Origin of the sequence: Brevibacterium sp. NPDC049920 (genome assembly GCF_040656435.1) — a bacterium.
In the GTDB taxonomy this organism is placed as follows: domain Bacteria; phylum Actinomycetota; class Actinomycetes; order Actinomycetales; family Brevibacteriaceae; genus Brevibacterium; species Brevibacterium pityocampae.
The window spans coordinates 1-115,343 of sequence record NZ_JBFAMF010000008.1 but is presented as its reverse complement, the minus strand read 5'-3'; the positions used below and the strand labels follow the sequence as shown (position 1 = coordinate 115,343).

The 115,343-nt window shown below is 71.2% G+C and carries 93 protein-coding genes and 1 riboswitch; of the genes, 48 read left to right on the top strand and 45 right to left on the bottom strand.

Annotated features, from left to right (window positions below; all coding sequences use genetic code 11):
- Window positions 1–306: 306 nt before the first annotated feature.
- From AB0I45_RS10000 to AB0I45_RS09970, 7 genes are all read left to right on the top strand, one after another.
- On the top strand, window positions 307–1,440 hold the full coding sequence (locus AB0I45_RS10000; protein WP_295690032.1) for a TAXI family TRAP transporter solute-binding subunit: 1,134 nt from the start codon (window positions 307–309) through the stop codon (window positions 1,438–1,440).
- 69 nt (window positions 1,441–1,509) lie between these two features.
- A complete protein-coding gene (locus tag AB0I45_RS09995; protein WP_295690030.1) occupies window positions 1,510–3,747 on the top strand; it encodes a TRAP transporter permease in 2,238 nt (745 codons plus the stop codon).
- Between the two features lie 263 nt (window positions 3,748–4,010).
- Window positions 4,011–4,664 (top strand): TetR/AcrR family transcriptional regulator, encoded by a 654-nt coding sequence (locus AB0I45_RS09990; RefSeq protein WP_295690028.1) that lies wholly within the window; start codon window positions 4,011–4,013, stop codon window positions 4,662–4,664.
- A gap of 184 nt (window positions 4,665–4,848) precedes the next feature.
- Window positions 4,849–6,018 carry an acyl-CoA dehydrogenase family protein gene (locus AB0I45_RS09985; RefSeq protein WP_137318310.1) on the top strand — a complete coding sequence of 390 codons (1,170 nt, stop codon included), beginning with the start codon at window positions 4,849–4,851 and terminating at the stop codon, window positions 6,016–6,018.
- A 112-nt stretch (window positions 6,019–6,130) separates the two neighbouring features.
- Window positions 6,131–6,892 carry an SDR family NAD(P)-dependent oxidoreductase gene (locus AB0I45_RS09980; protein WP_137318311.1) on the top strand — a complete coding sequence of 254 codons (762 nt, stop codon included), beginning with the start codon at window positions 6,131–6,133 and terminating at the stop codon, window positions 6,890–6,892.
- A 136-nt stretch (window positions 6,893–7,028) separates the two neighbouring features.
- On the top strand, window positions 7,029–7,817 hold the full coding sequence (locus tag AB0I45_RS09975) for a crotonase/enoyl-CoA hydratase family protein (RefSeq protein ID WP_247618434.1): 789 nt from the start codon (window positions 7,029–7,031) through the stop codon (window positions 7,815–7,817).
- Window positions 7,818–7,975: 158 nt separating this feature from the next.
- On the top strand, window positions 7,976–9,481 hold the full coding sequence (locus AB0I45_RS09970) for an acetyl-CoA hydrolase/transferase family protein (protein ID WP_247618433.1): 1,506 nt from the start codon (window positions 7,976–7,978) through the stop codon (window positions 9,479–9,481).
- A 141-nt stretch (window positions 9,482–9,622) separates the two neighbouring features.
- On the opposite strand, the gene dctP is transcribed toward AB0I45_RS09970, so the two are convergent.
- Window positions 9,623–10,912: a TRAP transporter substrate-binding protein DctP gene (gene dctP / locus AB0I45_RS09965; RefSeq protein WP_295689852.1), complete on the bottom strand. Its 1,290-nt coding sequence runs from the start codon at window positions 10,910–10,912 to the stop codon at window positions 9,623–9,625.
- A gap of 296 nt (window positions 10,913–11,208) precedes the next feature.
- Between dctP and AB0I45_RS09960 the strand changes: the two genes are divergently transcribed.
- From AB0I45_RS09960 to AB0I45_RS09940, 5 genes are all read left to right on the top strand, one after another.
- Entirely contained in the window at window positions 11,209–12,903 is a 1,695-nt protein-coding gene (locus AB0I45_RS09960; RefSeq protein WP_295689850.1) for an AMP-binding protein, read from the top strand.
- 78 nt (window positions 12,904–12,981) lie between these two features.
- Window positions 12,982–13,308 (top strand): rhodanese-like domain-containing protein, encoded by a 327-nt coding sequence (locus tag AB0I45_RS09955; RefSeq protein WP_247618430.1) that lies wholly within the window; start codon window positions 12,982–12,984, stop codon window positions 13,306–13,308.
- 120 nt (window positions 13,309–13,428) lie between these two features.
- Window positions 13,429–15,072: a phosphoglucomutase (alpha-D-glucose-1,6-bisphosphate-dependent) gene (gene pgm / locus AB0I45_RS09950; RefSeq protein ID WP_295689846.1), complete on the top strand. Its 1,644-nt coding sequence runs from the start codon at window positions 13,429–13,431 to the stop codon at window positions 15,070–15,072.
- A 65-nt stretch (window positions 15,073–15,137) separates the two neighbouring features.
- Window positions 15,138–16,370: an MFS transporter gene (locus AB0I45_RS09945; RefSeq protein WP_265808978.1), complete on the top strand. Its 1,233-nt coding sequence runs from the start codon at window positions 15,138–15,140 to the stop codon at window positions 16,368–16,370.
- Between the two features lie 278 nt (window positions 16,371–16,648).
- Complete coding sequence (locus AB0I45_RS09940) at window positions 16,649–17,788, top strand: glycerate kinase (RefSeq protein ID WP_295689844.1); 1,140 nt, start codon at window positions 16,649–16,651, stop codon at window positions 17,786–17,788.
- Window positions 17,789–18,015: 227 nt separating this feature from the next.
- Here AB0I45_RS09940 and AB0I45_RS09935 read toward each other — a convergent pair whose 3' ends face one another.
- Together AB0I45_RS09935 and AB0I45_RS09930 are read right to left on the bottom strand one after the other, a co-directional pair.
- Window positions 18,016–18,675 carry a copper resistance CopC family protein gene (locus AB0I45_RS09935; protein WP_247618427.1) on the bottom strand — a complete coding sequence of 220 codons (660 nt, stop codon included), beginning with the start codon at window positions 18,673–18,675 and terminating at the stop codon, window positions 18,016–18,018.
- Window positions 18,676–18,761: 86 nt separating this feature from the next.
- Window positions 18,762–19,352: a low molecular weight protein-tyrosine-phosphatase gene (locus tag AB0I45_RS09930; RefSeq protein ID WP_345030573.1), complete on the bottom strand. Its 591-nt coding sequence runs from the start codon at window positions 19,350–19,352 to the stop codon at window positions 18,762–18,764.
- 107 nt (window positions 19,353–19,459) lie between these two features.
- On the opposite strand from AB0I45_RS09930, the gene AB0I45_RS09925 reads away from it, so the two are divergent.
- Window positions 19,460–21,415 (top strand): M13-type metalloendopeptidase, encoded by a 1,956-nt coding sequence (locus AB0I45_RS09925; protein WP_295689841.1) that lies wholly within the window; start codon window positions 19,460–19,462, stop codon window positions 21,413–21,415.
- 193 nt (window positions 21,416–21,608) lie between these two features.
- Here AB0I45_RS09925 and AB0I45_RS09920 read toward each other — a convergent pair whose 3' ends face one another.
- Both AB0I45_RS09920 and AB0I45_RS09915 read right to left on the bottom strand, forming a co-directional pair.
- Window positions 21,609–23,048: a DUF1684 domain-containing protein gene (locus AB0I45_RS09920; RefSeq protein ID WP_345030576.1), complete on the bottom strand. Its 1,440-nt coding sequence runs from the start codon at window positions 23,046–23,048 to the stop codon at window positions 21,609–21,611.
- A gap of 32 nt (window positions 23,049–23,080) precedes the next feature.
- Window positions 23,081–24,382: an MFS transporter gene (locus AB0I45_RS09915; RefSeq protein ID WP_295691082.1), complete on the bottom strand. Its 1,302-nt coding sequence runs from the start codon at window positions 24,380–24,382 to the stop codon at window positions 23,081–23,083.
- Window positions 24,383–24,402: 20 nt separating this feature from the next.
- Here AB0I45_RS09915 and AB0I45_RS09910 point away from each other — a divergent pair, with 20 nt between their 5' ends.
- Window positions 24,403–25,884: a M18 family aminopeptidase gene (locus tag AB0I45_RS09910; protein ID WP_295691079.1), complete on the top strand. Its 1,482-nt coding sequence runs from the start codon at window positions 24,403–24,405 to the stop codon at window positions 25,882–25,884.
- Between the two features lie 120 nt (window positions 25,885–26,004).
- Here the strand turns inward: AB0I45_RS09910 and AB0I45_RS09905 are convergent, their stop codons facing one another.
- The 4 genes from AB0I45_RS09905 to AB0I45_RS09890 form a co-directional block, all read right to left on the bottom strand.
- Window positions 26,005–26,391 carry a hypothetical protein gene (locus tag AB0I45_RS09905; RefSeq protein ID WP_295691076.1) on the bottom strand — a complete coding sequence of 129 codons (387 nt, stop codon included), beginning with the start codon at window positions 26,389–26,391 and terminating at the stop codon, window positions 26,005–26,007.
- Window positions 26,388–26,819 (bottom strand): hypothetical protein, encoded by a 432-nt coding sequence (locus AB0I45_RS09900; protein ID WP_295691073.1) that lies wholly within the window; start codon window positions 26,817–26,819, stop codon window positions 26,388–26,390. Before AB0I45_RS09900 ends, AB0I45_RS09905 begins: the two co-directional genes overlap by 4 nt.
- A gap of 167 nt (window positions 26,820–26,986) precedes the next feature.
- Entirely contained in the window at window positions 26,987–27,418 is a 432-nt protein-coding gene (locus AB0I45_RS09895) for a hypothetical protein (RefSeq protein WP_345030578.1), read from the bottom strand.
- A gap of 29 nt (window positions 27,419–27,447) precedes the next feature.
- Entirely contained in the window at window positions 27,448–27,987 is a 540-nt protein-coding gene (locus AB0I45_RS09890; protein ID WP_360318042.1) for a general stress protein, read from the bottom strand.
- Window positions 27,988–28,131: 144 nt separating this feature from the next.
- On the opposite strand from AB0I45_RS09890, the gene AB0I45_RS09885 reads away from it, so the two are divergent.
- The 3 genes from AB0I45_RS09885 (at window position 28,132) to AB0I45_RS09875 (ending at window position 30,634) form a co-directional block, all read left to right on the top strand.
- The gene (locus AB0I45_RS09885; protein WP_295689871.1) at window positions 28,132–28,605 is read left to right on the top strand and encodes a MarR family transcriptional regulator; all 474 of its coding nucleotides are present in this window, start codon (window positions 28,132–28,134) and stop codon (window positions 28,603–28,605) included.
- A 177-nt stretch (window positions 28,606–28,782) separates the two neighbouring features.
- Window positions 28,783–29,970, top strand: coding sequence for a PLP-dependent aminotransferase family protein (locus tag AB0I45_RS09880; RefSeq protein WP_295689869.1), 1,188 nt, complete (start codon window positions 28,783–28,785; stop codon window positions 29,968–29,970).
- Window positions 29,963–30,634 carry a CDP-alcohol phosphatidyltransferase family protein gene (locus AB0I45_RS09875; protein ID WP_175406821.1) on the top strand — a complete coding sequence of 224 codons (672 nt, stop codon included), beginning with the start codon at window positions 29,963–29,965 and terminating at the stop codon, window positions 30,632–30,634. Before AB0I45_RS09880 ends, AB0I45_RS09875 begins: the two co-directional genes overlap by 8 nt.
- A gap of 197 nt (window positions 30,635–30,831) precedes the next feature.
- Here the strand turns inward: AB0I45_RS09875 and AB0I45_RS09870 are convergent, their stop codons facing one another.
- The gene (locus tag AB0I45_RS09870) at window positions 30,832–32,643 is read right to left on the bottom strand and encodes a serine hydrolase domain-containing protein (protein ID WP_295689867.1); all 1,812 of its coding nucleotides are present in this window, start codon (window positions 32,641–32,643) and stop codon (window positions 30,832–30,834) included.
- Window positions 32,640–34,079, bottom strand: a complete 1,440-nt coding sequence (locus AB0I45_RS09865; RefSeq protein WP_137318331.1) for an APC family permease — start codon at window positions 34,077–34,079, stop codon at window positions 32,640–32,642. The genes AB0I45_RS09870 and AB0I45_RS09865 overlap by 4 nt, the downstream gene beginning before the upstream one ends.
- 192 nt (window positions 34,080–34,271) lie before the next feature.
- Between AB0I45_RS09865 and AB0I45_RS09860 the strand changes: the two genes are divergently transcribed.
- On the top strand, window positions 34,272–35,315 hold the full coding sequence (locus AB0I45_RS09860) for an NAD(P)-dependent alcohol dehydrogenase (RefSeq protein WP_295689863.1): 1,044 nt from the start codon (window positions 34,272–34,274) through the stop codon (window positions 35,313–35,315).
- A gap of 66 nt (window positions 35,316–35,381) precedes the next feature.
- Here the strand turns inward: AB0I45_RS09860 and AB0I45_RS09855 are convergent, their stop codons facing one another.
- On the bottom strand, window positions 35,382–37,583 hold the full coding sequence (locus tag AB0I45_RS09855; protein WP_295689861.1) for a heavy metal translocating P-type ATPase: 2,202 nt from the start codon (window positions 37,581–37,583) through the stop codon (window positions 35,382–35,384).
- Between the two features lie 180 nt (window positions 37,584–37,763).
- Between AB0I45_RS09855 and AB0I45_RS09850 the strand changes: the two genes are divergently transcribed.
- Complete coding sequence (locus AB0I45_RS09850) at window positions 37,764–38,795, top strand: proline racemase family protein (protein WP_295689860.1); 1,032 nt, start codon at window positions 37,764–37,766, stop codon at window positions 38,793–38,795.
- 192 nt (window positions 38,796–38,987) lie between these two features.
- Here AB0I45_RS09850 and AB0I45_RS09845 read toward each other — a convergent pair whose 3' ends face one another.
- On the bottom strand, window positions 38,988–40,340 hold the full coding sequence (locus AB0I45_RS09845) for an MFS transporter (RefSeq protein WP_247618415.1): 1,353 nt from the start codon (window positions 40,338–40,340) through the stop codon (window positions 38,988–38,990).
- Window positions 40,341–40,433: 93 nt separating this feature from the next.
- Here AB0I45_RS09845 and AB0I45_RS09840 point away from each other — a divergent pair, with 93 nt between their 5' ends.
- The gene (locus AB0I45_RS09840; protein WP_247618414.1) at window positions 40,434–41,351 is read left to right on the top strand and encodes a siderophore-interacting protein; all 918 of its coding nucleotides are present in this window, start codon (window positions 40,434–40,436) and stop codon (window positions 41,349–41,351) included.
- 142 nt (window positions 41,352–41,493) lie between these two features.
- Here AB0I45_RS09840 and AB0I45_RS09835 read toward each other — a convergent pair whose 3' ends face one another.
- From AB0I45_RS09835 to AB0I45_RS09815, 5 genes are all read right to left on the bottom strand, one after another.
- On the bottom strand, window positions 41,494–43,023 hold the full coding sequence (locus AB0I45_RS09835; protein WP_265808995.1) for an L-serine ammonia-lyase: 1,530 nt from the start codon (window positions 43,021–43,023) through the stop codon (window positions 41,494–41,496).
- Window positions 43,024–43,037: 14 nt separating this feature from the next.
- Window positions 43,038–43,433: a glycine cleavage system protein GcvH gene (gcvH, locus tag AB0I45_RS09830; RefSeq protein ID WP_247618412.1), complete on the bottom strand. Its 396-nt coding sequence runs from the start codon at window positions 43,431–43,433 to the stop codon at window positions 43,038–43,040.
- A gap of 136 nt (window positions 43,434–43,569) precedes the next feature.
- On the bottom strand, window positions 43,570–44,760 hold the full coding sequence (gene gcvT, locus AB0I45_RS09825) for a glycine cleavage system aminomethyltransferase GcvT (RefSeq protein ID WP_265808996.1): 1,191 nt from the start codon (window positions 44,758–44,760) through the stop codon (window positions 43,570–43,572).
- The gene (gene gcvP / locus AB0I45_RS09820) at window positions 44,757–47,888 is read right to left on the bottom strand and encodes an aminomethyl-transferring glycine dehydrogenase (RefSeq protein ID WP_295690795.1); all 3,132 of its coding nucleotides are present in this window, start codon (window positions 47,886–47,888) and stop codon (window positions 44,757–44,759) included. The genes gcvT and gcvP overlap by 4 nt, the downstream gene beginning before the upstream one ends.
- Before the next feature lie 128 nt (window positions 47,889–48,016).
- A riboswitch (glycine riboswitch) is annotated at window positions 48,017–48,164 on the bottom strand.
- Between the two features lie 230 nt (window positions 48,165–48,394).
- Entirely contained in the window at window positions 48,395–50,059 is a 1,665-nt protein-coding gene (locus AB0I45_RS09815) for an amidohydrolase (protein ID WP_295690793.1), read from the bottom strand.
- Between the two features lie 123 nt (window positions 50,060–50,182).
- Here AB0I45_RS09815 and AB0I45_RS09810 point away from each other — a divergent pair, with 123 nt between their 5' ends.
- Window positions 50,183–50,728 carry a hypothetical protein gene (locus tag AB0I45_RS09810; protein WP_295689197.1) on the top strand — a complete coding sequence of 182 codons (546 nt, stop codon included), beginning with the start codon at window positions 50,183–50,185 and terminating at the stop codon, window positions 50,726–50,728.
- Between the two features lie 36 nt (window positions 50,729–50,764).
- Here the strand turns inward: AB0I45_RS09810 and AB0I45_RS09805 are convergent, their stop codons facing one another.
- Window positions 50,765–53,209 carry an ATP-dependent DNA ligase gene (locus AB0I45_RS09805; RefSeq protein WP_295689199.1) on the bottom strand — a complete coding sequence of 815 codons (2,445 nt, stop codon included), beginning with the start codon at window positions 53,207–53,209 and terminating at the stop codon, window positions 50,765–50,767.
- A 135-nt stretch (window positions 53,210–53,344) separates the two neighbouring features.
- Between AB0I45_RS09805 and AB0I45_RS09800 the strand changes: the two genes are divergently transcribed.
- Window positions 53,345–54,514, top strand: coding sequence for a Ku protein (locus tag AB0I45_RS09800; RefSeq protein WP_295689201.1), 1,170 nt, complete (start codon window positions 53,345–53,347; stop codon window positions 54,512–54,514).
- A gap of 220 nt (window positions 54,515–54,734) precedes the next feature.
- Here AB0I45_RS09800 and AB0I45_RS09795 read toward each other — a convergent pair whose 3' ends face one another.
- The 6 genes from AB0I45_RS09795 to AB0I45_RS09770 all read right to left on the bottom strand — a co-directional run bounded on the left by AB0I45_RS09795 (window position 54,735) and on the right by AB0I45_RS09770 (window position 60,137).
- Window positions 54,735–55,490: an ATP-binding cassette domain-containing protein gene (locus AB0I45_RS09795; protein WP_295689203.1), complete on the bottom strand. Its 756-nt coding sequence runs from the start codon at window positions 55,488–55,490 to the stop codon at window positions 54,735–54,737.
- Window positions 55,487–56,506, bottom strand: a complete 1,020-nt coding sequence (locus tag AB0I45_RS09790) for an iron chelate uptake ABC transporter family permease subunit (RefSeq protein ID WP_247618404.1) — start codon at window positions 56,504–56,506, stop codon at window positions 55,487–55,489. Before AB0I45_RS09790 ends, AB0I45_RS09795 begins: the two co-directional genes overlap by 4 nt.
- Complete coding sequence (locus tag AB0I45_RS09785; RefSeq protein WP_247618403.1) at window positions 56,496–57,422, bottom strand: iron chelate uptake ABC transporter family permease subunit; 927 nt, start codon at window positions 57,420–57,422, stop codon at window positions 56,496–56,498. The genes AB0I45_RS09790 and AB0I45_RS09785 overlap by 11 nt, the downstream gene beginning before the upstream one ends.
- 90 nt (window positions 57,423–57,512) lie before the next feature.
- Window positions 57,513–58,475, bottom strand: coding sequence for an ABC transporter substrate-binding protein (locus AB0I45_RS09780; RefSeq protein WP_247618402.1), 963 nt, complete (start codon window positions 58,473–58,475; stop codon window positions 57,513–57,515).
- A 278-nt stretch (window positions 58,476–58,753) separates the two neighbouring features.
- A complete protein-coding gene (locus AB0I45_RS09775) occupies window positions 58,754–59,788 on the bottom strand; it encodes an inositol monophosphatase family protein (protein WP_247618401.1) in 1,035 nt (344 codons plus the stop codon).
- Between the two features lie 22 nt (window positions 59,789–59,810).
- Complete coding sequence (locus AB0I45_RS09770) at window positions 59,811–60,137, bottom strand: hypothetical protein (RefSeq protein ID WP_137318344.1); 327 nt, start codon at window positions 60,135–60,137, stop codon at window positions 59,811–59,813.
- Between the two features lie 480 nt (window positions 60,138–60,617).
- Here AB0I45_RS09770 and AB0I45_RS09765 point away from each other — a divergent pair, with 480 nt between their 5' ends.
- Both AB0I45_RS09765 and AB0I45_RS09760 read left to right on the top strand, forming a co-directional pair.
- Entirely contained in the window at window positions 60,618–63,638 is a 3,021-nt protein-coding gene (locus AB0I45_RS09765; RefSeq protein WP_247618400.1) for an FAD-binding and (Fe-S)-binding domain-containing protein, read from the top strand.
- Window positions 63,639–63,760: 122 nt separating this feature from the next.
- Entirely contained in the window at window positions 63,761–64,612 is an 852-nt protein-coding gene (locus tag AB0I45_RS09760) for a potassium channel family protein (RefSeq protein ID WP_247618399.1), read from the top strand.
- Window positions 64,613–64,800: 188 nt separating this feature from the next.
- Here the strand turns inward: AB0I45_RS09760 and AB0I45_RS09755 are convergent, their stop codons facing one another.
- From AB0I45_RS09755 to aceA, 3 genes are all read right to left on the bottom strand, one after another.
- Window positions 64,801–65,190: a universal stress protein gene (locus tag AB0I45_RS09755; protein WP_137318347.1), complete on the bottom strand. Its 390-nt coding sequence runs from the start codon at window positions 65,188–65,190 to the stop codon at window positions 64,801–64,803.
- Window positions 65,191–65,476: 286 nt separating this feature from the next.
- On the bottom strand, window positions 65,477–67,111 hold the full coding sequence (aceB, locus tag AB0I45_RS09750; RefSeq protein ID WP_265809004.1) for a malate synthase A: 1,635 nt from the start codon (window positions 67,109–67,111) through the stop codon (window positions 65,477–65,479).
- Window positions 67,112–67,260: 149 nt separating this feature from the next.
- Window positions 67,261–68,541, bottom strand: a complete 1,281-nt coding sequence (gene aceA / locus AB0I45_RS09745; RefSeq protein ID WP_265809005.1) for an isocitrate lyase — start codon at window positions 68,539–68,541, stop codon at window positions 67,261–67,263.
- Window positions 68,542–68,807: 266 nt separating this feature from the next.
- Here aceA and AB0I45_RS09740 point away from each other — a divergent pair, with 266 nt between their 5' ends.
- The 5 genes from AB0I45_RS09740 (at window position 68,808) to AB0I45_RS09720 (ending at window position 72,565) form a co-directional block, all read left to right on the top strand.
- The gene (locus AB0I45_RS09740) at window positions 68,808–70,337 is read left to right on the top strand and encodes a helix-turn-helix domain-containing protein (protein ID WP_360318019.1); all 1,530 of its coding nucleotides are present in this window, start codon (window positions 68,808–68,810) and stop codon (window positions 70,335–70,337) included.
- Between the two features lie 76 nt (window positions 70,338–70,413).
- Window positions 70,414–71,043 (top strand): SDR family NAD(P)-dependent oxidoreductase, encoded by a 630-nt coding sequence (locus AB0I45_RS09735; protein ID WP_360318016.1) that lies wholly within the window; start codon window positions 70,414–70,416, stop codon window positions 71,041–71,043.
- Entirely contained in the window at window positions 70,970–71,512 is a 543-nt protein-coding gene (locus AB0I45_RS09730) for a hypothetical protein (RefSeq protein WP_265809008.1), read from the top strand. Before AB0I45_RS09735 ends, AB0I45_RS09730 begins: the two co-directional genes overlap by 74 nt.
- On the top strand, window positions 71,512–71,808 hold the full coding sequence (locus AB0I45_RS09725) for a hypothetical protein (RefSeq protein WP_247618395.1): 297 nt from the start codon (window positions 71,512–71,514) through the stop codon (window positions 71,806–71,808). The genes AB0I45_RS09730 and AB0I45_RS09725 overlap by 1 nt, the downstream gene beginning before the upstream one ends.
- A 187-nt stretch (window positions 71,809–71,995) precedes the next feature.
- Window positions 71,996–72,565: a hypothetical protein gene (locus tag AB0I45_RS09720; protein WP_265809009.1), complete on the top strand. Its 570-nt coding sequence runs from the start codon at window positions 71,996–71,998 to the stop codon at window positions 72,563–72,565.
- Between the two features lie 222 nt (window positions 72,566–72,787).
- Here AB0I45_RS09720 and AB0I45_RS09715 read toward each other — a convergent pair whose 3' ends face one another.
- The 3 genes from AB0I45_RS09715 to lhgO form a co-directional block, all read right to left on the bottom strand.
- Window positions 72,788–73,468: an isochorismatase family protein gene (locus AB0I45_RS09715; protein WP_265809010.1), complete on the bottom strand. Its 681-nt coding sequence runs from the start codon at window positions 73,466–73,468 to the stop codon at window positions 72,788–72,790.
- The gene (locus AB0I45_RS09710; protein WP_360318104.1) at window positions 73,465–74,937 is read right to left on the bottom strand and encodes a cytosine permease; all 1,473 of its coding nucleotides are present in this window, start codon (window positions 74,935–74,937) and stop codon (window positions 73,465–73,467) included. The genes AB0I45_RS09715 and AB0I45_RS09710 overlap by 4 nt, the downstream gene beginning before the upstream one ends.
- Before the next feature lie 110 nt (window positions 74,938–75,047).
- A complete protein-coding gene (gene lhgO / locus AB0I45_RS09705) occupies window positions 75,048–76,289 on the bottom strand; it encodes an L-2-hydroxyglutarate oxidase (RefSeq protein ID WP_247618394.1) in 1,242 nt (413 codons plus the stop codon).
- Between the two features lie 119 nt (window positions 76,290–76,408).
- On the opposite strand from lhgO, the gene AB0I45_RS09700 reads away from it, so the two are divergent.
- Complete coding sequence (locus tag AB0I45_RS09700) at window positions 76,409–77,758, top strand: site-specific DNA-methyltransferase (protein ID WP_360318010.1); 1,350 nt, start codon at window positions 76,409–76,411, stop codon at window positions 77,756–77,758.
- A 132-nt stretch (window positions 77,759–77,890) separates the two neighbouring features.
- Here the strand turns inward: AB0I45_RS09700 and AB0I45_RS09695 are convergent, their stop codons facing one another.
- From AB0I45_RS09695 to AB0I45_RS09680, 4 genes are all read right to left on the bottom strand, one after another.
- Window positions 77,891–79,192: a DUF2079 domain-containing protein gene (locus tag AB0I45_RS09695; RefSeq protein WP_345030638.1), complete on the bottom strand. Its 1,302-nt coding sequence runs from the start codon at window positions 79,190–79,192 to the stop codon at window positions 77,891–77,893.
- 8 nt (window positions 79,193–79,200) lie between these two features.
- Window positions 79,201–79,521, bottom strand: coding sequence for a hypothetical protein (locus AB0I45_RS09690; RefSeq protein WP_345030641.1), 321 nt, complete (start codon window positions 79,519–79,521; stop codon window positions 79,201–79,203).
- Between the two features lie 114 nt (window positions 79,522–79,635).
- Window positions 79,636–80,355 (bottom strand): TrkA family potassium uptake protein, encoded by a 720-nt coding sequence (locus AB0I45_RS09685; RefSeq protein WP_137318358.1) that lies wholly within the window; start codon window positions 80,353–80,355, stop codon window positions 79,636–79,638.
- A gap of 96 nt (window positions 80,356–80,451) precedes the next feature.
- Window positions 80,452–81,789, bottom strand: a complete 1,338-nt coding sequence (locus tag AB0I45_RS09680) for a potassium transporter TrkG (protein WP_345030644.1) — start codon at window positions 81,787–81,789, stop codon at window positions 80,452–80,454.
- 139 nt (window positions 81,790–81,928) lie between these two features.
- Here AB0I45_RS09680 and AB0I45_RS09675 point away from each other — a divergent pair, with 139 nt between their 5' ends.
- Together AB0I45_RS09675 and AB0I45_RS09670 are read left to right on the top strand one after the other, a co-directional pair.
- On the top strand, window positions 81,929–83,443 hold the full coding sequence (locus tag AB0I45_RS09675; RefSeq protein ID WP_360318005.1) for an APC family permease: 1,515 nt from the start codon (window positions 81,929–81,931) through the stop codon (window positions 83,441–83,443).
- The gene (locus AB0I45_RS09670) at window positions 83,440–84,234 is read left to right on the top strand and encodes a nitroreductase (RefSeq protein WP_295688995.1); all 795 of its coding nucleotides are present in this window, start codon (window positions 83,440–83,442) and stop codon (window positions 84,232–84,234) included. Before AB0I45_RS09675 ends, AB0I45_RS09670 begins: the two co-directional genes overlap by 4 nt.
- A 152-nt stretch (window positions 84,235–84,386) precedes the next feature.
- On the opposite strand, the gene AB0I45_RS09665 is transcribed toward AB0I45_RS09670, so the two are convergent.
- Entirely contained in the window at window positions 84,387–85,760 is a 1,374-nt protein-coding gene (locus tag AB0I45_RS09665) for an MFS transporter (protein WP_360318001.1), read from the bottom strand.
- A gap of 113 nt (window positions 85,761–85,873) precedes the next feature.
- Window positions 85,874–87,154 (bottom strand): CaiB/BaiF CoA-transferase family protein, encoded by a 1,281-nt coding sequence (locus AB0I45_RS09660; RefSeq protein WP_360317998.1) that lies wholly within the window; start codon window positions 87,152–87,154, stop codon window positions 85,874–85,876.
- A 237-nt stretch (window positions 87,155–87,391) separates the two neighbouring features.
- On the opposite strand from AB0I45_RS09660, the gene AB0I45_RS09655 reads away from it, so the two are divergent.
- Both AB0I45_RS09655 and AB0I45_RS09650 read left to right on the top strand, forming a co-directional pair.
- Window positions 87,392–87,796 carry a thioesterase family protein gene (locus AB0I45_RS09655; RefSeq protein WP_360317995.1) on the top strand — a complete coding sequence of 135 codons (405 nt, stop codon included), beginning with the start codon at window positions 87,392–87,394 and terminating at the stop codon, window positions 87,794–87,796.
- Between the two features lie 201 nt (window positions 87,797–87,997).
- Complete coding sequence (locus AB0I45_RS09650; protein ID WP_137318364.1) at window positions 87,998–88,630, top strand: class I SAM-dependent methyltransferase; 633 nt, start codon at window positions 87,998–88,000, stop codon at window positions 88,628–88,630.
- A 50-nt stretch (window positions 88,631–88,680) separates the two neighbouring features.
- Here AB0I45_RS09650 and AB0I45_RS09645 read toward each other — a convergent pair whose 3' ends face one another.
- Window positions 88,681–90,108 carry an amidase gene (locus AB0I45_RS09645; RefSeq protein WP_360317992.1) on the bottom strand — a complete coding sequence of 476 codons (1,428 nt, stop codon included), beginning with the start codon at window positions 90,106–90,108 and terminating at the stop codon, window positions 88,681–88,683.
- A gap of 226 nt (window positions 90,109–90,334) precedes the next feature.
- Here AB0I45_RS09645 and AB0I45_RS09640 point away from each other — a divergent pair, with 226 nt between their 5' ends.
- The 7 genes from AB0I45_RS09640 to AB0I45_RS09610 all read left to right on the top strand — a co-directional run bounded on the left by AB0I45_RS09640 (window position 90,335) and on the right by AB0I45_RS09610 (window position 97,456).
- The gene (locus AB0I45_RS09640) at window positions 90,335–91,036 is read left to right on the top strand and encodes an HAD domain-containing protein (protein ID WP_360317989.1); all 702 of its coding nucleotides are present in this window, start codon (window positions 90,335–90,337) and stop codon (window positions 91,034–91,036) included.
- Window positions 91,037–91,039: 3 nt separating this feature from the next.
- Window positions 91,040–91,855, top strand: a complete 816-nt coding sequence (locus AB0I45_RS09635) for an aspartate/glutamate racemase family protein (RefSeq protein ID WP_137318366.1) — start codon at window positions 91,040–91,042, stop codon at window positions 91,853–91,855.
- A complete protein-coding gene (locus AB0I45_RS09630; protein WP_360317985.1) occupies window positions 91,852–92,760 on the top strand; it encodes a DUF308 domain-containing protein in 909 nt (302 codons plus the stop codon). The genes AB0I45_RS09635 and AB0I45_RS09630 overlap by 4 nt, the downstream gene beginning before the upstream one ends.
- Window positions 92,761–93,173: 413 nt before the next feature.
- Window positions 93,174–94,211, top strand: a complete 1,038-nt coding sequence (locus AB0I45_RS09625; RefSeq protein ID WP_360317982.1) for a MetQ/NlpA family ABC transporter substrate-binding protein — start codon at window positions 93,174–93,176, stop codon at window positions 94,209–94,211.
- A complete protein-coding gene (locus AB0I45_RS09620; protein WP_345030665.1) occupies window positions 94,208–95,338 on the top strand; it encodes a methionine ABC transporter ATP-binding protein in 1,131 nt (376 codons plus the stop codon). The genes AB0I45_RS09625 and AB0I45_RS09620 overlap by 4 nt, the downstream gene beginning before the upstream one ends.
- A complete protein-coding gene (locus AB0I45_RS09615) occupies window positions 95,335–95,991 on the top strand; it encodes a methionine ABC transporter permease (RefSeq protein WP_247618380.1) in 657 nt (218 codons plus the stop codon). Before AB0I45_RS09620 ends, AB0I45_RS09615 begins: the two co-directional genes overlap by 4 nt.
- A gap of 7 nt (window positions 95,992–95,998) precedes the next feature.
- A complete protein-coding gene (locus tag AB0I45_RS09610; RefSeq protein WP_360317977.1) occupies window positions 95,999–97,456 on the top strand; it encodes a PLP-dependent aminotransferase family protein in 1,458 nt (485 codons plus the stop codon).
- Between the two features lie 288 nt (window positions 97,457–97,744).
- On the opposite strand, the gene poxB is transcribed toward AB0I45_RS09610, so the two are convergent.
- The 5 genes from poxB to glp form a co-directional block, all read right to left on the bottom strand.
- Window positions 97,745–99,460: a ubiquinone-dependent pyruvate dehydrogenase gene (poxB, locus tag AB0I45_RS09605; RefSeq protein ID WP_360317974.1), complete on the bottom strand. Its 1,716-nt coding sequence runs from the start codon at window positions 99,458–99,460 to the stop codon at window positions 97,745–97,747.
- 291 nt (window positions 99,461–99,751) lie between these two features.
- Window positions 99,752–100,897 (bottom strand): ThiF family adenylyltransferase, encoded by a 1,146-nt coding sequence (locus AB0I45_RS09600; protein WP_360317971.1) that lies wholly within the window; start codon window positions 100,895–100,897, stop codon window positions 99,752–99,754.
- Complete coding sequence (locus AB0I45_RS09595) at window positions 100,894–101,394, bottom strand: molybdenum cofactor biosynthesis protein MoaE (protein ID WP_360317968.1); 501 nt, start codon at window positions 101,392–101,394, stop codon at window positions 100,894–100,896. Before AB0I45_RS09595 ends, AB0I45_RS09600 begins: the two co-directional genes overlap by 4 nt.
- Window positions 101,391–101,924: a MogA/MoaB family molybdenum cofactor biosynthesis protein gene (locus AB0I45_RS09590; RefSeq protein WP_360317965.1), complete on the bottom strand. Its 534-nt coding sequence runs from the start codon at window positions 101,922–101,924 to the stop codon at window positions 101,391–101,393. Before AB0I45_RS09590 ends, AB0I45_RS09595 begins: the two co-directional genes overlap by 4 nt.
- 45 nt (window positions 101,925–101,969) lie before the next feature.
- Window positions 101,970–103,298 carry a gephyrin-like molybdotransferase Glp gene (glp, locus tag AB0I45_RS09585; protein WP_360317962.1) on the bottom strand — a complete coding sequence of 443 codons (1,329 nt, stop codon included), beginning with the start codon at window positions 103,296–103,298 and terminating at the stop codon, window positions 101,970–101,972.
- A 102-nt stretch (window positions 103,299–103,400) separates the two neighbouring features.
- Between glp and moaA the strand changes: the two genes are divergently transcribed.
- From moaA to AB0I45_RS09565, 4 genes are read left to right on the top strand one after another with little or no spacing between them, the layout of a single operon-like run.
- On the top strand, window positions 103,401–104,531 hold the full coding sequence (gene moaA, locus AB0I45_RS09580) for a GTP 3',8-cyclase MoaA (protein ID WP_360317959.1): 1,131 nt from the start codon (window positions 103,401–103,403) through the stop codon (window positions 104,529–104,531).
- A gap of 1 nt (window position 104,532) precedes the next feature.
- Window positions 104,533–104,823 carry a MoaD/ThiS family protein gene (locus tag AB0I45_RS09575; RefSeq protein WP_360317956.1) on the top strand — a complete coding sequence of 97 codons (291 nt, stop codon included), beginning with the start codon at window positions 104,533–104,535 and terminating at the stop codon, window positions 104,821–104,823.
- A 22-nt stretch (window positions 104,824–104,845) separates the two neighbouring features.
- Entirely contained in the window at window positions 104,846–105,787 is a 942-nt protein-coding gene (locus AB0I45_RS09570; protein WP_360317953.1) for an NTP transferase domain-containing protein, read from the top strand.
- Window positions 105,784–107,103 carry a molybdopterin molybdotransferase MoeA gene (locus AB0I45_RS09565; protein ID WP_360317950.1) on the top strand — a complete coding sequence of 440 codons (1,320 nt, stop codon included), beginning with the start codon at window positions 105,784–105,786 and terminating at the stop codon, window positions 107,101–107,103. Before AB0I45_RS09570 ends, AB0I45_RS09565 begins: the two co-directional genes overlap by 4 nt.
- Before the next feature lie 63 nt (window positions 107,104–107,166).
- Here the strand turns inward: AB0I45_RS09565 and AB0I45_RS09560 are convergent, their stop codons facing one another.
- The gene (locus AB0I45_RS09560) at window positions 107,167–108,717 is read right to left on the bottom strand and encodes an acetolactate synthase large subunit (RefSeq protein ID WP_360317947.1); all 1,551 of its coding nucleotides are present in this window, start codon (window positions 108,715–108,717) and stop codon (window positions 107,167–107,169) included.
- Between the two features lie 271 nt (window positions 108,718–108,988).
- Here AB0I45_RS09560 and AB0I45_RS09555 point away from each other — a divergent pair, with 271 nt between their 5' ends.
- From AB0I45_RS09555 to AB0I45_RS09545, 3 genes are all read left to right on the top strand, one after another.
- Window positions 108,989–110,314: a TIGR00366 family protein gene (locus tag AB0I45_RS09555; protein ID WP_360318100.1), complete on the top strand. Its 1,326-nt coding sequence runs from the start codon at window positions 108,989–108,991 to the stop codon at window positions 110,312–110,314.
- An 81-nt stretch (window positions 110,315–110,395) separates the two neighbouring features.
- A complete protein-coding gene (locus AB0I45_RS09550; RefSeq protein ID WP_360317944.1) occupies window positions 110,396–111,097 on the top strand; it encodes a type II toxin-antitoxin system antitoxin SocA domain-containing protein in 702 nt (233 codons plus the stop codon).
- A 45-nt stretch (window positions 111,098–111,142) separates the two neighbouring features.
- Complete coding sequence (locus tag AB0I45_RS09545) at window positions 111,143–114,703, top strand: DEAD/DEAH box helicase (protein WP_360317941.1); 3,561 nt, start codon at window positions 111,143–111,145, stop codon at window positions 114,701–114,703.
- A 26-nt stretch (window positions 114,704–114,729) separates the two neighbouring features.
- Here AB0I45_RS09545 and AB0I45_RS09540 read toward each other — a convergent pair whose 3' ends face one another.
- On the bottom strand, window positions 114,730–115,320 hold the full coding sequence (locus tag AB0I45_RS09540) for a PucR family transcriptional regulator (RefSeq protein ID WP_137318384.1): 591 nt from the start codon (window positions 115,318–115,320) through the stop codon (window positions 114,730–114,732).
- Window positions 115,321–115,343 lie beyond the last annotated feature (23 nt).

Here is a 115,343-nt window from a genome sequence, read left to right as displayed (position 1 = left end):
CGATGGGCTGCGGTGGCGCTGCGGTCGATGGTCGGGGTGCGGCCCACGCCAGTGGCCCGCATCACCATTTATACACCTGTGGCAATGAATTTTGGGAATCTTATGTGTTCCGTGTAACAATTTCGCAGGGCCGCAGGCCGTCCTGCACGCCCTGCCATCGCGCTCTTCCGAGTCCTCAGTCATTCAACGGCGAATCCCCCGCGGATCCGCCCGACCCTGCTGAATCGCCCGGCGGCGCACCACCGATTCGGCGCCTCGGCCGCTCCCGGCCGATCGCCGTTCGATCCCGAACAGGAAAGACCGACGATGACACGATTTACGCGGGCACTCGCCTCCATCACCACCAGCGTCATGCTGCTGTCGGGCTGCGCGCAGCTCGAGCTCAATCAGGAAGTCGACGACTTCCCCGCATTCAATGCATGGAGCACCTACGGAACCGCCACGTCGACCTATGCGGATGTGGCAGCGGTGGCGAACACGATCTCCAACGAGGAGGATTCGCAGATCCGCATCCTCACCTCCGACACCGGTGTCGGGCGGCTCAGCCCGCTGCGGAACAAGCAGGCGACGATGGCACGCACCGGTGACGAATACATCTTCGCCTTCCACGGCGAAGAGGACTTCACCACTGCGGATTGGGGCCCGCAGGACGTCCGCATGGTATGGACCCCGACCGCACCCCACGGCATGATGAGCCGGGTCGGCTCCGGCATCGATTCTCCCGCCGACCTCAAGGGCAAGAAGGTCCCGTGGGCCACGGCGAACCCTTCCGTCCAGAACAAGGTCGAGGCTTACCTCGCTTACGGGGGACTCACCTGGGACGACGTCGAGCGTGTCGATATCTCGTACAGCGAGCAGCCGGCTGCTCTCCAGGCAGGTCAGATCGACGCTCTGTTCCTCCAGGTCTACGGATCGTCGCTCTACGAGCTGGAGGCCGCGATCGACACGCAGTGGCTCGAGCTCGACCCGGAGGACACGGAGGCCGTGGAAGCCGTCGCGGAGGTCGCACCATCAGTGGAGATCGGTCCGTTCGAGAACGCTGCGGGCCAGGAGGAGGGCCAGTCGGACAACGGGTTCATCTACGCCGTCCCCTTCGTGTCCTACAACGAGCTCTCCGACACCCAGGCCTATCAGACCGCCAAGGCCTTCCAGGAGCACTACCCGAAGTACAAGGACGCCACCGCGACGACCTTGAACTGGGATCTCGAGCACGTCTTCACGACTCCGGTCCAGGTCCCGTTCCACGACGGCACGGTCGAGTTCCTCGAGGAGCACGGCGCCTGGACCGAGGAGGCCGAGCAGCGCAACCAGGAGCTCATCGCCTACGGCCAGGAGATGCGGGCCACCTGGCCGGACTTCCTCGCGCAGGCCGACACCTCGGGTGATCTCAAGCAGCAGTGGATGGACTGGAAGGACGAGCACCTCGAACCCATCGACTGACCCCGCCTCCACTCCTCACACTCTCTCCGGGGCCGGCCGCGTCGGCCCGATCGCAGAACAGGAACTCCCATGAATCAGAGAATCACCCCGATGTGGAAGGGTGTCATCGTCGTGCTCACCGTTCTCGGTGTGCTGCTGGCGATGAGCCAGGCCTTCTTCTGGAGCCCCTTCGGGCTCACCTTCCTCACGAACTCCTACCTCTACTACACCCTCGCGTTCTTCCTGCCGATCGTGTTCCTCATCTTCCCCATCGCGAAGTCCCAGAAGGACCGGACGATGCCGTTCTACGACGTCGTGCTCGCAGCACTCACCTTCGTCGTGGCCTTCTACTTCGGTCTCAACGGCGAGAACATCGTCAACTTCGGCTGGGACAAGTCGCTGACGTATCCGACGATCACCATCGTCTTCTCGTTCATCTTCTGGCTCCTCGTCCTCGAGGCGCTGCGCCGCGCGGCGGGACTCGTCGTCACGCTCATCGCGCTCGTGTTCTCGATCTACCCGATGTTCGCCCTCGCCGTGCCGGTGCCCTTCCTCCAGGGCATCCCCTACCAGCTCGACGACGCCGCCCGCATCCACGTCATGGGCGTCGACTCGATCCTCGGCCTGCCGCTGCAGACCGCGGCCTCGATCCTCATCGGCTTCCTCCTGTTCGGCGTCGCCCTCCAGCACACCGGCGGAGCGACCTTCTTCTACGATCTCGCGCAGTCGGTGTTCGGCCGCTATCGCGGCGGCTCGGCGAAGGTGTCGTCGATCTCCTCGGCATTCATGGGCATGATGAGCGGCTCGGCCGTGTCGAACGTGCTCACCACCGGCCCGATGACCATCCCCGCGATGAAGAAGTCCGGCTTCCCCGGGCGCTACGCGGCCGGCGTCGAGGCGACCGCCTCGACCGGCGGCACGATCACCCCGCCGATCATGGGCACCGCGGCCTTCCTCATGGTGTCCTTCGTCGGCGTGCCCTACGGCGAGATCGCCCTCGCAGCGGCCATCCCGGCCGTCCTGTACTATTTCGGCATCTACATCCAGGTCGACGCCTACTCCGCGAAGACCGGCCTCAAGGGAGTGCCCAAGCACCTCCTGCCCCGGGCCGGGCGCACCGCCCTGCTCGGCTGGCCCTACATCGTGGCGCTCATCGGCCTCATCCTCCTGCTCACCGTGCAGAAGAACGAGTCGCAGGCCCCGTACTGGGTGGTCGGCTTCCTCCTCGTCGTGGCGATCTTCATGAAGGACCACCGCCTCACCCCGAAGTCGTTCGTCGACTTCCTCTTCGCCGGCGGCAAGACCATCGCGGAGATCATCGGCATCATCGCCGGCGTCGGACTCATCGTCGGCGGCCTGTCGATGACCGGCGTGTCCCTGTCCCTGGCCCGCGAGCTCATCACGCTCGTCGGCGACAACCTGTTCCTCATCCTCATCGCCGGCGCGGTCACCTCGTTCGTGCTCGGTATGGGCATGACGGTGTCCGCGGTGTACGTGTTCCTCGCGATCGTCATGGCCCCGGCGCTGACCGGCATGGGGATCAACCCGATCGCCGCGCACCTGTTCGTGATCTACTGGGCGACCGTCTCCTACATCACCCCGCCGGTGGCGCTCGCCTCCTTCGCGGCGGCGAACATCGCCGGCACCCCGCCGATGTCGACCTCGCTCACGGCGATGCGCCTGGGCTCGGTGAAGTACATCATCCCGTTCGCCTTCGTCCTCAACCCGGCGCTCGTCGCGCAGGATTCGACGGTGTTCCAGATCATCTACACCTTCGTCTTCGCGCTCATCGGGGTGTTCTTCCTCGGCTGTGCGTTCGAGGGCTGGATGATCGGCGTCGCCCGTCGCCCCACCGTCGTCATGCGCGTGGTGCTGTTCGCCGCCGGCCTGGCGACCCTGGCACCGGAGCTCACCTCGAGCCTCATCGGCCTGGCCGTCGGTGTGGTCGCCATGGTCGTCACCCGGTTCTGGAACGCCGGCGGCCCGGAGGAGTCCGCCGCGATCGAACGCGAGAAGGCACGCCGGCTGGAGGCGAAGGACGCCGCCGCCTCCAAGGAGTACGCGGCCGCGCACACCGGCGGCGAGGCCACCGACGGGGTCATGGGACCGACCGCCACCCGCGGCCTGGCCACCGACCTCGACTCCGGGGGAGCCACCGTGCTCGCCGATGACGACCGCGCGGACATCCACGCCGGCGCCTCGGACCGCCAGGGCCACGTCCACGGCGGCGATGCGCCCGACGCCCCGGGCCGCCGCCCGGGTGCCGCCGGGGCCGAGGCGCGCCGCGACCCCGAGGACCCGGCAGGTCCCGGCAGCACCGCCCGCTGACCGCAGGGCCGCCGGCCACGGACCACGGCCGAGAAGCCGCCACCGATGGTCGACCGCGGCACCGTCTGAACCGAGGGGCGGGTCCCGTCCGGATCCTCACGGATCCGCGCACGGGGCCCGCCCCTCGGCGATGACCCGCCGGAATCGGACCCGGTGGGGTAGGGTGCGTGGGAACGACTTATTGATTGTTCGTTAGGGAACCTCCGAGCGGCGGACGACGGCGTCCGCGGCTCCCCGCTCCCCGACCGACCCCTGGAGAGACCATGCGCTCGACGAACGGCAGAGCAGAGATCCTGCGCGCCGCCCGGAACACCTTCGCCGCCAAGGGCTACGACGGAGCCTCGATCCGCGACATCGCGCAGGAGGCCGGCCTCAGCCTGTCGGCCCTCTACTACTACTTCCCCTCGAAGCAGGACGCGCTGTTCGAGCTCATCCGCTTCGCCTTCGACTGGTACATCCAGGAGGCCTCCGAGCTCGTGGAGACCGCCGGGGCGAAGAGCTCGGACAAGGTCGCGGTACTCGTCCGCTTCATCGTGCGCTACCGGTGCCGGAACACGCTGCTCGGCCGCGTCACCCTGCGCGACACCGAGCGCCTCGACCCGGAGAAGTTCGCACAGATCCGCACCCTGCAGCGGGAGTCGCGGGAGATCCTCGTCCGGGTGCTGCGCGCCGGGATGGAGTCCGGGGAGTTCCGGATCGAGAACCCCGAGCTCGCCGGCCGCGCGATCCTCTCGATCTGCAACAGCATCCCGCTCTGGTACAAGGACGACGGGCCGCTCGACTCGGTCCAGCTCGAGCGCTCCTACACCGCCTACTGCCTGCGGCTGCTCGGCTACCGCGAGCTCAGCGACGAGCTCACCCGGCTGCTCGACCTGCCGCTGGAGAAGTCCGGATACTCCGGCTTCCTCGACGACTGACGGGCCCTTCCGGAGCCGGTGCCATTCCCGCACGCGCAGCGGCCAACGTGCAGGACCAGCCCCGTCGTTCCGGCACAGGGTCTTGCCGCTGCGTCCCGGGAGGGATACGCTGACTGCAACTTATCGAGTGTTCGATCGTAGGTGATCGTGCTCGTCGCCCCACCCCTTCGACGAACGAGGAACCATGCGCAGGACCATCTTCACCGAGGAGCACGACGCCTTCCGCTCGATGTGCCGCGACTTCGTGGCCAAGGAACTCGTCCCCGCCTACGAGCAGTTCGAGCAGGACGGGAAGGTGGCCAAGGAGTTCTTCGCGAAGATGGGCGAGCTCGGCCTCACCGGCCTGCAGGTCCCGGAGGAGTACGGCGGCGGCGGCCAGGGCCACACCTTCAAGTTCAACACCATCCTCAACGAGGAGACCGCCTACGCCGCGACCACGCTCGGCACGCTGCGGGTGCACCAGGACCTCGTCATCCCCTACATCCTCGAGTACGCGAACGAGGAGCAGAAGCAGCGCTGGCTGCCCGGCATGGCCGCCGGCACCATCATGACCGCGATCGCGATGACCGAGCCCGGCACCGGCTCCGACCTCACCGGCATCCGCACCAAGGCGGAGAAGAAGGGCGACCACTACGTCCTCAACGGCGCCAAGACGTTCATCTCCGGCGGTATCAACGCCGACCGGGTGCTCGTCGTCGCCCGCACCTCGCCCTATGACGAGGCCGATCGACGCGGGGGCCTGTCGATCCTCGTCGTCGACGCGGAGAGCGCGGGCTTCGAGAAGGGCCGCAATCTCGACAAGATCGGCCTCAAGACGCAGGACACCGCGGAGCTGTCCTTCACCAACGTCGAGGTGCCGGCGACGGATCTGCTCGGCGAGGAGGGCAAGGCGTTCGAGTACCTCTCCCACAACCTCGCGCAGGAGCGGATGACGATCTCCGTCAACGCGGTGGCGAGCGCGCAGGCCGCGATCCGGTTCGCCTCCGAGTACGCGCACGAGCGCAAAGTGTTCGGCACCCCGCTCAAGAGCTTCCAGAACACCAAGTTCGTGCTCGCCGAGTGCTCCACCGAGGTCGAGGCCGCACAGATCATGCTCGACCACGCGATCGAGGCGCTCGACGCCAACGAGCTCAGCCCCGCCGACGCCGCCCGCGTCAAGCTCTTCACCACCGAGGTGCAGGCCCGCGTCGTCGACAAGTGCCTCCAGGTGCACGGCGGCTACGGCTACATCCTCGAGTACCCGATCGCCCGCCTCTACGCCGACGCCCGCGTCACCCGGATCTACGGCGGCACCTCGGAGGTCATGAAGACGATCATCGCCAAGGACATGGGCCTGTCCGAGAAGCGGGCCTGACCCGGGCCTGACCCGGGCGGGGCGCGGGCCGGCCCCGCGATCGCCCCGCCCCTCCCCCACCGTTCGCGCAGGACCACGGCGGTCCGGCCGCACCCATCAGAAGGAGTACCCCATGAACATCTCAGGACACGCAGCGCTCGTCACCGGCGGCTCCTCGGGCCTCGGGCTGGCCACCGTGCAGCGGCTCGTCGCCGAGGGCGCACAGGTCGTCATCGCCGACCTCAACCCGCCGGCCGAGGACGTCGCGGCCGAGCTCGGCGACGCGGTGCGCTTCGTCGCCACCAACGTCTCCGACGAGGCCCAGGTGTCCGCGGCGATGGACGCCGCGACCGAGCTCGGCGACCTGCGCGCGGTCGTGCACTGCGCCGGGATCGGCGGGCCGATGCGCCTCGTCCAGAAGGACGGGTCCGCCGGGAACCTCGACCACTTCCGCAAGGTCATCGACGTCAACCTCATCGGCACGATGATCGTCGCCAGCCAGGCCGGCGTGCGGATGGCGAAGAACGAGGAGATCGACGGCGAGCGCGGCGTCATCATCTTCACCGCCTCGGTCGCGGCCTGGGAGGGCCAGATCGGCCAGGCCGCCTACGCCGCCTCGAAGGGCGGGGTCGTGGGCCTCACCCTGTGCGCCGCGCGCGACTACGCCTCGAAGAAGATCCGCGTGGTGACGATCGCGCCGGGCACCGTCGACACCCCGCTGCTCGCCAAGGCCTCCCAGGAGGTGCGCGACTCGCTCGCCGCAATGGTGCCGCACCCGTCCCGCCTGGCGCGCCCGGACGAGTACGCCCACCTCGCGCTGTCGATCATCGAGAACGCGATGCTCAACGGCGAGACCATCCGCATGGACGGCGCGATCCGCATGGCCCCGCGCTGAGCGAGCCCTCACCGTTCGGGGGCGGCTCGCGCTGAGCCGTCCCCGGACACCCCGGCCTGCGGCACAGCTGCACCGGGCCCCGCACCGCACACCCAGCAGTCGAGACACAGCAGTCGAGCATCGAAGGAGATCCGACATGACCGAGACCACCGACACCCCCACCGAAGCCGAGGTCCTCACCGAGGTCCGCGGGCAGGTGCTCGTCATCACCCTCAACCGCCCCAAGGCCAAGAACGCCGCGACCGCCGCGATGGCGGCACAGATGGCGCAGATCCTCGACGACTTCGACAGCAACGACGAGCTGTTCGTCGCCGTCATCACCGGCGCCGGCAAGACCTTCTGCTCCGGGATGGACCTCAAGGGGTTCGTGCGCGGTGAGCGCCCCTCCGTCGAGGGCCGCGGATTCCTCGCGCTCACCGAGGCGCCCCCGCAGAAGCCGCTCATCGCCGCGGTCGAAGGCTACGCGCTCGCCGGCGGCTTCGAGACCATGCTCGCCTGCGATCTCGTCGTCGCGGCCGACACCGCGAAGTTCGGGATCCCCGAGGTCAAGCGCGGCCTGGCCGCCGCGGCCGGCGGTCTCGTCACCCTCCCGCAGCGCACCCACCGCGCGGTGGCGATGGAGATGGCACTCACCGGCGACATCTACTCCGCGGAGTTCGGCAGGACCAACGGCTTCGTCAACCGGATCGTCGGCGACGGCGAGGCGCTCGACGGAGCGCTCGAGCTCGCGCAGACGATCGCGGCGAACGGCCCGCTCGCCGTCAAGGCCTCGAAGCAGGTCATCGTCGAATCCGCCGACTGGTCGACCGATGAGAAGTTCGCCAAGCAGTCCGAGATCGTCGACCCGGTCTTCACCTCCGCCGACGCCAAGGAGGGTGCGACCGCCTTCGCGGAGAAGCGCGCTCCCCGGTGGACCGGCCGCTGACCCACCCTGAAACAGCAATATCCTGCGGTTCCTGAGAAGGATTCCGCAGGATATTGCTGTTTCGGGGGCGCGACCCCGGCTGTGGTGTTCGCCACGAACGCACCGGTAGGACTCCTCCGCCGTTTGGCCGATGCACCCCCGCTTGAGAACATTGGTCCATGACGCGTATCTCGTGCCCCGTGCTGTCGAAGAAGATCACCACTGCCGCGCAGGCCGCGGAACACATCTCCCCCGGTGACAACGTGGGCATGAGCGGGTTCACCGGCTGCGGCTACCCCAAGGAGGTGCCGGGTGCGCTCGCCGAGCGGATGAAATCGGCCCACTCCGCCGGCGAGGAGTTCACCATCGGACTGCTCACCGGCGCGTCGACGGCTCAGGAGCTCGACGGCGTGCTCGCCGAGGCCGAGGGCGTGCACCTCCGCGCTCCGTTCAACACCGACCCGAGCATGCGCAGGGCGATCAACTCCGGAGACGTCGAGTACATCGACACGCACCTGAGCCACCTCGCCCAGCAGGTGTGGTTCGGCTACTTCGGCAAGCTCGACGGCGCCGTGGTCGAGGTCGCCGCAGTGCTCCCCAACGGGCTGCTGGTCCCGGGATCATCGGTGGGCAACAACAAGACCTGGCTCGACCAGGCCGACAAGGTCATCCTCGAGGTCAACGAGTGGCACCCGCGCGAGTACGAGGGCTTCCATGACGTCTACTACGGCACCAAGCTGCCGCCGCACCGCAACCCGATCCAGATCCTCGAGCCGACCCAGCGGATCGGCGACCCCTACCTGCGGGTCGACCCCGACAAGGTCGTCGCTGTGGTGCGGACGAACGCCCCGGACCGCGACAACTCCTTCTCCCCCGTCGACGACAAGTCCCATGCGATGGCCGAATACCTCATCGATTTCCTCCGCCACGAGGTGAGCGCCGGCCGGATGCCGAAGAACCTGCTGCCGATCCAGTCAGGAATCGGCAACGTCGCGAACGCGGTGCTCGAAGGGCTCAAGGAGTCCGAGTTCGAGCACCTCCATTCCTACACCGAGGTGATCCAGGACAACCTGCTCGGCCTCCTCGACTCCGGCAAGCTCGACTCGATCTCCGCAACGGCGTTCAGCCTGTCCCGACCTGTCGCCGAGCACTTCAACGCCAACGCCGAGTCGTACAAGGGGCGCATCCTGCTCCGCACCCAGGAGATGTCGAACCACCCCGAGATCGTCCGCCGCCTGGGCATCATCGCGATCAACGGCATGGTCGAGGCCGACATCTACGGACACGTCAACTCCACCCACATCACCGGCTCGAAGATGATGAACGGGATCGGCGGCTCCGGGGACTTCGCCCGCAACGCGTTCCTCAACTTCTTCGTGTCCCCCTCGACGGCGAAGGACGGGTCGATCTCCTCGATCGTACCGATGGCCTCGCACGTCGACCACACCGAGCACGATGTCCACGTGCTCGTCACCGAGCAGGGCATCGCCGACCTCCGAGGCACCTCACCGGTCACGCGCGCCAAGCGGATCATCGACAACTGCGCGCACCCCGACTACCGCGAGAGGCTGCACGACTACCTCGACCGGGCGATCGCCGAATCCCCGAACGCCGCGCACACCCCGCACATCCTGTCCGAGGCGCTGAGCTGGCACACGCGGTTCCTCGAGGACGGCCACATGTGAGCTCCGGCCACCCCACGGTGAGACAGCAGAATCCCGCGGTTCCTGAGAACAGGAACCGCGGGATTCTGCCATGTCCGGCCGGCGCCCAGGCCCGATCACTTCGGGCGGCCCAATCGCCTCGGACCGGGCGGAGCCTGCGGATCAGCTCGGGCGGTGCGGGAGCATGATCTCCTCGAAGTACTTCTCACCGAAGGGCTGGAGGAACTCCTTGTCGCCCATCGGGTACCACTCGTCGTAGTCGGCGAAGGTGCCCTCGTCCTCGTAGCCGAGCTCCTCGGCGACCCCGCGCCAGCGCGCGACGGCCTCCGGGATGGCCTCGGTCGACCCCTCGGGCAGGGTGCCCGCTACGATGGCCTCGTCGACGAGTCCCTGCGAGGAGTTCTTCAGCTCGTCCTGCAGACCGGACTCCATCTCCTCGAAGGTGCCGCCCGCCTCGCGCACGGTCTTCGCGCCGACGGCGTTCGCCTCGAGGTCGCCGCGACGGGACTCGTTGAACTCGTCCTCCATCGAGTCGAACACGAGCTGCTGGACGGCCAGCGGCCACTCCTGCCAGGCGCTGCCGGCGTAGACGCCGCCCGGCCCGCGGGCGAAGGTGACGTCCGTGGTGTAGGTCATGTTCGGCGCGACATCCATGAAGCCGGCGGCGTCCGCGGCGAGGGTCGTCGACAGGGTGCAGTCGACGGTGCCGCGCTGCAGGGCCTCGTAGGTCTCGGTGTACTGGAGCGAGACCGGCGAGGCGTCGAGCGCCTCGAGCTGGCTCGTCTGCGCGACCGAGGACGCGCGCACCTGGTTGCCCTGCCAGTCCTCGGCGGTGGTGTGCGGCTCGGCGCACATCGTCACGACCGCGCCGGCGGCGTTGAAGATGTTGAGCGGTTCGAGCCCCTGATCGCGGAACTCGCTGATGAGGTTCTCGTCCTGCCAGGTGAGCTCGCCGATCGCGGCGTTCGCGGCGATCTCGTCGACGAGCGGCGAGGTGCCGGTGAGAGTGGTGCCGGTGACCCACGACTGGAAGACGGGGAACCTGTCCGGCTGGTAGATCGGGAGCATGTAGGCGACATCCACGCGGCCGTCGACGAGCGCATCGGCGAGCTCGGTGTACCCGGCGATGCCCTGACCGTAGGTGGTCTCCACGGTGATCTTGCCGTCGGACAGCGTCTCGAGGTTCTCGATGAAGGCGTGGGCGCGGTGTGCGTCGAGGCCCTCGCCGGACTGCGCGGACGGCTGGTAGTTGATGGTGAGGGGCTCGACGTCCGCGAACGCGGCCTTGATCTCCTCGTCCGAGGCGCCGTACTCGTAGCCTTCGCCGCTGCCGCCCTCCGCCGCACCGCCACCGCCCCCAGCCGAACCGGCGCAGCCGCTGAGGGCGATCCCGAGCGCCGAGGCGCCTGCGATGAGACCGAGCATGCGCGAACGCTGCAGACGAACAGTCATGTGAACTCCTGGGTTCCGAGGCCCGCACGTCCGTGTGCGGCACCGCTGGGCTCGGGGGTTCTCGCCGTCTCCCCATCGAAACCGGCACCGGCGCGGATCGATCCGCGACCCCGAGCAGTCTCACTAGTCTGAACGTTCGATAAGTCATCCGTCAAGGGTGTCTCACGAACGGGGCGGACCACCCCGGCCCGTGGCACTGATCAATTGTTCAGTTACTATCGGTGCAGACCTCCGGTCTCCGCGCTCGCCGCAGGCCGTCGATGCGGACGCCGCCCCCGTGCCAGGAAGGGCCCACCATGTCGCACTATTTCCCGCCGGGCATGCCCCGCCACCTCAGCTACCCCGATGCCGCCGTGCCCGAGGTGCTCCTCGCCTCCGCCCGCACCTACGGCGAGCGGGCCGCGGTGGTCGACGGAGAGGAGACCCTGAGCTACGCCGAGCTGCTCACCGGCGCCCGCGCAGTGGCTGCCGACCTCGCCGCAGCCGGGATCGCCTCGGGAAGCGTCGTCGGCATCCATCTGCCGAACATCCTCCACTACTTCACCGCCTACTACGGCGCGCTCCTCACCGGCGCCGCCGTCACCCTCGTCAACCCGCTGCAGCCGGCTCCGGCGCTGGCCAAGCAGCTCGCCGACGCCGGGGCGACCGCCCTCATCACCCACCCCGCGCACCTCCGCCCGGTGACCGAGGTCGCCGAGGAGCTCGGCCTCGCGCGCGTGCTCGTCACCGGACCGTCGTGGTCGGCCGGGGTGGACGAGGAGCAGCAGGCACTCGCCGATTCCGTGTTGGACACCGGCCCGTACCGGTCCTTCTCCGAGGTGCTCGCCGCCGGCGGAGAGGATTTCGAACCCGTCCTCGTCGGCATGGACGAGGTCGCCCACTACGCCTACACCGGCGGCACCACCGGGAAGTCGAAGGGCGTGCGCGTCCTCCACCGCAACGTCATCGCCAACATCACGCAGATGGCCGCCTGGCGCCTCCACTCGACGATCGACCGCGATGAGACCGGGCACCTGCGGCTCACGCACATCACCGAGCTCGACGTCCCGTACGTCGAGCCGGGTGCGGCCGCGACCATCCAGGTGCCGCCGCTGTTCCACGCCCAGGGCCTGACGAGCGGCGGGATGTTCATGCTCGGCGGCGTGACGATCGTGCTGTCCGGCCGGTTCAAGCCGCAGACCTTCGTCGAGCTCACCAACCGCTGGGAGGCTGCCTACGCCTCGGGCAATCCGCCGATGTACCTCGCGCTCGCCGCGCACTGCCGGGCCACCGGGGAGTCGATGCCGAGCATGAAGCTCGCGATCTCCGGCGCCGCTCCGCTCGATTCGACGGCCGTGGCGCGGATCGGCGAGGCGATGCCGAACGCCGTGATCGGCGAGGGCTACGGACTCACCGAGGGCACGTGCATGGTGACCTCGACCCCGGTGCAGCCGGGCACCACCCAGAAGATCGGCTCCGTGGGCATCCCGGTGTCCGACACGGAGATCGAGATCCGCAGCACGACCGGCACCGGGGTGCTCCCCGACGGCCAGGAGGGCGAGCTGTGGGTGCGCGGCCCGCAGGTCACCGACGGCTACAGCAACGCCCCGGAGCAGACCGCCGCGCAGTTCGTCGACGGCTGGCTGCGCACCGGCGACATCGCCTCCCGCGACACCGAGGGGTTCATCCGGATCCACGACCGGGCCAAGGACATGCTCATCTACAAGGGCTACAACGTCTATCCGCGCGAGCTCGAGGACATCGCCGCGGCACACCCGGGCGTGGCGCGGATCGCCGTCGTCGGACGGCCCGCGGACGAGGCCGGGGAGATCCCCGTGGCCTTCGTCGAGGCGGCACCCGGCGTCGCGCTGTCCGGCGAGGAGCTCATGGGCTGGGTCGCCGAGCGGGTGCTGCCCTATCAGAAGATCCGCGAGGTCCACCTCGTCGAGGCTCTGCCGACCTCTGCCGCCGGCAAGATCCTCAAGACCGAGCTGCGCGACCAGCTCGGCTGAGACCGTCCCGGCGCCGCGGCCGCTCCGACCGCACCGGCACCCCTGCCCCGTGTCCGTCCTGCTGTCTACACTGGACCCATGAGCGAACCGACAGTCTCCGTGACCGAGATCCCCGAGGGCGCGAACATCCTCGACGTCCGCGAGGACGACGAATGGAACGCCGGGCACATCGACGGCGCCCAGCACATCCCGCTCGGCGACCTCCCCGTGCGCTACGGCGAGGTGCCCCTCGACGAGGACGTCTACGTCATCTGCCGCTCCGGCGGCCGGTCGATCCGCGCCACCTCCTGGCTCAACCAGAACGGCTTCGACGCGATCAACGTGCGCGGCGGGATGGGGGCATGGAACCTCGACAACGGCCTGCCGATCGTCTCGGACGCCGGCGAGGAGCCCTGGGTCAAGTAGACCCGGCACCGCCCGAGGACGCCGCCCGGTTCCGCCCCATCATCTCGACAGCCGACCGCATGGCGAGATTTTTCCGGTCCCGGCTACTCCCCACGGCCCGCACTTGGGCATAGTGGGACCATGAGTTCACGCGCCGGCCTCCCCGCCGAAGAATCCGACCTCGTCAACCTTCCCGAGCTGCTCGACGCCTACCACGACGTCGAACCGGATCCTGCGAACCCGGACCAGCGCGTGGCCTTCGGCACCTCCGGCCACCGCGGCTCGAGCCTCAAGGGCTCCTTCAACGAAGCCCACATCGCCGCGATCACCGCCGCGATCATCGAGTACCGCCGACAGCAGGGGTACACCGGCCCGCTCTACCTGGCCCGCGACACCCACGCGCTCAGCGAGCCCGCCTTCCTCACCGCCCTCGAGGTGCTCGCCGCCGCCGAGGTGCCCACGATGATCGACGACCGCGACGGCTACACCCCCACCCCGGTGCTGTCCCGTGCGATCATCAAGCACAACGCGAACCGCGGCAGCGCCCAGGGCCTGGCCGACGGCATCGTCATCACCCCCAGCCACAACCCGCCGGCCGACGGCGGCTTCAAGTACAACCCGCCGCACGGCGGTCCGGCCGACTCCGACGCCACCGGATGGATCGAGGACCGGGCCAACGCCCTCCTCGAGAGCGGCTGGCAGTCGATCTCCCGCCGCCCGTTCCAGCGCGCATTCCACCTCGAGAACACGACGAACTTCGACTACACCGCGAGCTACATCGAGGACCTCGGACTCGTCATCGACATCCCGGCGATCCGCGACTCCGGACTCCACATCGGGGCGGACCCGCTGGGCGGGGCGAGCGTCGACTACTGGGCGGCGATCGCCGAGCAGCTCGACCTCAACATCGAGGTCGTCAACCCCGACGTCGACCCCACCTGGGCGTTCATGACGCTCGACTGGGACGAGAAGATCCGGATGGACTGCTCCTCGCCGTCCGCGATGGCCTCGCTCATCGCCAACCGCGACAAGTACGACCTCGCCACCGGCAATGACGCCGATGCCGACCGCCACGGCATCGTCACCCCCGATGCCGGCCTGATGAATCCCAACCACTACCTCGCCGTCGCGATCGACTACCTGTTCTCCCACCGCGAGCAGTGGTCGCCGGACACCGCGATCGGCAAGACGCTCGTGTCGTCGTCCCTCATCGACAAGGTCGCCGCCGCTCGCGGTCGCCGCCTGCTCGAGGTGCCGGTGGGCTTCAAGTGGTTCGTCCCCGGCCTCATGGACGGCACCGTCGGCTTCGGCGGCGAGGAGTCCGCCGGCGCCTCGTTCCTCACCCGCGACGGCTCCACCTGGACGACGGACAAGGACGGGATCCTCCTGTGCCTGCTCGCCGCGGAGATCACCGCGGTCACCGGACGCACCCCCTCGCAGCGGTTCGACGAGCTCACCGCAGAGTTCGGCAGCAGCGCCTACGCGCGCATCGACGCCCCGGCCACCCGCGAGCAGAAGGCCGCGCTCAAGCAGCTGAGCCCCGCCCAGGTCACCGCCGACACCCTCGCCGGCGAGGCGATCACCGCCAAGCTCACCGAGGCGCCGGGCAACGGTGCGGCGATCGGCGGTCTCAAGGTCACCACCGACAGCGCGTGGTTCGCCGCCCGCCCGTCGGGCACCGAGGACGTCTACAAGATCTACGCGGAGTCATTCAAGGGCGCCGACCACCTGGCGCAGGTCCAGCAGGAGGCCAAGTCCGTCGTCGATGCGGTGATCGGCGGCTGAGGCCGGACCCGGGAGGGTGACGGACGTCATCACCCTCCCCCGCGCGCACTGGCTAGAATCGACTGGTGCTGCGCAACTACCTCGAGATCTTCGCCCTGCCCGGGGCGTTGAAGTTCTCGCTCGCCGGGCTGCTCGCCAGGCTGCCCATCGCAGTGCTCGGCCTCGGCATCCTGCTCTTCATCCAGGGCACCACCGGCTCCTACGCGATCGCCGGGGTCGTCACCGCCACCTTCATGGTGGTGCAGGCGATCACCAATCCGCTCATCGCCCGGCTCGTCGACAACTTCGGCCAGGCCAGGGTGATGGCGCCGGTCGTCGTCGTCCACATCCTCTCCCTCACCAGCCTGCTCGTCACCGTGTACGCCGACTGGTGGACCGCCCTCGTCTTCGTCTTCGCGGGTCTCTCCGGCGGAACCGTCGGCTCGCTCGGCTCGCTCGTGCGCGCGCGCTGGAACGCCGCAGTGCGCACGCCCCGCCAGCTCGACACCGCGTTCAGCTGGGAGGCCGTCGCCGACGAGATCCTCTTCGTCTCCGGCCCCGTCCTCGTCACCACGCTGGCCACCGCGGTCCTCCCGCCGGCCGGGATCCTCGCCTCGATGACGGCGACGATCATCGGCTCCCTCCTCTTCTACACCCAGAAGGCCACCGAGCCGCCGATCATGCGGGCCGTCGAGGGCGACAAGGGGAAGGTCCTCACCAACCTCGGCATCTTCGTCGTCGTGGTCGCCCAGGTGCTGCTCGGCATCAACTTCGGCGCGATCGACGTCATCGCCGTCGCCTTCGCCGAGGAGCAGGGCCACAAGGCCCTCGCCGGCGTCCTGCTCAGCACCTTCGCCGCCGGGTCGCTGGCGGCCGGAGTGGTCTACGGCGGGGTGACCTGGAAGTCGCAGGCGCACCACCGCTTCGCCGTGATGATGGGCGGGCTCGCCGCCGCCACCTGGCTGCTGCTGCTCGCCACCGACATGATCCGGTTCGGCGTCATCATGTTCTTCATCGGCCTGACGATCGCCCCGAGCCTCATCAGCGCATCCTCGGTGGTGAAGAACCTGGCCCCGCCGCGTCGGCTCACCGAGGCGCTCGCCTGGATCAGCACCTCGCTGGGCTTCGGCGTGGCGATCGGTTCCGCGCTCGCCGGCATCATCATCGAAGCCGCCGGCGCCCGCACCGCGGTCCTCGTCCCGAGCGTGAGCTCGACGCTCGCCGCGCTCGTCGTCGCCCTGTTCATCCGCTCGATGGACCCGAGCCGACGCAGCCATGACGCCCGCGCCAACCGCACGGTCGTCGACACCGAGGGCTGAACCCGGGATCCGCGGAGCCTGCCCTCGGCACCGACCTCGACCCCTCCGCCCAGCGCCCCGGAACCGGCCCTCGTCGGCCGACCGGGGAGGGTGCCCCGGATCATGATGACGACGCATTACCCATCGGTTATGCTGTTCTCACCGTGGCGGTCAGGCTGAGAAAGTGTCGGGCTGTCACGGCTCTGTCTTTCCAGGTCAGCGCCCTGTTTCGACTGCTCCGGCGCGCTCGCTGCGACGGTCCGCAGCCTCGCTCCGGCCCACCGCACTACGGTGGGGGTATGCGCATCCTCCTCGCCTGCGACAAGTTCAAGGGCACTCTCACCGCACCCGAGGTGCACGCCCGCCTGGCACCGGCCCTCACCGCCGCCGGCCATACCGTCGAGTCCGTCCCCATCGCCGACGGCGGCGACGGCACCGTCGAGGCCGCGGTGTCCGCCGGCTTCACCCGGCACACCGCCGAGGTGACCGGTCCCCTGAGCACACCCGTCACCGCCGTCTGGGCGGAGTCGGCGGGCACCGCCGTCATCGAGATGGCCCAGGCGAGCGGCCTCGCGCTCGTGACCTCCGCTTCGGGCTCCGCGCCGGATGCGCACACCGCGCTCACCGCCACCTCGGCCGGGACCGGGGAGCTCATCGCCGCGGCCCTCGACGCCGGGTGCACGGAGATCGTGCTCGGCGTCGGCGGCTCGGCGACCACGGACGGCGGCGCCGGCATGCTCACGGCCCTCGGCGTCCGCCTGCTCGACGAGTCGGGCCACCCGGTCCCGGCCGGTGGAGTCGGCCTCGAGCACCTCGCACGGGTCGACACCGCGGACCTCCATCCCCGCCTGCGCGAGGGCAGCGCCCACGTCATCCTCGCCTCGGACGTGGAGAACCCGCTCACCGGGCACCAGGGCGCGGCGGCGGTCTACGGTCCGCAGAAGGGCGCCGGCCCCACCGAGGTCGAACGGCTCGACCGCGCACTCGAGCGCTTCGCCGCACGGGTCCCCGACGGTGCGCATCACGCCGCCCGGACGGGAGCCGGGGCGGCGGGAGGCATGGGCTTCGGAGCCTTCGCGGTGCTCGGCGCGGCCTCCGTGCCCGGTGCCGACTACGTCCTCGACCTCGTCGGATTCGGCCGCGCTCTCGGGACCGCGGAGGCCGTCGTCACCGGGGAGGGGCGCTTCGACGAGCAGACGCTGTCCGGGAAGGGCCCCGGCGCGGTCATCGCAGCGGCCCGGGACGCCGGCCTGCGGGTCCATGTGGTGTGCGGATCGAGCGAGATCCCGGCCGATCAGGCGAGTGGGCTCGGACTCGCCGGGATCCACACCCTCACCGACCTCGCTGCGCTCGCCGACTGCCTGGCCGACCCTGCGCCCGTCCTCGAGCGCCTCGCCGCGGAGCTCCTCGCCCCCGCTCTCGAGGCGCCCGCCGACTGACCCGCGCCGCCCGGCTCGGACATCCCGGACCCGCCTCGGCGCGGTTCGCCCCGGCCCGGCCTCGGCTCCGGTCGGAAACGACGAGTGGTCACAGATCCATGGAATCCCGTAGGGGAATCGTGGATCTGTGACCACTCGCTGGTGCGGGCGGAGCGCGCCTGCACCAGCGGTGCGGGGTCTCCGCCTCAGGGACGGCGGGGCGTGTCCCCCGGGCAGGGGCCTCCGCCTCAGGGCTTGCGGTCGGTGTCGCCCTCGGTGCCGGGGAGGCCCTTGTTCTTGCGCATGAGCAGGAGGACGACCATGACGACGACAGCGAGCGCGCCGACGCCGAGCAGCACGATCATCGGGGTCGACATGCCGCTCGAGGCGTTCTCCGCCTCGCCCTCCTCGAGCGAACCGCGCTGCTCACCGCCGAGCTGCGGCTCCTCGTCGACGGCTCCGGCGCCGAGGCCCGGGCCCTCGCCCTCCTCGGTGCCCGCGGGCGCGGATTCGCCGCCGGCACCGCCGGCGTCCTGGATGGTGAAGGGGATCTCACCGCTGATCGGGTGGCCGTCGGAGGACACGACGCGCCACACGATGGTGTACTCGCCGGCGCCGAGGTCGGCGGGCAGGGCCGAGGAGACCTTCGTGCCGTCGACGGTGAGCTCACCGGCGGAGACGTTCTCACCGTTGTGCATGACCTGCACCTCGGAGCCCATCTCCTGGACCTCACCGCTGAACTCGAGCTCGATCCATTCCGGCTGGCTGTCGAGCTCCGCTCCCTCCTCCGGGTTCGAGGACACGAGCTGGTCGTGGGCGGCTGCGGCGGGCGCGAGCAGCAGGCCGAGGCCCACGAACAGCGCCGCCACCAGTGCGAACAGGGACGTACGAGTGCTGCGGACGGTCACGGAGGCTCCAATCGATTGGCTGCTGGCCCCATTATCCCGCAGACTCCCTGGGAGTTCACCCATCCGGCGCGCCGAGTCGATCTCCGTCACGCGCTCCGGCGGGCGCGGATCTCCTCGACGATGGCGGGCACTGCGGCCTCGACCTGCTCGAGCGTGGTGGTGAACCCGGCCTGGTCGCCGTACCAGGGGTCGGCGACGTCGAGCTCGGTGCCGGTGAGCCCGGCCGCGGCCGGGTCGAAGCTGCGGAACATCCGGATCTCCGGGCGCCGTTCCACCGGCAGGTCCGCGACCAGGCGCTCGAGCGCGGCCCGATGCCGCTGCGTCATCGCGAGCGCGAGGTCACGCTCGCCCAGCCACTCCGCGGTGATCTGGCGGGCGGCGTGGTCGGCGGTGTCGTAGCCGGCCTCGGTGAGCACACGGACCGCGCGCGGATCGATCGGGTTCCCGGACTCCTCGTCGCTGATCCCGGCCGAATCGACGATCGCCTCGATCCCCTCGGCGGCCAGCCGGCTGCGGAGCACGCGCTCGGCCATGACCGAGCGGCAGATGTTCCCCGTGCAGACCAGCACCACCGAGGCGCCCGCCGTCCCGCCGACGCCCCTGTCAGCCCCGCCGTCACCCCTGTCCGCGGTGCTCGTCCCCTCCGCCGTCTCCTCTGCACCTCGCGCTTCCGCCACTGCTGCCCTCCATCGTCATCCGTTGTCCGCGGCCGGGCTCCGCGCCCGACCACCGCAACCATGGTCGCAGATGCGCCCGGTGGGCCGGGACCGGATACCGTTGGACCATGACCGAAACTCGACTGCCCCACGGCGACCCCGCGATCAGCGCCCGCGAGGACCTCTTCCGCCACGTCAACGGCGCGTGGCTCGACACCTTCGAGATCCCGGAGGACCGGGCCGGCGACGGCGCCATGCGCGCCCTCTACGATGCCGCCGAGGTCAAGGTCCGCGACCTCATCACCGGACTCGGCGAGCAGGACTCCGAACCCGGCTCCGAGGCGCATAAGATCGGCGCCCTCTACGCCTCCTTCATGGACACCGACACGATCGAGGCGACCGGGATCGAGCCGGTCGTGCACGACCTCGAGCTCGTCGCCGCCGCGTCCGACCATGCGGAGCTCGCGCGCGTGCTCGGCGCGCTCGACGCCTCCGGGGTGCCCACCGTGGTGGGCGGTTTCGTCTCCGCGGATGCGAAGAACTCCGCGGAGTACATCCTCTATGCGATGCAGGCCGGGCTCCACCTGCCGGACGAGGACTACTACTCGTCGGACGACTACACAGAGATCCGGGAGGCCTATGTTGCCCACGTCGCCCGCGTCTCCGAGATCGCCGATCTCCCCCGCTTCACCGGCCGGCCGCACAACGAGCTCGCCGCGCTCGTCCTCGACCTCGAGACGCGCCTCGCCGAGCACCACTGGGACCGGGTGTCGTGCCGCGACGCAGAGAAGACGTACAACAAGTTCGCCGCCGTCGAGCTCGACGAGCTCGCCGCCGGCTTCGACTTCGCCGCCTGGTGCGAGGGCGCCGGGATCACCGGCCTCGAGTACCTCGTCGTGTCGCAGCCGTCGTTCTTCGTCGGGATGGCGCAGGAGTGGGCGCGCACATCACTCGACGACCTCAAGGCGTGGATGCAGTTCAGCATCGTCGAGGCCTATGCGGGCCTGCTCACCGAGGCCCTGTCGGAGGAGAACTTCGACTTCTACGGCCGCACCCTGTCCGGCACGCCCACCCAGCGGGAGCGCTGGAAGCGCGGCGTCGCCCTCGTCGAGAGCCTGCTCGGCGAGGCTGTCGGCAAGCTCTACGTGGCCAGGGAGTTCCCGCCGGAGTCCAAGCAGGCGATCACCGAGCTCGTCGACCGGCTCATCCGCGCCTACGAGTCCTCGATCTCCGAGCTCGACTGGATGGGCGAGGACACCCGTGAGCGCGCCCTGAAGAAGCTCGCCCGGTTCTCCCCGAAGGTCGGCTACCCGGACGTGTGGCGGGAGTACCCGGCGGAGATGGTCGCCGACGACCTCGTCGGCAACGTCCGGCGCGCCGCGCACGCCGAGCACGTGCGCCAGATCGGGCGGATCGGGCAGCCGATCGACCGCACCGAATGGCTCATGACGCCGCAGACGGTCAACGCCTACTACCACCCGGTGATGAACGAGATCGTGTTCCCCGCCGCCATCCTGCAGCCGCCCTTCTTCGATGCGCGCGGCTCCGATGCCGCGAACTACGGGGCGATCGGCGCGGTGATCGGCCACGAGATCGGACACGGGTTCGACGACCAGGGCTCGCGCTACGACGGCGACGGCAACCTCGTCGACTGGTGGACCGAGGACGATCGCGCCCGCTTCGAGGAGCGCACGGCGAGCCTCATCGACCAGTTCGACGTGCTCGTCCCCGAGGGCCTCGACGCCAAGCACCACGTCAACGGCGCGCTCACGGTCGGGGAGAACATCGGCGACCTCGGCGGCATGTCGATCGCGTGGAAGGCCCTGCAGCTGCTCGCCCGCGACGAGAACCGGGAGCTCACCGAGGAGGAGGGCCGCGAGTTCTTCTACGCCTGGGCCACCGCCTGGCGCTCGAAGTTCCGCAAGGAGGAGCGGATCCGCCGGATCGCGGTCGACCCGCACTCCCCGGAGGAGTTCCGGTGCAATCAGATCGTCAAGAACCTCGACGCCTTCGCCGAGGTGTTCGGCGTGCGCGAGGGCGACGGGATGCACCTCGCACCCGCGGACCGCGTGTCGATCTGGTGACCTGACCCGGCTGGCAGCTCGGAAGCGGCGGGACTGTGGTGGTTCCGGCGGAGTGTGGTGGCGTCGACGCTCATACTCTTCGTCGGAACCACCATTCTCCGCGCCCGGCCCGCGCGCCGCGGTGGCCTGCGCGCTTTGGCAACCCGACACCTCGGTGGATCCAGCACCTCAGCCCCGGGCCGGGCCGCGGGCCTCAGAAGTTCGTGTGGACGAGCCGGGCGAAGCGCTCGACGAGATCGCGCCAGGTGATGGTCAACGACTCGTTGCGGGTCGCGGCGGGCGCCTCGTCGGCGAGCTTGTCGATCTCGATGTAGCCGATCCCGTCGGACCCCAGGGTGGAGATGTTCGCGCGGAACAGCCCGTCGTCGGCGATGTCCGCGCTCACCGCGAGCGGCAGCCGCCCGAGGTCCGCCGGCGTCCCCTCGAAGGTCAGGCGCCCGGCGGTGAGCGTGTCGTGGGCCGCGGCGTGCGTGAGGTACTGGGCGGCCGAACCGCCGCCCACCACCGGCAGGCGGGTCGCCATGACGTCGGTGAGGAGCTCGGTGATCTCCGCCCGCCGCTCGGCGCTGAGGTCATCGCCCTCGAACCCGCCGAACAGCACGACGGCGGCGAACCCGGCCAGCGGCGGCAGCGCCTCGCCCTCGGCCACCTGCACGTGGGTGACCTCGAGGCCGTTCTCGTCGAAGCGGGCGAGGATCGACTCCACGCCGGGGGTCGGGCTCGTCTCGATGACGAGGACGGGCGTGTTGATGCCGGCCTCGCTCAGGGTCTGCGTGGGCCTGCGCTCCCCGGCCTCGACCGCGAGCGGGAGGATGTTCTCCGGCACCGGCGCCGGGCAGGTGGCGTACGGGGTGAAGGCGAAGGGGTCGTTGTACACCCGGTTGAAGTCGAGGATCACGGAGTTCCCGGCGTCGGGCAGCCCGATGTTGAGCGTCCGCCAGGTCGCCGTGGTCACGCCGTTGGTGTAGTCGTGGAACCGCACGGTGAGGCCCGACCCGGGGCAGCCGGTGGTCCGGAGCCGGTGGGTGTGCCCGGCGAGCTCGAACTCGACCTCGCCGGAGAGCTGCTCGTCGAGCTCGATCCCCGGCATCGCCGAGGCGATCCGGCGCGGCTCCGGCTGCGGGTACGGAGTGAACGCCGCGCGCACCACCCAGTCCTGGCTGACCGGGAAGGTCGGCACGTCGATGAAGCGCGAGAGCAGCGGCGCCTTGGAGTCGTGGCGGCGCAGGCCGATCGAGCCGTCGCGGTTGAGGAGCTCGTAGAGCACGTGGCCGACGAGGATCCAGTTGAGCGATTCCCCGGGGGCCACCCGGGCGGACATCCGGTCATCGGAGTCGACGCGCACCTCGGCCGCCGGGCCGGGCCGGCCCATGATCTCCAGGGCGTCCTTGCCGGGGCCCGCGCTGGTGCCCGGGGCGAGGGTGAAGTGCACCCATTCGCCGTCGCGCACGAAGGTGCCCGGTCCGCCCTCCCAGGCCGTCGTCTCGCCCTCGTCGAGCCAGGTCAGGCCCGTGAGGCTGAGCCAGCCGAACGGAGTGGCGAGAGCGGACAGGCGCGCATCATGCCATTCGTGCCATTCTGCGGTGTACTGGTCCACGCTCGTCCTCGTCTCGATGATCGCCTTGCTGTTCATAGTAGGGGATCGGCCGCGGGGGCGGGCAGGTCCTACGGCGCCCCGCCCGGTGGGGCGGGTGCGGGGGCCGCGGCAGGTGCGGCGGAGACGCGCGCGGCGCGCCGGCGGGTGAGGAGGACCTGGATTGCGCCGAGCACGAGGAGCAGGGTGAGGGAGGCGAACGACAGCCAGAACCCCTCGCGGTATCCAGCGGCGTCGACGACGGCGCCGGTGAGCGCCGACGCCGCGGACTGGCCCACGACGACGCCGGTGGACATCATCGCCATGACGGTGGTCGTGCGCCCGAACGGGGCGACCTCCGAGGCGATCGAGTAGAGCGTGACGAGGCTCGGCCCGATCCCCGCGCCCATGACGAGGAGGGCGGGGACGAGCAGGCCGATGTCGCGGGTGAGCACGAACAGCACCGCGCCGGTGAGCGCGACGCCGGCGAACACGAGCCAGCGGGCGGTGAGGGTGAACCGTTCGGGCAGGAGCACGACGCCGAGCGCGCACACCGCCGAGCCGATGCCCATGATCCCGTAGAAGATGCCGGTCGCGTCGGCCTGCCCGAACTCCTGCATGAAGCGGGTGAGCGAGGTGAGCGAGGACCCGAAGAACAGCCCGATCGCCGTCATCCCGGTCACCGGCAGGAGCACGACCGGCCGCCGCACCCACGCGATGGGGTCCGGGGGCCGCACGGTCTCCCCCGCCGAGGCGACCGCCCGGTGGTCGCGGGCGTCGCGCAGGTGCCCCCGGGCGTAGCGCACGGAGGGGTGCACGGCGAAGGCGATGACGCCGAGCAGGGTGAGCGCGGCGGCGAACTCGAGCGGGACGACGACACCGAGCAGCACCGCGACGAACCCGGTGACGACGGGGCCGAAGACGAACACGAGCTCATCGGTCATCGACTCGTAGGACAGCACCGTCGAGGTCGCCTTGCGGGCCCGGTGCCCGGTGAACTCGGCGCGGATCGCGTGGAGCCAGCGGGTGCGGACCATCGAGGAGGCCTGCGGGGCGGTGAGCCCGATGAGGAGGCCGGCGCCGAGCACGAGGGCGGTGGGCGCCTCGGCGCGCAGTGCGGCGGCGAGGCCGAACAGGGCGAGCGTGTTCGCGACCGCGGCGATGAGGAGGACGATGCGCTGGCCCCAGCGGTCGGCCGAGGCGCCGAGGACGGGCCCGGAGATCGCGGTGCCCACGCCGACGAGGGCGGCCGTGACCCCGGCGAGGGTGAAGGACTCCCGGGTCGAGGAGACAGCCGTCATGACGGCGACGACCGACATCGCGAAGGGCAGCTTGGCGATGAGCGCCAGGGGCAGGAAGCCCCAGCCGAACATGCGTCCGAGGGAGGTGAACACGATTGACTAGGCTACCGGCTATGAGGCTTACGACAGAATCAGCTCCCACCGCCGTCGCCGCCGACCTCGCGGAGTTCGTCACCGAGTCCCCCTCGTCCTTCCACGCCGCCGACGCCGCCCGCCGGCGGCTGACCGCGGCGGGCTTCACCGAGCTCGACGAGCGCGCGGAGTGGGATCTGCGTCCCGGCGGCAGGCACCTGGTGGTCCGCGACGGCGCGATCATCGCCTGGGTGATGCCCGGCGGGGCCGGGGGTGCCGGGGGTTCTGGCGTCGGGGGTGCCGGAGACGCCGCGGGCGCCGGCTCGGCCGAGGTGCCCGGGTTCGCCGTGCTCGGCGCGCACACCGATTCCCCGGCATTCAAGCTCAAGCCCCACACGGACTTCACCGTCGAGGGGAACCTCCAGGTCGGGGTGGAGATCTACGGCGGCCCGCTGCTGAACTCGTGGCTCGACCGCGAGCTGTGCTTCGCCGGCCGGCTCGTCACCGTCGACGGGGCCGAGGTGCTCGCCCGGACCGGGCCGATCGGCCGCATCCCGCAGCTCGCCATCCACCTCGACCGGCAGGTCAACGACAAGCTCGCGCTCGACCGGCAGCGCCACGTCCAGCCGGTCATCGGCCTCGAGGCGCTCACCGGCGGCGCCGGCGAGGGGACAGGCGTGCTCGGCGCGCTCGCCGCCTCGGCCGGGGTCGAGGCCGCCGATGTCGTGGCCTTCGACGTCGTGACGATCCCGGCCCAGGAGCCGGCACGGTTCGGTCTGCACGAGGAGTTCCTCGCCTCCCCGCGCCTCGACAACCTGTCCTCCGTGCACGCCGGGATCAGCGCGCTCGCGCTCGTCGAGCCGGCCGGGCTCGACTCGATCCCGCTCGTCGCGGCCTTCGACCACGAGGAGGTCGGCTCGGAGACCCGCTCGGGGGCGAGCGGACCGTTCCTCGCCGATGTCACCGAGCGGATCATCGCCGGCATCGTCGCCGGGGCTCCGGCCGGCGCCGGGCCGGGTGCCGGGGAGTCCGGTCCGGTGGGCGCCTCGGGTGCGGATGCCGCGGGCGGCAGTGGCATCCGGGAGGCGAGCGCCCCGGGTGCGGGGCGCGTGCGCGAGGCGTACCTGCGCGCGCTCGCCCGCTCGGTGTGCGTGTCGTCCGACGCCGGGCACGCGGTCCATCCGAACTACCCCGAGCGCCACGACCCGGTGAACCGGCCGCGGCTGGGCGGCGGGCCGCTGCTCAAGATCAACGCCCAGCAGCGCTACGCCACGGATGCCGTGGGCACCGCGCGGTGGGCGCGGGCGTGCGCGGCGGCGGGGGTGCACTACCAGGAGTTCGTGTCGAACAACGCGATGCCGTGCGGGTCGACGATCGGTCCGCTCACCGCGACGCGTCTGGGCATGACGACCGTCGACGCCGGGATCGCGCTGTGGAGCATGCACTCCGCGCGCGAGATGTGCGCGGTGTCCGACGTCCACGACCTGTTCCGCGTCGCGCACGCCTTCCTCAGCGGCCGCTGAAAGCCCGCGCGGGGCGGCTCTGCGGTGGGAGCAACGCTGCGCAGGGAGCGGTGCCGCGTGCCCGCCGGGAATGATCCCGGCTGGGACCGGGGCGGCGGAGGGCTGGGAACAGCGACGGGTTCAGCGACGTGACTCCCGCTCCGCCTCCTCCTCGAGTCGGAGCCACTCCGGCTTCCACGCGCGGGGGATCCTGTAACTGAAGCTCCACCCGACGTTCAGCAGGACGACGACGGTGCCGAGGAACACCCAGTGCCAGAGCGGTTCCATGGGAGGCTGCACGGAGGTGAGAACGATTCCGTAGAGCGCGAGGACGGCGATCGCCGCCGCCTGCGGCACGATGGCGGCAGGAAGCCCCCAATAGGGACCCTGGAAATTTCTCCGCCTGGGCCTCACCCGCCGCCACCCCTCATAGAACCCGGAGTACGCGACCCAGGTGAGAATGATCATCGCGGTCGGCAGCCCGAATCCGATGAGGACGAGCAGCCCGATGAAGGCCGAATCGCTCACCGGGAGTCCTTGAGGGCGCACATGACGTCGTTCGCGGTGGGGTTGGCCAGCTGCGCATTGCGGGTGAGGACCACGGGGGTGGCGAGCGCGCCGTCCATGAGCGCGCGGACCTTCGCCGCGGCGGTCTCATCGCGGTCGACGTCGATGAACGCGAACCGCCCGTCGGTGTTGAAACGGCGCATGAGGGCGCGGCTGCGCGGGCAGTCGTCCTGCCACAGGACCACCGCGCGGCCCGGCGCCAGCAGGTCGTCCGACCAGGGCGTGTGCGGCTTCCGGTTGAGGACGAAGAATGCCAGCACGAAGGAGAGGATGCCGAGGACCACGAAGAGCCAGCCCAGGACGCTGCCCGGGTCCGTGGCGAGCCGGATCACACCGGATGCGGTGAAGAGCAGGGCGGCCGCGAGCTGCAGCAGGTTCGTCATGCGCATGGGGACAAGCCTACGGTCACGGCGGTTCGCGGCCGCCTGGGGGTGGCGCGCTCACGCAGATGCGACTGTTCTTTCTGTCGACAAGCGAATTCCCCTGCACACGACCGTCGATGCAGCTGATTCAGACGCCGTGGGGAGAAAGAGCTGCATCGAGCGGCGGGGCGGTCTCAGGGGGCGGGGTCGCCGAGCAGCTCGCGGAGGTCCTCGGGGGCGGAGTCGGGGAGGACCCGGCGGCCGACGACCGCAGTGGGCGTGAACCGGTTCCCGCGGTTGAGCTCGCGGACCCGGGTATCGGCGTCCTCATCAAGATGGATGTTGACCCAGGTGATCCGCTCGTCACCGGCGAGGGCGCGGAGCAGGGTGTGGCAGTGGGGGCAGCCGTCCTTCCAGTAGACGACCGCCGCCGAGGTGTCCTCGAGTTCGGGGGACCACGCCGTGTGCGGCCGAGGGCCGCTCATCCGGATCGCGAAGATCGCCAGTCCGGCCGCACCGGCGAGCAGACCGGCACCGGCGGCCGGCCGGTCGACGAGGAACGCCGCCGTCCCGGCGAGGGCCAGAACGGCGGCGAGGGTCCAGAGGAGCCGACGAGGGATGCGCACGGCACCAGGCTAGCCGGACCCGGCCCGGATCAGCGTCCGGCGGCGAGGATCCCGATGGCCTCGGCGGCGCGCGGCGCCTCGACCTCGACGGTGTACTCGGAGGCCTTGAGCGACTGGACCGAGCGGAAGCTGCGGGCCTTGCCGTTGATCGCGAAGGCGATGAGGCCGAAGATCAGACCCCAGACCGCGCCGAGCGCGATCGTGGAGAGGAGGACGGAGAAGAAGCCGATCCCGGCGACGAAGAGGGCGAAGACGAGCCCGAGCAGCAGTCCGATCCAGGCACCGGAGAGCGCACCGAACCCGGCGGCCTTGCCCCAGGTCATGTTCCCGGTGACGTGCTCGACGGTGGTGAGGTCGTGCCCGACGATCCGCACCGTGCTCACCTCGAAGTCGGAATCCGCGAGGAGATCGACGGCGTTCTGGGCCGGCAGGTAGTCGTGGAAGCGGGCGACGATCTCGCGGGGGACGGGCTGCACGGTCTGCCCGGTCGCAGGCGACTGCGCGAGGTGCGGGGCGGGGTCCTGTCCGGCAGCGGGGTGTCCTGCGGGAGTCCCGGTGTTCTCGGTCATGCTGTCCTTTCGGTCGAGGGCGCGGGCGCGGATGGTCGTCCGATCCGGCTGGGCGAGGCGAGCACCTCGGGGATTCCGATCGCGCACCGTCCGCGCTAGAATGATTTGATCATACCAACCAAATCTCCGGGAAAGCTGAGCACGATGCCCGAGTCCCCCCGCACCGCCGAGGTCCTCGCCTCGCTGCGTCATGCGCTGACCTCGATCGAGCGCTGGGGCAGCCGGCGCGCCACCTGGGAGCGCCTGAGCGGCGGTGCGGCCTCGCTCACCCGCACCGATGTGTGGCTGCTCGAACGCATCGCCGACTGCGGACCGGCCCGGATGTCCGCGCTCGCCCGCTGGCAGTCGGTGGATCGCTCGACGATCACCGCCCAGGTCAACCGCCTCGAGAGCAACGGACTCATCACCCGCGGCCCCGACCCCGCAGACCGGCGCGCCGTCCAGGTGGACCTCACCGCGGACGGGCACGCGGTGATGCGCGAGCACCGGTCGCGCCTCGCAACGACGATGGAGGACCTCACCGCCGCGTGGCCGGCGGCCGATGTCACCGAGTTCGGTCGACTCCTCTCCCGGTTCGCCCGCGCCCTCGACGACGATCTCGCCGACCGGGCCGACTGACACCGGACCCGACCCAGCCCGACGCACCGGTCCCACCCACGCGCACCCGATCCATCAGGTCGCCCTGCCGCCGGACGCACCACCCGCGTCATGACCCGACGTCATTCGATCCCGACCCCCGGAAACCGCTCTTCCCACACCCCTTGGAACCGGCCCGATCCCCGCTAGCATGAGGGCATGGAATCGGTTCGCTCACACCTCAACGAATACGTGACGACGGTGGGGAAGTCGCCGATCAGAGCCCTGTTCGAGCTCTCGTTCGACCCCACCCTCATCAGCTTCGCCGGCGGCAACCCCGCCTCCGAGCTGTTCGACGTCGAAGGACTGACGAAGTCCTTCACCCACATCATGGAGACCGCCGGTCAGCGGGCCCTCCAGTACGCCTCCACCGACGGGGAGCCCGAGATGCGTCAGGCCGCAGCGCTGCGGACCACGCAGATGGGAGTGCCGACGACGGCCGCCCAGGTGCTCATCACCTCGGGCTCGCAGCAGGGGCTCGGCCTGCTGAGCCAGACGCTCGTGAATCCCGGCGACGTCGTGCTCGTCGAGAACCCGTCCTACGTGTCCGCGCTCCAGGCGTTCGGGCTCCAGGGGGCGGAGTTCAAGCCGATCGACACCGACGAGGGCGGGGTCGTGCCCGAGGCGCTCGACGCGGCGATCCGGCAGTGGAAGCCCAAGGCCGTCTACATGATCCCGACGTTCCAGAACCCGACGGGCGTGACGATGCCGGAGTCCCGCCGCCGCGCGATCGCGGACATCATCGCCGCCCAGGACACCTGGCTCATCGAGGACGATCCGTACTCCGAGCTCCGCTACACCGACGAGCAGCAGATCCCGATCAGCGCGGACCCGCGGCTCGACGACCGCGCATTCCTCCTCAACACGCTGTCGAAGGTGCTGTCACCCGGGTTGCGGGTGGGCTGGATCCGGGGGCCGGAGGAGATCCTCGAGCGGATCAGCGTCGCCAAGCAGGCCAATGCCCTGCAGACCTCGACGGTGGACCAGCTCGTCGCCGCACACTACCTCGAGAGCAACGACCTCCAGGCGAAGCTCGACCCGGTGAGGGCGGAGTACGCCCGCCGGCGCGATGCGATGCTCACCGGGCTCCGCGAGGTCCTGCCCCCGGGCTCCGCGCTGACCGAACCGGAGGGCGGCATGTTCGTCTGGGCGCGTCTGCCGGAGGGCTTCGACGCCTCCGCGCTCGTGTACGACGCGATCAAGGCCGGCACGATGTTCGTCCCGGGCGCCCCGTTCTATGTCGCCGACCCGGACCCGCGCACCCTCCGGTTCTCCTTCGTGTCGAACACCCCCGAGGTCACCCATGAGGGGCTCGCCCGCCTGGCGCCGGTGTTCGCCGGTGCCTGAACGGCCCGATCCCGAGCCCGAGGTGCGGGCCGGGTCCCCGGGTCCGAGCGCCGAGGTGCCCGCCGGGGACCCCGACCCGCGCGCGACCTCGGCCGCCGGCGACTGGCTCAACGTGCCGAACGCGATCAGCGTGGTGCGCCTCGTCGTCCTCGTGCCGGTGGTGATCTGGCTCATGAGCATGCCGGAGCACCGGATCGCGGCGACGATCGCGCTCGCGGTGTTCGGTGCCACCGACTGGATCGACGGCTTCTGGGCGCGACGCTTCGGGCAGGTCACGCGGGTCGGTGAGATCCTCGACCCCGTCGCCGACCGGCTGGGCATCACCCTCATCTGTGTGGCGATGACGTGGTTCGGCATCCTGCCGCTGTGGATGCTCGCCGTCATCGTGCTCACCGACGTGTTCCTCGGGATCGTCGGCACCGTCCGCCTCGATGCGACCGCGACCTCGCACGTGAGCTGGCTGGGGAAGGGGCGGACCGCGCTCATCATGACCGGGCTGCCGGTCCTCCTCCTGTCGACCGCGAGCCAGCTGCCGGACACACCGCTCCACCAGGTCGGCACGTTCCTGCTGTCGGCGGGTGTGGTGCTCCACCTCGCGGCCGGCGTCGACTACGCCATCCGCCTCATCCGCACCCCCCGGAGCCGCACAGCTTCCCGAAGCTGACTCACTCCCCGGGGCCGCACACCCGCCCCACATGCGCGGTCTGCCCATCGACCTGCCACATGTGCTCGATCAGCACGTCGACCTGTCACGTGCGCTCGAGAATCCCCGCTGAGATCGAGCCGGAGTGACAGGTCGACGGAAGGGCGCGAGCACACCTGACGGCTCGATGGCTCAGCGCAGCCGCCGCTGACCGTCTCTCACCGGTGCAGTGCCGGCTGCGCGGCCCCGCCCTGCGCCTCGACCGTGAGCTTCTGCACCTGCCCGAAGGGGTTGAGCTCGAGAGCGACCGTGCGGGTTGCATCTGGTCCATGCACCGTCCAGCGCGCCCGGGTGGGGCTCCGCCACACCACATCCGGCACCCCCGCCGAGGCGCCCTCTCCGGCACCGTGCCTGTGCTGGGTCGCCGTGTCCGGCACGGCCGGGGGATCCCCCGCTGCATCGGCGGTGCCTGAGCCGGATCCGGCTGAGTCGGAACCACCCGCCTCCGGACCGCCCACCTCGGCGCCGGCCTCGCCCGTGGCGGCGAGCACGGCGTCGAGGACCGCGCGGCGCTCCGCCCGCGGCACGTCCAGGTCCATGTTCGGGCTGAACAGCGCATCCGCCTCGGCGTCGTCCCAGGCCCGGAGGAGCCGCTCGACCCGCTCCGCGACTCGGCGGGACTCCGCGGCGACCGGCAGCTCGACGCCGAGACGATCGACGAGCGGCTCGCTCGATGGCGCCGGCCGCTCGCCCGTGGGTGCCGCTGCCCGCTGCTCCTCGGCCTCGGCGGTCACCGCCGGCTCGGTGCTCTCCCCCGTCTCGGCACCGGCCTCCGTTGCGGCGGACACTGCTGCTCCCGGCTGCCCGGCAGGGTCGCGGTCGCAGCCGAGTGCGGTGACGCACGCCTCGGCGGCGCCGGTGGCGATCGTGCGGGCCGGGAAGTACGTGATATCGCCGAACACGATGACGGCGGAGCGCGTGGCCGGGTGCCAGCGCATGTGCGAGCCGAAGCCGGGGTACCCGCCGGAGTGGTGGACGAACTCGCCGAACACCGGGTCGGTCGAGGAGTGGAGGCCGCAGCCGTAGGAGTTCGCCGACGGCCCCCCGGCGGACGCATCGATCCCGATGAAGCGCTGCGGCTGCTGGATGTCGCGCAGGGGGCGCGCCCACGGGTCGGCTCCCGCGCCATCGCCCGACTCCTTCGCAGGACCTGCGGCGGTCACGGGCGCGCTCGCATCGAGCAGCCTGCCGATCCAGGCCGCGATGTCCGGCACCGTCGACCACAGTCCGCCGATCGCGGAGAAGGCGCCGGGCCGCGTCGGGACGAGATCCTCGAGGCCGCCGTCCGCAGTCCGTCGGAATCCGGGCACGACCGCCGCCGGAGGGAGCGCGGCGACGTCGAACCCAGACGATTCCAGGCCCAGCGGCCTGAGGATCTCCTCGGCGACGACCTCGGTGTAGGGCCGGCCCGTCACCTCCTCGATGACCCGCCCGAGCAGCGCGTACCCGAGGTTCGAGTACTCGTACCCGGTACCGGCGGCGAACCGCCGCAGCGGCGACCGGGTGACGAGCTCGCTGAATTCTGCTGCGGTCATCGCCTCGAGCCGGTCCGCCCAGGGGTCGTCGGTGGGCAGGCCGCCGGCCATGGTCAGCGCGTCGCGGACGGTGATCGCCCGGATCGGGGCACTCGCCTCCGGCACGAACTCGGCAATCGGATCGTCGAGGTCGAGGCGCCGGTGGGCGGGGATCGCCCCGTACCGGATCCCCAGCACCGCGGCCGCGGTGAAGGACTTCGTCATCGAGGCGATGCGGAACGCCCGGTCGAGGTTCTCCCCGTCGACCAGCCGGCCGTCGAGCACGAGCCCCCAGGCAACCTCGGGCGCCGGATGCGCGGCGAACGCCTCGGCGAGGTGGGCGCGCACGGCGGCCCGCGCCCGCGCCTCGGCACCTGCTCCCGCGCCGGCCAGCGGACCGTCACCGGGCACGGCGCCGGCCGCCTCGGCTGCGGTCAGGCCCTCCCCCGCGTTCACTCCGACTCCCGTCGCTGCGCCTCGACCTCGTGGCGGTGGAGGTGCTCGTAGGAGTCGCCGAGCAGCGCGCGGAGCGCCTCGGTGCGCGGCTTGGCGCGGGACACGGCGTAGAGGACGATGCCGAGCACCATCCACACGCCGAGGATGATGTACTCCGCCGGCCACACGAGCGAGGCGCCGGTACCGGGCACGATCGCCCAGACGATGACGAGCAGCGCGCCGATCGCGCCGACCGCGGGCAGGAACCACAGGCGCGACACGTAGGGGCGCTCGAGCTCGGGATAGCGGCGCGGCAGGAGGTACTTCGCGATCACGACCATGCACCACACGATGCCGAGGTACACGCCGCCGGTGTCGAGGAACCACACGACCGCGCCCGGGCCCAGCCAGCCGAGGCCCAGGGTGACGGCGGCGGTGAAGATCAGGCTGATGTGCGGGATGCGGCGCTTCGGGTGGATCGCGGCGAGCTGCGCGGGCAGGAGGTTCGCCCGGCCCATCGCGACGAGGATCCGCGAGCTCGCGACGAACAGGCCGAGGAAGCTCGTGAGCAGGCCGAGGAAGGCGATGAGGTACGCGCCGATCCCGAGCAGCGGGAAGCCGGCGGCGTCGAAGGCGGAGACCGTGCCGAGGTCCATAGCGGCGATCTCCTCCCATGGGTGCACCCAGGCGGTGGCGGCGAGCACGAGGCAGTAGAAGCCGCCGGCGCCGAGCACGGTGATGACGACCGTGCGGCCGATCTTTCGGGCGGAGATCCGGGCGTCCTCGGCGAGCACCGCGACGAGGCCGAAGCCGGCGAGGAAGGTCATGCTCGGGACCACGAAGCGCAGCGTGTCGGCGATCGCCGAGTTCTCCGGGTGGTAGGCGGGGAAGAAGTTGTCCGGCGAGCCGGTGGTGAAGCCGACGACGACGAGCGCGGCGCCGATGACGATGATCGCGACGAACAGCGCGAGCTGCACCTGCGCCCCGACCTCGATGCCGAACCAGTTGAGCGCGAAGAACAGCACGGTGAGCACGACGCCGACGAGGAGGACGGGGAGGTACACCGTCTCCCCGTTGATCGTGTAGAGCGGGATCGTGTTGAACACGGGGAAGAAGTTGCCGAGCAGGTACCCGAACGCGGTGACGTAGAACGCGAGCGAGGACACGTAGGCGCCGAGCAGCATCCAGCCGGTGAAGAACGCCGGCCCGCGGCCCATCGAGGTGTAGGAGTAGACGACCTCGCCGCCGGCGCGCGGGAACGCGGTCGTGAGCTCCGAGTAGGCGAGCGCCACGCAGGTCGCGAGCAGGACGCCGATCGCCAGGCCGAACACCACGCCGCCGGAGCCGTAGGAGTCGAACAGCGTCGAGTTCGTGTAGATCCAGCTCGACCCCACCACTCCGGCGACCCCGAAGGCGAGGAGCTGGAACACTCCCAGGGACTTCTTCAACTCGGCCACGTGCGTTCTCCTCGCTCTGCGGTCGGCCCGCGCACCGCACCCGAGGCGCCCCGCGGCGCCGGTGCCCGCGCCGGCTCGACCTGTCTCACCAGGACGATCGTCCTGCTCAGGTCTCGATCTTCAAAGGCTTGCCCAACATACCTTTGAGTGACCCGGAGCACAAGCCCCGGGGTGAAGCATAGACTTCTGCGCATGACTGCTGTTGCGTGCTACCAGGCCACCGCCCCCGACCAGCCCCTGACCAAGGGCACCCTCGACCGGCGCGAGCTGCGGGCCGACGACGTGATGATCGAGATCGAGTTCGCCGGAATCTGCCACTCCGACATCCACACGGTGCGGGACGAGTGGGGCGGGTGCCGCTACCCGATGACGCCCGGCCACGAGATCGTCGGCCGGATCTCCGAGCTCGGCTCCGCGGTCACCGACTTCGCGCTCGGCGACCGGGTGGGTGTGGGCTGCCTCGTCGACTCCTGCGGCGAGTGCGCGCAGTGCGCGGCGGGCAACGAGCACTACTGCGAGACCGGCTCCGTGGGCACGTACAACAGCACCGACCGGGTCGACGGCTCGGTGACGCAGGGCGGCTATGCCACCCACATCCCCGTCAGTCGCCGCTTCCTCATCCGCATCCCCGAGTCCCTCGACCCGGCCGCGGCGACCCCGCTGCTGTGCGCCGGCATCACCACCTACTCGCCGCTGCGCAAGTGGCAGGCCGGGCCCGGCTCGCACGTCGCCGTCGTCGGCCTCGGCGGGCTCGGGCACGTCGCGGTCAAGCTCGCCGCGGCGATGGGCGCCCGGGTGACGGTGTTCTCGCACTCACTGGCGAAGGAGGACGACGGCCGCCGGTTCGGTGCAGCGGACTACGTCTCCACCGCCGAGGACGGCTTCCACCGCGCCCACCGGGGCGAGTTCGACCTCATCCTCAACACCGTCTCCGTCCCGCTCGACACCGACACCTACCTCAAGATGCTCCGCCCCGAGGGCGCCTTCGTCCTCCTCGGCCTGCCGCCGGCGCCCCTGTCGGTGCAGCCGGGACTGCTCATCGGCGGTCGGCACACGGTCGCCGGCTCGAACATCGGCGGCATCCGCGAGACGCAGGAGATGATCGACTTCTGCGCCGAGCACGGGATCACCGCGGAGATCGAGCTCATCGACGCGGACGCCATCAACGACGCCTACGACCGGGTGGTCGATTCCGCCGTGCGCTACCGGTTCGTCATCGACGCCAAGACCTTCTGAGCCGCTGACGAGGAGAGCGACGGAGCGCGACCGCGCACGCCGAGGCGCCGGAGCACGCTCGGCTGCTCATCCGCGCTCCGCAGCCCCCGCGGTCTCCCGGCGTGAGGCATCGTCCTGCTCGGCGGTCGGCGCGAGGTTCTGCGGATCGAGCTCGGTCCGGCGCAGCAGCTGCGCGTTGAGGGCGACGATGATCGTCGAGAGCGACATGAGGATCGCACCGACGGCCGGGGAGAGCACGAAGCCGAGGGGCGCGAGGACACCGGCGGCGAGCGGGACGGCGAGCACGTTGTAGCCGGCGGCCCACACGAGGTTCTGCATCATCTTCCGGTAGCTCGCGCGGGACAGATCGATCATCGAGAGCACGGCCCGCGGGTCGTTGCCCGCGAGCACCACGCCCGCGGACTCCATCGCGACGTCGGTTCCGGCACCGATCGCGATCCCGACGTCGGCGCGGGCGAGCGCCGGCGCATCATTGACCCCGTCGCCGACCATGGCGACGGACCGCCCCCGGCCCTGGAGATCCGCCACTGCGGAATCCTTGTCGTGCGGGAGGACGTCGGCGAACACCTCGTCGATGCCGAGTTCCCGGCCGACGGCCTCGGCGACCTGTCGGGCGTCGCCGGTGATGAGCGCGACCTGGACCCCACGGTCCCGGAGCGCCTTCACCGCGGCCTGCGATTCGGGCCGGACGGCGTCCTCGAGGGCGACGGCGCCGATGACGCGGTCGTCGGCGATGACGTGGACGATGCTCGCTCCGCGCCCGGTCCACTCCTCGATCCGGTCGGCGAGCTCCGACGGCGACTCGAGTGACATCTCCTCGAGCAGGTTCGGTCCCCCGACCGCGACCTCGGTCCCGTCGACCTGGGCACGGACCCCGCGCCCTGCAGCCGACGAGAAGTCGCTCCCGGTCAGCGGGAGCCCGGCGGCATCGTCGTATTCGGCGGCCGCGGCGGTGATGGCGCGGGCGACCGGGTGCTCGCTGCGCGCCTCGGCCGCGGCGGCCAGGGCGAGGACCCGCCCGTCGTCGAGGCCGTCGACGGAGGCGACCGCCGCCACGGTGTGCGCACCCCGGGTCAGGGTGCCGGTCTTGTCGAACAGCACGGTGTCGATCGACCGCATCCGCTCGAGGGCGATCCGGTCCTTGATGAGCACCCCGGCGCTCGCGGCGCGCTCGGTCGAGATCGCGATGACGAGCGGGATGGCGAGGCCGAGGGCGTGCGGGCAGGCGATGACGAGCACGGTGACCGTGCGGACGACCGCCTCGTCCGGGAAGCCGATGAGCAGCCAGACGAGGAAGGTGATGATCCCGGCGCCGAGCGCGAACCAGAACAGCAGCGCGGCCGCCCGGTCGGCGAGCGCCTGGGCGCGGGAGGAGGAGTCCTGCGCCTCGGAGACGAGCCGCTGGATCCCGGCGAGCGCGGTGTCGTCCCCGGTCGCCTCGACTTCGATGCGCACGGAGTCGTCGACCGCGACGGTGCCGGCGACGACGGTGTCCCCCGCGGCGCGCGGCACGGTCCTGGATTCTCCGGTGATCATCGATTCATCGAACTCGGCATGGCCGTCGACGATCCGGCCGTCGGCCGGGACGCGCCCACCGGAGCGCACGAGGACAATGTCACCGGCGGCGAGCTCGGCGACGGACACGGTGACGGTCCCGCCGTCGACGACCTTCTCGGCGTCGTCGGGCAGGAGCTCGGCGAGCGCATCGAGTGCGCCCGATGCCGCCCCGAGTGCCCGCATCTCCATCCAGTGGCCGAGCAGCATGATGACGACGAGCAGGGCGAGCTCCCACCAGAAGTCGAGCTGGAAGCCGCCGACCCCGAGGCTGGTGATCCACGAGGCGACGAAGGCGACGGTGATCGCCATCGCGATGAGGAGCATCATCCCGGGCCTGCGGGACCGGAGCTCGGAGATCCCGCCGGTCAGGAAGGGCATCCCGCCGTAGAGGTAGATCACCGTGCCGAGCACCGGGGCGACCCAGTGGGCGCCGGGGAACTCGGGCACGGACAGGCCGAAGAACCCGACGAACATCGGGCTGAAGGCCATGACGGGGAGAGCCAGCACCAGGCTCAGCCAGAACCGGCTCCTGAACATGGCGGCGTGATCCCCGTGTCCACCGCCGTGGCCCGAGTGGCCGCCGTGGTCGGAGTGGCCGCTGTGACCGGGCTGGCCGTGGCCGGAATGGCCGCGACTGGGATGGCCGTGACGGTCGGAATGCTCCTCGTGCGCGGCGTGGGCGTCCTGGTGACGGGCGTCCGAAGAACTCATGTGAACTCCTCGATCGTGTCGGGTGACTTCGCCCTTCGATCTTATACCCCCTAGGGGTATTGTGAACAGGGGGCTCCACAGTTCCGTCGGTCACGGTGCGCGCCCCGCGCCTGCAACAATCGGGGTGGAGCCGGAGAACGCATCCGCTCGCCACCCACCGCCGCAGAGGAGCACACCGACGTGCCGAACCCCGCCCTTTCCGAACCGATCCGCACCACCGACTACCACACGGCCGGGGAGCCGTTCCGGATCGTCACGGAGACCCCGCCCCTCTCCGCCCCCACCGTCGCGGACAAGCGGCTCGAGGCGATGGCGGACCCCGCGGTCGACGGGCTGCGCCGGCTGCTGTGCTCGGAGCCGCGCGGCCACGCCGACATGTACGGCGGCTTCATCACCGCACCCGATGACCCGGGCGCGCACTTCGGCGTGCTGTTCTGGCACGCGGACGGGTTCTCGACCGCTTGCGGGCACGGGACGATCGCGCTCGGGACCTGGGCGGTGGAGACCGGCCGGGTGCCCGTGGGAGCGGGCGGCACCACCGACGTCGTCATCGATGTCCCGTCCGGCCGGGTCACCGCCCGGGTGAGCACCGATGCCGAGGGGCGGGTCGCCTCGGCGGCGTTCGTCAACGTGCCGAGCGTCCACCTCCACTCCGGCGTCGAAGTGCACACGGGTGCCGGCACGGTGCCGGTGTCGATCAGCAGCAGCGGCGCGCTCTATGCGAGCGTCGACGCGACCGCGTTCGGGCTCCTTGTGGTCCCCGAGAACCTGCCCGAGTCCATCGCACTCGGCCGGGAGATCAAGGCCGCGCTCGACGGCACGGAGCTCGCTCAGCACCCGGAGGACGCGCGGCTCAGCGGCATCTACGGGGTGATCTTCGTCGAGCACCTGGGGTTCGAAGACGACGGCAGCCCGGTGCAGCGCAACGTCACGGTGTTCGCCGACGGCCAGGTGGACCGCTCGCCGTGCGGCTCGGGGACCGCGGCACGGATGGCGACCCTCGCCGCCGAGGGCGTGCTCCGCCCAGGCACCCGGCTCGTCCACGAATCGATCGTCGGCACGCGGTTCGTCGGCCGCATCCTCGAGCAGACGCACGCGCACGGGCTCCCGGCGATCGTGCCCGAGGTCACCGGCAGCGCCCACCGGACCGGGGAGCACACCTTCACCGTCGACCCCGCCGACCCCCTGGTCCCCGGCTTCACCCTCCGCTGAGGCCGGTGCCGGGGACGAGCCGGAGGGATAGTGCCGCGGCCCGCACCTCGGCCCCGGCTATCCGGGGCGTTCCGGCGCCACCCCAGTGCGGTTCCTCGGTTCCGGGTGCACTGCAGTGCGGATACTCACCGGTATCCGCACTGCAGTGACCCGGGAAGACCCCGATTCCGGGCTCGATCGGCCGCGCTGCGCTCAGTGTGCCCGTTCCTCAGCAGCGAAGGCCCGCACGCCGTGCCGCTGGGCGTGGAGGGCGGCGAGCCCGGTGCCGAGGAGCGCGAGCCCGCTGGCGATGACGGTGACGAGGACGTACCCGAGGCTGCCGGCGAGCCAGGTCATGAGCGCCCCGGACACATAGCTGAAGAGGATCGCGGTCGAGGCGAGCAGGGTGAAGTCGACGCCGGCGGATTCGACCCGCGAGTAGTCCATGTTCACCGTGTACACGACGGTCGATGCCGCCGCCATCGCCGCGACGTACAGGCACACCCCGGCGACCACGGCCAGCCGGGAACCGTCCCCGCCCATGAGCGGCAGCAGGCCGAGGGTCGCAGCGGCGGCGGCGATTCCGGTGGCGAGGATCATGGTGCGGCGGCCGAACCGGGCGAGGAGCCACCCGCTGCCGAGCGAGGCGGCGATCGCGGGGAAGCCGAGCACGATCCCCATGAGCACGCCGATCGCGGTGAGTGACCAGCCGGCGTCGACGAGCGCGACGGTGAGCAGGCCGTAGGCCGCGGTCACCCCACAGAGGAAGGCGGGCATCGCCGCGAGCGCCCAGAAGCGGCAGCCCGACTGGGCGAAGAGCGAGCGCATCGCCCGCACGGAGGCGCGCAGACCGTGGGCGGCGCCGGCGAACCCGGCCGGTGCCCCGGCGGAGTGCGGGTGGGAGCTCGCCGAACGGGGCAGGACCCCGGCCCCCCGCGGCAGAGGCTCCGCGAACCGGAGCACGAGGACGAGCGGGAGGAGGGTGAGCACGGTGAGCGTGACGACCGCGGCCGTCCAGCCGATCGCGTCGTACATGACGACGACGAGCCCGCCGCCGAGGATGTTGCCGAGCCACGACCCCGCCCCGGCGAGTCCGTTGGCGACCCCGCGGTGGCGGGCGTCGACGATCCGCACGGCGAGGGCGTCTGCGGCGATGTCCTGGGTGGCGCTGAGGAATGCGTAGGCGCCGATGATGAGTCCGAGCGCCCCGAGCTGCGTGGCGGGCTCGCGGATGAGGAGCAGTGCGAGGACGCTGAGCGCGAGCAGCGGCTGGACGACGAGGATCCAGTTCCGGTAGTGCCCCGTGCGGGTGCGTCCGACAGCGTCGACGAGCGGCGCCCAGAGGAACTTGAGCGCCCACACCGCGCCGATGAGCTGGAACGCGGCGAGCTGCGCGAGCTCGATCCCCTGCCGCCGCAGGATCGCGACGAGGCCGAAGTAGATGAATCCGACACCGACGTACTGGGCGGTGTAGAGGCTACCGAGGAGCGGGACGCTCGTGCGCAGCGGCGGGATGGGGAGGCCGCCGGCCGCGGTCGGCGCGGCGGACGGGGCATGCATGGTCATGCGATAAGGCTAACCTCATTTGAGCATGTTCGTGTAACCTAATTTCCGGAAACCCGATCCCGGGTGCCGCCGAACACAGAGGAGCCCGCCGCGATGACACCCCCGCCGAGGACCGTGAGCTCGACGCTCCTGTCTGCAGCGACCGCGGTCTACGGCCGCTTCATGGCGATCGCCCCGCCGCGCGAGGAGTACGTCCTCCACCGGCTCACCGTCACGGCGAACGTCGAGGTCGCCCCGCGCGTCCGACGGATCACCCTGGCCGCGGAGTCGCTGCGCACCTTCGTCCCCGTCGGACCCGACGAGTACTTCGCACTCATCCTGCCGCGCCCCGGGGTCGCGCTCGCGCTGCCGGCTCCCGAGGTCCTCCAGGTCGCCCGCGCAGTCCGCGACCTCCCGGAAGACATCCGACCCGACGTCCGCTGCTACACCGTGCGGCGGCACCGGCCGGGGCGCGGGGAGATCGACGTCGACGTCGTCACGCACGGGGACGCAGGCCCGGGGTCGGCCTGGGCACTGCGGGCGCGTCCCGGGGACGAGGTCGGTCTCAAGGAGGGCTCGGCGGGGTACCGCCGTCCCGCCGAGGGTCCCCAGCTGCTCGCCGCGGACGAGACCGCGCTGCCGGCGCTGGCCCACATCGCCGAGGAGCTGGCCGGCACACCCGACGCCGCGCGGGTCCGCGCCTTCGTCGAGGTCGACAGCATGGACTCCGTCGCCGACCGGCCGGAGTCGATCGACATCACCTGGGTGGTGCGCGGGTCCGCACGACCCGGCGATCTGCTCGCGGGGGCCATCTCCGAAGCGCTCGCGACGGGAGCGGACCACGGCACGGAGCCGGGTGCAAGATCAGGTGAGGGCAGCACGGCGGGCGCCCCGGACTTCACGAGCGCGTGGCTGTGCGGTGAGGGCGGCGGGGTCGCGCGGATCCGCAGGCTGCTGCTCACGCGCACGGCGCTCACCCGCCGCTCGGTGTTCTCCAAGGGCTACTGGCAGGCCGGCCGGCCCACCGAGTGATGCCGGCCCGCACCTCGACCCCGGCTATCCCAGCCGTTCCGGCGCCACTTCAGTGCGGTTCGTCGGTTCCGGGTGCACTGCAGTGCGGATACTCACCGGTATCCGCACTGCAGTGCACCGGGAGCGGCCAGGCGCCCCCCGCTCAGCACTCGACGACGTTGACGGCGAGCCCGCCGAGCGCGGTCTCCTTGTACTTGTCGCTCATGTCCGCCCCGGTCGCTCGCATCGTCGCGATGACCTCGTCGAGCGACACCCGGTGCTCGCCATCGCCCCACAGCGCCATCTTCGCGGCGTTGATCGCCTTGCCCGAGGCGATCGCATTGCGCTCGATGCACGGCACCTGGACGAGCCCGGCGATCGGGTCGCAGGTCAGGCCGAGGTTGTGCTCCATCGCGATCTCCGCGGCGTTCTCCACCTGCTGCACCGAGCAGCCGAGCACCTCGGCGAGACCGCCGGCGGCCATCGACGAGGCGGATCCGACCTCACCCTGGCAGCCGACCTCGGCCCCGGAGATCGAGGCGCGCTCCTTGTAGAGCACGCCGATCGCACCGGCGGTGAGGAGGAAGCGGACGATCGCGTCGGCGCGCGCCGCCTGTCCGCCCTCGACAACCTCGGTGACGTAGTTGAGCGCGTAGTAGAGGACGGCGGGGATGATCCCGGCCGCCCCGTTCGTCGGCGCGGTGACCACGCGCCCGCCCGAGGCGTTCTCCTCGTTGACCGCGAGCGCGATGAGGTTGACCCACTCCTGGTAGTACTTGGGGTCCTTGCCCGGGTCCTCGGCCTTAAGCCGGAGGAACCAGTCGTGGGCACGGCGGCGCACCTTGAGCCCGCCGGGCAGGTAGCCGGAGCGGTCGAGCGAGTTCATCGTGCACTGGTCCATCACCGAGTAGATGTGGAGCAGCCCGCGCCGGATCTCGTCCTCGTCCCGGCTCACCTTCTCGTTGGCGAGCATGACCTCCCAGATCCGCAGGTCCTCGCGGCGGCAGATCTCGAGGAGCTCCGCGGCGGTCTCGAACGGGAACGGCACGCCTCCTGCCTCACCGGATCCCGCCTCACCGGATCCCGCCTCACCGGATCCCGCGGCCGAGGTACCCGCCGGGCTCGTGCCATCGGCCGGCTGGGCCATGGCGGACGGATCGGAAGCGCTGTCCCCGCCCCGAGCATCGGCTCCGGCCCCGGCCTCGCCACCCGCCGCGAGCGCGGCGTCCTCGGTGGCGGACACGACGAAGCCGCCGCCCACGGAGTAGTAGGTCTCGTGGGCGATCTCCTCGCCGCCGGCGTCGAGCGCGCGGAGCTCGAGCGCATTGGGATGGCGCTCGAGGATCGTCAGCGGGCGCTGCCGCAGGTCGTCGATCCCGAAGGCGATCTCCTTCGCATCGGCCAGCCGGATGCACCCGGTGCTGCGCATCCTCTCGGTGCGCTCGACGATCTCATCGGGCTCGACGAGATCCGACTGCACCCCTTCGAGGCCGAGCAGGATCGCGTCGAAGGTGCCGTGGCCGCGGCCGGTCGCGGCGAGCGAGCCGAAGACGTCGACCTCGAGGGAGGCCACCTCATCGACCCGCTCGCCGATGAGCTCGGCGAAGCTCGCGGCCGCCCGCATCGGCCCCACGGTGTGGGAGCTCGACGGGCCGATGCCGACGGTGAAGAGGTCGAAGACGCTGATCGCCATGGGACGGCCCCGGATCAGGTGGTGGCTTCGGCGTAGGCGGCGGCGTCCATGAGCTCGCCGGCCGCGGACACGGCCACCTCGAACAGCCAGCCCTCGCCATAGGGGTCGGAGTTGATGATGCCGGGGTCGTCGGAGGCGGCCTCGTTGACCGCGACGACCTCACCGGTCACCGGCGAGTAGAGGTCGGAGACCGACTTCGTCGACTCGACCTCGCCGCAGGTCTCACCGGCGGTGATCGTGTCGCCCACGGCGGGCAGGTCGACGAACACGATCTCGCCGAGCTCGTCGGCGGCGACGGCGGTGATGCCGACCTTGACGGTGGAGCCGGTGACGGCGCCGGCGCTCGCGTTCACCCACTCGTGCTCGGCGGAGTAGGAGAAGTCCTGCGGGAGCTCGGGCAGATCTGCCATGGTGTGTCCTTTCGTGGATGCCGAGGCGGCCTCGGCGGTGCGATTGCGATGGGTGCGGGTGCCGACCGTCGGATGCCGCCGGCGAGCCGGTGACATCCGGCGACCCGGCCGGCCCGCGGACGGGCCGGCCGGTGCGTCAGTCCTGTTTGCGGGAGTAGAACGGCAGGGCGGTGACGGTGAAGTCGTTCGCCTTGCCGCGGATGTCGACGCTCACCGCGGTGCCCGGCTCCGCGGCAGCGGAGTCGAGGTAGGCCAGCGCGATCGGGTGGCCGAGCGTCGGCGAGGGCTGGCCCGAGGTCACGGTCCCCACCTCGCTCCCGTCGACGGAGACGACGGCTCCGGCGCGGGCGGCGCGGCGCCCCTCGGAGGTGAGTCCGGCGAGCACGCGGGCGGGTTCCGTGCCGGCGAGCTGTTCGAGCGCGGCCCGGGCCCAGAACTCGCTCTTGTTCTTCAGCGCGGCGGTGACCATCCGGCCCAGGCCGGCGTCGATGGGCGTGGTCTGCCGGCTGAGCTCGTTGCCGTACAGCGGCATCCCGGCCTCGAGGCGCAGCGAATCGCGGGCGGCGAGCCCGGCGGGCACGAGGCCGTGGCCCTCCCCAGCGGCGGTGAGCGCCTCCCACAGGCTGACGGCCTGCGGGTTCGGCAGGTAGAGCTCGAAGCCGTCCTCCCCGGTGTAGCCGGTGCGGGCGAGCATGACGTCGATGCCGGACACGGTGAGCGGCGCCCACGCGTAGTACTTCAGGTCCTCGATGCCGGCTCGGGCACCGGCGTCGTCCTGGGTGGCGAGCAGGATCGCCTCGGCGGCCGGCCCCTGCACCGCGATGAGCGCGGTGTCGCCCGACTCGTCGCGGACCTCGAGGTCGACCGATCCCGCGTCCGCGGTGCCTGCGCTCCGGAACTGCTCGGCGCGCTCGGCGAGCGCGGCCGCGACGGCCGGGGTGTTCGAGGCGTTGGGCACGACGAGGTACTCCTCATCGGCCATCCGGTAGGTGATGAGGTCGTCGATGATGCCGGCGGACTCGTCGACGATGACGCCGTACTTCGCCTTGCCGACCTTCATCGTCGAGTACGTCGCGAGCAGCGCGAAGTCGAGGAACGCCGCGGCCTCCGCGCCGGTCACCCGCACCTCGCCCATGTGGGAGAGGTCGAAGATCCCGGCCGCGTCGCGCACCGCCCGGTGCTCGGCGAGCTCGGAGCCGTACTTGAGCGGCATGTCCCAGCCGCCGAAGTCGGTGAAGCTCGCCCCCAGGGCCGAGTGGACGGAATGGAGCGGGGTCTGCCGCGGGCCGGTCGGCTTCCCGGCCTGCTGCGTGGTGTCGGCACTCATCGCTGGTCTCCCTCGGTCTGCTGATCGGTGGCGGCGGAGCCGCCGGCCCTGCCGGCGACGTCGGTGCTGCCGCCCGCGTCGTCGACATCGGCCGGGCTGGTGGCGGGCTCACCCGCGGAGCCCTCCGTCGCGGGCGCCTCGGTCGCGGAACCCGAGTCCGCGGCACCGGCGGACCCGGCGGGCTCCTCGGCGGTCTCGAACGCCTCGGGCGGCGGGCACGAGCACACGAGGTTGCGGTCGCCGTAGGCCCCGTCGATGCGGCGCACCGGCGGGAAGTACTTCGTGAGCTCGAGGCCGCGCACCGGGAACACCGCCGTCCTCCGTGAGTACTCGGCGTCCCAGTCGTCCATGACGCAGGTGGCGGTGTGGGGGGCGTTCTTCAACGGTGACTGCTCGTAGGAGTAGTCGGTGCCGATCGCGTCGATCTCCGCGCGGATGGCGCGCATCGCGGTGATGAAGCGGTCGAGCTCGCCCTTGTCCTCGCTCTCGGTGGGCTCGACCATGAGGGTGCCGGCGACCGGGAAGGCGAGCGTGGGGGCGTGGAAGCCGTAGTCGATGAGCCGCTTGGCGACGTCCTCGGCGGTGACCCCGGTGCGCGCCGTGATGTCGCGCAGGTCGAGGATGCACTCGTGAGCGACGAGCCCGGTCGCCCCGGTGTAGAGCACCGGGAAGGAGTCGTCGAGCTCGCGGGCGAGGTAGTTCGCGCCGAGCAGCGCGGTCTTCGTCGCCTCGGTCAGCCCGTCGGGACCCATGAGCTTCAGGTACGCCCAGCTGATCGGCAGCACGCCGGCCGAGCCGTGGACCGAGGCGCTCACCGGCAGGTGCGCGGTGTCCGGGTCCCCGGCGACGAGCGCGGGGTCGGTGGGGTCGCCGGGCAGGAACGGGGCGAGGTGCTCGCGCACCGCCACCGGGCCCACCCCGGGGCCGCCGCCGCCGTGCGGGATGCAGAAGGTCTTATGGAGGTTGAGGTGGGAGACGTCGCCGCCGAATTTGCCCGGCTTCGCGAGGCCGAGCAGCGCGTTGAGGTTCGCGCCGTCGAGGTACACCTGGCCGCCGGCGTCGTGGATCTTCTCGCACACCGTGCGCACGTCGGCCTCGAACACGCCGTGCGTGGACGGGTAGGTGATCATGATGCCGGCGAGGGTGTCGCGGTGCTTCTCGATCTTCGCGTCGAGGTCGTCGAGGTCGATCGAGCCGTCCTCGGCGGTCTTGACGACGGCGACGTCGAGACCGGCGAGCACCGCGGAGGCGGCGTTCGTGCCGTGGGCGGAGGCCGGCACCAGGCACATGCGGCGCGCGGGCTCGCCGTTGGCGAGGTGGTAGCCGCGGATCGCGAGCAGGCCGGCGAGCTCGCCCTGCGAGCCGGCGTTCGGCTGCAGGGACACCCGGTCGTAGCCGGTGACCTCGACGAGCATGTCCTCGAGCTCGGCGATGAGCTCGCGCCAGCCGGCGGTCTGGGACTCCGGGGCGAAGGGGTGGATGGTGGCGAACTCGGGCCAGGTGATGGCCTCCATCTCCACCGCGGCGTTGAGCTTCATCGTGCACGAGCCGAGCGGGATCATCGTCCGGTCGAGCGCGAGGTCGCGGTCGGCGAGCGTGCGCAGGTAGCGCATCATCATCGTCTCCGAGCCGTGCGAGTTGAACACCGGGTGGGTGAGGAACTCCGAGGTCCGCACGAGCGGTTCGGGCAGCTGCGGGGCGGCGACGTGGCCGGGGCCGAAGGTGCCCTGACCGGCGGTGTCGAACTCCGCCTCGTCGATCCGACCCGGGGCGCCGAGCGCGGCGAGCAGGGCGTTGGCGTCGACGACGGTGTGGGGCTCGCCGAAGGACACGCTCACGTGGTCGGCGTCGAAGCGACGGATGTTGATGCCGGACGCCTCCGCGGCGGCGACGGCTGCCACCGGGTCCGGGACGGACAGCGTGACGGTGTCGAAGAAGGCCTCGGTGACGACCGCCGTGTCCGGCGCCGCGGCGACCTGCTGGGCGAAGGCGTGGGCGAGGCGGTGGATGCGCGAGGCGATCCGGGTCAGCCCGGTGGGGCCGTGGTAGACGGCGTACATCGCCGCGCACACGGCGAGCAGCGCCTGCGCGGTGCAGATGTTCGAGGTCGCCTTCTCGCGGCGGATGTGCTGCTCGCGGGTCTGCAGGGCGAGCCGGTACGCGGGCTTGCCGTCGGCGTCCTTGGACACGCCGACGAGCCGGCCGGGCAGCATCCGCTTGAGCTTCTCGGTCACCGCCATGAAGCCGGCGTGCGGCCCGCCGAAGAACAGCGGCACGCCGAAGCGCTGCGCGGAGCCGACGGCGATGTCCGCTCCCTGGGCGGCGGGCTCCTGCAGCAGGGTGAGGGCGAGGAGGTCGGCGGCGAAGGTCACCAGCGCGCCGCGCTCCTTCGCCCCGGTGACGGCGGCGTCGAAGGAGCGCACCGCGCCCGAGGTGCCGGGCTGGGCGCACACGATGCCGAACACGTCCTCGCCGGCGAGGCCCTGGGACAGGTCGGCGATCCGCACCTCGAAGTCCATTGCCCGGGCGCGGGCGCGGACGACGGCGATGGTCTGCGGGTGGGTCTCGGAGTCGAGGACGACGACCGAGCCCTTCTTGTTCGCCCGGCGCATGAGGAGGACCGCCTCGGCGACGGCGGTCGCCTCGTCGAGGAGGGAGGCGTTGGCGATGTCGAGGCCGGTGAGGTCCTGGACGACGTTCTGGAAGTTCAGCAGCGCCTCGAGCCGGCCCTGGCTGATCTCCGGCTGGTACGGGGTGTAGGCGGTGTACCAGGCGGGGTTCTCCACGACGTTGCGGCGGATCACGGCCGGGGTGATGGTGTCGGAGTAGCCCTGCCCGATCATCTGCACGCGGCGCACGTTCTTCGCCGCGATCTCTTTGAGGCGGGTGAGCACCTCGGCCTCGGTGAAGGCCGGGGCGAGCGCGAGCGGGCCGTCCTCGGTGATCGTGGCCGGCACGGCCTCGGCGGCGAGCGCCTCGAGAGAGTCGTATCCGATGGCCGCGAGCATCTCCTCGACCTGCGGGGCGCGCGGGCCGATGTGGCGGTCGGAGAAGGGGCGCACGGTGTCGCCGGCGGGGGCCGAGGTGTGGGCCAGGGTCGAGGTGCGGTCCAGGGAACCAGCAGTCATGGAAGTCCTCACGGTGGTGTGCACGTCGGGGAGACGGACACAGGGTCGGGCACGGTGGTCCTCCCCGTTCTGTCAGCACCTCGCGCCAGCGGTCTGCGGAGACCACGGCGCGGCTCTTCCAGAGTCGCCTGCACGCATCGGTACTGGGCCTGAGAGTTTCCCGGGGAGGGAATTGCACCTACGGCGCCGCGGTGGGCCTCGGACCGGGGCCGCGCGCCTGCTGCGCAGGGCGGGGATTCCGGATCATCGACCGCACGGCTCTCCCGACACGTGTCATCACGGCTTATTCAACTGTGGGGTCCATCATAGCGGCCCGGCCGGGCGGCCGGAAGGAGCTGCGGAGCACCGGCCGCCGCTGGGGAGCACCCGCTCAGCCGGCCGGGAGCGGACTGTGGTGGTATCGGCGGAGAGTAGGTGCATCGACGCCCCCACACTCGTGCATATCCCCCACACTCCGCAGCCGGCGGCCGGAAGGAGCTGCGGCCGGGGGGAACCGCGGGCGCGGTTCAGCGGCTGTGGGCGACCTGCCCGCCGACGACCGTCATGAGCGGCCGGGTGTCGCGCACCCGCGCGGCGTGTTCGAACAGTGCCTGCTCCGAGGCGGCCTCGCCGGTCATCCCGTCGTAGCCGTCCCCGCGCAGCAGATCGTGGTCGAGGACGAGGAAGTCCGCGGCCATCCCGGCGCTGATCCGACCGGTGCGCGTCTCCAGGCCGGCGGCGTAGGCCGCGCCCGCCGAGTGCGCCTCGATCGCGGCGTAGGCGCTGATCCGGCGCTCGGGCTGAAAGGTCGTGGCCGGGTCGCCGGAGATGTCGGCGCGGGTCATCGCGGCGTAGATCGCGGCGAAGGGATTCGCCGGCTCGACGGGCCCGTCGGAGCCGAACGCCACCGTCGCGCCGGCCGCGGCGAGATCGCCCCAGGCGTAGGCGGCCAGGGACTCGTCGGGCCGCAGCCGGTCGAGGAGGTGGAGGTCGGAGATGCAGTGGCGCGGCTGCATCGAGGCGACGACGCCGAGCTCGGCGAAGCGGGCGACATCGGCGGGCTGGATGAACTGGGCGTGCTCGATGCGGTGGCGGAACACCCGCCCGAAGCTCCGCTCGGCCCGCACGGTGCGCTCGGTGTTCGCGGCCAGGGCGGACAGCACGTGGTGGTTGGCCTGGTCGCCGATCGCGTGGATCGCCAGCGAGATCCCGCGGTCGAGCGCCTCGGCGATCTGGCCGCGGAGCACGTCCTCGGTGGCGATCTGGATGCCGTGGTTGGGCTCCTCGCCCGCGGCGTGCGGGAACGGCGAGGACATGTAGCTCGTGTGGGAGCCGAGCGCCCCGTCGGAGAACAGCTTGAGGCCGCCCTGGACGTACCAGTCGTCGCCGCGGCCGGTGCGCCAGCCGGTGCGCTTGGCCCAGTCGAACTCCTCGAGCCGCAGGTACTTGACGACGCGCAGCCGCTGCTCGCCGGCGGCGCGGAGCGCCTCCCAGGTCTCCCGGGAGGCCTGGCCGTCGATGTCGTGGAGGCCGGTGAGGCCTTCGGCGAGCCACGAGTCCTGCGCCTTCCGCAGCCGGTCGACTCGGACCTCGAGCGGGAGGACGGGGATGATGCGCTCGACGAGCGTCGCGGCGTCCTCGCGGAGGATGCCGGTGGGGCGGCCGTGCTCGTCGCGGACGATCTCCCCACCGCGCGGGCTCGGGGTGTCGTCGTGGATCCCGGCGGCGCGCAGGGCCGCGCCGTTGCACCACAGGGTGTGGTAGTCGATCGTCCAGAGCGCCACGGGCCGGTCGGGGAACGCCTCGTCGAGGAGGGTGCGGTCGGGCTGCTCCGGCCGGTCCCAGGTGTTGAAGTCCCAGCGGCCGCCGGTCACCCAGACGCCCTCGGGCAGGGTGCGGGCGTGGGCGCGGACCGCCTCGATCGCCTCGTGCTCGGAGCGGACCCGGCGGAGGTCGATGTCGGCGAGGGTGTCGGCGTACATCCCGGCGTGGAGGTGCGCGTCGACGAGACCGGGGATGATCGTGGTGCCGCGGCAGTCGATCTCCTCGACGCGCACCGTGTCGCTCGCGAGATCGCGCAGCTCGCGGACGCTGCCGACCGCGAGGATCTTCCCCTGCGATTCGAGGATCGCGCGTGCGGTGGGGTTCGCGGGGTCGAACGTCGCCACATCGGCGTGGGTGAAGAGACGCATGGGGCCAGTCTACGGTCGAGGGCGCCCCCAGCGGCAGAGGGCGGGCCGGGTGGGGCGAGCTGCGGGGCGAGAGCAGGCGCCGGCCGGCGGGGTGCCCAGTCGGGCGGGCGTACACTGCGGGGCATGACCTCCGACCCCCGCCTCCACGACTCCCCCGCAGCCCCGGCCCGAGGCGGGTGGGCGGCCCGTCCGGACACGCGCCTCGGCGCCGGGCTGCGGATCGTCCTGCCGGCGATCTGGCTCGGTCTGCTCATCGGCATCTCCCTGCTCGAGGCGCCGCTGAAGTTCCAGGCGCCGGGCATCACGATCCCGCTCGGCCTGGGGATCGGGAGGCTCGTGTTCACCGCGATGAACGCCGTCGAGGTCGTCCTCGCCCTCGTGCTCCTGTTCGCGACCCTGCGGGCCGGGGTCGGCACGGTGCAGCGCGGACTGACCTGGGCGCTCACCGCGGTGCTGCTCATCAAGGTCGCCGGCATCCGGCCGCTACTCAACCGGCGCACGGACATGGTGCTCGCCGGCGTCGACGACGGCGGCTCGTCCTGGCACTACCTCTACATCGCCGCCGACGGCCTCCTCATCGTCGGGCTCGCCGTACTCCTCGTCGTCGCGGTCCGCGCCTCGGTCCGCCCGCTCAGCGCGCCGGCCGATCGCACTCCTGAGCCGGTCTGAGGCGCGGTCCGGCAGGGCACCGGCCGGGTCGGGCCGTCATTCCACCGGCGACTCCCAGCGCACCTCGTCCGGGGTCTTGTCCGGGCGCAGCCCGCGCCAGATCGGCTGTCGCAGCCGCCCCTCGGATGTGCGGCCGGAGTGCGCGACCTCGCCGACGAGCTTCGCGCTCACCCACGTCGCATCGCGGGAGTCCGCCGCGGGGACATCGCCGACAGCCGGGGTCCTGCGCGTGATCCGGTCGAGCTGTGCGCGCAGGTCGGCGAGCTCGGCTTCGGCGAATCCGCTGCCGACGCGCCCCGCGTAGGCGAGCTCCCCGTCCTCGGGCACTGCGAGGAGCAGGGAGCCGAGGGTCGAGGAGCGGCTCCCCTTCCCCGCCCGGTATCCGATGACGACCGCCTCCTGGTGGGCGTCGTGCTTGATCTTGATCCAGCCGCGGGACCGCCGGCCGGGCAGGTAGCGGTCGTCCGTCCGCTTGGCGACGATCCCCTCGAGGCCGAGCTCACGACTGATGTCGATCGCGGCGTCGACCGGCACGCCGAGGGCGACGGGCACCTGGATGCGGTCGCTGCCCGACCGCCCGTCCCCGCCCAGCAGCTCCTCGAGGAGTGCGCGGCGTTCGGAGTACGGGCGGGTGAGCAGACTGCCGTGCTCCGGTGAGCGGAGGAGGTCGAAGACGAAGAGGTGGGCCGGGGTGTCCTCCATCGCCCGCTCGACATCGCGGGGACGGGTGAGCTTCCCGCGGGTCTGGAGCAGCCCGAAGCTCGGCCGGCTGCTGCTGTCGAGGGCGACGATCTCACCGTCGACCACCGTGCCGGCGGGCACGAGCTCGGCGAGCGCGGCGAGTTCGGGGAAGGTGGGGAGCAGGTCGACGCCGTTGCGGCTGCGGAGCTCGACCCCGTCCTCCCGGACCCCGGCGATCGCCCGATAGCCGTCCCACTTCCCCTCGAACGCCCATTCGTCGTCGGCGTCGAGATCCGCCGGCGATCCCGCCGTCGCGAGCATCGGGGCCGGGAGGTCGTCGGTGAAGGGTGCCGCGGCCGCCGGCTGGTCCTTCATCAGCTGCATGAGCCAGCTGTCGCCGTCGGTATGGACGAGGACGTAGCGTCGGGGCACTCCCCCGAGCCCGCCGTCCGGGCGCCCGTCGAGCACGGCGATGATCTCCTCGCCCGCCCGCCACTTCTCGATGGCGATCGTGCCCGAGTCCCAGATCGTCACCTCACCGGCGCCGTATTCCCCCTTCGGGATCCTCCCCTCGAAGCGCGCGTACTCGAGCGGGTGGTCCTCCGTCTGCACCGCCAGCCGGTTGACGCCCGGCTCCAGGGGCGGGCCCTTGGGCACCGCCCAGGACACGAGCACCCCGTCGCGCTCGTAGCGGGTGTCGAAGTGGAGGCGGCTGGCGTGGTGCTCCTGGATGACGAAGATCGGCTCGGTGCCCGCGGAGCCCGCCGTCCGCCCGGCTTCCTCCTCGCCCGTCCCCCTGGAGCCGCCCCGCGCGGACCCGTGCGGTGCGGCCTCCGGCACCGGCTCCGGCGTCCGGGCGGCGTCCCGTCTGGCCCGGTAGGCGTCCAGCGCATCGGCCGAGCCGTCCGCTCGCTGGCCCTGCCCGAGATCGGCCATCGGGTCGAGGCCGTCGGCCACCCGGTCCATCACCTGGCGGTGGTCGAGCTGCGCCAGGCCCGGGTCGTCGAGCTCGTCCCAGGTGCGCGGCGCGGCGACGAACGGACGGGCCCGGCCGCGCAGCGAGTAGGGGCAGACGGTGGTCTTGCTCGCATTGTTCTGGCTCCAGTCGACGAGCACCCTGCCGCGGCGCAGCGACTTCTTCATCCGGCTCACCACGAGGTCGGGGTGATCGGCCTCGAGGGACCGAGCGAGCTCGTGGGCCACCTCGGACACCTGCTCCGAGGTCGAGGCGCCGTCGAGCCCGGCGTAGAGGTGGATGCCCTTCGACCCGGAGGTCACCGGCACCGACTCGAGACCGAGGTCGGTGAGGATGTCCCGGCACAGGCGGGCGACCTCGGCGCACTCGGCGAGTCCGAGCCCCGGGCCCGGGTCGAGGTCGAGCACCAGCCGGTCGGGATTCTGCGGGACGCCGTCCGCGTCGAACCGCCATTGCGGGACGTGGATCTCGAGGGCCGCGACCTGCCCCAGCCAGGCGAGCACTGAGGGCCCGTCGATGAGCGGGTAGGTGTTCGTGTGGTCGGAGTGCTCGAGGTCCTCCCGCGGCACCCAGCCGGGGGCGGAGTCCTCGAGGTCCTTGCGGAAGAACGGTGCCCGGGGCTCGGCCTCGGTGCCGACCCCGTCCGGCCAGTGCTTGCGCGTGACGGGGCGCCCGGCCGCCTGCGGGACGAGCACCAGCGCGATGGTGCTGAGGTAGGTCAGGACTTCGGCCTTCGTGGTCCCCGCGGACGGGTAGAGCACCTTGTCGAGGTTGCTCAGCGTCAGCTGCCGGCCGTCGACCGTGACCTTCTGCCGCTTCGCCATCCGTCCTCCTCCGTCGGGCCGCGCGTCGGGTCCCGGGGGCGGCGGATTCAAGGGGCCTTGTGGTCGCTCGGGTACTCGCTAGGCTGATGGAACAGCATCCTAGTGCTCGTGCACGCGTCCTGACAGGGGTGGAACATGAGAGCGATCTGGTCCGGAACGGTGTCCTTCGGCCTCGTCAGCGTGCCGGTCAAGCTGTATTCGGCGACCGAGAGCCACGATATCGATCTCCATCAGGTCCATGACGCCGACGGCGGTCGGATCCGGTACCAGCGGCGCTGCGAGGTGTGCGGGAAGACGGTCGACTACGCGCACATCGACAAGGCCTACGACGACGGCGAGGACACCGTGGTGCTCTCCGACGAGGAGCTCGAGTCGCTGCCGGCGGAGGCGGACAAGGAGATCGAGGTCGTCCAGTTCGTCCCGGACGAGCAGATCGACCCGATGACCTTCGAGAAGAGCTACTACCTCGAGCCCGCCGCGAAGTCGGCGAAGGCCTACATCCTGCTCCGCCGGACGCTCGAGGAGACCGCACGGACCGCGGTGGTGACGTTCGCGCTGCGCTCGCGGACCCGGCTGGCGGCGCTGCGCGTGCGCGACGACGTCATCGTCCTGCAGACCATGCTGTGGGCCGACGAGGTGCGTGATGCGGACTTCGACGCCGCCTCGGCCGAGGTGAGGATCAGCAAGCGGGAGATGGAGATGTCGCGTGCGCTCGTCGAGCAGTTCTCCGAGGACTACGAGCCGGAGAGGTTCGTCGACGAGTACCAGGAGGAGCTGCGGACGCTCATCGACGAGAAGCTCGACCAGGGGGACGCGCTCGACACGGACGCGACCTTCGGCCGCACCGACGACGAGGACGGCGGAGACGGCGAGGGCGGCGGAGACGTCATCGACCTCATGGAGGCGCTCAAGCGCAGCGTCGAGAAGCGCCGCGGCTCGCAGACGGGCGGCTCGCAGACGGGCGGCTCACAGGCGGGCGGTTCCCAGGCGGGCACCGCGGGGTCGGGTGCGAGTGCGAAGGGCTCGAAGTCGGGCACCGCGAAGAAGGGCTCGAAGTCGAAGAAGAAGAGTTCGGACTCCGCGAAGACGAGCGCGAAGAAATCCCCGCAGAAGGGCTCGAAGTCGGGGAGGAAACCGGCCTCGAAGAAGAAACCGGCCTCGAAGAAGAAGTCATCCGGCGCGAAGTCCTCGAAGAGCGCGTCCGGGACGAAGACGTCGTCATCGGCGAAGACGTCGAAGGCCTCGACAGCGTCGAAGAAGTCGTCATCGTCGAAGAAGTCCGGCGGGAGGAAGAAGTCGGCCTGAGGCGCGCCGGACCCCGACCTCCACGGCCACTTCCAGTGTGGTCCTTCCGCTCCACGGCCACTCCAGTGCGGTTCTCCCGTTCCACGGCCACTTCCAGTGCGGTCCTTCCGCTCCACAGGCACTCCAGTGCGGTTCTCCCATTCCACGGCCGAACCAGTGCGGTTTCGGCACCGGATCCGCACTGCGGTGACCCCCGAACCGTCCCCCGCACCCAGGAGGCTCAGAAGTACACGCCGATCCGGCGGCCGTCGACCTCGATGATGCGGATGTCCATGTCGTAGATGTTCGCCAGGCACTCCGTCGTCATGATGTCGCAGGAGTTCCCGGCGGCCACGATCTTGCCGCGCTTCATCGCGATGATCGAGTCCGAGTAGGTCGAGGCGAAGTTGATGTCGTGGATGACGATGACGATCGTCTTCCCGAGGTCGTCCGCGGCCCGCCGGAGCAGGCGCATCATGTGCGCCGAGTGCTTCATGTCGAGGTTGTTGAGCGGCTCGTCGAGGAGCACGAACTCGGTGTCCTGCGCCATGACCATCGCGACGTAGGCACGCTGCCGCTGTCCGCCGGAGAGCTGGTCGATGAACCGGTTGCGGAGCCCGCCGAGGTCGAAGTACTGGATGTGGCGCTCGATCTCGAAGGTGTCCTCCGGGGTGAGCCGGCCCTTCGAGTACGGGTAGCGGCCGAACGCCACGAGGTCCTGCACCGTGAGGCGCATGGTCATGTGGTTCTCCTGGCGGAGGATCGCCAGGTGCCGGGCCAGCCGGTCGGAGGCGACGGTCGACACGTCCATCCCGGCCACGGTGATCGAGCCGGCGTCCGAGGGCAGCAGGCGCGCGATCATCGACAGCATGGTCGACTTGCCCGCCCCGTTGGCGCCGATGATCGAGGTGACGCCCCCGGCGGGGATCGACAGCGTGACGTCGTCGACGACCACCTGGTGGTCGTAGATCTTGGTGACGCCGGACAGTTCGATCATGTGGTGCCCTTTCTGCGCAGCAGCAGGCCGATGAACAGCAGGCCGCCGACGAACTCGATGATGACGCTGAGCGCGGTGGAGAATCCGAGCAGGTGCTCCATGACGAACTGGCCGCCGACGAGCGTGATGACGGTGACGCCGATGACGAACGGCAGCAGCACCGCGTGCCGGTACGACCCGGCGAGCTGGTACGCGAGGTGCGCGACGATGAGGCCGAGGAACGTCGAGGGCCCGACGAGCGCGGTCGAGGCGGCGATGAGCACGGAGACGAGGAACAGCACCCAGACGGTGACCCGCTGGTGGCGCACGCCGAGGTTGATCGCGGTGTCGCGACCCAGGCCCATGACGTCGAGCGGGTTGCGCAGCAGCCACAGACCGGCGCACGCCACGGCGACGATGATCCCGGCCACCGGCACGATCTCGGCCTGGATGGAGTTGAAGCTCGCGAAGAAGGTGTCCTGGAGCACCTGGTACTCGTTGGGGTCCATGATGCGCTGGAGGAAGAGGGAGATCGACCGGAACAGGGTCGAGAGCACGATTCCGACGAGGAGCACGACCTGCAGGGACCGCCGGGCGCCGACGAGCAGCCAGGTGTAGAGCAGCATGCAGACGATGACCATCGCGATCATCTCCGCGAAGAAGCGTCCGGTGACGTTCCACAGAGCCAGTGCGGTCGAGCCGACGGCAAAGGTCAGCGCGGTCTGGATGAGCATGAACAGCGCGTCGAAGCCCATGATCGACGGGGTGAGGATCCGGTTGCCGGTGACCGTCTGGAAGGCGACCGAGGCGGTGCCGACGGCGGCCCCCACGATGACCATGCCGATGACCGCCGTGGTGCGCCGTTCGACGATGTACTCGAAGGCGCCGCGGATGTCCCAGAACACGAACGCGAAGCACAGCACGGCGGCGACGATGAGGACGACGGCCAGGCGCATGCCGGCGGGCATCGACTGCCGGGTGCGCCGCTCGGGCTCGGGGGTCTCGATGACGCCCAGGGCTGCGGGTTCAGTACTCACGCTTCGACCCCCAGAGGAGCAGGAACAGGAACAGGCCCGAGCCGAGGACGCCCATGGTCAGGCCGATCGGGATCTCGGCGGGGAAGATGATGATGCGCCCGACGACGTCGCACAGGAGCACGAGGCCGGCGCCGAGCACCGCGACCCAGGGCACGCCGCGCCGGACGTTGTCGCCGAACAGCAGCGTGACGAGGTTCGGCACGATGAGCCCGAGGAAGGGGATCGCACCGACGGTGACGACGACGACCGCGGTGACGAGGGCGACGATCGTCAGCCCGATCGCCATGATCTTCCCGTAGCTCATGCCGAGGCTCGTGGTGAAGTCCTGGCCGAGGCCGACGACGGTGAAGCGGTCGGCGGCGATGTAGGCGATGAGCGTGAGGATGCCGACGATCCACAGCAGCTCGTAGCGGCCCTTGAGGACGGCGGAGAAGTCGCCGGTGGTCCAGGCGTTGAGGGTCTGCAGGAGGTTCGAGCCGTAGGCGATGAAGGTCGAGATCGAGGCGATGACGCCGCCGAGCATGAGCCCGATGAGGGGGACGAAGAGGGTGTTGCGCAGCGGCAGCCGGGTGAGGATGAGGAGGAACAGCCCGGTGCCGAGCAGCGCCATCACGGACCCGGCGCTCATCTTGAGGAAGATCGAGGCGTTCGGGACCGCGAGGGTGATGAGGAGGAGTCCGAGGCTGGCGGACTCGACGGTGCCCGCGGTCGAGGGCTCGACGAACTTGTTGCGTGCCATCATCTGCATGATGAGGCCGGCGACGGCGAGCGCGGTGCCGGCGAGGATGAGGGAGACGGTGCGCGGGATGCGCGAGATGGCGAACACCTCGGCGGCCTTGTCCTGCCCGCTCAGCAGATCGGAGAGGGAGAACTCCGCGACACCGATGAAGAGGGACACGGCCGCGAGGGCGAGCACTCCCAGCACCGCTCCGATGAGCGTGATGGTGGAGAGTGCCCGCCCTCGCTTCTGCGTCTCGCAGAAAAGAGGCTCGGCGCTACGCACTGATCAGGCTGACTGCACTTCTTCGGCCATGTCGGACAGCGCCTGCGGTCCGGTGACACCGATGATGTACCAGGTCATGGGATCGAGGTAGATGATCCGGTCGTTCTGCGCGGCCTTCGTCTGCTTCACCAGGTCGTTGTCGAGGACCTGCTCGGCCGGCTGCGCACCCTCGGTGCCCTTGGCGGCATCGGTGTCGACGACGAAGATCGTCTCCGGGTCGGCCTCGGACACGAACTCGAAGCTCACGGTCTGGCCGTGGGTGGACTCCTCGATGTTCTCGTCCGCCGGGGTGAACCCGAAGGTCGTGTGGATGATGCCGAACCGCGAGCCCGGCCCGAAGGCGCTGATCTTGCCGCCGCCGGAGGACAGGACGAGGGTGGAGCCGGCATCACCGGCTGCGCTCTTCGCGTCCTCGATGTCGGCCTTGACCTCCTCGACCTCCTCGGTCGCGGCGTCCTCGGCCTGGAAGATCTCACCGAGCATGCTGAGGTTGCGGTCGAGCTCCTCGACGGGGTCCTCGGTCGGGTCTGCCATGACCTGGATGGTCGGGGCGATCTTCTCGAGCTCGGGGATAACCTCGGCGGTGCGGCCGCCGGCGACGATGAGGTCGGGGCCGATCTCGCTGATCGCGTCGAAGTCGGGCTCCTTGAGGGAGCCGACCTGCGGGATGTCGCCGTCCTGGTAGTCGGCGAGGTCCTCGGGCACCTTGCCCTTGGCGACACCGGCGACGGCGTCGCCCTCGTCGAGGGCGTCGATCGCGTCGAGCGCGGCCATGTCGAGGACGACGACCTTCTGCGGGTCCTGGGTCACGGTGGTCTCGCCCGCCGGGTGGGTGACGGTGATCTCGGCTCCCGCGGAGCCTCCTTCGGACCCGCCGGCGGAGGCCGTCTGCGGGGAGCCGCAGCCGGCCATGACGAGGGAAGCGGCGGCGAGGGCGCCGAGCACGCCGTATCGAGTGGAGAGCATGATGTCCTTTGAATCGGTCGGTACACGGAAGAATGCTGACGGGCACGCAGGGCGTCCCGGGCGGGATCGCGGCCTCGGGCCCGAATGGTCAGCACCGACGATCCGCGTCTCGACGGTTCCCGGGGCGCCGCGCCGAGTGCGGCGATCGAAAATTACGCAAGATTCCTCTGTGCTTACCGAGGTAAGCCTACCCTTACCCCCGGCAATATGCCAAGCGAAGTGTGGCCTAATTGATCGAGTGCTCAGGCATGCGCTCTCACCAGTCAGGATGGAGGGCTTCAGGCGTAGAAGCGTTCGCGGAGAAAGGCGAAGCGCTCCGGGGTGTCCGCGGCGATGCAGAGCCTCTCCTCGCCGTCGGGCCGCTGCACGGTGAGGCCCGCCTCCTCGGCGACGACCGCGCCTCCGGCCCAGTCGTAGACGTTGATGCCGTACTCGCAGTAGGCGTTGACCCGACCCTCCGCGGCGTAGCAGAGGTCGACGGCGGCGGAACCGGCGCGGCGGATGTCGTCGAACTCCTCCATGATCCGCCCGAGTGCGGCGAGCTGGAGGGTCCGCCTCTCCGGCGAGTAGCTGAAACCGGTCGCGAGCACACGGCCCCGGCGCCCGTCCGGGGTGCCCGACAGGCGCGTGTACGCGAGCTCGCCGGGCACGAGGAGCGGATTCGCCGACGTCGCGCGCGCCTCCACCGGCCCCGGCAGGCCCGGGACCTTCCAAGCCCCGCCGCCGGCGCGGGCGAACCACACCGTGCGCAGGGCGGGAGCGGCGACGAGGCCGATGACCCAGCGGCCCGACTCGGGATCGCGTCCGCCGATCGAGAAGCAGTGCTGCTCGATCCCGCGGACGTAGTTCACCGTGCCGTCGATCGGGTCGACGTGCCATTCGATCGGCCGGTCGGCTACGACGGCAGGCGCGGCTTCGCCGGGAGACGCGTCACGGACGCCGGACGCGGGCTCGGAACCGACTGCGGATTCGGCACGGTTCCCGGATTCCACGGATGGGCACTCGAGCGCACCCGGCCCGGCGAGGAGGCGGGCGGCGATGCGGTCGCCGCCGGGCACCTCGGCGAGGGTGCGGGCGGCAGCGCCCTCCTCGCCCACCATGGTGTCCTGCGGGCGGGCGGCGCGCAGATGACCTGCGACGAGGGATTCGATCTCCGCGTCGGTGACGGTGACGAGGTCGTTGGGATCACCCTTCGCCTCGACGAGGGCGGTGTCGAGCCGCTGCCGCCAGTGCGTCATGCGGCTCGTCGCGATGAGCGCGGCATCGCGCGCGGCAACGAGGAGCGGGTCGGCGAGGAACGTCTCCGTATTCACCCTTCGAGCCTAGCGGCCGGGGTCAGGTGACGGCGCCGGAGGGGCCCTGTTCGGGGGCGGAGGCCGAGGGCGCGGACTGGGAGCTGATGGCGGCGATGTCCCCGGCCACCCCGAAGCTGCCGGAGCGGTTCTCGTTGGACTCGCGGTGGCGGCGGACGATCTCCTGCACTGCCTGCGAGGAGGTCCCCGCGGCGTCGGCGATCGCGGAATACGTGACCTCTTCCTCACGCGCACGAAGGATGGCGGCGACATAGTTCGCATTCACCCGGCTCCGCTGCCGGGCGATGCGTCGGACAGCGTTGACGAGCACCTTCTGCTCTGCAGTCAGCTGTCGTGCGCGACGTGACATGTACTTCTACCTCAGACCCACTCGATTCGGTGTGTGGTCATCGAGTCACACAACTGAAAGACGTGCACAGGTGCCACGGTCAAGACCGACTGCATGCCACCGAGTGCATTACAGCAGGATTCTCTAACCAAACTCAAAGACCAGGCGGCAACAACCCGCACCGCCAGGATAGATGTTATTCTATCGTGACTTGATCCGGTTTTCATTTTGTCAAGTTGTCTTGTCACCCTATAGTATCATCCGCCGCACGGAGCCGACAAGGGAGCTTGCAGGCTGGGCGCACGGTCCGGGCTGTCGGCGGTCGCGCGGCCCCGCACGGCACGGCGCGCTGTCCCACTCGTGCCGACGCCCCCGCCCGTTCCTCCCGCCCATTCCTCCCGTCCGTGTAGGCCGGCCGCACCGATACCGCTGCGCCGCCACATCTCGACCGCTCCGCGAACAGCCGTGGCGGTCGCTCGGCCCGCGGGACACAATGGGTCCATGACTTCGGATACCGTCGCTCGCCCCACCGCTCATCCCGCGCCCGACTATCCGGCTCCCGCACCGGACCGTGTGGCGCAGGTCGCTGGGGCCCTCGCAGCGGCCGGGCTCCGGGACTTCACGACCGACGCCGCCCAGCGCGCCGCCTACTCCTCCGACGGCTCGCTCTTCCGAATCGTCCCCACCGCCGTCGTGTTCCCCGCCGACGAGGCCGAGGTCGCCGCCGCCCTGTCCGTGGCCCGCGTACTCGAGGTGCCGATCACCTCGCGCGGGGCCGGCACCACGCTCGCCGGCAACGCCATCGGGCCGGGCATCGTCCTCGACTTCTCCCGGCACATGACAGCCGTCCGCGAGATCCTCCCGGAGGAGCGTGCCGCGTGGGTGGAGCCCGGCGTCGTCCACGCCGAGCTGCAGGCCCGGGCCCGCGCCCACGGCCTGCGGTTCGGCCCGGACCCCTCGACGCACACCCGCTGCACGATCGGTGGGATGATCGGCAACAACGCGTGCGGACCGCGGGCCATGGGCTACGGCCGGACCGTCGACAACGTGCTCGCACTGCGGGTCATGCTCCTCGACGGCACGATCGTCGACCTCGATGGGGCCGCCGATGCGGATCTCTTCCCCCGCCTCCACGCGCTCGTTGGCGAGAACCTGGGCACCATCCGGACCGAGCTCGGCCATTTCTCCCGGCAGGTGTCGGGGTACGCGCTGGAGAACCTCCTGCCCGAGCACGGCTTCGACCTGCGGAAGGCGTTCGTCGGCTCCGAGGGCACCTGGGGCGTGATCCTCGCCGCGAAGATGCGCCTCGTCGCCGACCCCGCCCACGTCACCACGGTGGTGCTGGGCTACCCGGACATGCCGAGCGCGGCCGACGACGTGCCGGTGCTCCGCCGCTTCCCCGTCACCGCCTGCGAGGGCATGGACCGGCGGATGGTCGACCGGCTCATCGACACGAAGGGTCCCGATGCGGTGCCGCCCATGCCCGCGGGGGACGGCTGGATGATCGTCGAGCTCGCCTCCGACGACGCCGCCGCGCTCGCAGCGCAGGCCGAGGAGCTCGTCGCGGCCGCCGCGGCCGGTGACTCGATGATCCTCGGACTCGGGGACGCGGAACCGATCTGGAAGATCCGGGCCGATGGTGCCGGCCTCGTCTCCCGCACCCCCGATGGCCGGGACGCCCATGCCGGGTGGGAGGACTCCGCGGTCCCGCCGGAGCGCCTCGGCGACTACCTGCGCGAGCTCATGGCGCTCCTCGAGGAGCACGGGCTGTGGGCGCTGCCCTACGGGCACTTCGGCGACGGCTGTCTCCACATGCGGGTCGACTTCCCGCTCGACGAGGACGGCGGCCGACAGGCCATGCGCGACTTCATGTTCGCCGCGGCGGACCTCGTCGCCCGCTACGGCGGCTCGGTGTCCGGCGAGCACGGGGACGGCCGGGCCCGCGGCGAGCTCCTGCCGCGCATGTACTCCCCCGCCGCGATCGCCCTGTTCGCCGCGGTCAAGCACCTGTTCGACCCGCGGAACCTCCTCAACCCCGGGATCATGGTCGACCCGGACCCGCTCGATGCCGGGATCCGGGTGGCGCTCGCCCGCCCCGGCGATCTGCTGCCGGTGCGCCCGGCCGGGCTCGGCTACGGCTTCGCCCACGACCAGGGCGACTTCACCACCGCGGTCCACCGCTGCACCGGGGTGGGCAAGTGCCGGGCGGACTCCGCGGCGACGGGCGGGGTGATGTGCCCGTCCTACCAGGCCACTCGTGACGAGCTCCATTCGACGCGCGGCCGCGCCCGGGTGCTCCAGGAGATGGTGTCCGGGGACCTCGTCGACACCGACTGGCGGGCGCCCGAGGTGCACGAGGCGCTCGACCTGTGCCTGAGCTGCAAAGCGTGCGACTCCGAGTGCCCGACCGGTACCGACATGGCCGCGTACAAGGCCGAGGTGCTCCACCAGGCGTACAAGGGCCGGCTGCGGCCGATGGACCACTACGTGCTCGGCTGGCTGCCGTGGCTCTCACGGGTGGGTGCGCCGCTCGCGCCGCTCGCCAACCTCACCGAGCGGCTGCCGGTGCTCGGCCGGCTGGCGAAGAAGGTCGCGGGGATCGACGCCCGCCGCCGCATCCCGGCCTTCACGCGCACGACCTTCACCCGCTGGTTCGGCAGGCGCTCGGACGGTGCGGGGCGGCTGGTCGCCGGTGGCCGGCAAGAGGAGGGCGCCGGGGCGGCCGCCGCCGGCACCGGAGCCGCCACCAGGGCGACGGACGGCAGCGGGGCGACCGGGGTCACGCAGCGGACCCGCGAGGTCGTCCTGTTCGCCGACACCTGGTCGAACTTCTTCGCCCCGCGGGTGCTCGCCGCCGCGGTCCGGGTGCTCCTCGATGCCGGCGTCGACGTCCGCGTCATCCCGAGCACCGAGTGCTGCGGCCTGACGTGGATCTCGACCGGCCAGCTCGACCTGGCCAAGCAGGTCATGGGGTCCGCGGTCGAGGCGCTCGACGCCACCGGCGACGTGCCGATCATCGGCGTCGAGCCGTCGTGCACGGCGACCCTGCGGGACGAGACGGGGAAGCTGCTCGGCACCTCGGCGGCAGCGCGCGTGGCCGCCCGCACCCGCACGCTCGCGGAATACCTGCTCGACATCGGGTACCCGGCGCCCGACCTGTCCGACCTCACCGCGGTCGTGCAGCCGCACTGCCACCACTCGGCGGTCATGGGGTTCGCCGCGGACCGGGAGCTGCTCGCCCGGACCGGGATCACCACCCGGGTGCTCGGCGGCTGCTGCGGCCTGGCGGGGAACTTCGGGGTGGTCGAGGGCCACTACGAGACCTCGGAGGCGGTCGGGGAGCTCGCGCTGCTGCCGGCTGTCCGGGAGGCACCGGCGGAGGCGATCGTGCTCGCCGACGGCTACTCGTGCCGCACGCAGCTCGCCGACCTCAGCGACCGGAAGGGCGTCCACCTCGCCGAGCTCCTCGCCTGGCGCCTCCCAGCCCCCTCCCCTGAGAACTCGATTTCCGAAGGTTCCTGAGAGCGGATCCGCGATCCATCGCAAGGTCGATCACAGCCCCCGGTACGCTTCTCCTACTGCCGTTCGCGCGCTGCACCTCACGTGCAGACCCCAGTGATCGACCCCAGGAATCGAGGTGCCGCATGGCCGAGCCGACGACCCGCGCTCCGCACACCGAATCGACCGCCGAGCCGACACGCGTGGAGCGATGGGAGCGCCGGGCCGAGGTCCCGATGCTCCTCCTGTCGTTCGCGTTCGTCGCGGCCTACGCGTGGACGGTCATCGATCCGACTCTGTCGCCGACGCTCGAGAGCTTCCTCGTCGCGGTCTCCTGGACCACATGGTTCGCGTTCGCGGTCGACTTCGCGATCAGGATCGCGCTCGCCGAGCACCGCCTGCGCTACATCCTCCAGCACTGGTACGACGTGTTCCTCGTCGCCCTGCCGATGTTCCGCGCGCTCCGGCTGCTCAGGATCCTCGGCACCCTGCGCATCCTCAACCGCGTGTTCCAGCAGCGGCTCATCGGCCGCACGGGTGCCTACGTCGTCCTCGCCTCGTTCTTCTGCATCTTCTTCGGCAGCCTCGCGGTGCTCGACGTCGAGCAGGAGGCCCCGGATTCGCAGATCACGAGCTTCGGCGACGCGCTCTGGTGGGCGGTGGTCACCTCGACGACGGTGGGTTACGGCGACCTGTACCCCGTCACCGCGGCCGGGCGGGCGGTGGCCGTCGGGCTCATGATCCTCGGGATCGCGCTCCTCGGTGCCGTGACGGCGAGCATGGCGGCGTGGCTCGTGGCCGCGGTCGAGCAGGACCGCACCCGCCGGGCCGAGGCCGAGGCGGACGCAGCCGCCGAGGCGCGTGCCGGTGTCGAGGCGCGTGCCGGAGCGGGCAGGGATATGAGCGCGGGTCCGGATGCAGGTCGGGGTGCAGATGCCGATGCGTCTGCGGACCACGTCTGCGCCTGCGCGGTCTGCGGTCGGCAGCTGACCGAGTAGCCGCGGACGGGCGGACGCGGACGGGCGTCGTCGGACCGGGGCACCGATCCGCGAACTGCGGAGTATCTCATTCCCGGCGCGCAATTGCGCGGCTCGTTCCGGATACCGCGCAGTTCGGTGCCGCAGGGCTCACGGAGTCAGTGCCCCGGGTCGCGCGCATCGCGCCTGGTTCCACCAGGCCCGGCCGATCAGGCCTTGGCAGTGAGGACCGGGACGGCTGCGTCGAGGAGGATGCGCTGGGCCTGCGATCCGAGGATGAACTTCCCGATCGCGCTGCGCTTGCGCAAGCCGATGACGATGATCTGCGCGTTGTGCTCCTCGGCGAGATCGTTGAGCGTGCCGACGAGGTCGTCCTCGTGGGTCGGCTGGATGACTTCGACCTCGACCCCGGCCTCCGTGCCGAGCTCGACGATGCGCGCAGCGTCCTGCTGCTGGATCGTGGTCACGCTGTCGACCGCGCCCTTGCGCGGCGAGTTCACCACGACGGCTCGAGCGCCGCGCAGCTTCGCCTCGGTGAATCCGAGTTCGAGCGCCGCCTCACCCTCGGGCGCCGGGAGGTAACCGATGAGAACCGTCATGGCATCAGTATGGCACCCGACGCGATCCGCGCCAGTCCGCCGCGGAGGCACCCACCGGCCAGGCGCCGACCACGGGGGGTCCCCCGCCGAGGCGCCCGCCGGCCCGGCGCCGACCACAGAAAGCCCGCAACCGAGGCGCAGCCGCCCCGGCACCTCACCCGCACCGCAGCATCACCGCAGGTCAGCCACCATCCTGCCACCGGCCCGGGACACGACTGAGGGTGCAATATCCGGCGATTCCGTTCTCAGGAACCTTCAGAAATTGCACCCTCAGGGGTGGGTGGGATCAGGCGACGAAGGAGAGCTCGCGGGCCCGGCGGTCGACGAGGTATTGCGTGTACGCCGGGGTCGTGAGGAAGTCGGGGAACTCCTCGCGCAGTGCGGTCTGGCGGAAGATCTCCACCGCATCGCAGTAGTGGTCGGCCGGGTGCCGCGGGATCGTCGCGAGCTCCTCGGCGAGGAACCGGTCGACGAGCGAGCGGGTGACGGTGCGCCCGTCCTCGAGCTGCGCGCCGTGCTGCACCCACTGCCAGATCTGGCCGCGGGAGATCTCCGCGGTCGCGGCGTCCTCCATGAGGTTGTTGAGCGCCACCGCCCCGGTGCCGCCGAGCCAGGCGTTGAGGTAGCCGAGGCCCACGCGGATGTTCGCGCGCACACCCGCCTCGGTCGGGGTGCCGTCCATCCCGGACATGTCGATGAGGTCCTCGGCGGACACCGCCACGTCCTCGCGCAGCCGGTCCACCTGGTGGGGCCGGTCGCCGAGCACCGCGTCGAAGGCCTCCTGCGCCACCGGGATGAGGTCCGGGTGGGCGACCCAGGAGCCGTCGAAGCCGTCGCCGGCCTCACGCTGCTTGTCGGCGCGCACCTGGTCGAAGGCGTGCGCGGTGATCTCCGGCTCGCGCCGGTTGGGGATGAAGGCGCTCATCCCGCCGATCGCGTGCGCGCCCCGCTTGTGGCACGTCTGCACGAGCAGCTCGGTGTAGGCCCGCATGAAGGGCACCGTCATGGTGACCTCGGAGCGGTCCGGCAGCACGAAGTCGCGGTGGTTCCGGAAGTTCTTGATGAGCGAGAAGATGTAGTCCCAGCGGCCGGCGTTGAGCCCGGCGATGTGCTCGCGCATCTCCCACAGGATCTCCTCCATCTGGAAGGCCGCGGTGATCGTCTCGATGAGCACGGTGGCGCGGATGGTGCCCTGCGGGATGCCGAGCCGGTCCTGCGCGAACACGAACACGTCGTTCCACAGCTTCGCCTCGCGGGCGGCCTCGAGCTTGGCGATGTAGAAGTAGGGTCCGCGGCCGCGCGCGATGAGCTCGGCGGCGTTGTGGAAGAGGTAGAGGCCGAAGTCGACGAGGGAGGCCGAGGCGGCGAACTCCGAGCCGTTGTCGTCGACGAAGCGCAGGTGCTTCTCCGGCAGGTGCCAGCCGCGCGGGCGGACGACGATCGTGGGCGGCGTCGGGTTGGTCACGCGGTACTGCTTCCCGGTGTCCGCCGCGGTGAACTCGAGCTCCCCGCGCACCGCGCGGGTGAGGTTGCCGATCCCGGTGACGATGTTGTCCCAGGTGGGCGAGGTGGCGTCCTCGAGGTCGGCGAGCCAGACGCGGGCGGCGGAGTTGAGCGCGTTGATCGCCATGCGGGCCGACACCGGTCCGGTGATCTCGACGCGGCGGTCCTCGAGACCGGGGGCCCCGCGGTGGCCGGCGACCTGCCAGTCGGCGTCCTCGCGGATGCCGCGGGTCTCGGCCTTGAAGGTGGGGAACCGGCCGTGGTCGATGTTCGCCCGGCGGACCTCGCGCGCGGAGAGGATCTTGCGGCGGCGGCCGGCGAACTCCTGGTGCAGCGCGGCGACGAAGTCGAGGGCCTCGGCGGTGAGGATCTGCTCGTAACCGGTCGTCATGGGGCCGGTGATGATCATGCGGGACATCGGTCTCATCTCCTGGTGAAGAAAGGGTGCGGTGCCCGGTACCGGCTCAGGTACCGGGCACCGCGTGTCGTGGCCACCCGGGGCCGGGGGCTAAACCCCTGAAAAGCCCTCGGCCCCGGATGGCACGCTGTGGGTGAGGCCCCGGTCGCTCAGAACTGGGCGGCCTCGGTCGAGTCGGCGAGCGCGGTGGTCGACGACTCCGGGTTGATCGCGGTCGACACGAGATCGAAGTAGCCGGTGCCGGCCTCGCGCTGGTGCTTGGTGGCGGTGTAGCCGCGGTCCTCGGCACCGAACTCGCGCTCCTGCAGCTCGACGTACGCCTTCATCTGCTCGCGGGCGTAGCCGTGGGCGAGGTCGAACATCGAGTAGTTGAGCGCGTGGAAGCCGGCCAGCGTGATGAACTGGAACTTGTAGCCCATCGCCCCGAGCTCGCGCTGGAACTTCGCGATCGTCGAGTCGTCGAGGTGCTTCTTCCAGTTGAACGACGGCGAGCAGTTGTAGCTCAGCAGCTGGTCCGGGTACTCGGACTTGATGGCCTCGGCGAAGCGCTTGGCGACCTCGAGGTCCGGGGTGGAGGTCTCCATCCACAGCAGGTCGGAGTACGGGGCGAACGCCAGACCGCGGTCGATGCAGGGCTCGATGCCGTTGGTGATCTTGTAGTAGCCCTCGGCAGTGCGCTCACCGGTGACGTACTTCTGGTCGCGCTCGTCGATGTCCGAGGTCATGAGGGTCGCGGCCTCGGCGTCGGTGCGGGCGATGACGAGGGTCGGGACGTTCTCGACGTCGGCGGCGAGGCGGGCGGCGCTCAGGGTGCGGATGTGCTGGGCGGTGGGCACGAGGACCTTGCCGCCGAGGTGGCCGCACTTCTTCTCGGAGCCGAGCTGGTCCTCGAAGTGGACGCCTGCCGCGCCGGCGTTGATCATGCCGCGCATGAGCTCGTAGACGTTGAGGACGCCGCCGAAGCCGGCCTCGGCGTCGGCCACGATCGGGGCGAGCCAGTTCTCGATCTTCTTCTGGCCCTCGGACATCTCGATCTGGTCGGCGCGCATGAGGGCGTTGTTGATGCGGCGGACGACGGCCGGCACGGAGTTCGCGGGGTAGATCGACTGGTCCGGGTAGGTCTGCGAGGCGAGGTTGGCGTCGGCGGCGACCTGCCAGCCGGAGAGGTAGATCGCCTTGAGGCCGGCCTTGACCTGCTGCACGGCCTGGTTGCCGGTGAGCGCGCCGAGCGCGTTGACGAAGTCCTCGGTGTGGATGAGGTTCCACAGGGTCTCCGCGCCGTGGCGGGCGAGCGTGTGCTCCTCGATGAGCGAGCCGCGCAGCTTGACGACGTCCTCGGCGCTGTAGTCGCGGGTGATGCCGGCCCAGCGGGGGTTGGTGTCCCAGTCCTGCTGGATGGCTGCGGCGTTGTGCAGATCGTTCTGCGTCATGAAGATCACTCCTGAGTCAAGGGTTTGGCGTTGCTGTGCGGGTCGTGCGGTGGAGCTCGTGGTGCCTGTGGAGCTCGTGGTACCTGTGGTGCTGCCCCCGTCCCGGTCCGATCGAATCGATCCGGTTCTTCGGTGGTGTTCACCAGTCTGGGCGGATCCGAGGGGCGTGCACAGAGGTTTCTCGCTAGAAATATCTCGATATTTCCGCTGGATAGAATTCAGCTCATTCTGTGGCGCAGAATCGCGCCGGATGGCACACTGGAGGCATGGTCACCGGCTCCCGCACCCCTGCCCGCACCCCCGTCCGCGCCCCGGAGCACCCGGCTCAGCGCACCCCGGAGCGGCTCACCGAGCGCCGCACCGCGGACGAGGCGCCCGTCACCGATGCGCTGAGCATCGGCCGCAAGGTGCGCCACTTCCGCACGCAGCGCGACCTCACGCTCGGCCAGCTCGGCGAGGCGGTGGGCCGCGCGGCCTCACAGATCTCCTCGATCGAGAACGGCAAGCGCGAGCCCTCGCTCACCATACTCGGCGCGCTCGCCGAGGCGCTCGGCACCTCGACGGACGCGCTGCTCGACCCGCATCCGCTCGACGCCCGGCAGGCGCTCGAGCTCGAGGCGGAGCGCGCGCAGAATTCCCCGCTCTATTCCTCGCTCGACCTCCCGCAGGTCCGCGTGAAGTCGCTCCCGCAGGACGCGCTCGAGGCGATCGTCGGCCTCCAGCGGCAGCTGAGGCAGGTCGTGCGCAACCGTGCGGCGACCCCGGAGGAGGCCAGGCGGGCGAACAAGCGCCTGCGCGAGACCATGCGCGCGCGCAACAACCACTTCGCCGAGCTCGAGGCGCAGGCCGCCGAGGTGCTCGAGGCGATCGGCTACGAGGACGGCCCGCTGAGCCAGCGGCAGGCCGCCCGGATCGCCGAGCGGCTGGGGTTCACGCTCCACTACGTGTCCGATCTGCCGAAGTCCACCCGCTCGGTCTCCGACACCCGCAACCGGCGCCTCTACCTCTCCAACGAGGACGCCTCCGGTCACGACCCGCGCTCGCACCTCCTCACCGCGCTGTCGGCGCACCTGCTCGGGCACACCCCGCCCTCCGACTACGGCGAGTTCCTGTCCCAGCGGGTCGAGGCGAACTACCTCGCCGCCGCGCTGCTGCTCCCGGAGAAGGCCGCGGTGCCGTTCCTCGCGGAGGCGAAGAAGGACCGCCGGATCTCCATCGAGGAGCTCCGCGACTTCTTCGGGGTGAGCTACGAGACCGCCGCGCACCGGTTCACCAACCTCGCGACCGAGCACTTCGGGCTGCCGGTGCACTTCATGAAGGTCCACATCTCCGGCACCGTGCACAAGGCGTACTCGAACGACGGCCTGCCGTTCCCCACCGATCCGCTCGGCGCGATCGAGGGCCAGTACGCGTGCAAGCGCTTCACCTCGCGCACGGTGTACCGGGTGTCCGACCGGTTCAGCCCCTACTTCCAGTACACCGACACACCCTCGGGCACGTTCTGGTGCACGGCCCGCGTGCTGCCCGGCGCCGGCGACTTCTCGGTGAGCGTGGGCGTGCCGTTCGCGCACGTCAAGTGGTTCGACGGCCGGGAGACGACGAAGCGCTCGGAGTCGCGCTGCCCGGATCCCACGTGCTGCCGGCGGGCGCCGGAGCAGCTCGAGGACAAGTGGGCCGAGGCGTCCTGGCCGGCCGCCCGCACCCACGCCTCCCTGCTCGCCGCGGTGCCGCCCGGCGTGTTCCCCGGTGTCGACACGACCGAGGTGTACCAGTTCCTCGAGCGGCACTCGGGGTAGGCGCGGCGACCTCGGTGCGGCGGCCTCGGTGCACGCTAGGCTGAAAGCGCCTGCCGCCCCGGACGAAGGAGTCCCCGTGCCCACCGATCCGCATCCCGCCCCGGCACCGTCCGCCCCGGCCGCCCCGGCCGCCCCGGCCGCCCCGGCGACCGCCGCGCTCCCACCCCTCGAGTTCGCCTCCCGCTCGATCGCCGGATCCACCGCGATCGTCACCGGAGCGGCGAGCGGGATGGGCCGCGCCACCGCCGTCCTGTTCGCGCTCGAGGGCGCCCACGTCGTCCTCGCCGACCGGGAGCTCGACCCCCTAGCCGAGGTGATCGAAGAGATCGAGGCGCTCGCCCCGACCGCCCGGGCGCTCGCCGTCCCCTGCGACGTCAGCCGCCCGGACGACCTCACCGCGCTCGTCGACACCGCCGTCGGACAGTTCGGCGGGATCGACCTCCTCGTCAACAACGCCGGGGTCTCGCGCCGCAACAGCGTGGACCAGGACGACGCGGAGTTCGAGCGGGTGTGGCAGGAGGTCCTCGACATCAACCTCAGCTCTGCAGGGGATCCACGTCGTAGCACCGGTGGTGAAGTCCGCTCTTCTCCCGGTCGATCTTCCACAAGAAAAGGCCTTCATCCTGCGGCGAGTGAGGATCGATTCGACGGATCGATCCGTCGATTACCCCGTCAAGCCGTGGTCGGCGCACGACGAGTCGACTGACAGCATCCGGTCATGGGTCGACGGCGACGACGGCCTCGCCCCTCTGCAGCCCACCCTCGTCCTGCATTCGGAGGGAGGGATCCTCCGCGATGCCCGGGTCGATCATGCTCTCGACACCGAGCAGCTCGAACACTTCACTCGAGCAGCGGAGGACGAGGATTCCCCGTGGTGGGTCATCGAGGATCCCAACACGAGAACCGGTCTGCTCGTCTCCCGGGAGCACCATCTCGTCACCGTCGAGACCGACGATGACGGCGCCACGGTGCACATCCATGTCGAACCCCGCCGAGCGAAAGCCGAACGCGACAAGCAGCGGGATCGCTTCGCCCGCCGGTGGGGCCCGTGGCTCAACCCGGACGCAGCACTCGGCCCCGATCAGATCCGGCGTGGCATCGCTCGCGCCGAGGAGATGGTGCTCGAACTCCTTGCCGAGGAGACGACCGACGACAGTGAGGACAGCGACGCATGATGAGCACGAAGATCACGCTCGACCACGGCGACATCGACATCGACCTCCCGGCCGAGGGGCAGCGGCCGCGCGGCTGCGACTGGAACGAGTCGGTCTGCACCGACACCCCGACCCACACGATCGTCGTCCCGGACCATGACGAGGATGCCTCCGGGCCGCACGCCTCCACCTACTGCGCTCGGCATTATGCGGTCTCGCTCGCCGAGCTCCTCACGCTGCACGTGCAGCAGTGCTCCGGCGGCGTGCGCGAACACCTGTCAGCCTACGGCGAGATCAGCGCACCTCGGTGGCTGTGACCGGCGGGCTGCGGACCCGCGGTCCCGAGCCGCCGCCCAGCCCCCACCCGCGCACGATGTGTCGAGGCCGGAACACGAATGACCGGAAGGCCACTGCCGTCGCAACAGGTGCCACACGCACCGTTCATAGGTTGGGATCAAGAGGTTCGCCGCAGGAGCGGGAACCGCGATCCCCAGGAGAGACACCATGCGACGAGCACTCATCACCAAGTCCGCGACGGTCGTCGCCGGGCTCGCCACTGCCCTCACCCTGTCCGCCTGCAGCTTCGAGTTCTCCGTCGGCCCCGGCAGCGAAGGCAACGACGAGGAGCAGACGGAGGAGACCACCGAGCGCGACCGCAACGGCGACGAGGAGACCGGCGCCGAGGACACGAACGGCGGCGGCTCTCGCGACGACTCGGGCACCGAGGAGCGCGACATCCCCGACCAGGACCCCACCGAGGACACCGGCACCGGTTCCGGCAGCGACTCCGGATCGTCCGAGGACGAGTACACCTCCGGTTCCGGCGACGGCTCCGACGTCACGATCCCGGGCAGCGAGCTCGCGGTATCGGTCAAGGAGGCGGCGGAGGAGGAGTCCGGCGTCACCGGCATCGACGTCACCTGCCGCGACCTCACGGCGTACTCCGTCGGATCGAGCACCACCTGCGACATGGAGATGCCGAACGGGGACAAGTACTTCCCGCTCGTCAAGGTCACCTCGATCTCCGGCGGGAACGTCGAGTACAAGCTCGAGTTCCCCGGCGTCCACTTCTGATCCGAGCCACTTCTGAACCGAGCCGCAGCTCCGCGGCACCGCAACTCCGGAGCACCGTGAACTGTGGGGCGAACGAGTGGGAGCAGGGCCATCAACGGCCCCGCACTCCCCCGTTCGCCCCACCGTCGCGTGCGCAGGCAGCGCGGGCAGGCCGTGCCCGAGGTGCCGCGCACCCGGGAACCCACCCGGTCCGAGGCACCCTGCGGCTCGGCGCACGCCGGCTCAGCCGGCGATCATCTCCCGCACGTCGGCCGCGCTCACGAGCTCGATCTGCGGGGCGTAGAGGCCCATGACATGGAGCGCCGCCCGGCCGTTCTCTGCGCTCGAGGCCGCGCACGCATCGGTGACGATGCTCACCTGCATACCGGCGTCGGCGGCGGCGAGCGCGGTGGAGATCACGCAGCAGTCCGTCGACACCCCGGTGAGCACGAGGTGCGCATCCGCTCCCGCCCGTGCCGCGAGCTCCGCGCCCCATTTGCCGAAGGTCGGCGCGTCGACCGGCGGCCGCGCGGACAGCTCCGCGGCCCCGTCGACGAGGGCGTACAGCGGGTCCGCGGCACTGACATCGGCGAACGGCCACTGCCGGAAGTAGTCGCCCCAGGCCGTCGACCGGTCCGCGGTCGGCAGCCAGCGGGTCACGCTCACCCGGCCCTCGAACAGCGGCGCGATCTCCCGGATCCGCGCGAACGCCTTAGCGAAATCCGGCGATGACCAGTCCGAGCCCGGGTCGGCGAAGATCGCCTGCGGGTCGATGACGACGAGGTGGGGCACCCGGGTGCGGCCGGCCCGGAACGCAGGCTGCCCCTCGGCCCGCCCCTCGACCCCGGCAGCCGCCGGATCCGAGGAGCCCGCCGGCTCCGCGGCACCCACCGCTCCCGAGGCACCCACCGGTTCCGCCGTCATCCCCGGCCCCCGTCGAGCGGGCCGGGCGCGTTGTCGAGCCCCGCGACGGCGAGCTCGGCTGCCGCGGCCTCCTGCCGGCGGATCGTCCGGCGGCGCAGCAGCAGGGTGACGAGGAACGACAGCACGAGGGCGAGGAGCACCCCGAGGTTCGCGTACGCCCAGGTGCCCTCCTTCCCGCCGAGCGGGCCGAGCAGGTACCCCTGCCAGTTGTTCCAGGCCGCCTCGGCGGCGAACTGGTTGATGACGAGGCCCCAGCCGAGCACGGAGGCCACGGCCATCGTCACCAGGCTCGTCCAGTCGAACGCCCCGTAGACGCCACGGGCGTCGAACAGCGAGGGCTCGTGGTAGTTGGCGCGGCGGGTGAGGATGTCGGCGATGAGGATGCCGGCCCATGCAGCGAGCGGCACGCCGAGCGTGATGAGGAAGCTCTGGAACGGCCCCAGGAAGTCCTGTGCGAAGAACACCACCCAGATCGTGCCGATCGTGAGGATGAGCCCGTCGATGCCGGCCGCGACCGGGCGCGGGATCCGGATCCCCAGGCTGAGCAGGGTGAGGCCGGAGGAGTAGATGCCGAGCACCGCGCCGGACACGAGCGCGAGCAGCGCGGTGACCCAGAACGGGATGAGCGCCCACACCGGCAGCAGGGTGGCGAGCGCGCCCACCGGGTCGATCGCGACGGCGTCCATGAGGGCGGGGTCGGAGCCGGCGAGCAGCAGGCCGACGGTGACGAGGATGACCGGCGCGGCCGAGCCGCCGACCGTGTTCCACACGACGATCGAGGAGTCCGAGGCGGACCGGCGCTGGTAGCGCGACCAGTCGGCGGCGATGTTGATCCAGCCGAGGCCGAACCCGGTCATCACCATGACGAGCGCACCGATCATCTGCTGCGGGCTGCCGTGCGGGAGCGCCATCACGGCGGCGAAGTCGATGTGCGGGATGACGAGGACGACGTAGAGGATGGTGATCGCCCCGGTGAGCCAGGTGAGGATCGACTGGAGCCGCATGATCGTGTGGTAGCCGAGCACCGAGGCGGTGACGATCACGCCGGCGACGACGAGCGCGGCGATCACCCGCACGCCGATGCCGCTCGCCCAGCCGAGCGCCTCGAACACCGTGGCGGTGGCGAGCACGGCGGTGATCGCGAGGAAGGTCTCCCAGCCGATCGAGGTCAGCCAGGACACGATGCCCGGCACCTTCTGCCCGTGCACGCCGAAGGCCGCGCGGGAGAGCACCATCGTCGGGGCGCTGCCGCGCTTGCCGGCGATCGCGATGAGCCCGCACAGGAAGAACGAGACGACGACGCCGATCACCGTGACGACGGTCGCCTGGAGGAATGAGATCCCGAAGCCGAGCACCCACGAGCCGTAGCTCATGCCGAACACGGAGACGTTCGCGGCGAACCACGGCCAGAACAGGTCGGAGGGCTTCGCGGTGCGCTGGGCGTCGTCGACGATCTCGATGCCGGTCATCTCGACGAGCGGGGTTCGTTCCACGGCGGTTCCCGTCACTGGGCTGCAGGGTCGAGGCCCATCATCACGCCTTTATCACAGATACGCAATTAAGCGCATCCGGGCTCACCTCACCGCAGCGAGCCGAGCGCCTTGTCGACGATGTGCTCGGCGATCGCCATCGAGCTCGTCGCCCCCGGGGACGGCGCGTTGCGCACCTGGGTGAGTCGGCCGCGGGTGGTGATGACGAAGTCGTCGACGAGCGAGCCGTCGGCGTTCATCGCCTGCGCCCGCACGCCGCGCGGACCGGGCTTGACGGTCAGCGGGTCGAGGTCGGGGACGAAGCGCTGCGCCTCGGCGATGAACGCCTTGGGCGACACCGCGGTGCGGGCCTCGCGGGCGGCGGCCTTGACGTTGTCCTTGGCGAACTTCCAGAACCCCTTGTACCCCAGGGTGGAGCCGATGTCGCCGAGGTCGAACCCGCCCTTCGAGTACCCGCGCGTGTACTTCTCCCGCCCCATCGACAGGAAGGCGTTGGGGCCGAGCATGAGCGCGCCGTCGATCCGGCGGGTGAGGTGGACGCCGAGGAACGGGTACGCCGGATCCGGGACCGGGTAGATCAGGCCCTTGACCACGTCCGCGGCGGGCTGCTCGATGAGGAAGTAGTCGCCGGAGAACGGCACGATCCGCGGCTCCGCCTCGAGGCCCGAGGCGCGTGCCAGGCGGTCCGCCTGCAGGCCGGCGCAGGTGACGACGAGGTCGAAGGAGCCGGCGTCCTGGGTCATCTTCGACTCGACCCCGGGCATCGCGAGCGCGACCCGCACTTCGTTGCCCATGGTGTCGAGCCGGGCGACCTCGGAGTTGTACTCGATGCGTCCGCCGGCGGCGAGCACGTCGTTGCCGAACGCCTCGGTCAGGGCGACGAAGTCGATGATCGCGGTGTGCGGGGAGTGGAGGGCGAGGACGCCGCGGACGTTGGGCTCGATCTCGCGCATCTCGTGCCGGTCGAGGAGTGCGACGTGCGGCACGCCGTTGGCGCGCGCCCGCTCGTGGATCTTCTCGAGCCGGTCGACCTCGAGCGTGGTGTGGGCGACGACGAGCTTGCCGCACTCGTCGTAGGGGATGCCGTTGACGGCGGCGTACTGGACGAGCATCTCCACACCCCGCCGGCACAGCTGCGCCTTGAGGCTGCCCGGCTCGTAGTAGAGGCCGGCGTGCACGACGCCGGAGTTGTGGCCGGTCTGGTGGGCGGCGAGGTGGGATTCCTTCTCGAAGACGGTGACGGTGGCCTCGGGTTCGCGGAGGGCGAGCTCGCGGGCGACGGCGGTGCCGATGATGCCTCCGCCGACGACGGCGATGCGTGAGATTGTCATGGTGCTATCTTGGCAGAACCGCCCACCCGCCGACAGGGCTCGGCCGCGTCCGAGGCGCGGGCCGGGATCCGAGACGCCCGCCCGGCCCGGTGGGCGCCGTCGACAGGAGAGGGGCCCGCATGGAGTCGCCGTTGACCCTCGACTGGCCCGGCAAGGCCGCCGCTGCCGCCCTCGCCGCCGAGGATCCCTCCGGCCCCGACGGCACCGGACCGCTCCTCCCCGACGGACCGCTCCTCCCGCTCGACCGTCACCTCGCGATCGAGGGCGAGAACCTCGCCGCCCTTCGAATTCTCCGCCGCTCCCACGCCGCACAGGTCAAGGTCGTCTGCATCGACCCGCCGTACAACACCGGCAACGCCCTGCCCTACCGCGACACCTTCGGGGCGGCCGGGCACCGCGGCTGGCTGTCGATGATGCTCCCCCGCCTGCTGCTCACCCGCGCGCTCCTGCGCGCGGACGGTGTCGTGTTCGTCTCCATCGACGACCGGGAGAACGCGCACCTCCAGCTCCTCGGGCACGAGGTGTTCGGCGAGGAGAACTACCTGGGCTCCTTCATCCAGCAGCGGGCCAAGGGCGGCGGGAACGCGCGGTCGTTCGTGCGCGGCCACGATTTCGTCCTCGTCTGGGCGAAGGACGCCCGGGCAGTGGGTCCGTTCCTCACCGAGAAGCGCCCGCCGGCCCGGTACGAGACGATCGACGGCACGCGGTACCTCGTGGACGACGACTGGCTGCGGGTGAGCTTCGGCAAGTACACCCGCGGCGCGGAGCGCCGGCTCATGTACGAGGACATCGCCGCCGTCCGCGGGGAGGCGAAGAAGGCCGAGGTCGACGCCGGGCTGGCCGCCGGGACCCTGCGGCTGCGCGCATGGGGCGAGCCGGACGAACGGGGTGTGCGCAAGCACGCGGTGCTCCGGCTGACCCCGGCTGACCGCGCGAGCTCGAAGATGTACTCGATCATCAAGGCGCTCAACGAGGGCGGGCGGGCCGATCTCGAGGCGCTCGGGCTCGGCGGGCTGTTCGGCTATCCGAAGCCGCTCGAGCTCATCCGCACGCTCGTGCGCTCGCAGACGATGTTCGACCGCGAGGCGATCGTCCTCGACTTCTTCGCCGGCTCCGGCACCACCGGACAGGCGGTGCTCGAGCTCAACGCCGCCGACGGCGGTTCGCGTCGATTCGTCCTCGTGCAGCAGCCCGAGGCGCTGCGGCCCGTGGCCGGGGCCCGCACCGGCGCCGAGGCGGGGGCCGCCGGGGCACGGTCCGTCGCCGGTGCCGCGGCAGGCACGGGCCCGGGCAGGGAGCCCGCCGCTGGGGCAGGCACGGGACCGGGCGGGGAGCCCGGCGAGCCGCTCACCACGATCAGCGCCCTCATGCGCGAGCGTCTGCGCCGGGCGGGGGCGGCACTGCTCGAGCAATCCCCGGACCTCGACGTCGACTTCCTCGACATCCGCCTGCCCGATCCGCCCGACTGAGGCGCTGCCGCGCCGTCCTACTGCGCGGTATCCGATTCCAGCCGCGCAATTGCGCGCTCGGTTCCGGATACCGCGCGGTCGGACCGACCCGACTGCACCTCCGCCCGCCGCCGCCGATCGCCTCCGCCCCAACTACCCGGCGTTCGTCACCACCTGGTAGCCGCCGCTCTCGTGGACGAGGGTCCAGTCGCCGCCGTAGCGCTCCTCGGCCCAGGCCTCGATCGAGCCCTCGTGGTCGTCGGGCCGCAGTGCGATCGCCTCGGGCACGAACTCCTCGGAGCTGCCGTACCAGTAGACGTCGGTGTGCGGGGCGAGGTAGGCGAGCAGCCGGACGTCGGTGACCACGGAGTCGTACTCGACTGAGGCCTCGAGAGCACCGCTGCCGTCGACGCGGTACCGGTCCGCCTCCCACAGCAGGTGGATGTTCGTCTGGCTCAGCAGCGCGAAGGAGGCCACAGCCGCCACCGCCGGGGCGAGCGTCCGGTGCGGCCGGCCGGCCCCGTCGAGCAGGCCGACGGCGGCGATCGGGATGAGGACGGCGGAGTAGTGGAAGCTCGTATCCCAGTAGCCCTCGACGTTGCCGAGGAACCGCCAGCCGAGCGTGGGGAGCATGAGGAGGATGAACGGCGAGCGCAGGCCGATCACCCCGGCGGCGAGCGCGAGGAACCCGACGGTGCCGATCTTCGTCGTGAGCCCCGCGGTGAGCGTCTCGGCCAGCGTGACGTTGTCGGAGTAGTCGTAGCCGCCGCTGACGTTGAAGGCGGGGATGAAGATCAGCACCGCGTAGACCGTCCAGGCGATGCCCCAGCCGGCGAGGAACAGCCCGTACTTGAGGTCGGCGCGGCTGCGCAGCCAGACGGCGAGGCCGAACACCGCGACCGTGAGCCCGAGGTCCTCCTTGACGAACACGAGCAGCGCGATCGCCACCGCCGCGCCGAGCTTCTGCCCGCGCATCCACCCGACGAGTCCGAACGCCAGCAGCGGGACGGCGAAGGCGATCTCGTGGAACTGCGCGGTGACGGCGTTGAGCAGACCCCATGAGCCGACGTAGGAGACCGCGAGGAGCCAGGCGCCGCGGGGCGTGAGCCGCTCGACGGCGAGCGACACGACCGGCCACACCGAGGCCGCGAACAGCACGGCCTGCGCGAGCATGAGCGTGAGCCCGGAGGGGAAGAGCCAGAACAGCGGGGTGAGCAGGATGAGGATCGGATGGAAGTGGTCGCCCCAGAGGTTGAAGCCCGGTCCCTTGATGTCGACGATCGGCACCTCGAGAGCGGAGTACCGGGTGAGGAGCTGGGTGAAGATCCCGAGGTCCCAGGACGGCGAATAGAAGATCCGCCACATGATGATCGCCAGCGTCGCGTAGAGGACGAGCGCTGCGCACGAGGCGAGCGCCGGGGCGTACCGGGTGAGGCCGGGGAGCTTCGGCGGCACGGGCGGTGTCAGTCCTGGAGGTCGACCGCGACGGCCGATGCCCCGGCGACGGCGGCGGTGACGGTGAGCACCGAGGGCCAGGCGCCGATCTTCTTGGCCAGCGGGTGGGACAGACCGAATCCCAGCACGTACGCGGCGGCGAGGCCGGCGGTCGTCGCCGCACCCCCCTTGGCGAGCCAGGTGCGGCCGGCGTACACGCCGGCTGCGGCGAGCACCGCCCCGCCCAGCGGCCGGATGCCGGATTCGCGGGCGGAGACATAGCCGCCGAGGAGGCCGAGGGCGACGATCGGAGCGGTCTGCACGTCGAGTGCGTCCTTGAGTTCTGCCATGGTCCGGAGTCTAGCCGCGCGCACCGATCGCTCCTCGATCCGCCCCGGGCGGATCCGTCGTGGTCGCGCGCCCGGGCGGCCGTCGACGATCGGCGGTCGCGAGCAGCCCCGGGCTCAGTCCGAGGTCAGAGTGCTGAAGGATTCGAGTGCCCGCGGATGCCCTGCGACGAGGATCTCGTCCTCCGGGTAGACCACGGTCTCGGGTTCGACGAAGTGCCACCCGCCGCCGCGCTTGACGCCCACCACCGCCACGCCGTGGTGCCGCTCGAGGTGCTGAGGCCCCAGCGGACGGTCGACGATCGACCCCGGCGGGGAGATCCGCACCACGGCGAAGTCCTCGTCGATGGCCGCGAAATCGTGGAGCCGGGAGCTGATGAGGTGCGCGAGGCGACGGCCCATGTCGTTCTCGGGCCGGATGACGTGCTCGACCCCGAGCTGCCCGAGGATCTCGGCGTGCGGCTCGCCGATCGCCTTCGCCCAGATCGCAGGGACCCCGAGCTTGAGGAGGCGGGAGGTGGTGAGGATGCTCGCCTCGATGTCCGAGCCGATCCCCACGACGACCGCTGGCACCTCGGCGATCCCGAGCTGCCGCAGCGCCTGCTCATCGGTGGAATCAGCGGTCGCGACGAAGGCGAGGCGGTCACGGAGGTCGTCGACGACGTCGCGGCGGATGTCGATGCCGATGACCTCCGCGCCGAGTGCGGTGAGCTCGGTGGCCACCGCTGCACCGAATCTGCCGAGGCCGATCACTGCGATCGCCCCGGCGCCGGCGAGCCGGCCCGGGTCGCCGGTGAGGAATGCGGCCGGCTTCGCCAGCCATCTCGATGTGTTCACTGCGTCTCCTCCTGTGCTTCTGCGCTGGTCCGATGTGCCTGCGGCGCGGGGTGGTGCCGGGATCGATCGCGTCCGCGCCGCGCGGAAGACCCGGTCTCAGCCGATGAGCGGCCGCTCCTCGGGCAGTGCGTAGCTCGCGTGCCTGCGTCGCAGCGCGAGGGCCGAGGCGAGGGTCACCGGCCCGATCCGTCCGACCGCCATGAGGACGATGAGGACGACCTGCGAGAAGGCGGGCAGCTCCGCGGTGATGCCGGTCGACAGGCCCACGGTCGCGAATGCGGAGATCGCCTCGAACAGGATCCGATCGAGGCCCCACTGCGGCTCGTCGAGCATGATGAGCATCGTGGCGCCGAGGACGAGAGCGAGCGCGAGGACGATCACCGTCGACGCCTGCCGATGGACCGCGGTGTCGATCCGGCGCCCGAGGAGATTCACCGCGCGACCGCCGGTCACCTCGGACACGGTCATCGCTGCGAGCACGGCGACGGTGGTGACCTTGACGCCGCCTGCGGTCCCGGCCGGTCCGCCGCCGATGAACATGAGGATGTCGAGCCCGAACCAGCTCACCGGGTGCATCTGGGCGATGTCGATGGAATTGAACCCCGCGGTGCGGGCGATGGTCGACTGGAAGAAGGCGGCGAGGATCCGGCCGCCGGTCCCGTGGGCACCCAGGGTGCCGGGATTGCGCCATTCCTGCACCGCGATGAACACCGTCCCCGCCAGCAGGAGCAGAGGGGTGAGGACGACGACGATCCGCGTGGTGAGCGACCAGGAGAGCGGGAAGCGGTAGCGGCGGACGAGCTCGACGAGGACGGGGAACCCCATCCCGCCGATGATCACCGCGAGCGCGAGCGGCAGGATGACGAGGGGGTCGGTCGCGTACCGCACGACGCTGTCCGCGTGGAGGCCGAAACCGGCGTTGTTGAACGCGGAGATCGCGTGGAAGACCCCGAACAGGATGGCCTGCGCCCAGTCCATGTCGTAGCCGAACCTGAAGCGCGGCACCAGGATCGCGGCGGTCACCGCCTCGACCACGAGGGTTAACCCGATGATCCGCACGATCACCGGGCGGATCCCGCCGAATCCGGACGAGCGCGTCTCGTGGGCCACCGCTCTCCGGAACCGCAGACCGGCGCGCCGCGCGACGAGCATGCCGAGCAGCATCGTGAAGACCATGATGCCGAGGCCGCCCACCTGGATGAGGCCGAGGATGACGAGCTGCCCGAACAGTGTGAAGTCCCCGCCCGTGTCGAGGACGACGAGCCCGGTCACGCTGAGCGCCGACGTCGCGGTGAAGAGTGCGGGGAGCACCCCGATCGACCCGTCGCCGACGGTGGCGAAGGGGAGCATGAGGAGTCCGGTGCCGGTGGCGAGCGCGGCCGAGAACCCGGCCAGGATCACGGTCACCGGGCGCGGAATGCGTACGCGGGGCACGGCTACACCGTAGCACCGCACGGACCCGGCTCCGGAACCGTTCGGGTCACGATTCGACTGCGGTCGATGTCGTGCGCATCACGGGTCCCGCGATCTCCTATAGTGTGACCATCCTCACTGAGCTGCTGAAGGAGCTGCTATGAGCACTCATCCGCCGACGCCCGATTCCAGCGGGGCCCGATCCACCTCCAGCGCGTCCGTGGACGAGCTCGGCCACGTCGATCGCGGTCACGGCTTCGTCCGGGTCCTCGGCAACGTCGACGCGCTGTTCATCGGCTTCGGCGCGATGATCGGCTTCGGCTGGATCACTCTCACCGGCGGCTGGCTCGAGAGCGCCGGCACCCTCGGCGCGCTCCTCGCGTTCGTCGTCGGCGGCATCATCATGGGCTTCGTCGGCGTCGTCTACTCCGAGCTCGTCGCCGCGATGCCCCACGCCGGCGGTGAGCACAACTACCTCATCCGCGGCATGGGCCCGCGTCTGTCGCTGCTCGGCTCGTGGGCGATCACCGGCGGGTACATCAGCGTGGTGATGTTCGAGGCGGTGGCGTTCCCGCGGACGATCGAATACCTCTTCCCGAACTTCCAGCAGATCCACCTGTGGACGATCGCCGACTTCGACGTGCACCTGACCTGGGCGCTCGCCGGGACGATCGGTTCGCTCATCGTCATGTGGATCAACATCCGGGGGGTCAAGGTCGCCGGTCTCGTCCAGACCTTCGTCGTGAGCTTCCTCGTCATCATGGCGTTCCTCCTGCTCGCAGGCGGAGTCGTCGGCGGCGAGCTGTCGAACACCCAGCCGCTGTTCAACGGCGGGGCGATCGGCTTCGTCGCGGTGCTCGGCGCGGTGCCGTTCCTCTTCGTCGGCTTCGACGTCATCCCGCAGTCGGCGGAGGAGATCAAGGTCCCGCCGAAGCAGATCGGCAAGCTCGTCGTCATGTCGGTGGTCATGGCGGTGCTGTTCTACCTCATCATCATCTTCTCGACCTCGCTCGCGCTGCCCGCGTCCCAGCTCGCCTCGTTCGACCTCGTCACCGCCGATGCCCTCGCCGATCTCATGGGCCACCCGATCTGGGGCGACATCGTCATCGCCGGCGGCCTCGCCGGCATCATCACCTCGTGGATCGCCTTCCTCATGGGTGCCTCGCGCCTCATGTGGGCGATGGCGAACTCCGGGATGATCCCGGCCTGGTTCGGCAAGCTCCACCCCAAGTACCGCACCCCGGTCAACGCCCTCCTGTTCATCGGCATCCTGTCGGCCTTCGCCCCGTTCGCCGGCACCGCGATGCTCGGCTGGGTCGTCGACTCCGGCTCGCCGATGATCGTCTTCGCCTACGGCCTCGTCGCCGTCGCGTTCGTCATCCTGCGCAAGAAGGAGCCGGGCATGGATCGCCCGCTGCGCGTGGGCGGCAAGGGCGGCGCCGGCATCGCCATCGGCATCATCGCCGCGGTGCTCTGCGCCATCCTGTTCATCATGTACATCCCGGAGCTCACCCCGATCTCGGTTACCCTCGCATGGCAGTCGTACCTGATGTTCGGCCTGTGGATGCTCGCCGGCGTACTGCTGATGTTCCGCCTGCCCGGGGGCATCAAGCCCGGCCCCGACGCCGAGCACGAGCTCCTCACGCAGATCAACGAGAGGAAGCGCCGGAAGTGACGAGCACCGACTGCTCGACCGGCGGCGGCGCTTCGGCAGCCGCCCCGGCCGACGCCTCCTCCGCCGTGCCCGAGGCGCCCGCTCGCCCGGGCGCGGACGGCCGGGGCAGGTCCTTCCGCACCCTTCTCGCGGAGCGCTACAGCGTCCGCCACTTCACCGGGGAGCCGGTCATCGAGGAGCAGCTCACCGCCGTCCTCGCGACCGCGCAGCGCACCCCGTCGTGGTCGAACACCCAGGCCTGGCAGGTGCACGTGCTCACCGACGAGGTGCTCCGCGAGATCGGCCGGCGCCTGCGCGCCGCGGTGACGGCCCGGACCCAGCAGAAGACGGTCGTGTCCGACCTCGCGCTGCCCGGCCGGTTCACCGAGGAGCAGATGCACCGCAAGCGGGTGACCGGCTACGGGCGCTACGAGTCGCTCGGGATCGACCGGAAGGACAGGGTGGGCCGGTTCGAGGCCTCGCTGGCGAACTTCGAGTTCTTCGGCGCTCCCGTCGGTCTCGTCATCACCTCGACCCGGGAGGTCGGCCCCTACGGCTGGGTGGACACCGGCGCCTACATCGGCACGCTCCAGTACGCGGCGTGGGAGGCGGGCCTGGGCGCGTGCGCGCTCGGCTCGATCGGCATGCACGCCGATCTCATCCACCGCTACCTGGGACTCGCCGATGACGTCGACGTCATCGCCGGGATGGCGCTCGGGCACCCGGATCACGCCGCTCCCGGCAACACCTACCGCACCGAACGGGCTCCCCTGTCCGAGGTCGTCCACCGCGTCGAGACCCTCAACGACTGAAATCCGCACGCGCATGGGCCTGCCGCTGCACGACTGTCCCGCGAAAACTGCAAGCGCCCACCCGACCTGAACAGGTTGTGGGGGCGCTTGCAGGAATCGCGGGATCTTCGAGGACCGGACAGTTGACGGAGCCGCCGGCCGCTCGCGGCGCACTACCCGCGGACCGTCCGCGGGACGAGTGCCATCGCGATCACACCGAGCACGGCGACGACGGCGAACAGGTGGAAGCCCCAGGGGTAGGCGATCCCCGCGGCGACGAGCGCTCCCGTGAGGAACGGCCCGACGATCGCCCCGAGCCGCCCCACCCCGGCGGCGAGCCCGAGCGCCGTGCCGCGCACCTCGGCCGGGTACACCGACGACACGTACGCATAGACGAGGACCTGCGCGGAGAACACGAACGCGCCCGTGGCGAAGACCGCGAGGTGGAGCACCACCGGGTTCTCCATCCGCACGCTGAGCAGGGCGAGGAGCACCGCGGCCGCACCGAACCACAGGAGCACCATCGGCCGGGTGCCGTACCGGTCCGCGGTCCGGCCGGCGACCACGAGCCCCACCACCGCGCCGAGGTTGAGGACGAGGAGCATGACGAGCGAGTCGGACAGCCGGTACCCGGCCTCCTCCATGATCGACGGCAGCCAGGTGTTGAGGCCATAGACGAGGAGCAGGCCCATGAAGCTCGCCACCCACACCCCGATCGTCACCCGCGCGAACCCGCCGGAGAACAGGCCCCCGCGCCCGGTTGCAGAAGCCGGATCCGCCGGGTCACCCGCCGAGGCGCTCGCCGGGCCTCCTGCTGCCGCGGCCGCCGCCGTTCCTGCCGACGGCCCTGCCGCGGATCCACCGGCACCGTGCCCCGCGGTCCGGGCACTGCGTGCGGCGAGGAAGGCCGGGGACTCCGGCAGCCGCAGCCAGAGGACGGGCAGGAGGAGGAAGCCGGCGATCCCGCCGCCGAGGAACAGGAGCTGCCAGTCCGCTCCGGCGAGCACGGCGAGCAGCGCCGCGAGCACCGCACCCGTGTGGTAGCCGGTCATCGTCAGGGTCGTCGCCCGCGCCGTGCTCCCGGCACCGGAGTACTCGCCCACGTAGGTGAGCGCGGTCGGAAGGACCGCGCCGAGCCCCATCCCGGCGATCAGCCGGAACACCGCGAACCACAGCACGCTCGGCGCGAAGGGGACGAGCACGGTGAAGATGCTGAAGACGACGACGCAGGCCAGGATCGCCGCCCGGCGCCCCACCCGATCGGCGAGGAAGCCGACGCCGGCGGCTCCGAGGCCCACCCCCACGAGGCTGAGCGTCGCCACCGCGGTCGCCGCCTCAGCGGTGAAGCCGAGGTGCCCGGTGGAGAGCAGGGTGGGGATGACCGCGCCGAGCACGACGAGCTCGAAGCCCTCGAGCATGACGACGATCCAGCACAGGATCGCGGGCCGGCGCGAGGCGCGACCGGGCACGGCGGCTGTCGCCGCCGAGGATGCGGTGGCGGTCGAGTCGGTCGCGGTTGCGGCGGGGTGCGAGGCGTCAGGGGTCATCAGGTCACAGCCCATTCGTTCGGATCCGGCGGTGCAGCGGCTCCGGGTCGGGGTCGCGGACCGAGCCTACCGCCGCGCGCCGGCCACCGCAGTCCGGCCGCCGCAGGCCCCGATCACTCCGTGCCGGAGACCACCCCTGCCGCGGTGAGCCGGTCGATCTCCGCCGCGTCGAAGCCTGCGGCGCGGAGCACCTCGGCGGTGTGGGCACCGGTCCGCGGGGCAGGTGCGGGGTGTTCGAAAGGCGCGCCGTCGGAGTCGCCGCCGGCCCAGGTGGCTCCGCCGGCCGGGGCGAACCGCGGCGCCAGCCCGGGCTGCCGGACGCCGTCGGCGTCGCGGTAGAACACGGCGCGCGCGGAGTTGTGGACGTCCGCCTCGGCCTCGTCGAAGGAGAGGATCGGGAACACGCAGCCGTCGGTGCCGTCGAAGATCTCAACGAGCTCGTCCCGGGTGCGGGCGGCGATCGCCTCGGTGAAGGCGGCACGGATCTGCGGCCAGGTCTCCTGCTTGCGATAGTCGAAGGTGCCGAACTTCCCGGGCATCCGGTCCCCGATGTCGAGGCCGTCGATGACGACCTTGAAGAACTGCGGCTCGATGCAGCCGACGGACACCCACTGCCCGTCCTTCGTCTCGTAGCGGTCGTAGAACGGCGCACCGGAGTCGAGGATGTTCGTACCGCGCTCCTCGGTCCACAGGCCCTGGGCGGCGAATCCGTGCATCATCGCCCACAGGAGGTTGGCGCCGTCGATCATCGCGGCGTCGATGACCGCACCCTGACCGCTGGTCCGCGCGCGCACGAGCGCGGCGAGCATGCCGACGGCGAGCACCATGCCGCCGCCGCCGAAGTCGCCGATGAGGTTGGCGGGGAACTGCGGGCCCTCGCCGGCGCGGCCGAGCTGGTGGAGGACGCCGGCCGAGGCGATGTAGTTCATGTCGTGCCCGGCGACCTGCGCCCGCGGCCCGGTCTGCCCGTAGCCGGTGATGCGGCCGTAGACGAGTGCCGGGTTCTCCGCCATGAGCTCGGCCGGGCCGAGACCGAGGCGCTCGGCGACCCCCGGCCGGAAGCCCTCGAGGCAGGCGTCGGCCCCGGCGACGAGGCGGCGGACAACTGCGACGCCCTCGGGCTGCTTGAGGTCGACGACGATCGACTTCTTACCGCGATCGAGCACCGGGCTGTTCGGCACGCCCTGCTCGCTCGGGCGCTGGAGGCGGATGACCTCGGCGCCGAGGTCGGCGAGCACGAGCGCGGCGAAGGGCCCGGGGCCGATGCCGCCGAGGTCGATGATGCGGAAGCCCTCGAGCGGCTTGAGCGCGGCCGGAGATCCGGACCGCCCGGCGGAACCGGCGGCGGTGGGCGATCCCTGCGGGGCGGGCGAGGTGTGGTCTGAGCTGGTCACGGTGCGTCCTCCGGGGCTAGTGGCGGCGGTCGGACGAGGGTCGCCCATCCTGTGCGAACCCGGGCGCGCCACGATGCGCGACCCGCGTTCAAAACAGTTACCGAATGATTGATTAACTTAAGATTAGAGGGCCGGTGCCCGGTCCGCAATGATGGTCCGGCAACGCATGTCCACCCCTGTGATCGCACTGCCGATCCCGAACCCGATCCGATACCCGATCCGCCGAGAGGAACCTCCGTGTCCGAAGTCTTCATCCACCGTCCACAGATCCGCTGGTCCGACCAGGACATCCTCGGGCACGTGAACAACGGCCGGATCGTCACCCTCATCGAGGAGGGGCGGATCAACTGGCTCGTCGGGATGCGCGGGCGCGATTCGATCAGCGCCCCGAAGCTCGCGGTGCGCCTCGAGCTCGACTACCGGAAGCCGGTGATGTACGGCCCCGAGCTCGTCCTCGAGCTGCGGATCGCGCGTGTGGGGAACAGCTCGTTCACCATCCGCACGACCGGGATCCAGGAGGGCGAGGTCGTGTTCGAGGCGCTCAACGTCATGGTCACCGTCGACCCGGAGACCAAGCGCCCGTGCCCGATCAGCGAGAAGGACAAGGCCTACCTGCGCACCTACATGGACGACGAGGGCTGATCACCGGCCCCCGGGCAGCGCTGCTCCGCACCCCGGGGGCCGGCACCGGCGCGTCCACGCCGCCCCCGGGGGGCCGGCACCCGCACCGGCACGCCCACGCGGACGACCCATGGGACCGCAATGTGCATGTGCATGTGCATGTGCATGTGCATGTGCATGTGACGATGTGTGCGGTCTCGCGCGAGGCGGTATACACGTCCTATGGACACCGATGAACGGATGAACTGGGAAGCCCGGTACGCGCAGGCACCGGAGACCTCGGTCGAGGGGGCGGAGCCGGATCGCGAACTCCTCGCCCTCCTCACGGAGATCACCCGGCAGGACGCCCCTTCCGACGCCGGGCCCGCCGTGCGGGGAGCCGCCGCGCGGACGGCGGTGGACCTCGGCTCCGGCACCGGACGCAACACCCGTGCCCTCGTCGAGGCCGGTCTGCGCACCACCGCCGTGGACTTCTCACCGACGGCGATCGCCGCGCTGTGGAAGCGGGCGCTCGCCGAGGGGTGGGATCGCGGACTGCTCGGCATCACCGGCGACCTCATGGAATGGATGGAGTCGACCGCCGAGCACTACGACCTCGTCGTCGGCGCGTACCTCCACGGAGTCGACGGCGCACTCGAGGGAGCGCTCCGTCTGCTGCGCCCCGGCGGCCGGCTGCTGTGGACGACGCACGCGCCGGAGTCGCCGCACGGCCCGCCGCCGCACGTCCCCCGCCCGGACGTCGACGCCGTGCGAGCGGAAGCCGCGCGCGTCCCCGGGATCACCGTGGAGCGCCTCGACCGGACGGGCCGGGGCACGCACACCGTCGACATCGTGCTCCTCGCCCGCCGCGGCTGACCCGCCGCGACCTGCCCGCCCGCCTCACTTGAGAGGGCCCGGCGCCCGCCTCACATGAGCGGGCTGCGGGGGAACGGGAGGAGCTCCTCGACCGCGGCGGCGATGGTGAACACCGAGTCGTCGGCGAACGGATGGCCGACGATCTGCACGCTCGTCGGCACGCCGGTGGGCCCGATGCCGCTCGGCACCGCCATGACGGGGCACCGGTTGGCGATGTTGAACGGGATCGTCATGTGCGCCTGCCAGTAGAAGTCGAGCGGGCCGGCCGGCCGCTCGAGCGCCTCGAGGTAGGCATTGTCCGCCTCGAGCGCGCCGATCGCCGAGGTCGGGGTGAGGAGCGCATCGAATCCGGCCATCGCGTCCGCGATCTGCGCCTGCACCTTCGTCTCGAGATCGGCGGCCTCGAGGAGGCTGATCCGCTCGGCGAAGTCGCGGGTGTACTCGACGAACCGCTTGGAGTACGGCTCGAGGAGGTCGAGGTCGCCGCCGCACATGCGCGTCATGTTCTGCGCGATGAGGTGACCGTAATGGGCGCTCGAGGCGTCGGTGACGTCGGCGAGCGAGAGCGCGAGGTCGATCTCGACGAGCTCCGCCCCGGCCCCGCGCAGCGCCGCCACCACGGTGTCGAGGCCGGCGGCCACCTCGGGGTCGACGTCGTAGCAGCCGAGGTCCCGGGAGACGGCGATCCGCATCCCGGCCACGCCGGCCGCACCGGCGAACGCGGTGGGCAGGACGTGTGCGGGCGCGATCGTCGCGTGGTCGCCGGCGTGCGGACCGACGATGATGTTCGTCGCGTAGGCGGTGTCGGCGACGGTGCGGGCGAGGACGTGGTCGCCGCGGTACCAGTCGGTGTTGAGCGGCACCACGCCGGGTGTCCGACCGTAGGGCGTCTTGAAGCCCGGCAGTCCGCCGAACGCGGCGGGGATCCGGGTCGATCCGGCGATGTCCGAGGCGGTGGCGAGCGGCCCGTAGCCGGCGGCGACCGCGGCACCGGAGCCGCCCGAGGAGCCGCCGGGGGTGCAGTCCGGGTTGAAGGGGTTGCGGGTGGTGCCCCAGGCCGCGGTCTGCGTGAAGGTCGCGCAGGAGAACTCCGGCGTGGTGGTGCGGGCGAAGGGGATCGCACCCGCCTCCCGCAGCCGCGCGACGACCGGATGGTCCGCCGGCGCGGTCTGCCCGGCGAGCACCCGCGACCCGCGAGTCGCGGAGCAGCCGGCAACGTTGTGCTGCTCCTTGACGAGCAGCGGCACCCCGAGCAGGGCCGGCAGCGGGGTGTCGGCATCTGCGCGGGCGTACACCTCGGCGGCGGCCTGCGCGGCCTGCCGGGCCGGCTCGTCCATGACGTCCATGACCGCGTTGATCTCCCCGTCATGCGCGGCGATCCTGCTGGTCAGATGGGTCAGATACTCCACGGGGGAGAGCTCGCGGGAGCGGAAGGCGGCGATCACGTCGAGGACGCTCATGTGGTGCAGTTCACTCATGGGGCCAGTGTGCCATTCTTCCCCGGCTCCCGCCCGGGCGGTCTCGCACTCCGTACACACGGACCGATCCGGCGCACCCCGCGGTGAGCAGCCCGGCGCGGACGCTGAGTCGCGCGCTCAGGCGGAGCCGATATTCTTGGGACCACGAGGGAGGCGGCACGGCGCCGCACCGGGGGGCGACCCTGCGGTGCGCGGGCGCGACGACGAACCGGCCGACACGCACACGATGACATCTGAGGACTCCGCACGCCGACGTGCGCGACAGGTGACCCTGTTCCTCGACGTCGACGGCGTGCTCAACTCCTACCCGGTGACCGGCATGCGCTTCTACCGCGAACGGCGCCGCCGCGTCCACGCCTGGAACTACGAGCTCCACTTCCGCCCGGCGGTCGTGCGCCGCCTCGAGCGGCTCGTCGAGCAGCGCCTGGTCGACCTCGTGTGGCTCTCGACCTGGTCCGACCGGTGCACGACCGAGCTCGAGCCCACGCTCGGCTTCCGCGGCACCTACCCCGTCATCCCCATGCCCGACGACTCCTACAACCGCTTCGCCGGCGATCCGCAGAGCTGGTGGAAGGCCCATGCTGTCGAGGCCTGGCTCGCCGACCACCCCGACGAGCGCGCGATCTGGATCGACGACGACCTCGCGGCCCCCGCCACCTACTCCTACTTCTCCGAGACCTACCCCGGCCGGCTCCTCCTCATCGCCCCCGAGTTCAGCCGCGGGCTCACCGCCGAGCACTTCCGCCGCATCAGCGCCTTCACCCACCCCCGGCCGCACCCCACCGCCGCGACCACCCGCCTGCTCAGCCGCAGACGGCGCACCGCCGCCGAGGCGCCCGCAGCTGCCGGCACCGCGCCGGCCGACCGATCCGAGAACGCACTCGTCGCCCCCGAAGGCCTCGGCCGCCGGGTCCACGGAAAGGACTGAGACATGTCTCGCCCCCGCACGCCGCTGGTCGGGTTCATCGACTCCGGCCTCGGCCTCGTCGACTTCGCCGACGCGTTCCACCGCCGCGTCCCGCACGCCGACCTCCTCCTCTCCATGGACCCCGACTGGATGCCCTACGGGGCGCTCGATGCCGAGGTGGTCGCCGAGCGCATCATCGCCTCCGCCCAGGTGTTCTCCCCGTGGGAGCCCGATGCCGTCGTCATCGCGTGCAACACCGGCTCGGTCCACGGGCTGGCCCCGCTGCGCGCGCAGCTCGAGCCGGGCACCCCGGTGATCGGCACCGTGCCGGCGATCAAGACCGCCGCCGACGCTGGTGAGCCGTTCGCCGTGTGGGCCACCCGCGCCACCACCGTCAGCGACTACCAGCGCGGACTCATCGAGGAGTTCGCCGCCGAGGCCGAGGTGCACCCGGTGGCGTGCGCCGGGCTCGCCGAGGCGATCGACAGCGCCGAGCTCGCCGCCGTCGACACCGCGATCGACGCGGCCATCGCCGCCACCCCCGAGCATGTGGAGACGATCGTGCTCGGCTGCACCCACTACGGCCTCGTCGAGGACCGGATCCGCGCCCGCCGACCGGCCACCCGCAATCTCCACGACTCGCCGCACGCCGTGGCCCGGCAGACAGCGCGGCGCCTCGGCCTCGACCCGGACGACCCGGCGCTCGCCGCCGGCCACGGTGCGGGCACCGGCGGGCGGGTGCTCGCCACGTACATGTCGGGGCGCCGCTCGGCCCTGCCCGACACGCTCGACGCGTACCCGGCCGGGCTGCGGCTGCGCAGGATCGAGGCTCACGGATGACCGCCTTCACGCCCTTCGACCCCGTCAGCGCCCTCGCTCGGATGCGCACCACCGTGATCGTGCAGGGTGTGCTGTCCGTGCTCGCCGGCCTTCTCATGGCGGTGTTCCCGGACTTCGCGCTCCTCGTCATCGTCGTCCTGTGCGCGGCGTGGCTCCTGGCCGACGGCGTCCTCGCGCTGCTGCGTCTGGCCTCCCGGCGCTCCGGCTCCCGCTCCGGCTGGCCGCTGGCGCGCGGACTCCTGGCGATCGGACTCGGTGTCCTCGTGCTCCTGCTGCCGCGCGAGTCCGCGGCGGTCATCGCCGTCATCGCCGGACTGTGGGCGTTCCTGCTCGGCGGGCTGGCGGTGCTCGGCGCGCTCGCCCTGCGCCGGCTGGGCGGATCACTGTGGTGGGGCCTGCTGCTGCTCGGCGGGTTCGGGCTGGTGCTCGGCGCCGTGCTGCTGCTCGACCCGGCGGCCGGCATCGGCGCGGTGCTGTGGCTCGTCGCCACCTTCCTCGTCCTCCAGGGTGTCGCCGCGATCCTCCTCGGCGTCCGGCTGGGACGGGCGCTCGGGCGGGCCGCGGCAGGGCAGAACGGCCTCGGAGGCCTCGGTGGGCTCGGTGGGCGGACCGGTGCCGGCGGGCCGGTGGTGTTCGGCGGGCCCGGTTTCGGCGGGCCCGGTTTCGGTGGGCCCGGTGGATCCGGCGGGCCCGGTTTCGGTGGGCCCGGTGGATCCGGCGGGCCGGCGCACTCCGGGCCGACCGGTTCCGCGCGTGGCTCCGAGGATCCCGCCCCGCCCGGCTGGATCACCGGCGAGCTCGCCGATGACGAGGACGCGGGCACCACGGGCAGGGACGGCGCCCCGCACGACGAGGACGACGACGACCGTCGCCGCGGGGGCTCCGGATCGCGAGACGGTATTTGACCGTTCGACTCCCGGTGGCGTTCAATTCTGGGGTGACCACGCATCCTCTGAGCCCGCTGTGCTGGCGGCGCCTCCACATCGACCTCATGCGCGTCACCACCGTCATCTGTTGATGTCCTCCCTGCACCCTCGCTGAACAGCATTCACCGACGAACGCCGGGGACCACTCTGCAGGTTCCCCCGGCATGTCAGTGCGAATGCACCTTTCAACTGCCGCTGCAGTGCGGTTACCCGTCAGTATCCGCACTGGTTCGCCCCGGGAACCGACTGACCGCACCGTGATGCCCCGCGTCCTGCTGTGTGCGCACACAGCCGCGCCTCCCCGCCCCCGGGCACTTCACCGCGTCATCTCCACCCCCGGGCACTCCACCGCATCTTCCGGCCCACCGGGCCCTCGTCACCAAGGACCAGCCATGACCACCTCACCCCGCCCACCCGCCGACCGCCCGGACTCCACGAATCCCTCCGCCGCTGATTCCGCACCCGGCTCCGGCTCCACGCACGCCTCCGTCCAGGAGCACCTCGACCGCCGTCGGGCCGGCCGCCGGCGGGGGATGATCGTCGCCGCGATCCTCGCCGTGCTCGCACTCGTCGCCGTCGGCATCGTCGCGCTCACCCAGCGCTCCGGCGGTGAGGGCGGTGCCGGAGGGGCCGCCGGCGAGCTCACCGCGCTGCGCATCGCCGACACCGCGCAGAGCGACTACCAGGACGCGATCATCGAGGTGGGCCGGGAGAACGGCCTCGACCTCGAGTTCGTCAACTTCGACGACCCGTACCTGCCGAACACCGCGCTGCTCGAGGGCGAGGTCGACGCGAACTCCTTCCAGCACATCGCCTGGCTCAGCGCGTTCAACGGTGAGAACGACTCCGACATCACCCCGCTGTTCTCGACGAACATCTCCCAGTGGGGCCTCTACTCCTCGACCGTCACCGACCTCGCCGAGCTGCCCGACGGCGCCCGCATCGCGATGCCGGACGACCCCTCGAACTTCTCCCGCGCCCTGTTCATCCTGCAGAGCGCCGGCCTGCTCGAGATCAGCGACGAGGAGGGCTTCTACCCGACCGAGGAGCAGATCACCGCGAACCCGAAGAACATCGAGTTCGCCCGGCTCGCCCACGAATCCGTGCAGACGGCCTACGAGGACCCGTCCGTCGACGGCGTCGTCGTCGGCACCGACGACTTCGACCCGGCGCTCGGCATCACCGTCGACGACGCCCTCCAGGCCGAGGATCCCGAGGCGCCCTCCTCCGTGCCGTACACGATCATCGTCGCCACGATGCCCGACCGCGCCGAGGACCCGGTGTGGGAGCAGCTCGAGGAGACCTACCGCGACCAGCGGGTCGTCGACGCCTTCAACGAGGAGAAGAACGGCCAGGCCTCCTACGTCGACCGCCCGCGCAGCGAGCTCCTCGATGCGCTCGAGGAGCTCGACAAGGCCCGCGAAACATGAGCGACCGGAGCAGCGCCTCGGCCGCGGCCGCCTCCTCGGCCGCTCACGAGCAGACCGGGCCGGCCGGCGCCTCCGCCACGACGCCGGGCACCCCGGCCACCCCGGGCACCGACCGGATCGTCCTGTCGGGGGTGTCGAAGACCTTCACCACGAAGCAGGGTGCCACCACCGCCGCGCTCGACGACGTCAACCTGTCGGTCGGGGCCGGGGAGATCTTCGGGCTCATCGGCCGTTCGGGCGCGGGCAAGTCGACGCTGCTGCGGATGATCAACGCGCTCGAGCGGCCCACCTCGGGCACGGTCGAGGTCGACGGCGTCGACCTCGCCGGGGTCACGGGCGACCGGCTGCGACGGCTGCGCCACGGCATCGGCATGGTGTTCCAGCAGTTCAACCTCATGAACTCGCGCACGGTGTACGGCAACATCGCCGTCCCGCTGCAGCTCGCGGGGATGAAGGAGGCGCAGATCTCCGCCCGCGTGAGCGAGCTGCTCGACTTCGTGGGCCTCGGCGACAAAGCGTTCGTCAAGCCCCGGCAGCTGTCCGGCGGGCAGAAGCAGCGGGTCGGGATCGCCCGCGCGATCGCCAACCGGCCCTCGATCCTCCTGTCCGACGAGGCGACGAGCGCGCTCGACCCGCAGACCACCGGCGACATCGTCGACCTGCTGCGCTCGGTCAACGAGGAGTTCGGCATCACCATCGTCGTCGTCACCCATGAGATGGACGTCGTCAGCCGGCTCGCGGACCGGGTGGCGATCCTGTCGGCCGGGCGGGTCGTGGAGACCGGGGAGATCCAGCAGATCCTGTCCCGGCCGGCGCACCCGGTGACCGCCGGGCTCGTCGAGTCCTACACCCGGACCGCGCTCACCGAGGCGGAGAAGACCCAGCTGCGCGGCGAGTTCACCGACCACCGGATCTCCGTGACCGTCGACGACACCCTCGTCGGCACCCCGGTGCTGTCGCGGCTCGCCCGCGCGCACGCGGTGGACTTCTCGATCATCCAGGGCGGGGTGGCGCGCGTGAAGAACCACCCCTACGGCCAGCTCAGCCTCGCCCTCTACGGCGAGGACCGGGCGGTCGAGGCGTTCGTCGCCGAGCTCGGTGCGCAGGCGGAGGTGATCCGCTGGTGATCGACTTCGGAACCGTCGTCCCCAAGGTCGCCGACGCGCTCTTCGAGACGCTCTACATGGTCACCGCGGCGTTCCTCATCGCCGCCGTCGTCGGGCTCTCGCTCGGCATCTTCCTGTTCGCCACCCGCCCGGGCCAGATCCTCGGGAACCGGGCGGTCCACTTCGTCCTCAACTTCGTCGTCAACATCTTCCGCCCGATCCCGTTCATCATCCTGCTCGTCGCGCTCACCCCGGTGACGCGGGCGATCATCGGCACGAGCATCGGCCCGAGCGCGGCGATCCCGCCGCTCGCGATCGCCGGCGCGATGGGCATCGCCCGGGTCGCGGAATCCAACCTCGTCGCCGTCGACCCCGGCGTGGTCGAGGCCGCCGAGGCGATGGGCGCCCGACCGCTCCACATCCTCTTTGGGTTCGTCGTGCGCGAGGCGTTCGGCCCGCTGCTCCTGTCGCTGACCTTCATCTCGATCTCACTCATCGACGCCACCGCGGTCGCCGGCGCGGTGGGCGGCGGCGGCCTGGGCAACCTCGCGCTCACCTACGGCTACCAGCGGTTCGACTGGGCGGTGATGGCGCTCATCATCATCGTGCTCATCGTGCTCGTGCAGTGCGTCCAGTTCCTCGGGAACTGGATCGCGAAGAGATTCATCGACTAGGAGACCCATGACCCACCTCGACACCACCGCACCCACCGGTACCTCACCCGCCGGCACCGCACCCACCGGCACCGATCCCGCGCGCACCCGGCTGCCCGGCGGCAGCTCTCTGCTCTCCGGCCTGCCCGGTCGGCAGGGGTTCGGGGACGCCAGCCTGATCCGGGTCGGCACCGGCAGCATCGACCTCGGCGGCGGCAATCCGGACAGGTCCCTCCTCCCGGTCGACCTCTACCGCGAGGCCGTCCACGAGCTCATGGACTCCCCCGGCTACGGTGCGCGGCTGGGCTACGTGCCGGCGGCGGGCACGCCGTCGTTCCGCGCGCTCCTCGCCGAGCGCGAAGGCGTCTCACCCGAGCGGATCATCGTCACCAGCGGCGGCATCAACGGCCTCGCACTCGCGGTGCTCGGCACCCTGGATCCAGGGGACACGATCGTCGTCGACGATCCGATCTTCCCGCTGTTCCTCCGCGTCCTCGACCTCGTGCCGGGCGTGCGGGTCGTGCCCGTCGGGGTGCAGGCCGACGGTCTCGACGTCGACGCGCTCGAGGCGCACCTCGCCGCCGGGGTACGTCCGCAGGCGGTGTTCACGGTGCCGACCTTCCACAATCCGGGCGGCGCGGTGCTGTCCGCCCAGAAGGCGCAGCGGATCACCGAGCTCGCCGAGCGCTGGGGGTTCACCGTGTTCGCCGACGACCCGTACCGGGAGCTCGCCTTCCCCGGGGCCGAGGTGCCCGCAGCTGCGTGGGTCCGCGACAGTGAGCACGTGATCGGGGTCAACACCTTCTCGAAGACCCTGGGGCCGGCGCTGCGGCTGGGGTACAACGTCGTCCCGTCGGCGCTCGCGGAGCAGTACGTCAAGCTCCGCAACCGGCTCGACGGGCAGGCGAGCGGGGTGCTCCAGGACATCGTCGAGCGGATCGTGGGGCGTCCCGAGTACGCGCAGGCCAATGCCGCCGCGGGTGCGGTGTACGCGCAGAAGGCCCGGGCGCTGCTCGATGCACTGCACCGCGAGCTGCCGGGCGAGCTCGACATCATCGAGCCGCAGGGCGGGTTCTTCCTGTGGGCGCGGTTCCGCGACCAGCACGCCGACTTCGCGGCCCTGTTCGACGCCGCCCAGGACGAGGGGCTCGTCTACCAGCGCGGCGAATGGTTCGGGGTCACCCCGACGGGTGGCGCGGGCGGCGCTTCAGGTGCGGCGAGTGCGGCGGGTGCCGCCAGCGCGGCGGGCGCGGCGGGCGACGCTGTAGGCGCCGCGAATGCTGCGGGTCCTGCGGGCGGCGCTGCAGTCGCCGCGAATGTTGCGGGGGCGGCGGGCGGCGCTGCAGGCGCGACCGGCCAGGGCCTCGGCGGCGACCCCTCGCGCACTCGTGGGGCCGTGCGCCTGACCTTCGCCGAGCTCGACGTCCCCACGCTCGAGGAGGGCGCCGCCCGCCTCGGCCGCGCCTGGCGCCGCATCCACGGCTGAGGACGCACGCGGCAACGCAGCCGGTCCTTCCGGGGCCGGTTCAGGGCCGGTTCGGGTGCCGGTCCTTCCGAGACCGATTCCGTGCGACAGCCCCGTTCCGCAGTCACCCCAGTGCGGTTACGGACGAGTATCCGCACTGGGGTGCCCCGGGAACCAACAGACCGCACTGGGGTGCCCCGGGAACCAACAGACCGCACAGGACCGCCCCGGGAACCAGCAGACCGCACTGGGGTGCACCGGGAGCGCCGGCTTCCAGTACCCCAGCGGCAGAGAGCCGGGCACGCGCCCTCAGAACAGCTGGCGGAGGTTCGCCTTGGCGAGGTCGATGAGCTCGTCGCCGCGGCCGCTCATCACGGTGCGGATCGCGTAGAGCGCGAAGCCCTTGGCCTGCTCCGCCGTCACGCTCGGCGGCATCGACAGCTCCTGCTGCTCGGTGACGACGTCGAGCAGGGCGGGTCCGTCGTGGGCGAGGAACTCCTCCACGGCTGCCGGCAGGTCCTGCGCCGATTCGACGCGGATCCCGTGGATCCCGACCGCCTCGGCGACGCGGGCGAAGTCCGGGTTCTTCAGGTCGGTGCCGAAGTTGACGTAGCCGGCGGCCTTCATCTCGAGCTCGACGAAGTTGAGCGAGGAGTTGTTGTACACCACGGTCTTCACCGGCAGCTCGTTCTGGGTCAGGGTGATAAGCTCGCCGAGGAGCATCGCGAGTCCCCCGTCGCCGGCGAGCGCGATGACCTGCCGGTCCCGGTCGGTGGCCTGGACGCCGATGGCCTGCGACACCGCGTTCGCCATCGACCCGTGGGTGAACGACCCGATGAGCCGGCGGCGCCCGTTCATCGTGAGGTAGCGGGCCGCCCACATCACCGGGGAGCCGACGTCGGGGAGGAACACCGCATCGTCTGCGGCCGCCTCGTCGATGAGCCGGGTGAGGTACTGCGGGTGGATAGTGCGCTTGGTCGGCCCGGCGAGCTCGTCGAGCTTCTTCCGGGTCTTCGCGTAGTGCTTGGTCATCGTGTCGAGGTGCTTGCTGCTCGTCTTGGCCGTGAGCCGGGGCAGCAGGGCCTCGATGGTCTCGGAGACCCCGCCGACGAGCGGGATGTCGACCGGGGTGCGCCGCCCGATCTGCTCCCCGCGGATGTCGACCTGCACGACCGTGGCGTCGCCCGGATAGAACTGCGGGTAGGGCAGGTCGGCGCCGAGGACCAGCAGCGTCTCCGCCTCCATCATCGCGCGGTAGCCCGAGGCGAAGCCGAGCAGCCCGGTCATCCCGACGTCGAAGTGGTTGTCGTACTCGACGTGCTCCTTGCCGCGCAGGGCGTGGACGATCGGCGCCTGCAGGGTCTCCGCGATCGCCAGCAGCTCCGCATGGGCACCGGCGGTGCCGGCTCCGGCGAGGATCGTCACGCGCGAGCACGTGTTGAGCGCCTCGGCGGCGAAGTCGAGCTGCGACTCGGCAGGGATGACGCGGGAGGGGTGGGCGGTGATCACCTCGGGTTCGGCGTCGAGCTGCGCCTGCAGGACGTCCCCGGAGACCACGAGCACGGCGACACCGCGCTTCTCGAGCGCCTCGCGCATGGCGATGCGGAGCAGCCGGGGCATCTGGTCGGCCCGGGTGACGTGCTCGACGTAGACGCTGCACTCGCGGAACAGGTCCTGCGGGTGGGTCTCCTGGAAGTACCCGGTGCCGATCTCGGAGCTCGGGATGTGCGCGGCGATCGCGAGGACCGGCACGCGCGAGCGCTGGGCGTCGAACAGGCCGTTGATGAGGTGGAGGTTGCCCGGCCCGCAGCTGCCCGCGCATACCGCGAGCCCGCCGGTCATCGCCGCCTCGGCCGAGGCGGCGAAGGCGGCCGCCTCCTCGTGCCTGACGTGGACCCAGCCGAGGCGGGGGTGGGTGCGCAGGGCATCGGTGAAGGCGTTGAGGGAGTCCCCGGGGAGGCCGTAGACGCGTTCCACGCCGCTCTCGGACAGGGTTTCGACGATGTTCTCGGACACGGTGGCCATGACGCGATCCTTCCGTGCACCGCGGAGGCGGCTGACCGCCGGGCGGTGCGGTGTCGGGTGTGATGCTGCATGATCGAGTCTATGCCCGGTGGGCGGCGCCGGATCCAGCCGCCGGGGCCCGTGGGGTGCGGTGCGCGCGAGGTCCGGGGCGGTGTTCGGGCGTCGAACCAGTGCGGTTACTTCTCGGTATCCGCACTGGAGCGACCGTGGAAAGCGCGCCACCGCACTGAGGTGACCCCGGATCCTGCTGACCGCACTGAGGTGGCCTCGGACTCAGGAGTCGATCCGCAGTCAGGGGTCGATGCGCATCCCGGGTTCGATTCGGCGCGCCCAGGCCTCGATGCCGCCGGCGACGTCGTGAACGACGTACCCGCGGGCACTGAGCGCGGCGGCCGCGCGCGCGGACCGGGCACCGGAGCGGCAGTGGACGAACACCTCGGCCCCGCTGGGCGTCGGCAGGTCCTCCCCGGCGAGGATCCGGTCGAGCGGCACGAGGCGCGCGCCGGGGATCGCGGCCGCCTCGTGCTCGCCCGGTTCGCGCACGTCGAGGAGCGCGAAGTCGCGGGCCCCGGCATCCCGCTCCCCGAGTGCTGCGGCGAGCTGCTCGACGGTCACGAGGGAGCGAATCCCGGCGCCGACCTCGGCCGCGGCGGCGGGCCGGTGGACGTCGGGGTTCGCGGCGAGCGGCACGGGCTCCCAGGTTCCGGTGCGCATGTCGTGGACGAGGACGGTGCCGATGAGCGGCGTGCCGTAGCCGAGGACGAGCTTGATCACCTCGGCGGCCATCGCGACGCCGAGAGCGCCGGGCACCACGCCGAGCACGCCGCCCTCCGCGCAGGACGGCACGCTGCCCGGCGCGGGGACGTCGGGGTAGAGGTCGCGGTAGACGGGGCCGCGTCGGGCGTCGAACACGCTGAGCTGCCCGCCCGCGCCGAGCACCGCGCCCCACACGTGCGGGATCCCGAGGACGGTGGAGGCGTCGGACACGAGGTAGCGGGTCTCGAAGTTGTCGGAGCCGTCGAGCACGATGTCGTAGCCGTCCAGCACGTCGAGCACGGTGTCCCGGCTCAGGCGCTCACGGTGGGTGGCGACGGTGATCTCGGGGTTGAGAGCGGTGAGCGCGCGGGCGGCGGAATCGACCTTGGGCCGGCCGATGTCGGCGGTGCGGTGGATGATCTGCCGGTGGAGGTTGCTCAGGTCGACGGTGTCGTCGTCGACGATGCCGAGCGTGCCGATCCCCGCGCCGGCGAGGTAGAGGGCCGCCGGGGCACCGAGGCCGCCCGCCCCGATGCACAGGACGCGGGCGGCCCTCAGGCGCTCCTGGCCATCGGGCCCGACGCCGGGGACGGTGATCTGCCGGTCGTAGCGCCCGGGGCCGGCTGCTGGGCCGGGGCTCGGGTGCTCGTGCGGGCCGGCCGCTGACCCGGGGTCGGTCATGCGAGGCCGACCCACGAGTGGTCGCCGCCGGCGTAGTCCTGGCGCTTCCAGATCGGCACCTCGGCCTTGATCGCGTCGACGAGGGCGGCGCAGCACGCGAAGGCCTCCGTCCGGTGCGCCGAGGCCACGGCGACGACGAGCGCGTCCTCACCGACGTGCAGCGGACCGATCCGGTGTGCGGCGTCGACGCGCACCCCGGGATGCTCCGTAGCGACACGGGCGACGACCTCGGCGATGATCGCTGCGGCGTCCGGATGGGCTGTGTAGTCGAGGGCGACGACGTCGGTGCGGCCCTCGTCGTGGTTGCGGATGACACCGGAGAACACGACGGCGGCACCCGTCTCCACTGTCGTCACCGCAGCTTGCGCCGCACGCGGGTCGAGGGGATCGGTGGTGATGCGGGCGGCGACGTACGGGGCCGGGGTGTTCTCGCACTGCCGCGCACCGGACCTGCTGGGGTGCGTCTGCTCGTCGGGCGAGCCCGGCCGGCCGGTCACGGCCGGTCCCCGTGGTCGCGGAGGCCCTCGAGCTGGGCCTGGAGGTGGGACAGCAGCCCGTCGAGCACGGCGATGCCGTCGCGGACTGCGCCCGGGGATCCGGGGAGGGTGACGATGAAGGTCCGGCCCCGCACCCCGGCGACACCGCGGCTGAGCACGGCCGTCGGCACGTTCTCCGTCCCGGCGCTCCACAGGGCGTGCATGATGCCGGGCATCGGGCGATCGAGGAACGGCTCGACGAGCTCCGGGGTCCGGTCGCTCGGGTTGATCCCGGTGCCGCCGGTGGTGACGAGGACGCGCGGGAGGTCGGCGGGCGGGCGGTCCTCGAGGAGGGTGCGGAGCGCCTCGGCCACGGGTTCCCCGTCGGCGACGACGAGCGGTGCCGGGCAGTCGTAGCCGCGTCCGGTCAGCCAGTCGACGAGGAGCGGGCCGGTCCGGTCCTCCGCCTGCCCCGCGGCGGCGGACGTCGAGGCGACGACGACAGCCGCCGAGCGTCCCGCCCCGAAGCGCGGATCAGTCGAGGTGTGCACCCGTACTCCTGTTCGATGTGCTCATGATCCCCATCGTAGGCGCCATCACAGGTCGACGACCTCGACCGCGGTGCCGGCGGGCAGCGGCTCGGGACCGGGCGGGACGAGGACGAGCACCTCGGCGCGGGCGGCCTCGGCGAGCAGGTGGGAGCTCGTGCCGGGCAGCACGTCGACGCGGTCCGGCGCCGCGGGCACGCGGATGCCGCGGCGGATCTGCGTCTTGGCCGCGAGCGGGGTCACCGCGGTCTCCAGCCGGGCCTGCCGGGTGGCCGACCCGGTGGTGCCCCACACCTCGGCGAGGGCGGGTCCGAGGAGCAGCACGGCGCTCACCCAGGTGCTCACCGGGTTGCCGGGCAGGCACACGATCGGGGTGCCTCCGCGGAGGACGCCCAGGCCCTGCGGTCCGCCCGGCTGCATCGCGACGGATCCGAACCCCACGTCCGGCTCCGCGGCGAGCGCGGAGCGCACGACCTCGAACCGGCCGGCACTGATCCCGCCGGAGGTGACGACGAGGTCGGGGTCGTGGGCAGCGAGGTCCGCGCGCAGTCCGCTGAGGAAGGCGTCCGGAGCGTCGGCGACGAGACGGGTGGCGCACACCTCGGCACCGAGCCCGGTGAGGACGACATGGAGGAGTGCGGTGTTCGCGTCGTAGATCCGACCGGCGGGCAGCGGCTGCCCGGGCGGGACGACCTCGTCACCGCCGGTGCACACGAGGACCCGCGGCCGGGCGCGGACAGCGACCTCGGTGCGGCCCAGAGCGGCGAGCGCGCCGAGCGCGGCAGCGCCCAGCCGGGTGCCGGCGGTGAGCACGGTGTCCCCGGCGGCGACGTCGCTGCCGGCCGGGCGGACGAACCGGCCGGGAGCCGAGGCGGGCAGTCCGACCTCCGTGACGTCGAAGCGGGCGTCGTCGGTGTCCTCGACGGGTACGACGGTGTCCGCCCCGGCCGGCACCGGTGCCCCGGTCATGATCGGCGCGGCGGTGCCGGCGGCCAGCGGCGCGGGAACGTGGCCTGCGGCGATGGTCGCGGCGACCGGGAGGCGGCCCGGGGTGTGGGCGGAGGCGGCGGCGAAGCCGTCCATCTGGGAGTTGTCGAAGGGCGGCAGCGCGATGTCGGCGATGGCGTCCTCCGCGAGGGAGCGGTGCAGTGCGACGGTGAGCGGCACGGTCTCGGTGCGCGGGGTGCGGACGACGAGTGCCGTGTAGATCGCCGCGCGGTGGGTGTCCAGGCTGCGCGGGGCGTCCCAGGAGGGCGGCTCGTATCGGCGCGACGGCTGGAGCGGTGGCTGCAGGGAGCCTCGGGCGGACCGCCGGGCCGGCCGGGTTTCGCGGACGGCGGCCGGATCCGGCACGTCCCTCGGGTGCGTCTGTCCCATGCCCTCATCCTAGTCCGCGGGCACGCCTCAGGAGCATGATCGCCCGGCGCCGGGAAACCTCGCCCCCTGTACTTCCGTCCTCCGCTCTGTAGACTCGCTGACATGTCGGTACGACTGGGAACCCCGCGCCTGCGCGAGCAGGCCAGCCTCCCCGAGCAGACCGCGCGCACGGTCAGCTCGGAGCTCGCCCAGCGCGCCGGCGCCGCACCGGAATCCGGTCCGCTGCGCGACAGCTTCGGACGCTCGGGCGAGGATCTGCGGATCTCGCTCACCGACAAGTGCAATCTGCGCTGCACGTACTGCATGCCGGCCGAGGGCATGCAGTGGATGCCGCAGTCCGCCCTCCTCTCCCCCGAGGAGATCGTCCGGCTCGTGACGATCGGCGTCCGCGACCTCGGCGTCCGCGAGCTGCGCCTCACCGGTGGGGAGCCGCTCATCCGCCGCGATCTCGAGGAGATCATCGGGCTCGTCAACGCCCGCCACCCCGCGCTCCCGGTGTCGATCACGACGAACGGGATCGGCCTGGCCGAACGCGCGGCAGGCCTCGCCGCCGCCGGGCTGCGCCGCATCAACGTCTCGCTCGACACGATCGACGCGGAGACCTACCGGCAGCTCGCCCGCCGCGACCGCCTGCAGCAGGTCCTCGACGGGATCTCCGCGGCCGTCGCCGCCGGCCTCACCCCGGTGAAGATCAACGCCGTCCTCATGCGCGGGGTCAACGACGGCCAGGCCGGCGACCTCCTCGACTTCGCGCTCGCCCACGACCTCGAGCTCCGCTTCATCGAGCAGATGCCGCTCGACGGCGACCACGGGTGGACGCGGGAGGCGATGGTCACCGCCGCCGAGGTGCGCGCCGCCCTGGCCGCCCGGTACCGACTCGAACCCGACGAGGAGCCGCGCGGCGGTGCTCCGGCCGAACGGTTCGTCGTGCGCGCACCGGACGGCGAGCGGCTGGGCCGGGTGGGGATCATCGCCTCGGTCACGGAGCCGTTCTGCGGGGCGTGCACCCGCACCCGGATCACCGCGGAGGGCACCATCCGCTCCTGCCTGTTCTCGCACGAGGAGTTCGATCTGCGCTCCCTGCTGCGCGCAGGCCGGACGGATGCGGAGATCGGCCGCGCCTGGCGGCAGGCGATGTGGCTCAAGCCCCGCGCCCACGGCATGGACCACGCCGGCCTCGACAGCCCCGAATACGTCCAGCCCGAGCGCTCGATGAGCGAGATCGGGGGCTGAGATGACTGCTGAGATGATCACCGTCCGCTACTTCGCCGCGGCCCGTGCGGCCGCCGCCTGCACGCAGGAGGAGCTCGCTCTCGAGGAGCTGCCCGCTGCCGTGCCGCTCGACCGGGACTCGTTCGTCCGCGTGCTCGCCGAGCGCCATCCCACCCCGCCGTACGGTGAGCCGGCGCTCGCCGATGTCCTCGCCCAGAGCAGCCTGCTCGTCGGCGGGGTCGCGATGCGCCCGGGCCACACCGTGGGCGCCGGCGACACCGTGGATGTGCTCCCGCCGTTCTCCGGCGGGTGAGGCCGCGGTGGGAGGAGCCGCTATGGCCGCGCTGGTGCTGGCCGGGGGCCGGTCGCGCCGACTGGGCGGGATACCGAAATACCACCTGCGGGTGGGGGGTCCGGCTGCGGCCGCCTTCGGACCGGCGACGGCGCTGCCGACATCGACGACGCTGCTCGGAGTGACGATCGCGGCTCTGCTCGACGCCGGGGTAGAAGCCCGGCGGATCGTCGTCGTGGGCCCCGCGGACGTGCTCGCCGGTTCCGGGTGCGAGGACTCTGGAATCCGCGTTGTCCGCGAGGACCCGCCGTTCGCAGGGCCGGTCGCCGGGATCGCCGCCGGCGTCGAGGCGCTCGCCGGGGACGCGGCGCGGGCCGAGGATGCTGCGCCCGCCGGTCTCGTGCTCACTCTCGCCTGCGACATGCCGGGCGTGGGGGCGGGCATCCGTGCGCTCATGGACGCGGCGAGCGCGGGCGAGGACAGCTCTGTGCACGCTGACAGCGGCGAGGGCAGCCGCCTGCGGGGCGGGGCCTCGTCCTCGCCGGGCGGCACCCATTCCACCCCGGCCGGTGCCCGTTCTTCGCGGGACGACGCCCACTTGCCCGACGCCTGGGTGGGGGTGAGTCGTGGCGCCGCGGACGGCGGCGACGATCAGGTGCAGCACCTCCTCGCCCTCCATCGCGTTGGACCGCTCCGCGCGGCCCTGGCCGCTCAGGACACCGCCGGCATGTCCGTCCGCCGGCTCCTCTCCGGACTCGAGATCGCCCGTATCGACCTGCCGGCCGGGAGCGCCGACGACGTCGACACCTGGGACGATGCCCGGCGGTTCGGACTGGACGCTCCCCCGGCACACGGGGAGGATGCGGTTCCCCACTCGTCGGCCGAGAGCTGTGCCTCTGCAGGGCACCGCGCTCCCGCAGTGCAGCGAATCTCCGCAGAGCCCCAGGACGCCGCGGGGGAACCAGCCGGGGAGGAACGCCGATGACCGCCGCTCCGCGCTGGGACGAGGCGATGCGCCTGGCCGCCGGGATCGCTCCGCTCATGCCCGCCGCCGACCGGCCGCTCGCCGACTGCGCGGGCGCCGTGCTCGCCCATGATGTCCATGCCCCGATGCAGATCCCGCACTTCGACTCCTCGGCGATGGACGGCTTTGCTGTCGCCGGCCCCCCACCGTGGGTCCTCGAGGACGGGTGCCCCGCGCTCGCCGGGTCGGCCGGCGCGACGTTGCTGCCAGGCTGGGCGCAGCGCGTCTTCACCGGATCCCCGGTGCCCGCGGGCGCCTCGGGCATCATCCGCCGGGAGTACGCCCAGGTGAACGGCGTCGATGCGGCGGAGGACGGGACAGTGCGTGCCCGCCTCGACCTCGCGCCCGGCAGCCCGGTCTCCGAGCTCGAGCCCGGTCGGCACATCCGCCGCGCGGGCCGGGAATCGGCCGCCGGGGAGGTGCTCGTGCCCGGCGGCACCGTGCTCTCGCCGGCCCATATCGCCTACGCGGCGGTCGCCGGCCTCGACGTCCTGCCGGTGCGCCGCCGGCCGCGGGTCGCGCTCATCCAGACCGGGGACGAGGTGCGCGCCACCGGGCTGCCGGCCGTCGGCGAGGTGCGCGATGCCTTCGGCCCCCAGCTGCCGGCCTACCTCCACCTGCTCGGTGCGGACGTCGTATCCCAGGTGCGGATCGGCGACGATCCGGCGGAGACGCGGCGCGCCCTCGAATCGGCGCTCGGCGGACCGGGCGCGGGAGCCGACGACGACGCAGATGCCGAGGAAGTCGCACCGGCCGCGGACCTCGTGCTCACCACCGGCGCCACCGGCCGTTCGGCGGCAGATCATGTGCGACGCGTCGTCGAGGACATGGCCCAGGAGGTCGTGTTCGAGGAGCTCGACATGCGCCCGGGCCACCCGACGATGTGCACCCGGCTGCCCGGCGCGGCGACCTGGCACGTCGGCCTGCCCGGCAATCCGCTCGCCGCGATGGTGGCGATGCGCGTCGTCGTCGAGCCGTTCCTCCGCGCTGCCCTCGGTCTGCCACCGGCTCCCGTGGCCCGGGTGCAACTGGCCGCAGGGGCACCGGCGGCGACGGTCGAGCGCCTGACCCCGGCCCGCCGGATCACCGCAGGGGCGGGGGCAGCGGAGGCGCGCACCGACGGTGCGGAGCAGCAGTGGAAGCTGTGCGACCGGACCGGGTCGAACATGCTCCGCGGGCTGTCGCAGGCCGACGGCCTCGTCGTCCTGCCGCCTCGGGCGGTGGAGCCCGGCCGGCAGGTCGACTGCCTCGAACTGCCGTGGACGGCGCGGAGCTGATCCGAGTTCGCGCCGGGCGGCCGCTCGCACTCCCGCTCGACTCGGTCATGCCCCGCTGTCAGGTCAGAGGACGACCTCGATGAGGTGAGGTCCGTCGGCGGCGAGTGCGCCGTCGAAGGTGCGGGCGAGGTCCTCGATCGACTCCACGCGCGTGGCCGGCACACCCATGCTCTGCGAGAGCGCGACGAAGTCGATGACCGGGTCGTGGAGGTCGAGCAGCGAGCTCGCCTTGACGCCGAAGTCGTGGACGCCGACGTTGTGCATCTCGTCGCGGAGGATCTGGTACTTCCGGTTGGCGAAGACGACCGTGACGATGTCGAGGCCTTCGCGCGCCATCGTCCACAGGGCCTGCGGCATGTACATCGCCGAGCCGTCGGACTCGAGCGCGATGACCTTGCGGTCCGGGCAGGCGACGGCCGCGCCCAGCGACACCGGCAGGGACCAGCCGATGGCACCGCCGGTGGGCGAGAAGTAGTCGTGCGGACGCGAACCGGTGGTCTGCCGGTAGAAGTCCCGGCCGGTGGTGATCGACTCGTCGAGGACGATGCCGTTCTCCGGGATCGCCTGGCCCAGCCAGGCGGCGAGCTTCTCGAGGGTGATGGAGCCCGACGGCAGCCCGGGCAGATCGAGCTCGACGGCCGGGGCCGACGCCGGGGCGTCGCCGATGACCGCGGAGCGGAGCGCCTCGAGCGCGGCGAGGGAGTCGGATTCCGGCTTGGCCACCTGGTGGAAGGTGGTGCCCGGGGCGGTGAGGACGCTCGCCTTGTCCGGGTAGGCGAAGAACGCGACCGGCGGCTGGGTGTCGATGAGGATGATCGCGTCGAAGTCCTTGAGCAGCGCCTGCGCCGGCTCGACGGGGTAGGGGATGCGGATGGCTGCGTGCCGCCCGGCCCCGCGCTCGGTGCGCGGGGAGAAGGTGTCGACGAGCAGCGTGGCCCCGGTCGCCTCGGCGATCCGCGCAGCCACGGCGAACCGGTCTGCCCGGGCGGAGCGACCGCCGAACAGGAATGCGGTGCGCTTACCGTTCTCCTTGAGCGTTCGGGCGGCGGCGTCGATGACGCCGGGCTGCTGCTCGACCTCCGGCAGGCGCACGGCGGTGGGAGGAGAGGTGTAGCGGTCCGCCTCGTTCCAGGCGGTGTCCGCCGGCAGGATGAGCGAGGCGATGCGGCCGGACAGGCTCGCGCCGATCGCGTCCGCGGCGTCCTGGGCGATGGTGTTCGGCGACGGCGAGGTGCGGACCCAGTCGCTGAACGGGCGGGCGGTGCCCTCGATGTCCGAGGTCAGCGGCGCGTTGAGCTCACGGTGGTAGGTGGCGTGGTCGCCGATGATGTTGACCATCGGAGTGCGGGCGCGGCGGGCGTTGTGGATGCTCGACAGGCCGTTGGCCATGCCGGGGCCGAGGTGGAGCAGGGTGGCGGCGGGCCGGTCGGTCATCCGGCCGTAGCCGTCGGCCGCGCCGGTGACGGCGCCCTCGAACAGGCCCAGGATCCCGCGGACCCCGGGGTTGCGGTCGAGCGCTGCGACGAAGTGCATCTCCGAGGTCCCAGGGTTGGCGAAGCACACCTCCACCCCGTTGTGCTCGAGCGTCTGCAGCAGGCTTTCGGCTCCGTTCACGGATGCCTCCTCACGTCGTTGTGGCGAACTGTCCTCGATCTGCCCCCACTCTATGCCGGGGAACGGACACGGGGCATGCCTGCATCCATTAGGGTGGACGCCGAAACCGGAAACCCCGGCATGACTGCACTCTTCAAGGACGAAGGACGCACCGATGAGCGACTCGCAGCATTCCCCCGACTCCGCCCGACCCGCCGGCACCGCGGGCACCGCCGACCCGAACCGCCGAGGCCCGGATGACACCGGCGGCGGCAACCGCAGCGGCGGCCTCATGCGCCCGTTCAACAACTTCCTCGAACGCTGGGTCCCGTCCGCGCTCGTCTTCGCGATCATCCTCACCCTCGTCGTCGCACTCCTCGCCTTCCTCCTCACCGATTCCGGACCCGTCGACGTCATCACCGGCTGGGGCGAGGGGCTGGCCGGGCTGCTCGCGTTCATGACGCAGATGTCGCTCATCCTGCTCTTCGGCCACATGCTCGCGAACACCGGACCGGTGCGGAAGCTGCTCGTCGCGCTGGCCCGCGTGCCGCGCTCAGCGGTCTTCGCCTACGTCTTCGTGTTCGCCATCGCGTCCCTCGCGAGCCTCATCACCTGGGGTCTCGGGCTCGTCGTCGGCGCGCTGCTCGCCCGCGAGATCGCGGTGCAGGCCCGGACCCGCGGGCTGCGCGTGCACTTCCCGCTCCTCGTCGCCGCCGGATACTCCGGCATGGTCGTCTGGCACATGGGCTACTCGGGGTCCGGCCCGCTCACCGCGGCCACCGAGGACTCCTTCCTCGCCGAGTCGCTCGGCGGGCAGCTGATCCCGGTCTCGGAGACGATCTTCTCCACCTGGAACATGCTCGCCGCTCTCGCCGTCATCGTGGTGAGCGGCGCCCTGTTCGCACTCATCGCGCCCAAGAAGGACGCGCCGGTCGTCGGTCTGCCGGAGCACGTGGGCTCCGAGGAGTTCGACCCCGCCGAGGAGGAGGTCGTCACCCCGGCGGACCGGATCGACAACTCCCGGATCCTCACCCTGGTGGTGGGCCTGGCGCTCGTCGCCTACCTCGCAGTCCACTTCGCCCAGGGCGGCTCGCTCACCCTCGACATCGTCAACTGGTCGTTCCTCGCCCTCATCCTCCTGCTCGTCCGCAACCCGTTCGAGATCATCCACCTGACCAAACAGGCGGCGGCGAACGTCGGCGAGATCCTCCTCCAGTTCCCGCTCTACGCCGGGATCCTCGGCATCATGACCGCCTCCGGTCTCATCGAGGTGTTCTCCACCGCGCTCGTGCAGATCGCGAATCCGACGACCTTCGGCATGCTCGCCTTCTTCGCCGCCGGCCTCGTCAACTTCTTCGTCCCCTCCGGCGGCGGTCAGTTCGCCGTGCAGGGGCCGATCATGCTCGACGCCGCGGCCCAGCTCCAGGTCGATCCCGCGATCGCGATCATGGCGGTGTCCTACGGCGACCAGTGGACGAACATGATCCAGCCGTTCTGGGCGCTCCCGGTCCTCGCGATCGCCGGCCTCAAGATGCGCGACATCATCGGCTACACCACGGTGACGCTGCTGGGCTCCGGCGTGGTCCTCACGGCGGCGCTCCTGCTCGTGTCGCTCTGACCCGCGGCGTCTTGCGCGACCGGGTCCGCTGAATTCCGGGGGCCGCTGAGGCCCGTTCCGCGCTGCGGTACGCTCGGCGGCGTGTCCATCATCACTGCCCCGGCCGTCCTCGCCCACATCAAGTCCGTGCGCCCGGGCATCGACAAGACGAGAGCGGTCCTCCTCGTCCACTACGCCCAGGCATGGGCTCTGGCCTGGCGCGGGGAACCCCTGTTCGACGAGTCGGTCGAGGCCTGGGAGCACGGTCCCGCCGTGCCCGCCGCGCACCATGCCTTCTCCACCACCCTGCCGCGGAGGATCAGGCTCACCGGTCCGGATGCCGAGGACCGGCGGCGCGAGATCGAGGCCGTCGTCGCCCATTACGGCGACATGACGGCCAGCGCGCTCGTCGCGCTCGCGAAGTCCGAGTCCCCGTGGGCCGAGGCGGCGGCCGCCGGGGTGCCGGCGTTCGCCTCGGGTCCGGAGATCCCCCTCGCCGCGATCCGCGACTTCCACGCCGCGCGCATCACGGATGCCGATTCGCCGCAGCGACCCGGGCCCGAGGCGGCCGCAGCCGAGGAGGAGAAGCGCCGGGCCCGCGCCCTGCGGGAGCAGCTCACCGCGCGATTCGAGACCGGGCTGCCGCTGCGTCCCACCTCTCCCGGTGATCCCGGTGCATCTGGTGCTTCCGATCCCCATGGCGCGTCCGCTGCCCGCAGCAGGTCAGAGGCACCCGGCCCACCTGAGCCGTCCGGTGAATCCGGTGCGCACAGCTGGGTTATCCACAGGCCTGACCAGGGATGATGCAATCCGGCCGGCCGTGTCCGCGGCTCGTGCAACGATGAGAGCGTGAACTCGCACCCCGTCCCTCCCCACGTGCATCCGGCCGACATCGTCGCGCTCTTCGGCACGGACACCGCAGCGCGGGGCAAGGAGTACTCCCTCCAGAACCGGGTGGAGGACGCGGACTGGGGGCCGGAGGAGGACACGGTCGTCGGGTCCGTGCACGGGAACTCCGACCTGCCGTACGAGGTCCTCATCCACCTGCGGGAGATCGACCGCGACCGCCGCATCACCCACTACCGCCCGGTCGCCTCGCGCTGCACCTGCCCGGTCGGCATCGCCTGCAAGCACGGTGCGGCGCTGCTGTACACGCTCTCGCAGATCGCGCTGCAGATGGCGGCGTCGGCGATCTCGGTGCCGGTCGGCCCGAAGGTGCCGGAGTGGAAGACCGTCCTCGAGCGGTTCCACTACTCCGCGGTCGAACAGGCTCCCGTCCTGCCGCTCGGGATCGGTTTCGACCTCCTCGTCGACGAGCCCCAGTCCTGGTACGCCCCGCGGGAGCTGCGCCAGGCCACGCTCGCCGACTACCGGGACGGGTCCCGCCTGCTGCTCGTCATGCGCCCGCTCACCAAGGGCAAGCGGGGCACGTGGATCAAGGGCGGGCTGCAGTGGCGCACGCTCGGCCAGCCGATGGTGCAGAAGAACTACGACGCCCAGCAGGCCGACCTCATGGCGCAGTTCCACACGCAATTCACCGCCCGCAGCATCGGCTTCGACACCGGCGGTCCGGACATCCGGCTCAAAAGCTTCTCGAGTACGTTCCTGTGGCACCTGTTCACACGGGCACAGGAGCTCGGGATCGAGTTCGTCGGCCAGGGCATCGTCGGCCAGGTGCGCATCGGCGAGCGCGCGACGGTGACGCTCACCCTCGCCAAGGACTCAGGCGACCTCCACGTCGTGCCCACGGTCGCCGTCGACGGTCGCATGGTCCCGGTCACCGACACGCACCCCCCGCTGCCGGTCGGCAACGTCGGCTTCGCGCTCACCTCCCTCGACACCTCGGGCCGCCTGCCGCACGTCGACATCGCACTCGCCCCGACGGACAAGCCCCTCGCCCCGCCCGTCCGGGAGCTGTTCGGACGCCAGGATCCGCTCGTCGTGCCGCCGGAGGACATCGCGGAGTTCTACGAGCAGACCGTCCCCGTCGTCCGCTCGGTGATCCCCATCGACGCCGCCGACGACTCGATCGAGGTGCCCCGCTACCGGCCGCCGCAGCTCCACCTCCATGCCGAGTTCGAGGCCGGCGACCGGGTGGTCCTCAGCTGGGACTGGGAGTACCACGACCCCGACCGCACCCTCGATCTCATCGACTTCTACGAGTTCAGCTCCCGCGGTGCGCGCATCGGTCGCCGCGACCGGGAGTTCGAGGCCGCGACCCTGCGCCAGGTGCGGGAGGTCTGGCCGGATGCCGCGCGCTGGAGCTCGACCGAGCTCACCGGCATCGACACCGCACAGTTCAGCGAGCAGATCCTGCCCCGCATCGAGGAGCTCGAGACCGTCCGCGTCGAGGTCTCCGGCGACCGCCCGGACTACACCGAGCTCACCGGCGCCCCGCACGTGCGGATCACCACTGCGGAATCCACGCGCACGGACTGGTTCGACCTCGGCATCCTCGTCACCATCGACGGCAAGCAGATCCCTTTCGGTCGGCTGTTCGAGGCGCTCGCCGGCGGCGCGAAGACGCTGCTGCTGCCCGACGGCTCCTTCTTTTCCCTCGACCGGCCGGAGTTCGACCCTCTGCGCGAGGTGCTCGCCCAGGCCGACGCCCTGCCGGAATGGGATCCGGAGCAGCCGCGCATCACCCGCTACCAGGCGGGTCTGTACGCGGAGTTCGAGGACATCGCCGACGAGGTCGATGCGGCGATGGCGTGGCGGGATGCCGTCACCGGTCTCATGGACGTGGACACCGTGCCCGAGGTGCCCGTCCCCGCCGCCGTCCACGCCGAGCTCCGGGCCTACCAGGTGACCGGATTCCGCTGGCTCGCGTTCCTCCACCGGCATCGCCTGGGCGGGATCCTCGCCGACGACATGGGCCTGGGCAAGACCCTGCAGACCCTCGCCTTCATCGCCCACGCTCGCGGATTCGGCGGCGACGCGCACCTGAGCGCCCTGCCGGCCGGAGGATCGGACGGGGGCTCGGCCGGGGGATCGGACGGAGCAGAGCTCCTCGCCAGGTCCGCTGACGCATCCCACGAGCCGGACGACGACGCGCTCTCCGGGGAGATCGTCCTCCCCGGCGGGCGGCAGGCAGGCGCGTCGGGCGGGACAGCGCTGGACGGGTCGGCGCTGAGCGAGACCGCACTGAGCGGGGAACTCGTCGGCGATGCACCGTTCCTCGTCGTCGCGCCCACCTCGGTGGTGTCGACGTGGAAGGCGGAGGCGGAACGGTTCGTCCCCGACCTCGATGTCCGGGTGCTCCGCGCGACGTCGAAGAAGCGGAAGACGACGATCGCGCAGGAGGTCGGCGGCGCGGACCTCGTCATCACTTCGTACGCGATCCTGCGGATCGACGGACAGGAGTTCGCCGAGCTGCCGTGGGCGGGCCTGATCCTCGACGAGGCGCAGTTCGTCAAGAACCGATCCTCGCGGGTGCACCAGGCGGCGAAGAACGTCCCGGCGCCGTTCCGGCTCGCGATCACCGGCACCCCGATGGAGAACTCGCTGGCGGACCTGTGGTCGCTGCTCGCGATCGCCGCCCCCGGTCTGTTCCCGTCCTTCGCGCGCTTCAACGCGGAGTACATCAAACCGATCGATTCCGGCAATGCGCCCGGGCGGATGGTGCAGCTGCGCAAGCGGATCCGGCCGTTCATGCTGCGCCGGACCAAGGAGCTCGTCGCCTCCGATCTGCCGGAGAAGCAGGAGCACACCACCGTCGTCGAGCTCGCCCCCAAGCATCGGAAGCTCTACGACACCGTGCTCCAGCGCGAGCGCAAGAAGCTCCTCGGCCTCATCAAGGACATGGACCGCAACCGCTTCATCGTGTTCCGCTCGCTCACGCTGCTGCGCATGCTCGCGCTCGACCCGGCGATCGTCGATGCCGAGGAGTACGGCGACATCCCCTCGAGCAAGCTCGACGGCCTGCTCGACAGCCTCGGCGAGGTCGTAGCGGAGGGCCACCGGGTCATCGTGTTCAGCCAGTTCACCTCGTTCCTCGCCCGCGTCGCGGCGCGCCTCGACGAAGCCGGGATCGACCACGCCTACCTCGACGGCGCGACCCGGGACCGCGACGGAGCGATCTCCGGCTTCAAGGAGGGATCAGCGCCGGTGTTCCTCATCAGTCTCAAGGCCGGCGGCTTCGGGCTCACCCTCACCGAGGCCGACTACGTGTTCCTCCTCGACCCCTGGTGGAATCCGGCCGCGGAGGCCCAGGCAATCGACCGCACGCACCGGATCGGACAAACGAAGAACGTCATGGTGTACCGGATGGTCTCGGAGAACACCATCGAGGAGAAGGTGCTCGCCCTGCAGCGCAAGAAGGCCGAGCTCTTCACCGCGCTCATGGACAACGGTTCGGCCTTCAGCGAGGCGCTCACCGCCGACGACGTCCGCGACCTGCTCGACGGGTGAGGCAGGGCGGGTCGTGCGGGGCATGGTCACCGGGTCGGTGACGTCCCCGCCCCGAGGGCCAGGACGATGTCGGCGATGGTCAGCGGGTCGGTGAGCGGCGTACCGAGAATCGGCTCGAGCTTGTTCAAGCGATACCGCACGGTGTTCTCGTGCACCATGAGCCGAGCCGCGGCCCGTGGAACATGCGCGCCCTCCTCGATGTAGGCGACGAGAGTCTCCCACGCCGCTGGATCCGCGGCGAGTCGATCCCGGAAGCGGGAGATCACCGAGTGGTCGTACTGGGTGTTGAGTCGGGCCGCCGCCCATTGATGCGGCTTGAGTTCGTCGACGCGGACGATACGGATACCGCTGCCATCGGCTGCCGCGATGCTGCGAGCGACATCCGCCGACCGCAGCAGCTCGGGAATCCGGCTCAGCACCACGAACGGCTCGGACACACCGATCTCGGCACTGCCCCCATCGACGATGAATCGCTCCGCTGCGGTATCTGCCGGGACCAGCACGGTGTACTCGGTGCGCAGGCGGGAACGGCCTGTCTCGACCACTAGGGCGTGTCTGACAATGATGTGGTTCGCTGGCTGAGAGCCTGGGAGCATGTCGAGATTCCAACTGCTCACGGATGCTCAATGGTCTCTGATCG

Excerpts from the sequence above, each read along its gene's own strand:
- AB0I45_RS10000 (WP_295690032.1), top strand. The coding sequence starts at position 307 with ATGACACGATTTACGCGGGCACTCGCCTCCATCACCACCAGCGTCATG.
- AB0I45_RS09995 (WP_295690030.1), top strand. The coding sequence starts at position 1,510 with ATGAATCAGAGAATCACCCCGATGTGGAAGGGTGTCATCGTCGTGCTC.
- AB0I45_RS09990 (WP_295690028.1), top strand. The coding sequence starts at position 4,011 with ATGCGCTCGACGAACGGCAGAGCAGAGATCCTGCGCGCCGCCCGGAAC.
- AB0I45_RS09985 (WP_137318310.1), top strand. The coding sequence starts at position 4,849 with ATGCGCAGGACCATCTTCACCGAGGAGCACGACGCCTTCCGCTCGATG.
- AB0I45_RS09980 (WP_137318311.1), top strand. The coding sequence starts at position 6,131 with ATGAACATCTCAGGACACGCAGCGCTCGTCACCGGCGGCTCCTCGGGC.
- AB0I45_RS09975 (WP_247618434.1), top strand. The coding sequence starts at position 7,029 with ATGACCGAGACCACCGACACCCCCACCGAAGCCGAGGTCCTCACCGAG.
- AB0I45_RS09970 (WP_247618433.1), top strand. The coding sequence starts at position 7,976 with ATGACGCGTATCTCGTGCCCCGTGCTGTCGAAGAAGATCACCACTGCC.
- dctP (WP_295689852.1), bottom strand. The coding sequence starts at position 10,912 with ATGACTGTTCGTCTGCAGCGTTCGCGCATGCTCGGTCTCATCGCAGGC.
- AB0I45_RS09960 (WP_295689850.1), top strand. The coding sequence starts at position 11,209 with ATGTCGCACTATTTCCCGCCGGGCATGCCCCGCCACCTCAGCTACCCC.
- AB0I45_RS09955 (WP_247618430.1), top strand. The coding sequence starts at position 12,982 with ATGAGCGAACCGACAGTCTCCGTGACCGAGATCCCCGAGGGCGCGAAC.
- pgm (WP_295689846.1), top strand. The coding sequence starts at position 13,429 with ATGAGTTCACGCGCCGGCCTCCCCGCCGAAGAATCCGACCTCGTCAAC.
- AB0I45_RS09940 (WP_295689844.1), top strand. The coding sequence starts at position 16,649 with ATGCGCATCCTCCTCGCCTGCGACAAGTTCAAGGGCACTCTCACCGCA.
- AB0I45_RS09925 (WP_295689841.1), top strand. The coding sequence starts at position 19,460 with ATGACCGAAACTCGACTGCCCCACGGCGACCCCGCGATCAGCGCCCGC.
- AB0I45_RS09920 (WP_345030576.1), bottom strand. The coding sequence starts at position 23,048 with ATGAACAGCAAGGCGATCATCGAGACGAGGACGAGCGTGGACCAGTAC.
- AB0I45_RS09910 (WP_295691079.1), top strand. The coding sequence starts at position 24,403 with ATGAGGCTTACGACAGAATCAGCTCCCACCGCCGTCGCCGCCGACCTC.
- AB0I45_RS09900 (WP_295691073.1), bottom strand. The coding sequence starts at position 26,819 with ATGCGCATGACGAACCTGCTGCAGCTCGCGGCCGCCCTGCTCTTCACC.
- AB0I45_RS09890 (WP_360318042.1), bottom strand. The coding sequence starts at position 27,987 with ATGACCGAGAACACCGGGACTCCCGCAGGACACCCCGCTGCCGGACAG.
- AB0I45_RS09885 (WP_295689871.1), top strand. The coding sequence starts at position 28,132 with ATGCCCGAGTCCCCCCGCACCGCCGAGGTCCTCGCCTCGCTGCGTCAT.
- AB0I45_RS09880 (WP_295689869.1), top strand. The coding sequence starts at position 28,783 with ATGGAATCGGTTCGCTCACACCTCAACGAATACGTGACGACGGTGGGG.
- AB0I45_RS09860 (WP_295689863.1), top strand. The coding sequence starts at position 34,272 with ATGACTGCTGTTGCGTGCTACCAGGCCACCGCCCCCGACCAGCCCCTG.
- AB0I45_RS09855 (WP_295689861.1), bottom strand. The coding sequence starts at position 37,583 with ATGAGTTCTTCGGACGCCCGTCACCAGGACGCCCACGCCGCGCACGAG.
- AB0I45_RS09845 (WP_247618415.1), bottom strand. The coding sequence starts at position 40,340 with ATGACCATGCATGCCCCGTCCGCCGCGCCGACCGCGGCCGGCGGCCTC.
- AB0I45_RS09840 (WP_247618414.1), top strand. The coding sequence starts at position 40,434 with ATGACACCCCCGCCGAGGACCGTGAGCTCGACGCTCCTGTCTGCAGCG.
- AB0I45_RS09835 (WP_265808995.1), bottom strand. The coding sequence starts at position 43,023 with ATGGCGATCAGCGTCTTCGACCTCTTCACCGTCGGCATCGGCCCGTCG.
- gcvH (WP_247618412.1), bottom strand. The coding sequence starts at position 43,433 with ATGGCAGATCTGCCCGAGCTCCCGCAGGACTTCTCCTACTCCGCCGAG.
- gcvT (WP_265808996.1), bottom strand. The coding sequence starts at position 44,760 with ATGAGTGCCGACACCACGCAGCAGGCCGGGAAGCCGACCGGCCCGCGG.
- gcvP (WP_295690795.1), bottom strand. The coding sequence starts at position 47,888 with ATGACTGCTGGTTCCCTGGACCGCACCTCGACCCTGGCCCACACCTCG.
- AB0I45_RS09815 (WP_295690793.1), bottom strand. The coding sequence starts at position 50,059 with ATGCGTCTCTTCACCCACGCCGATGTGGCGACGTTCGACCCCGCGAAC.
- AB0I45_RS09810 (WP_295689197.1), top strand. The coding sequence starts at position 50,183 with ATGACCTCCGACCCCCGCCTCCACGACTCCCCCGCAGCCCCGGCCCGA.
- AB0I45_RS09805 (WP_295689199.1), bottom strand. The coding sequence starts at position 53,209 with ATGGCGAAGCGGCAGAAGGTCACGGTCGACGGCCGGCAGCTGACGCTG.
- AB0I45_RS09800 (WP_295689201.1), top strand. The coding sequence starts at position 53,345 with ATGAGAGCGATCTGGTCCGGAACGGTGTCCTTCGGCCTCGTCAGCGTG.
- AB0I45_RS09795 (WP_295689203.1), bottom strand. The coding sequence starts at position 55,490 with ATGATCGAACTGTCCGGCGTCACCAAGATCTACGACCACCAGGTGGTC.
- AB0I45_RS09780 (WP_247618402.1), bottom strand. The coding sequence starts at position 58,475 with ATGCTCTCCACTCGATACGGCGTGCTCGGCGCCCTCGCCGCCGCTTCC.
- AB0I45_RS09770 (WP_137318344.1), bottom strand. The coding sequence starts at position 60,137 with ATGTCACGTCGCGCACGACAGCTGACTGCAGAGCAGAAGGTGCTCGTC.
- AB0I45_RS09765 (WP_247618400.1), top strand. The coding sequence starts at position 60,618 with ATGACTTCGGATACCGTCGCTCGCCCCACCGCTCATCCCGCGCCCGAC.
- AB0I45_RS09760 (WP_247618399.1), top strand. The coding sequence starts at position 63,761 with ATGGCCGAGCCGACGACCCGCGCTCCGCACACCGAATCGACCGCCGAG.
- AB0I45_RS09755 (WP_137318347.1), bottom strand. The coding sequence starts at position 65,190 with ATGACGGTTCTCATCGGTTACCTCCCGGCGCCCGAGGGTGAGGCGGCG.
- aceB (WP_265809004.1), bottom strand. The coding sequence starts at position 67,111 with ATGTCCCGCATGATCATCACCGGCCCCATGACGACCGGTTACGAGCAG.
- aceA (WP_265809005.1), bottom strand. The coding sequence starts at position 68,541 with ATGACGCAGAACGATCTGCACAACGCCGCAGCCATCCAGCAGGACTGG.
- AB0I45_RS09740 (WP_360318019.1), top strand. The coding sequence starts at position 68,808 with ATGGTCACCGGCTCCCGCACCCCTGCCCGCACCCCCGTCCGCGCCCCG.
- AB0I45_RS09725 (WP_247618395.1), top strand. The coding sequence starts at position 71,512 with ATGAGCACGAAGATCACGCTCGACCACGGCGACATCGACATCGACCTC.
- AB0I45_RS09720 (WP_265809009.1), top strand. The coding sequence starts at position 71,996 with ATGCGACGAGCACTCATCACCAAGTCCGCGACGGTCGTCGCCGGGCTC.
- AB0I45_RS09715 (WP_265809010.1), bottom strand. The coding sequence starts at position 73,468 with ATGACGGCGGAACCGGTGGGTGCCTCGGGAGCGGTGGGTGCCGCGGAG.
- AB0I45_RS09710 (WP_360318104.1), bottom strand. The coding sequence starts at position 74,937 with ATGACCGGCATCGAGATCGTCGACGACGCCCAGCGCACCGCGAAGCCC.
- lhgO (WP_247618394.1), bottom strand. The coding sequence starts at position 76,289 with ATGACAATCTCACGCATCGCCGTCGTCGGCGGAGGCATCATCGGCACC.
- AB0I45_RS09700 (WP_360318010.1), top strand. The coding sequence starts at position 76,409 with ATGGAGTCGCCGTTGACCCTCGACTGGCCCGGCAAGGCCGCCGCTGCC.
- AB0I45_RS09690 (WP_345030641.1), bottom strand. The coding sequence starts at position 79,521 with ATGGCAGAACTCAAGGACGCACTCGACGTGCAGACCGCTCCGATCGTC.
- AB0I45_RS09675 (WP_360318005.1), top strand. The coding sequence starts at position 81,929 with ATGAGCACTCATCCGCCGACGCCCGATTCCAGCGGGGCCCGATCCACC.
- AB0I45_RS09665 (WP_360318001.1), bottom strand. The coding sequence starts at position 85,760 with ATGACCCCTGACGCCTCGCACCCCGCCGCAACCGCGACCGACTCGACC.
- AB0I45_RS09650 (WP_137318364.1), top strand. The coding sequence starts at position 87,998 with ATGGACACCGATGAACGGATGAACTGGGAAGCCCGGTACGCGCAGGCA.
- AB0I45_RS09645 (WP_360317992.1), bottom strand. The coding sequence starts at position 90,108 with ATGAGTGAACTGCACCACATGAGCGTCCTCGACGTGATCGCCGCCTTC.
- AB0I45_RS09640 (WP_360317989.1), top strand. The coding sequence starts at position 90,335 with ATGACATCTGAGGACTCCGCACGCCGACGTGCGCGACAGGTGACCCTG.
- AB0I45_RS09635 (WP_137318366.1), top strand. The coding sequence starts at position 91,040 with ATGTCTCGCCCCCGCACGCCGCTGGTCGGGTTCATCGACTCCGGCCTC.
- AB0I45_RS09630 (WP_360317985.1), top strand. The coding sequence starts at position 91,852 with ATGACCGCCTTCACGCCCTTCGACCCCGTCAGCGCCCTCGCTCGGATG.
- AB0I45_RS09625 (WP_360317982.1), top strand. The coding sequence starts at position 93,174 with ATGACCACCTCACCCCGCCCACCCGCCGACCGCCCGGACTCCACGAAT.
- AB0I45_RS09620 (WP_345030665.1), top strand. The coding sequence starts at position 94,208 with ATGAGCGACCGGAGCAGCGCCTCGGCCGCGGCCGCCTCCTCGGCCGCT.
- AB0I45_RS09610 (WP_360317977.1), top strand. The coding sequence starts at position 95,999 with ATGACCCACCTCGACACCACCGCACCCACCGGTACCTCACCCGCCGGC.
- poxB (WP_360317974.1), bottom strand. The coding sequence starts at position 99,460 with ATGGCCACCGTGTCCGAGAACATCGTCGAAACCCTGTCCGAGAGCGGC.
- AB0I45_RS09600 (WP_360317971.1), bottom strand. The coding sequence starts at position 100,897 with ATGACCGACCCCGGGTCAGCGGCCGGCCCGCACGAGCACCCGAGCCCC.
- glp (WP_360317962.1), bottom strand. The coding sequence starts at position 103,298 with ATGGGACAGACGCACCCGAGGGACGTGCCGGATCCGGCCGCCGTCCGC.
- moaA (WP_360317959.1), top strand. The coding sequence starts at position 103,401 with ATGTCGGTACGACTGGGAACCCCGCGCCTGCGCGAGCAGGCCAGCCTC.
- AB0I45_RS09575 (WP_360317956.1), top strand. The coding sequence starts at position 104,533 with ATGACTGCTGAGATGATCACCGTCCGCTACTTCGCCGCGGCCCGTGCG.
- AB0I45_RS09570 (WP_360317953.1), top strand. The coding sequence starts at position 104,846 with ATGGCCGCGCTGGTGCTGGCCGGGGGCCGGTCGCGCCGACTGGGCGGG.
- AB0I45_RS09565 (WP_360317950.1), top strand. The coding sequence starts at position 105,784 with ATGACCGCCGCTCCGCGCTGGGACGAGGCGATGCGCCTGGCCGCCGGG.
- AB0I45_RS09555 (WP_360318100.1), top strand. The coding sequence starts at position 108,989 with ATGCGCCCGTTCAACAACTTCCTCGAACGCTGGGTCCCGTCCGCGCTC.